This window comes from Streptomyces sp. NPDC001889 (assembly GCF_053594535.1).
This window is the reverse complement of the sequence record NZ_JBSFER010000024.1, coordinates 28053-134087: the sequence shown is the minus strand read 5'-3', so window position 1 is coordinate 134087 and position 106035 is coordinate 28053. Positions and strand designations below refer to the sequence as shown.

The window sequence follows — 106035 nt, the reverse complement described above, 5'->3', positions numbered from 1 at the left end:
GCGGGCGATGACCAGGCGCTGGATCTCGCTGGTGCCCTCGAAGATGGTGTAGATGGCAGAAGGATGCCTGAGGGCCGTGGGCGCGACCTGGGCTGATGCCTTCGCTCATGGGTATCTACCTGCGATTTCGCGGGTTCCTGTCTGGAGTGCAGGTGCTCTTTCCCATTGTCCCTACATGCTGACGACAGCATCAGCACACAAGATCATCGCCCAAGAATCTCCCGAAAACCAGGGCGGCACCACGAGGGGGCCACCTGTGGTGATCCGGCGCGATCAGGGGGTGTCGACCGCATGCCGGTTGTCGTCCGGGGCTGATGCGGGGCTGGGTGGGCGGTCCTCGGTGAGCAGTTGCTCGCCGATGGACCAGAGGTGGCCGACGACCGCGATCAGCCCGAGGACGGCGACCGACATCACCCGCGCCTCCTCCACGGCTGCCTCGCTGCGGTGCCGGCCCTGACGGCGCTTCACAGCGGCGGCTTCGGTGCCGGGATCATCGCGCCCGAGCCCGAGCCAGTGTCGAGCCACCGCAGCATCCGTGCGCCCCGCGTGTGGCAGGGGTGTTCGCACTGGAGGGTCAGCAGCGGGCGCTCGCCGGGGCCCTGGCTGGTGAGCCGCAGCTCTCCGGGGCCGGGGCAGAGGCTGCATTCGCCCTGCCGGCACTCGGGGGTGAGGTAGCGGGGCGTGGGGGCGGTCATGAGGCGGGCCGCCGGAACTCGCACGGGGCGGGCGTGAGGCGTTCGTGGCCGTCCTGGAGCAGCTGGTCGACGGCGGCCGAGTCGCACAGGCGGCCGGGGTAGGCCATGGGTACGCACCAGTGGATGCCGGTGCCGGTGTCGTCGGTGCGGTCCGGGCGGGGGACGGTGAGCCAGGCGCCGGTGCTGAGGCAGCGGGCGAGTCCGCACGTCCACCGCTCGCTGGTGCGGGGTGGTACGAGGGCGTAGTACCAGCGGGTGTCGCAGATGACGGGCCCTGCGAGGGCCGCAGCCAGGGCGCCGCTGACCGTGGCGTGGTCGGTGGCGCCGACGGCGGCGTGGACGAGGTCCCCGGGCATGCGGACGGCGTCGAACCTCTCGCCGGTCGCAAGTACCGCGATGGAGCCGCCGCGCCTCCAGTCCAGCCAGGGCCCCGCAGGTGCGGGATGAGCCTCCGCGAGCCACAGACCAATCGGGTGCGTGTGGTTGCGCTGTGATGGGGGTTCGGATGGGCCGCCTAGTTCCGTATCCATGCTCAGAACGTATGGACCGTGTGGTCAGGCGTTCCAGCAAGTTCTACGAGATTCCACAGAATCATCCGAGGGCCCGAAGGGCCTCAGCTATTAGGCCCCGCGCATCCGCTCCGTACAGAGCCTGCCCGGCCAACTCGGCAAATGTGTCGGCGTACATCGAGATCTCGCTGGGTTGAATGAGCGTGAGGTAGCCAGAGACCAGTTCTACGTTGACCTGGGCAGTGTCATAAATCCAGAAGCCCTCTACGGGCATCCGAGAGCGGTCTGGTCGCATGGGGATGACGCCAAGGCTGATGTTTGGGAGCGCCGCCATGGTGGCCAGCTGCTCCAGCTGCCCGGCCATGACCTCTGGCCCACCGATCCCTGATCGCAGGACGGATTCCTCAAGGAGGAAGGCGAAGACGCGGTCACTCCTCAAGACATTTTGTCGGGCCATCCGGGCTTCCACCGCTGCGTCTACGTCGTCAACGATGACCCGGCGCCTCTGAACCGCACGGAGAACGGACTCCGTATAGGCGCGACTCTGGATGAGTCCCGGCACAAACCATGAGGAGTACGCTCGAAACCGTCGAGTGCGTTCGAAGAGCGGGCGAACCGCCTCTTGGGCCGAGCGCAGGCCGGTGCGCTCCATCCGCCGCCACTCCACCCACATTCCCTCTACCGCTCGCAGAGATGCAACGAGGTCGGGCTCCTGATCCTCCACACCACAGGCAGCGCACCACGCTCGGATGTCGACAGCTGACGGCGGCGTGCGCGCGTTCTCGATGCGAGACACCTTGGACGGGTACCAGCCGCACTCACGTGCCAGGTCCCGGCCGGTCAGCCCGGCATCCCGGCGTATGTCACCAAGGCGGTCGGCGAGAGCCTGCCGGGCCTGCTGGGCACTGGAGGACGCGGAGACTGCCACAGTCAGATGAGCCGGTATTCGTTGTGCGGGATTCCCCGCTCCCACGCCGCCTCAAAGGCAGCGGCGCAAAGCGTTACCAGGGCCGGATCATCTGTGTATTCCCGGCCGTCCTCGGCGAGCTGTCCATCCCCAGTGAAGTGGTGGAAGAGGGCGTGCTGCCCATCGAACAGCCAGAAGTCGGTACCCGGAAGCGCAAGGCCCATTGTCTGGCGCCGGGGCAGCCACCGCACCTGTTCGCCAGCAATGATGTTCGCGGGTGTGAGGTCGTGCTCATAGCGGATGTAGTCGTGTACGGGTTCCGAGACAATACGCGCTCGACGGACTGTCACGCCCCGGGCAGCAGCATCTCGCACGTGGGTGTGCCAGGGCCCCCACCACGAAGAGTGGTCGACTGCGTTCAGTCTCTGGCCCTGTTGCCATTGAAGGTACGCAGGGTCATCCAGCATGTAGTGATCGCGCATCTCCAGATGGACAGCGGACCGGGTTGCTCGGGCCAGAGCCTCACGCGCGGGTGGCTGCACTGCTGGCATCTCCATCGTTCGGGTGGGGAATGTACTTCAGCATCACGGCCGGCAGCCTGATGATTGCCTCGTGGACCGGCACGTCAGTCGAATGCCCTGGGATTGACCCGACCTCCTGGCACGCCTTCACTTCTGCCTCGGTCGCCTTGTACGACTGGATCAGCAGGTCGCCGGTCTCGTCGTCGAGCCAGATCGTAGGGCTTTCATCTGTGGGGGTGTTGGGGTAGATCCCAAGAAACTTTAGGGCCATCGATGCCTCCGCCTACAGCAGATTCCACGTTGTTCCACGCACCCTCACGTGGACGCAGCACGGAGTCAAGAGGCGAAGGTGCCGAGGCTGTCCGGAGCGACATCCTGCGGAACATGGACGTTCTCCGCACCGCACCTGAGTGAGCGGTTTCGGCCCCGCCGGTGCGGTGGGTCCGCCACGATGGGCGCATGGCGCATGACCGATACCCCTCCTGCCCAGGACGCGCCCACGGCCGATGACGGGCCCGACGACCTTGAGGCCCTGGGCGATCGGATCGCCAGTGCCTTACTTGGCTTCACGATCTACGCTACCGCCGGGGTCGTGAACGACCGGGTGCGCCTCGAGTTCAGCCCGCTGGCCGCCGACAATCTCGCCGGCCAGCTGGGCATCCAGCGGCCGCTCATGCCGTGGTCTCTCGCGGACCTCGGCATCCGCGGGGTGGACGGATCATCCATGCCGACCCACACCAGCCTGTACCTCCCACCGGCCGCCGCCAGCGCATTCGCGGAGATCATCGAGACCCGGGTCGCACAGCGCGACGCCGAGCAGGCCTCCACCACACCGGACGAGCGCCCGAAGCCCCGCGGCGAGCCGACAGCGGTGCCCGGCTGCCCCGACTGCATGGGCTCCGGGAAGGTCGGGCAGTGGAACGAGAAGCGGTGCGACTGCATCAACCGTCAGTGGACGGCTCTGTACGCCGCGCGGGCCGCTGGGCGGGCGAATCACAATCCGGTGGTCGATGTCCACTTCCAGTTCGACGGCGGCCGGCCGGAGGAGTACCTGGCGATGACCGCCACCCCGCTTCCTGGGGAGGAGGTCCTCTGGGCGGACATGTACGAGGACGAGGAGGGGACTGAGTGGGAGGACACCCAGAGCTACGTGGTCCGTGAGCGGGTGTGGGCACTCGGGCCGCAGGAGCGTCCCGGCCTGACCCAGCCGTGCGTGACCATCTATCTGTCGATGGTGAACAGTATCTTCGACGAGCCCCGGCCCGGATACGCGGAAGCGGAAGAGGAAGGCGAGCAGCCGGGGCGAAAGTGAATGAGATCCGGGCTGTGGCTGGGTATCGTGCCAGGTCAGGAAGTGTGCTCCTCGCGTAGCGGGGGTGGTCCCGGACATGTAGTCGGTGGCCCCGTCCGCGTAGAGTGCTCCCCGCGTAGCGGGGGTGGTCCCTCGGCGTCACCCACGCCATGGCCGAACGCTCCGTGCTCCCCGCGTAGCGGGGGTGGTCCGAGCGCGTTCAATCTCGGGCCGGGGACGGGGAAGCGCTCCCCGCATGTGCGGGGTGAGGCAGTACAGGCGAAGCCCCCTCCCGCCCAGCAAGGGCGGGAGGGGGCTTCGTGGCCGGCAGGACGTGCGGTCTACTTCGCCGGCCGGTGCACGTAGGCCGTGGCGGCTGTGCCGATGGCCCACAGGGGCCACAGGACCCACAGGGCGGCCGGAATCCAGGCCGCGTCGTCGTGTCGCACGGTGGCGACGATCAGGGCGGTCAGGGTGACCAGGCTGGCGGCGACGCCGAGCCGGAGTGATCCGAGCATGCTCTCTCCTTCGGTGGTTGCGGTGCGGTGGCGTGGTGGGGGACCCTGGAGGCGGGGCTCGGAGTTGTCGTTAGCATCTCCGAGCCCCTTTGGTGTCAGCGCTTGCGGTGTCGGCCCTTCTGGCTCTTCCGCTTCTTACGGCCGCCGCGCCTCATGTTCACAGCGGCGTTGAACGCCGTGAGTATGAAGCTCGCGCCGCCGAGGTAGGCGCTGATCTCTCCAGGAGTCATTTTCCCTCCTTTCCCCTTTTGAGTTGTTGCGTCCGGGTCTCCCCTTCGGCTTGTGGCATCAGCTTATAGGCCCCCTAGATGTTCCGTCAAGGGGGCCTAGAAAAATGGCCTCTCGGGTCGTACCCTGGGCCCATGACCCAGCATTCAGACCCCGACCTCCGCGCCGCGATGGCCGCCCACATCACCGCCGCACTCGCCCACATCGACGGCATCCCCGACCCCGTCGACCGCGAGCGCGCGGCGCGCATCCTCGCTGACGACCTGCTCCCCGACGCCGTCCAGCGTGTGAAGGCGGCGCGCGGCGATGCCATCCGGGAACTGCGCGGCCAGGGAATGACGCTGAAGGCCGTGGCCCAAGCGACCGGACTGTCCGTGCCCCGGGTGGACCAGATCGCCAAGGGAGTCAGCAGGCCGACAAAGAAGTAGCCCCCTCCCCGCCCGTGGGCAGGAAGGGGGCAGCGCGGGGACCGTTCAGCGCAGGAGCGCGATCAGCCCGGTGACCGCGCCACCAAGCCCCGCCAGCACTCCGATCGTCGGCAGCGGCCAGCGCGCCTTCTCCAGCGCGTCCAGGCGCGATTCGTGGTCGTCGAGCTGCTTATCGGTCTGGTCCCCGCGCTGCACCAGCAGCGCGAGCGAGCCGTCGACCCGGGCGAACCCGGCCTCCATCGTCCCTCTGATGCGCTCCAGCTCGACCGCGACCTGGCCGGACTCCGCCGGGGTCATCAGCGGCCCCCCGGGAGCCAGCCAACGGTACGCGGGTCGCCGATCAGCCGGCCGACGGCGGCCTTCACCACGGACAGGGCGGCCGGTATCGACGCCAGCGCGGCGGCCCGGAGCGCGGACATGTCGGTGAGGTCGACCCCGTCGGCCAGGAGCAGGCCCAGCAGCGTGACGACGTAGGTGCCGATGGTGCGCTCGACGGTGTCGAGAAGAAGTCGAGAGGTCATGGTGATCTCCGTTCAGTTCAGTTGATCAGGTCTTGGGGACGCGGAGCCGGTCCCAGCTCGCGCGCCCGGGGATGCCGTCGGCCGCCGCCCCGGTGTAACCGAGCTTGCGCTGCCACGCGGCGTACGACTTCCGGTCCGCCTCGGACCACGACGGGCCGGGGCCGACCTGGTAACGCCCGCAGCCCTCCGCCACCAGCCGCCTGCCCATGGCGGTGACGACCGGGCTGCGCCGCCCGCCCGCGAAGAACTCGGCCCCGGGGAACGGCTCGTACCTCTTCGCGGGCGGCTTGGCCGGGGTCGGCTGCGGGGTAGGGCTGGGCTTCGGAGCGCTCGGGCGGGGCGCCCCGCGCTTCACCCAGTCGTACAGCGCGTCCCCGGGGCAGGCGGTCGGGTGCCCGTCGCGGTGGCCCAGGATCTCCGGGCCCGCGTCGCCGTGCTCGCGGAGGTACTCGATGGCGTCGCGGAGTCCTGCGAGCATCGCGGCCGGCGGCTGGGTGAGGCCCGTCGAGCCGAGGAGCGCGCACACCGCGTAGTGCTGTCGGTTGAGCAGGGTGGTGCCGTTGGCTCCGGTGCGGCGGTGCGCGCCCCGGCCCTCGAACACGTGGCCGTGCTCGCACACTATGAGGTTGTAGGCGATGTCCGAGTAGCCCTGCGTCCTGTCCGCGAGGTGCGCGGCCCGGATCGCGCGCACCTGGTCGTCGCACCGGTCGTGCGCGCGGCTGCTGTAGGCGCTTCCGAGGTAGTGGACCTTCACGCCGCGTGTGGCCGCGATCAGGGCGGTGGGTGAGGTGGCGGGGGCGCCCCAGGCGGTGCGCCGGATGAGCTGCATGGTGGCCTCCAGGGCAGCAAAAAGCCCCGGGCCGGCGGCCTGGGGCGGGATTGGAACGAGCTCTACGCCTTGATCCAGCTCGTGTTGAAGCGGATGTTGGTGGCGTTGGCGACTGCCTGGTTGTAGGTGATCGTCCGCAACACGAGCGTCCCGTTCGTGTTCACGAGGAGCACCCCCTCCACCGTGCCGTTGTCCCAGGAGACGCCCAGGGACTCCGGCGGGCGCCACCCATCGGGCAGAGTGCCGATGGTCGGCTCCGGAGACAGATTCCCGGACCCGGCGACCGCCTCGATCGTTCCGGAGTTCTTCGTCAGGAGGGCGTTGATGTAGACGACGCCCCGGTACCGGCGACCCTGGAACGACAGCGTGCTGAAACCGGACCCGGCGACGAGTCCGGCGCTGGTCTCCTCGTCGGGATCATCGTTGTTGAGGCGGTCCGAGGTGATGCGCATGCCGGAGAGCCAGAGGGTCATGGATGCCTCCTCACAGGGCGACGATGGCGGGCTCGGCAAGCCGGACGTCCGTGCCCGCCCCGTGCGGTTTGCTGATGCCGTTGATGCTCCGGACGACGGTGAAGGTCTGCGTGTTGCCGGTCCCGGTGATCGCGGTCACGCTCATGACCTCTCCTCCAGCCCGAATGGTGAAGGGGAAATCGGCTGGGTACGCCGCCGAGGTCATCCATCGCGGCCCGGTTGCCGTGGTCACCGATAGCGTGGTCGCGGTCGGGGATACGCCTGCGGCCAGCTGGGAGCCGATGGTGTCCGCTCGTGCTGCCCCTTCCACTCCGACGGCCCATGGTCCGGCCGGGGCGCAGACGAGGGTGACCTCCCAGCTGCGGGGCTGGGGAACATGGGTGATCTGCTGGACGTGGAGGTCGACCGGCTGACCGGCACCGCCGCTGTAGAGGGGCAGGCCGAGGATGCGGACCTTGTCCCCGATGCGCAGCTGGAGAACCGCCGGGATGAGCTGCGGATGCTGGTGCAAAAGGATCTTTACCGACGGGTAGCGGGCCTCGTCCCAGGTCCCGAGGTGGGCGAGCCATCCGGCGATCTGGACGCACTGCGCGTCCGCCCAGACATTGCGGGTGAGCGCCTCGTCATAGATGCCCACACCGCCCTGCTCGGGCGGCAGGACCGACAGCGGCCCCTCCTCAATGACGACCCGTCCGGAGCTGCCGCCGTCGCGGGTCACCGTGATGTCGTTGCGTACGGACTGGTCGTCCTCCACTGGCTCCAGCGGGGGCGCAACGTGCCCGGCAGCGTAGTCCAGTACGAGGGTGGGCTCCTGGTTCTCCAGGCTGGCCAGGTCCCGGTACAGCAGCCCGAGCCGGTCGGGCCGCTCGGAGAGAATCCCTCCATCGGCCTCGGCGCACTGGGTGATCAGGTCAGTCAGTACCGCCGGCCGCTGGGGACCCATGCGCGCGGAGCTGCGGGTCATGTCCCCATCGATCCACGCGACCGGGACACTGGGCTCCTCCCCCGCCAGGCGGGCCAGCCGGGACAGGACGGTCTCTCCGGCGAAGCCGTCGTCGGCGCCGTTGAAGATCGCCGACCCGGGCCGGGCGGAGGTCGCGTCGTCCGTGGCGGGCGTGTCGAACACCGCGATGTGGCCGAGCGTCATGTCCGCAGCAGCGGCGCCCCATGATCCGGCGACTCCGATTACCGCGCCCTGCTGCGTCGACTCGGTGACGGTGATCGCCATGGTCCACCAACTGTTCGCGGTGATGTCCCGCCAGCTGGCGAAGAACCTGAACCCGCCGGCGGTGGGACCGGTGTAAATCGCCAGCCTGTTCCACTTGCCCCAGAAGTCCGCTATCGCGTCGGCGCCGGTGGCGCTATGCGCCGCGATGACCGTGCCCTCTTCATCGCGGGCCTCGATACGGATACCCGCTGTGCTCGCGTAGACAATCGCCTGCCGCATGGGGGATCGAGCCACAGTGACGCGGAGGATCTCCGTCTGGGCTACAGGCATGGCCGGCAGGAAGTACACGAACTCCACCTGCCAGCCGGAGGACGAGCTGCGCGGCACGGTGCCCCGGAGCGAGGCGGGGGCGACCACCCGCGGCAGCGGGGAGGACCCGCCCAGGGAGTCATCTGCCGCGAAGTCGAGACCGGACACCGTCAGGGGCGCGACCCCGCGCAAGGGTGAGGCAGCGGACGTGGAGTCCTTGCCGTCCTCCATGGGCCAGTACGCCACCAGGTCCGGATCGGAGGGGATACGCCGCCGGAGCGTGGACTCAAGCGCCTTGCGGCCCTGCCCCAGGCGGCGGAGGATGCCCGCCGCCTCGATCGGGGTCCAGATGTCCTGCCCGGACGGAGACCATCGCGCCGGCCAGGAGCTGACCTCCCCGGTGAACAGGTACTCGCGGTCGCGCACGGAAGCGGTCCCTGTGAGGGTCCACGGGCGTCCGGCTGAGTCGGTGAAGGCAGTCGTACCGGGCAGCAGGGCCCGAAGGTCCGGGTGAGCCACCACCGTGCCGTTGATCCCGGACCGGACCTCGAAGCGGTACCCGCGTCCCCGGAAGGGGACCCGCGGGGGAACGGTGGTCGCGTCCGGGCTGCCGATCCGCAGGGGCGCGGTGCTCGCGAAGACCGAGGTGGTCCCGGCCTGAACTGCCTCGCCGAACTGTGTCCAGGGCCCGGCCAGTGATGTCGCCCAGAAGAAGCGCACCGTGCGGCCTGCTGCCCCGTTGTTGACGTCCAGCGTGGCGCGGACGGCCGCGCGCGCCGGAAGGGTGGGCAGGCTCGCGCTGGCGGAGAAACCGCTGACGCCGTCTGCGGACCAGCCGATGACCGCGAGATTGTTGATGATGCGCAGACTGTAGGAGCGCTGGCCAGTGTTGTCCCACTTCGCAATGAGTACCTGGTTGATGTCCAGCTCGGCCCAGTCCATCTCGACCTCGGCCCGGAGGTCGAGATCGCCGGTGATGTCCAGTGCCGTGTGATCGGGGGTGATCGCCAGGTTCACCGGATCGCCATCGAGGTCGAGGTAGGAGTCGACGGAGGGCACGGAGATCTGGAGCGGTGTGTTGCGGCCGAGCCGCCCGTAGTGCGGCCCGAGCGGGTTACGAGGCGAGAACTCGCCGTCCTTGTTGTTCAGGGTCAGTGAGCACGACGACGGATCGACCTGGGTGCCTTCCGCGCTCATGCCCGACACGATCGTGATCGGGTCCCGGGTGAACACCCGGCTTGTCACGTCCACCCGGGCGCCGCTGATCTCCAACTCCGCCCGCAGGTCCAGACGGTCCTCAGGGAACGCCATGCCGTCTACCTCTTTCCTGCCACAACCACCTGAACATCGCCGCCGCGGACCTTCACCGAGTGACGGAGCGATTCGAGAACGAGATCGTCTGTCCGAGAGCCGGACGATCGGATCTCCAGCACGATCGGGCGCCCACCGGCTGCGGCCAGGACGTCCGGCCTGACACCGGCCCCGGTGCCGAGCGCGGGCCCGGAGGGCGGGGTGACAAGGGCCGCCATGCTCCGGTCGAGCGCGGGCGTCTCAGCGTCAATGCCCTGGAGGATGCCCTTGGGAATCCACTGGCCGACTTGGTCCGCGAGCACCCGAGACGGGGACTTGATGCCGAGCGCCTGTTTGATCGCCTTGGTCATGCTCTTGGCGATCGCGAGCATCTGCTCCTCGATCGCCGACTGTTCCGCCTTGAGCCCCCGCACGAGACCCTGCGCAGCCTGGATACCGGCCCCGTACAGGGCGGTGCCGGCGGTGGCGCCCGCCGAACCGGCGGCCTTCACCAGCTGCGACTGGCTGGAGTTGATCTGCTTGATCTGGTTCGAGGACGCGTTCGCCAGCGCGTTCGCCGCGCCGAGGCCGCCCTCCACTCCGGCCTCGGCGATCTGGGCGATGAGATCGCCGCGCACACCCTTCTTCCGGAGTGTGGCCAGCTGCTCGGCGAACTGGCGGGCGGCGGCGAGCTTGTCGTTCAGGCCGGTGAGGATGCCGTCCGCTGTCACCGGTCCGTCGCCCTGCTGGCGGGTGATGTCCGCGGCGTCGAGCACTCCCTGTTTCACCGACGCTGCGAGCTTGTCCCGGGCCTTGACCATGTCGGCGAGCTTCTTCGACGCGGACTTGAGCCGCTTGGCGAGGTGCTCCTCCTGCTTCGCCAGGTCGGAGAGCACCTGGGAATCCCGGGCGATGCGGGAGAGCGCGCGCTTTTCCCGGCCGCCCTTGAGGGAGTCGCGGACGATATCAGCCAGCCGCCTCGAAGCTGCCTTGACCTGCTTCGAGGAGCCCGTCATACCGTCGGCCAGTCCTCGGGCGATCCATCGCCCCTGCGCCTTGGTGACCTTCGACGGGGAGCTGATACCCAGCGCTTGGGCGATCGGCCCGGGAATCACCGATCTCGCCCAGCTCATCAGCTTGCCGCGGAGCCAGCCGCCCATGCCCTGGATGCCGCTCCACAGGCCGGCGACCACATCTCGGCCGGCACCGGCCAGCAGCCGGCTCAGCGAGCCGACAGCATTGCTGATCCTGCCCGGCAGCCCGGCGACCCAGGCCACCATCTCCAGGGCCTTGCGGATGGTGCCTTCCTTGATCGCCGACCAGTGCTTGATGAAGAGGCCGGCGATCGTCCAGTTCAGGAAGAAGTCCCAGAGCCCTTGGGCGATGCCCTTGATCTTTCCCCACAGCCAGTCCCACGCGGCCTTGGTGTACTTTTTGATGTTGTCCCAGTTGAGGACGATCGCGGCGACCAGCCCGACCACGGCGGCGATCACCCAGCCGACCGGGCCCATGGCGATCAACCACTGAGCCGCCATCACCGCAGCCCATGCCACCGCGCGCGCGGCCATCAAGGCGAACTGCGCTGTGCTCACCAAGGCGGCCCGGACGACGGCCGCGACCCACGTCCCGATCGACAGCAGTGCCGAGCCCATCCAGGCCGCCGCTGTCGCCGTCGCGCTCGCGAGTGCTGCGGCTCCGATCCGGACGTAGGCCATCAGCCCGACGGCCATCATCCGTGTCCATCCGGCGATGGCCGCCCACGCCGAGGACGCCATGACCGTGTTCGCGGTAGCCACGATGGCTGCGCCCACCGCGTACAGCCGCATCCCCACTGCCGTCGTGGCAATCACCGCCGCCAGCGCGGTGAGGACCGGTGTCGGGACCGCGCTGACAATGCTCGCGAAGATGAGGAGGAGCTGGGTACCGACACCGATCAGCGGCCCCAGAGCCACCAGCACCTGCACGGCGGCTCCGCCGAGCGCGCCAAGGGTGTCCGCGCCGTCCCCGGCGAAGTCGAGGAAGTCCGCGAACCCCTCGGAGCCTTTGAGGCCGGCCGCCCAGTCCTCGAAGGCATCCGACATGCTGACCAGTCCGCTGGTCACCCCAGCCGAGGTGGGAAGGAACGCCTGGAGCAGGGACCTGAAGCCCTGTCCCATGTTGCCCAGGAAGGTGATCAGGTTGGACAGCGCCGGGCCGGACGCGGCGGCCGTGTCGGTCGCCCACTCCCGGAACCGGGCCGATCGGACACCGACGGCGATCCGGTCGAGGGTGTCGCCGAAGACGTGCCCGGCTGCCTCGACAAACGGGGTGACCTGCGGCAAAAGGCTCCGCAGCACCTGCATGCCCTTGGTGAAGACAGGCATGGTGGTTCCGGACATCTCATCCGACCACTCCCTGTGCCCCGCCTTCAGAGCAATGAATTCCCGCGCGGCTTCCCTGGTGGCGGGCGGAAGCTCGGCAAGCGCATCGCGGTACGCCTGCTGCTTTTCCGCCGCATCCTCCGCCCCGGCCGCCACCGCCTCCTCGGCAGCCGCCGCCAGCTCGGCGACGTTGGCGACCTCCTCAAGCTGAGGCCCGGCGGCCAGGCTGAACGCTCGAACCGCGATGCCGGCGGCAACGGCACCTGCGGCCAGACCGCCCAGCGCCGTTGTGGCCGCGGCCACGGCCGGAAGCCCGACCGATATGCCACCGACCGCCGGGCCGACTTTCTTGACCGCCGCCATCGCGGCTTCGGAGTGCTCACGAATCCCATCCGCGAGCCCCCGGCCGGCGGCGTCGCCCTCGGAGACGAATAGCCTCCGAAGGGCGCTAAGCCTGGTTTCGGCGTCGCGGGTGAGTCCGCGCATGCGGAGTTGAGCGGCAGCCAGACCGGTGCGCCAGCCTGAGTCGTCCGCGCGGAGTCCAGCGACGAGTTCGCCGACGTTGAGGGCCATCCCGCACTCCCCTTCGGCTATGTGGTGTCAGGGGGTGCGAAGTGCCGAGCGAGCCGGGACTCCGTGCTCAGCAGGCCGAGGATGCGAATCCTCAGCCACCGCCACGAGCGCTCGCGCAGGAGCCCCGGGGCGGAGAGGTCGATGCCGTACGTCTCGTGGAGGTCGGCCTCGATGAGGGCCCACTCGGCGAGGAGCAGGCCCCAGGTCAGGTCTTGGCGGCCTTGCGGGCGCGGCCGGTGCCCTTGCGGGTACTCGTACCACTCTGCGAGTCCTGTTTCGGAGTCGATTTCGCCACACGGGATGAGGCCCGGCGCTCCGTTCGGTTCGCCGGGCCCACCTGAGAAGGGTCGCCGTCCGCGTTCCAGTACGCCTCGGCGGTGTCGAGCCCCTGGGTGATCCAGATGACAGCGGTGAGGGCGACATGCCGGAACCGGGGCCAGTCCAGATGGCTGCGGATCTCGTCGTGGGCGTCGCCGAGAGTGATCCGGTACAGGTCGAGCTCGGCGGCGTCGTCCAGTACCTCGGCATCGGGCTCGGCGCCGTCGGCGGCCATGCGGAGGCCGGTCTCCATGAGCTTCTCGACCCTCAGGCCGTCCTCGGCGGAGCAGGCGGCGATGTGGAAGGTGCGGACCTTGCTGTCCCGGCACTTGATCGGGAGGTCGAGGGAGTCGCCGAGGAACTCGTCGAGCGTTTTGAAGGCCATCAGGGGGTCACCGGGTTCGTGATCGGGGTCAGCGGCCCGGTCCCGGTCAGGGTGACCTGGACCTGGTCCAGGGCGGTGTACTCCCCGCCCTGCGGCTCCCAGGTCACCAGCGCGGTGCCCGTGTAGGCCTCCGGCAGGCCGTTGCGGTCGTAGAACCGGACCGGCACCTTGGAGGCGTCGCCATAGGCGAAGCTGGCGAGCCGGAGCTTCTCGTGCGTGGCCGCGTAGGTGGTGGAGTCCGGCGATGCCTTCCGGTTGAACGTCGCCTCGACCTCCCACTCCTGGCCGGTCTTGGTGTTCTCCTTCCATCCGTCCGTGTCGTAGCTCGTGGCGTCCTCGTGATTCGGCTCGGCAGTCCACTGGAACTCGGTGACGCCGGGCACCAGGGCCCAGTCGGGCGCCAGGTCGGTACCCATGTTGATGTCCAGGCGCCACCGTCTGGCGAGCGCGGTCTCAGTCGGCGTCGACATGACGCGTCCTCCTCAGTCGATCAGGTGAGGCGCGGTGCGTGTCGTCCGCGCGTAGTAGTTGCCGGCCAGCTCGGTGCGCCCGTGCGGGTCTTGTCCGAGCAGGGCCTGTGATTGGCGCCAGATCAGCGCGACGCGGACGCTGCCGAAGGCGAGCGCCCGCCGGTTGTGAAGAGCCGCGAAGACCCCGTCCGCGAGGTCGAGCACACTGGCCGTCTCCGGCCCGGCGCGGAGCCGGACCTGTACGCCCGTGATCGTGTCGGTGAGGTCGGTGTCCTCCACCGGGTACGGGGTCAGACAGATCGCCCGGTCCGGGCCCTCCGGTATCACCCCGTGGAAAATCCCGGTCTCCCCGTCCGCGTAGATCCCGCCCGGCCGATAGACGCCGAGCCCGGCGTCCGCGAGCAGCGCACTGAGTCCGCCGAGAAGATCAGCGGTGTACCCCATGGAACCTCCCAGATGGTCGGCGCCCGCCGGGCGGTACGAGGTGGGGCTAACCGCGGAGCCAGTCCCTCAAGGGGACGGCCATCAGCCGCAGCATCACCGCGCGCTGGTCGTTCATCGCCGATTCCAGGAACTTCGCCTGCCGGCCGGGGGCGTGCTTCCACTCCAGCTCTTCGTGCTGTCTCACCGCATAGACGGTGTCGTAGGAGATCGCACCGTTGAGGCCGTCGACATTGACCCGGCCGGACCGTTCCAGTGTCCCCTCATCGAGCGGGACGCGGGAGTTGGAGACGCCGAGAGTGTGCTCCAGCGCCCGCTGAAGCCCACGCTCGGCAAGCCGCCGACCGCGAGCGGTCCACAGCCGCTGGCCCTCGAACGTCATGCGCACGTGCCGGGGGCTCACTGGAGCTGCACCTCCAGATGATCCGGCGTAGGCAGGCCACCGCCGTCACGCCGGAGAGCGGCGATCACCACCGTCCGGCGCCCGGACAGCAGCGTGACCCTGCTCTTGGCCGGGCACACCGTCTCCAGCCTGGCGTAGAGGGTGCTGGTGGAAGTGACCTGGTCGCCGGTCGCCGAGCGCACCAGCCTCGTCTGGTCGTCCACGAGGCAGCGCACCGTGATCGGCGGACCGTACACGGGCCCGGTCGGACCGCTCCCTACATACGGCTCCACCACCACCGTGTGCCGGAACCACAGCCGCAGCAGCCTCACGACGCCACCAACCCAATGATCAAGATGTCCGGGGTGAGGTCAGGGGCTCGGAGCGCGTCCCACACAGCAGGTGCGATCTGCTCCCCCGGGGCAGCGTCCGCGCGCGCGGCGTCGGCCGTACGCGCCATCTTCGCGGACCCCAGCTCGACCACTGTCCAGCCGACCATCTCCGGTCCGACGGCATCACCGGTGTCGGCAGCCCACTTGGCCTGAGCGCACACGGCGTTGGTGAACGCGGCCCGGACCAAAGCGTTTTCCGGGTAGCCGTCGGGGTCGACCTCGTACCAGCACAGCCGGAACACTCTGCTGCCAATCATCCGGGAGGCGTCCGCAAGGAGTCGGTCGATGCCGGTGGGGGCCGCGACACCGGTGTAGGTCTCGTACTGGGCGGCGGTCGCGTGGACGCGGGCCATGACAGACCACCTCCTACGCGGACGCTCCGACGATGACGATGTCGTAGGACACGGACGAGCCCGCCGCGCTGTTGGCGATCTTCAGCAGGTCCGCCGTCCCCGTCGTCACCGCGTAGCCTGTGGCGTCAGCGACCCCGGCCATTGCGCCGATACTGGCGCCCGGCCGGAGGGTGATGGTGCCCGTCGCACCGAGGAGGCTGCTCCAGGCGTTCGAGGTCGCGTTGCCGATGATCACATTGTTGCTGTTGGTGTCGGCCGCCGCCACGAAGATGCCCTTCACCCGGACGAAGGTGATCATCGTCCCGAACGCATCGAGAAGGACACCAGCGAGGTCGAGATCCTCCGACGCGGACGCGGCCAGCGAGCGCCGGTCGTGATAGACGCGGTCAGCCTTCCCTGCTCCGGTCCCGGAGGCCAGGTGCACTGCCCTTCGGAACGCGAGCTTGTCCTCCGACACGGTCAGATCCTGCGCCTTGGACTGGTAGACGCTGGCCGAGATCCCGAGATCAGTTGTCACTGGCACCCGGTCCGCCTCCCTCCATGTGCAGCTCAGCGAGCTGGTCGCGGGTCATCGCCTCGGCGGCCCCGGCGCCCATGCCCGACTGGACAGCAAAGGCCACCCAATCCGCCTTGGACCCCGACTTCGCCGGCCGCTCCAGCGCCTCGGGCTCCGGCTCCCGCTCGGACTCGGCGCAGTGCCAGCCCGAGGCGGGGTCGGCGACCAGAGCGGCATACCGCTCCGCCTCCCTGCTGCCGGGAGCCGGGCGGACCCGCTCGGCGACATGGGCTCCGGAGTCGCGTTCGTAGATCGCCATGGTCACACCACCGCCAGTCCGTTCATCACCGCGTGAGCACGCTCGTTGCCGTACTTCAGGCCGACCTCGCCGTACAGCTGCTTCTCGTCGGCTGCACCGGTCTTGGCGAGATCCTCTTCGAAGAAGGTCCCCTTACCAGGGATGTTGAGGAAGACCGGGGTGCACTGCTCCAGGGAGACCACCCCCAGGGTGTCCTGAGGCATGTGACGGTCGAGCATGACGTTCAGGGTCCCGAAGTCGGTCACGATCGTGGTGACGTTCACGCCACCGACGGTCCGGCTCTGTTCGTGAAACTGTCCGTACGCTGAGGCGAACGCCTTGGTGACCCGCCGCTTCTGCACGCTGTTGCACAGCAGCGTCGCCGTCTCCTGCTCGGAGATGCCTCCGTTGTCGTAGGCGAGCTGGAGCAGGTCGGAGACGTGGTCGGTGGTGAGCGCCGTCGTCCACGGCTCCGTGAAGGCGAGTCCGGAGGCGGTTCCCAGGGTGATGGCGGTCCCGCCGGCGGTGGTGGCGACCTTGAAGGTGTTGGTGGCCGAGTCCCGCACGACGTAGACGCGCCCGGCGATGATCCCGGTGGTGGTGTCGCCAGTGTCCCGGAAGACGATCCGATCGCCGTCGATGAGGCCGTGCGCGGTCGCTGTGATGGTGTCCGTGGCGCTGGTGGCGCCCGTGACCGTGACGCCCTTGGCGATTCGGTTTGTCACGATGGCGTCCAGCAGTCCTCGGGTCTTGCGTGGGGTCGCGTTGGTGGTGGGGTTGGCGTACTCGCCGTTGAGAAAGCTGAAGTTCACGTCCAGGGCCATGGACTTCAGGGCTTGTGCGACCTGCCAGTCCAGCTCGGAATTGACGGGGTTCGACCCGTCGACGCCCCTGAACGGCGCGCTGCTGGGTGTCGACAGCGCCCCGATCGCCGCCTGCTTGGTGTAGGAGACGCTGACCTTCTCCTGGTGGATCTGGACGACATTCCGTACGTTCGCGCGGACTCGCTCCTCGGCGGTGGGCGCCGAAGCACCCTCCACTTTGGTGCGCTGGCCCGGGTCCCGCAGGTCATAGGTCTGCCACTCGAACTCCTGCGACGTGGTCATACCGCCACCGGTGAGGCCGCCGATGGCCGAGAGGAACGGGGTGTCCTCGGGAGTGATCGCGAAGAGTTCCCCGACGTAGTTGGGGAGGTTGAATGTGGTGCCCATCCCGGTAATCCCGGCCATGGTGACTCCTTACGTGGTCTGTGCGGCGCGCTGCCGCTTGAGGGAGATCACGCGGGACCACTGCTTCGCGGCAGTGGCCTCGGCGATCTTCTTGTCGAGGGACGCGTGCTGATCGCCTGAGCCCCCGGCCCCGCTGAGGTCCCCGCCCGAGCGGCCGGCTCCGCGCGGGGGCGCGAGCTTGGTGAGCTTGGTGACGGCGGCCTTGATGGCCTTGGTGTCGACTTCGCCGTCGTCGCGGACGAACTGCTTGGTGTCGATGAGATCGGCGGCTTCACCGAGGTCGACCCCGGCAGCGGCGACGGCCGCGCGGAACTCGGCGGCCGCGAGCTTGGTCCCGTACTCCGAGGCGGCGGCCGTGCGGCCCTTCGTCTCGGCCTCGGCGACCGCACGCTCCTGCTCGGTCATCGCGGCCTTGCGGTGCCTCTCCAGCTCGGCGGCGGCCGTGCTGTTCTCCTTGGCGCGCTTCTCCCACTGACGGGCCATGGCCTTCCAGTCCGTGCTGTCACCGCTGTCTGCGGGGACGGCCGGAGGCGCGGGCGTGGGCACGGCGGGTGTTCCGGCGGACGCGTCGCCGCCCGCGCTGCTGCCACCCTCGGTGGGCTCGCCGGGCGGAGGGGCAGGGGTGGGTGTGGACATGGCGTCTCCCGTTCCGGGATCGGCCCGGGGCCGTGCGGCTTCCGGGCATGAGAAAGGCCCCGCACTCTGGCGGGGCCTCGGGGGTGATGCAGTCAGTCGAGTTCGGAGGGATCGAAGTAGCGGCCCTCCACCTGCGACGGCCGATAGCTGTGGGTCGGAGCGTCCCCTCGCGCGCGGGACTCCTCCAGTTCTCGGAGAGATTCCGCGCCGAAGGCTTCGATCTCCTCGTCGGTCGCGTTCTCCAGCGCCAGGAGGCGCGCGAGGGTCGCGTCATCCATCGGGGCCTCCCAGGAGTCCAAGCTGCCGGAACACGTCATCCAACGCTTCAGCGATCGGCACGAAATCCCGGTCCGACCAGTATCCGGGGTAGCCGCGGACACCGCCACGAGCGCGGACCACCTCGCGGCCGAGAGCCTCGTCCCGCGCGCGCAGCAGTTCAGCCAGGAGCACGGGGTCACCGGACCTCACAGCGATCCATTGAGCATAAGCCCGGCCGAACATCTCGGTGGCCGTGGCGAGGTAGTCGACATGAGGATGATCCATCGTCAGTGACCACACGGTCCCGTCGGCCCTCCGGTAGTCAACCATCGGCGACCCGTGCTTGAACGCACGCTTGAGCATGCCGAACGATCTCGTCAGACGGCTCCGGGAGACTGCACGCCACCACCCGGCGAGGAAGCCGTCAGTGGTCTGGGTCGATGTGGCCAGGCCCCGGCCGTCGGGGTTGAACAGGCGGCCGAGGAGCGCATGGTCCATGAAGTGCCCGATTTCGTGGGCGGCCGTGATGTGGAGGTAGAAGCCGTCGGGGTTCAGCTCCAGCCGGGAGCCGCGGTACAGCCCTTGATACACACCTTGCTCGGTCTCTCTCTCCTTGGGCGGTACCTCTCGGAGCGGGACTGACCTCATCCAGTCGGGGACGCGGTGCACGCGCCCGATAGCGGCGAGGACGCGGCTGGCGGCGGCGCCGATGATGGTGTCGGGGTTGACATCGGTGAGGATGCCTTGCGGTGCGACGGCCTGGGGCGGTGGGTCCGTTTCGCTCGGGCCGGTCGGCGTGGGTTCGTCCGGGGTGTTCGGCAGCCGGTCAGCAGCCTGCACGGGCTGGGTGTCCTGGATCTGCTCGCGCTCGGGCTTCCTCCGGAGCGCATCGTGCGCGGCGACGTGCTCGCGCGCGGCCTTCTGCCAAGCGCGGATCTTCGCGGTCGCGGCGCTGCGGGTCGGCCCGTCCATCGCTGCGGCGGCTCGGCGCTTCCAGCGGCGGATGTGGCGCTCGATCTCCCGCTGTCGCTGCGTGTCCGCGTACGTCGTGCCCGGGGTGGGGTGCTGCGGCGGCCGGGTCGTCGCACCGGGGAGATACGCAGCGAGGGAGTGCCGGCAGTTGGGATGGAAGAGCCCCGCCGCGCGGGCCTCGGCCAGGCTCCCCGCGACGTGCACCACGGCAGTGCGCGGGGCGATCACCCCGAGGAGCCCCCGGCGCTGTACCGCGTGCTCCGTGCGGATCGTCTGCGGGCCGGGCGGGCCGTTCAGGCTGAGGACCTCGCCTTCCCAGCGGGCACAGATCGGACACTCCAGCGGCGCGTCCGAAACGATGACCAGCCCCACGCCGATCTCGGTGAGCGCGTCGGTGTGGCCCTCGATCGCGGCCCGCGCCGTCACAGACCGGACCGCCATCTCCGCGTACGAAGCCATGTCCCAGCTGCGGCCGGCCCTGTCCACGAAGCCAGTGATGCCTCGTGCCGCGAACTGGTCGAGTGCCCGCTGTGACGCCTGTCTGCGGGTAAGGCCGCCGAGAAGCGTGGAGGCGGAAGCACGAGCTACAACCGACCGGTAGGTATCTGCGACCGATCGCGTGATGCGCTGGAAGAGCGGCTTGGTGTCGTCCGCCAGGGACGCGGCGAGCCGGTCCACGGCCGGTGCGTTCGGCAGCTCTCCCTGAGCCGCCAGTTCCCGCCCGATGTCCAGGCCGCCCATCTCGGCAACCGCGGCCTGCCGGCCCCGGCCGTACGCCTCCACGAGCGCCCGCCGAACAGCGCCGTCGGTGTCCTGCTGAAGCGCGGTCGCGATCTCCTCGACCGAGGTGCGGAGGTTGCCGACCGCGGCGAGCTTCAACTCCGCCCAGCGCGGGCTCTCGACATCGGCAGCGAGCGCGGCGGCCAGCTTCTCCAGCAGCGCGTTCTCCGCTTCGTCGTACAGGTCCCTCACTTCACGGGCGAGGCCCTCCGCCATCTCCGGAGACACGGGCATCGAGGTCCCCCTCCGCTCCGGTCAACATGGGGTCGGAGACCGACCGGCCGGACTCGGCGAGGATCGCGTCCTTCTCCGTCGTCACCTGCTTGTCGTCCCAGTCCGGGTGCTGCATCCGGACGAGCGTCTCCGTGGACGCGGCCTCGGCCCTGCGCAGCAGCTCGGCGGTGGTCGCCAGCTCGGTCAGGCCCTCGGTGACGGAGTCACCGAACTCGACCCTCGGTGGCGCGGTGTCGAGACCGGCCACACCGAACCGGAAGCCCGTTTCCACGGCGAGGAGCGCGCTGAGGATGCCGCTGGTTTCGGGGCGCCAGTACAGAGCCTTGCGGGAGCCGGTGGTGAAGCTCCGTCGGTTCCTGGCACGGATCTCCGTCGCGGTGACCGCCGTCCCGTCGGGCTGTCCGAAGGTGGCGGCTGAGTATCCGGCGAGCCGTACGGCCTCGTCGCGCAGAGCAGCGCAGGTCTCCTTGTGCTCCTGGACACGGATAGCGAACTGGACCACGGTGAGCGGGTCCGACTCGCCGGCGCGCGGCAACATGTTCAGTCCGGTGAAGATGCGCCGTTCCTCGTCCCACATGGCACCCTGCCCCGGGCCGGCGGACTGGAGAAGCGCATCAGCGACCACGACGCGGCCCTTGCCGTTCTGGATGTCCCGCATCCAGGAGGAGTACGTCTCGTCAAGTGCGTCGAGGATGCCCTCGATGCCCTGGAGGTCGGACTGTCCCCAGTGCGCGGCGCCCGGAACGTGCCGCCAGCCACGGGCCGGACGGACATTGGGCACGTACGCGGCGGTCAGATGATCGGGGGCTCCTGTGTCGAGTCCGCCATCGGCGTCGACCTCGGTGGCGAGGGGTGCGGTGACGGGGTGGTCGCCGAGCGGTCGCGCGGCTCCGAGAGTGGTGAGACCGCCCTCGTAGAGGCCGTGGAAGATCCGGCCCTTCTCATGGCACTCCAGGTGCCGGAAGATACGACGGTCGTTGATGTCCTCGGAGGGAAGCACTGTCCAGAACGTCACCGCTGAGAGACGACCGTACCGGAACTCCGGGACAGCCCGGTCGCCGGCCACGACATCGATCCACGGCCTGTCGGACACCTCCTCGTCCCAGACAACTCGCAGGTACGCGCCCCCGAGCGCGGCACACACCTCGCCGCCTTCGAGGAGGGTGGAGTGGAGACCGGTATCCGTGAGCGCATCCAGCCGGGCCTGGGTCGCCTGGTTGCCGCCGGTGAGCCTGAGAGGCTCGGAGAAGAGGAGTTCGCTGCTGGCGCGGGCGATGTCCCCCGCCAGCGGGACGTGCAATTTGGATCGCTTCTCTCCGAGCGGGGTCGGTTGTCCCCAGAACCAACGGGCCAATCTGCCGCGGAGCCCGCCCGCGTACTGGGCGGGCCGGGGGTGCGGGGGGCGAAGGTCGAGGCGGTCGGCGTACCGGTCCGTGTAGCGGTCTTCCAGCTTGGCAGGGTCGGCGGAGTACCAGGCGGCCCAGTCAGCCAGGGCGGTCTGGACACGGGAGTCGATCGGGGGCCAGGGGGTGTCAGCCGTCGGCAGCGGCACCGGGCACCTCCTCCTGGTCGACCTGTTCGTAGACGTCGGCGACGCCCCGCAGGAAGTCCGCGATGACGGTGCCTGTCGGCGGCTCGCCGCCGAGTTCGATCCAGCCGGCCTCGCATGGCGGGGTGTCGCCGATCTGGAGTCGGACGGACAGCCGGAGGGGCGGGGTGATCACGCGGCGACCTCCAGGAGAGTCGGGATGTGGGGCCGCCACAGAGCCTCGGTCGTACGGACGCCGTACCGGAGCGCGTCCACGCTGTGGTCGTCCTGCTTGATCGGCTTGTCTTCGCCGCCCTTTGCTGCGGCTTCGTCGTCCCAGGAGTAGCCGGGCAACTCATCGATGAGGCCGGCGGCGCTGCGGTGCACGCGCAAACGGTCCGCGCCGAACAGGGTTGCCACGGTCCGGATTCCGTCGAGGACGGTGTTGTCGGCGGGGGTGACGCCGGGGACACCGTCGCGGTGCAGTTGCTCGATGAAGGACGCTGCGCTGGGGTCGACCACCGTCCATTCGGGCTGGACTCCGACCACGTTGGTCTGCGGGTGCGGCATTGCGGCGAGCCAGCGGCGCCGAGCGGCCGAGTACTCGGCGTCCGTCATCTGCTTCCGCGCCGTGCGGGAGTCGTGCCGGTACTCGCTGGTGACGTAGAGACGTTGGTCAATGCCGAGACCGATCAGCAGATCGGCGAAGGGGTTGACCGTGCCGTAGTCGATCGCGTCGCACAGCCAGCGGCCGATCAGCGGCACGTCGTCCACGATGTGGTGAGCGGGGTCGAACGCCTCGTAGATCGCGCCCTCGCTCATCACCCACTGGCCGAGGATGAATCGGCGGTACCAGAGCCCGGTGAACGCCTTCTTCATCCGGGCGACGTACTCGGCTGAGAGGGCGGGGTTGTCATCCAGCGTGAAGTGCCACGAGCGGATGCCCAGCTCGGAGGCGCGGTTGAGCCAGTCCTTCCTCGCCCAGTGGCCGGGGTTGTCGGGATTCGTGGTGGCGAAGATCAGCGCGCCGGTGACGGACATGCGGTCCACGAGCCGCTTGAAGAACTCCTTGGGGATCAGGGTCAGCTCGTCGACATATGCGCCAGCGCCGGTGAGGCCGCGGAGTCGCCCTTCGGCCTTGGCGTCGTTCGCGGTGATGACCTCGATCTGCCGGCCGAGTATCCAGGCGACGGATGCGCCTCGCGTGTACTTGATCATCTTTGCGGCAGGGCCGAACAGGCTCGGATCTGTGAGGGGGCCGAAGACGTTCCGCGCCACGGTGTCGAAGGTCTTCCCGATCACCACCAGCTCGCCGCCGGCGGGCGCGGTCTCGACGTACATCAGCCAGCGCAGGAGCGATGCGATCGTCTTCCCCGAGCGGACCGAGCCCTCCCAGACGTTCAGCCACGCCGTGGACTGGCCGATGGACCGCTCCTGCTTTTCCGAGAGCTGGGCGTCAACTGTCCCCATGACGGTCTCGCAGACGGTCGAACAGGCTCGTCAGCAGGGACCCGACTTCACCAGAGCCGGAGTCCGCGTCGATCGCTTCGAGCTTCGCGGCATGGGTGAGGTACTGGCCGGCGGCCTGCGCGATGGCACGCTCCTCTATGCCGGGGACGTGGTCCAGACACCGGGTCTCGATGCCCTTGCTGGTGACCGCGGTGTACTGGTAGCCGTCGGACTCGTCGGCTTCGAGCCGGTCGTAGAGCTTCTCGGCCCGGGCGTAGGACCGCTGGACCAGCGCCGCGCGCCGCGCCTTGCCGTCGATGACGCGAGCCTGGGTGGCGACGGCGGTCATGGTCCGGTCGAAGTCGAGGCCGAGTTCGGCGGCGATGACGGAGACGGTGCGCTGGGCGCGGCCGATCTGGCGGGCGATTTCGTTGCGGCCGAGCCCTTCGGCGTGGAGTCGGCGTACGGCGTCGCGGTCGTCTTCGGTGACGGGTGGGTGCTGTCCCCCCATGGGTCACCTCCAGATATGCGAGAAGGCCGACGTGTGGTGCGGCCGTGCCAGGTCGGCTCGGGCATTCGTATGTGGGCGGCCCGATCCGTAGATACGATCCGGGCATCAACTGGGGAGGGACGCATATGACTTACGGCCGTCCGGACATCGACGCCGCGGTGTCGAAGCTGCCGAGCACGCTGGGTTCGAAGCGGGAGATCGCCCGCCTGCCCGAGATCCTGTGGGAGGGGGAGACTGTGGACATGCTGGCCACGGGCCTCTATGCGAAGGGCAACGGGCTCATCGCGCTCACGAACCTGCGGTTGCTCTTCTTCAAGCATGGGGTGATGTCTCAGACGCTGGAGGACTTCCCGCTGGGGAACATCTCGTCCGTGCAGTGGACGGGCGGAATGCTCGGCGGCACCTTGACGGTGTTTGCCTCGGGGAACAAGGCGGAGATCAAGTCAGTTCCGCGCGATCAGGGAAAGGCGTTGGCTGATCAGCTACGGGCACGTCTGGCAGGCGCTCTGGCTGGCCCAGCTGCTCCTCCTGCTGCTCCGGCTCATGTTCCTCAGCAGGATGTGGCGTCTCGTCTGGCGACGTTGGACCAGCTGCGTGTGGCGGGGGCGATCACGGATGCGGAGTATCAAGACCGTCGGACGGCGATTCTCAACAGCATTTGACGGACGAGAGTACTGGCCGGCGGGGTTCCCTGCCTGACTCTCCACATCCGAAACTGAGGTAGCTAATCCTGGATTTTAGGGGGCATTTCCTCAACGCGACTGTACTGGTCGTTGAGGACACAAGCGGAGGCCTCTGGCCAGAAAGCGGCTGGAGTCCGCTACTCCTGACCCATCCCTTGAGTAGACCGTCCGGTCAAGAACATACGGGTGCCGGCAAGACCCGCTACGTCCCGAAGCACGAGAACGACGTCTTCATGCGCCAAGGGTGTGCATGAAGACGGTGATGTTGTCCTGGGTGATCCGCCGTTCGTGGCGGGAAGCACGAAGGCCCCCGACTGTATGAGCTGGGGGCCTTCGGAGTGTCTAGGGTTTCCGGGCATGCCGGATCTGAGGACCATGGTCCGGCATGATCGCCCGGAGTGCAAGCTGCGGCGACCGAAAATTTCTTTGCCCAGCCGAGGTTGGGCGCGTTTCCTGTCAGCCTCCGCTTGTATCCTGAGCGGGCTCAGCCCAATCTCCCCTAACTCCGTGTCATGCGCGCGGAGTTCGTAGGGCCTCCGGCGCCGACCGTGTGCCGGTGGAGAAAGGGGAGGGCACGTGATGGACTCCGAGATGGAGAAGCCCGGCAAGAAGCGGCGGTGGACCGGCCCCGAGAGGTGGCAGGTCACCATCGGTGCGCTGGGGCTTCTACTGACCGCCATCACAGCCATGGGGCAGTTCGCCCGATAGCGGGTGCCCATGGACGAGACGGTCGAGGCCGGCAGCTGCGCATGCAGCGAGCCCGGTCTACTTGTGGTCGACCGGGCTCGTGAACTGCATGAGGGCCCGTCTCCGGTTGCAGCCGGGGGCGGGTCCTTTGTGCTGGAGACGGTGGAACGGCTCCCAATGGCGTGGGGATCGCCCTGTACGCGTCCAGAACACTCCAGGAGACTCCAAAAGACTCCAGCGAACTCAGACCAACTGTAGCTAACTCAGCTACCCCCAGCTACCTTCGCCTTTCAGTGTCTTTCGCGACCTCCCTGCGGGTAACACTCCGTGAAGGCTTCCGCGAGCGCGACAAGCGCCGCGCTGTACTCGCGGAGATCGCTTTCCCATTGATGCGCGATGTGATCCGCGACGATCGCGTGGGATGGCCGGGCCGCGATCACCTGCGCGACGGCGTCCGCGATGTCGCGCATGGCCCCCTCCGCCTCCGCGACACGTCGCGCGCGACGCTCCGCGAAGGTCTCGGTGGTGCGCGACGTGTCGCGGAGGATCGCCTTCACGTCGCGCCAGATGGTGTCCTTGGAGACCTCCAGCCGTCGGGCGATCTCGGTCTGGGCCAGGTTGTCGCGAAGGAGTTCCGCGACGCGGGCGCGACGGGCCGCGACGCTCACGCGGCGGTCGCGGGTACGGTTCGGGGTAGCCATGGAGTTCACTTCCGTGTGCTGGGCCCGTGCAGCGGTTGCGTCGCTGTACGGGCCGCGGTCGTTTCAGGCGGCAGAGGCTGGGCTGGCCCAGGTGCGCCCGCAGCCGCCGCAATGGGCGGTCGGGGCGGCGCCGGCGCCTCCGTGGGCAGTGAGCCGACCGCCGCAGTCGGGGCACGGCGGTGCGAGCGCGGCGGTCCGGGCGCCGGTGTCGAGGACCCGTTCGATCCTCTCGACGGCTCCGGCGGCGGTGATGGCGATGCGCTTGTGCTCCGCGTCGGTGAGAGGCCGCTGTGGGCCGAGTATCCCGTCGGCGCGGGCGCAGAGCCAGAGGGCGGCGTCGATCGCGGTTCGGTTGCCGGTGAAGCGCCACCTCTGGGGGTTGTTGCGGTCCTCCTCCGCCAGCTGGTCGCGGCGCGCGCGGTCGGCGGCCGGCCATGAGCGGGGGGCGTCGGTCATTGGGGAGCGCTGAATGTCGGCAGCGAGACGGTCGGCGCATTCGACCAAGGCAGCGGTGACGAGGCGCATGGTGTCGTGGACGGCGAGTCTGATCGGGACGGGTCGTACGCCGATCTGGTCCGGTGAGCGTTCGAGCTGGCGGAGGGCGGCGGCGTGGTGTCGCTGTGCCTCAATCTCCTCGGCGTCGAGTGCGTCGAGCTGGGCGAGGTAGTCACGGAGCCCTTGGCCGAAGCCATGGTGGATCGCTGGGGTGCCGAGGGCTTCGTGCAGGTCGGGCCAGGTGCGGGCGATGGTGCGGAGGTGCTGGGCGGCGGTAGTCATCGAGTGCTCCGGGGTGTGGATGGGCCGGTACGGTGATCCCACCGAGCAGGGGCGCTCCTGGTCTGTGGCGGACGGGGGAGCGCCCCTTCGTCCTGTGTCGGGCTAGCAGTGCAGGGCACCGCGTGGGATAGGCGACGAGCCGATCACCGCGAGTGCTCGGACGGCGGATCGTCCCAGACGATCTCGGTGTGGCCTCCGTGTCCGTGGACGGCGAGTGCGTCATCCAGCGACTGCCAGAACACGATGGACGGTCGATCTCCGAGCCAGCGGATCGACACGGTGCCATCGGCCCAGAGCACGCCGTCGGCGACTCGGCCAGTGCCGGATGCTCCGGTAATGTCTGTGTGGCGCTGGAGATGGAAGCGGCGGGGGTGGGTCACAGGTACCTCCGTAGGGGTCGGATGGTGTGGATGCGGCGCCAGGGCCGGGTGCGGGTGGTGCTGGTGGCGGGGCGGGCCACTCACCGGGCGGGTCCTTCGCCGAGGATCTGGCGGGCGACTTCGAGGGCGTAGGGGCTGATCTCACCGCGGTCGTCGCCGTCAGCCGCGTCCTCAAGCCACTCGGCGAGCGCGGCCCCGAGGCCGGGGTGCATGGCGGCGACGTAGCGGGCGATCGACTTCGGCTGGTCGCCCTTGCCGTACACCTCGGCGACGCGCTCCCTGGGCGCGGTCGAGGTGTAGACCCCCTGCTCGTAGGTGCAGGAGTCGAACTCGGGGTCACTGTGCCAGGGGCCGTCGGGCACGGCGGTCGCGAGGGCGCGCAGCCGGGAGGCGGCGGCGCGAAGAGTGTCGGCGGGGGTCACCGGGTGATCCTTCCGGTCTTGCGCTTGCAGGCGGGGCAGGTGACGGTGGCGCTCGGGGGCATCCAGTGGGTGGTGGAGCCGTCGGCGATGAAGTACCCGCAGGCGGTCTCGTGGTCGCCTCCGAGCAGGTCGCGGGCGGCGTGGGTGTTCCGGCCGCCGTACAGCCGGACACGGCGCGGGTGATCGGGAGTCGTGCTCATCAGGTTCTCCTGGTGTTGTGGAAGGCTGTCGGGGTGCCCGCCCCGGGGTGAAGCCGGGGCGGGCATCCTGCGGTCACGGGGTGGGGGGCTCGGGGGTGGCGCTGACGAGCGGCGCCATTTCGCGGGCCGCGTCGAGCCGGGCGGCCAGGGCGTACACCTGGATGGCGCCCTGTGCCAGCGACGACGCCCCGCGGGAGGCGGAGCCGGAGCCGGCAGTGACCGCCCGGGCGTAGGCGGCGGCGTCATCGGCCAGCCGTTCGGCGTCGCGGGCCAGTTCCTCGGCTGCGGTGCGGATCTGGGTGTCGGCCATACGCCGGGCCAGACCATCGGCAGGCATCAGGATGTCTCCTTCGGGGTGTCAAGGATGTAGCCGGTGCGGCGCGGCCGGCCGTCGCGGGTAGTCGGGGACTGGTGCAGCGAGCTGACGCTCACGGCGTCGGCTCCTCGGTGACGACGATGGGCAGCACGGTCGCCAGGTGGCTGGCGAGCTGGCTGCGGGCGAGGCCGCGGAACGCCTCGCGCTGGACGTCGTCAGCGATCTCCCACGTGCCGGCAGAGACGGGGGTGCAGTGGGAGTACCGGACGCCGGAGATCTCGATCTCGGCGTGCAGGGCGATGTACCACGGGCCGGGCGTCTCGCGCTCGGGGCCGGTGGAACCGGATGTCCGCCGCTCGGGCTCGTCGTCGCGGCTGAGTCGGTAGCGGGTGCTGATGCTCATGGCGTCTCCTCCTTGGTGCGGTGGGTGTCGGGTCAAGCTGCTGTGTGGCGGGCTCGGCTGGCTGCGGACCGGACGGCTATCTGAGCGAGGCAGGCAGCACAGGGCCGCTCTCTGAGGGCTCGGTGGGTCTCGTAGCCGCGGATCGAGCCGCCGGCCGGGAGTGCGTGTTCCTGGGCGAGTACCCGGCGGCGGCGTGTGTCGGTCTGCTTCTCCCGGGCGCGGGTGCAGGTGGTGCAGCGCTCGCTGTGCTTGAGGTGCTCCATGTACGCGGGGCCGTCGCCGCAGGGCCGCCGGATGTGGCCGTGGCGGTCGATCCACCAGCCGGGCCCGCGTTGGGCGGCGATGCGTTCGGTGGGGGTGCGGCCGCCCCACACGCCGTACCTTTCGTCGGCTCCGAGGAGGGCGCAGGGGGCTTGGAGGGGGCAGGTGTGGCAGATGGCGGCGGCGTGCTGCTGGGCGGTGGGGGTGGTGGTCCACCACAGTTCGGGGGTGGTGGTGCAGGGCGGGGTGGGCATGGGGGCTCCTCTCCGGGGGGTTGGTGGTGGGGTGGTTGGTCAGGTGGTGGTGCAGGTGGTGTGGGTGGTGTGGCCGTGGGCGGCCCAGGTGGGGTCGAGTGGGCGGGTGCAGGTGGTGCAGTGGGGGTCTGTGCGTTCCGGCGTTCCCTCCCCGTTCCCCCTCTTCGAGGGGGGAACGTGGGGAACGGGGGGTGTTCCTGGGTGTTCCGCAGGTGTTCCGGGAACCATCTGAGCTGGGGTTTCTTCTGTTCCGGGCGTGTTCCGGGAACGCGTTCCGGGAACGCCCTCGGGAAGGGGCTCGGGGAACGCTTTCGGGGAACGGTCGATACTGGATGATTCCGGACGCGCTTTGCGAATCGCGACGGCGTCGGCGATCTTGGCGTTGCCCGCTGGCACCTGGAGGTCAACGAGGGTTTGACGGACTGCCCTGTTGCTCGCGTCGTTGGGCACGCGCGCGCGGTCGAGGACGCTGATGATGTGCTCCACCGTCCCGGGGACGGCGGCCATGCCGCTCGGGGCCTCGTGGGTCATGACGACGTGCCGGGTGCCGCCGACGGCCCAGTTGTCGCCGTCGCGCTGGGACTGGCGGAGCAGGCTGAAGTGGTCGGGGCCGATACCGGTGCGGGTGTGCGTGCGCTTGAGGGTGAGGGCGCCGCCGCCTTGGTAGGAGAGTTCCCAGACGTGGTCGACGTCCTGCGTCTTCGCGGAGGAGCCGCGTCCGCCGCGGTCCTTGTCCTTGCCGAAGTGGTCGAGGCGGATGGAGCCGACGCGATCGCGTTTGAGGGGGAGCAGGGTGTGGCGGTACAGCCCGAGCCAGGTATCGGCGTCGTTCTCGGGGCCGGAGATGAAGCGGGAGACGGTGTCGATGACGACAAGCTCGGCTTCAGTGGCTTTCACGAGGGCGAGAAGGTCGGCGCCGCCGGCGGCGGTGTCGAGGGGGCGTACGGGTGGGAAGGAGGCGTACTGGAGTTCGCCCATGGTGAGCGGTCCGGCGCCGAAGGACAGGAATCGTTCCTGTACCTGTTCCTGGCCGTTCTCGGCGTCGAGGTAGAGGATGCGCACGGGGGCTTGTGGCTTGTCTCCGAGGAAGGACTGTCCGGTGGCCATGCGCCACATCCATTCCTGGCAGAACAGGCTCTTGCCCGCTTTGCCGTCGCCGACGACGGTGATCTGTTGGCCGGGGCCCATGAGCTTGCCGGGGAGAAGCTGGATGGCTCCGAAGTCGGTGGCGAAGAAGGTGCCCCAGTTGAGGATGGCTGCGACGAGGTGTGCGGGGCCGTGACCGGTGGACTCGCGGAGCTGCTCGGCGTGGGTGAAGTCGGCGACGAGGGCGTCGAGGTCTTCGCCGGGGGCGCCGCTGAGCACGGCCGACTTGAGCCGGTTGGCGTGTTCGTCGTAGCGCCGCTTGCGGGCGGCTTCGGAGATCTGTTCGGCGAAGTGGGGGGCGCTGGTGGCGGGGAGGTAGTCGGCTCCGAGTCTGTTGATGGTGTTGCCGCCCTCTACCTCGCGGAGGCGGCCGAGGTTGTCGATCTCGGCGCGTATGAGGACGGGGTGGGGCGGGGTGCCGGCGGCGACGAGTCCGGCGACGGTGTCCCAGAGGAGCCGGTGGGCGGGGTGGTAGAAGTCGTCTCGGTCGATGATCGCGGCGCAGGCGTGGTAGGCGGCTGCGTCGTGCATGACGGCGCCGATGACGAGCGCTTCGGCTTCGGTGTCGTGAGGGGCCTGGGTGCTGAGGACGTCGAAGTCCGCCGGGTCCGCTGGGTCGCGGTGGTTCATGTGGCGGACGTTCTCCACGGTGCGGGCTCCTCAGTTCAGAACAGGGTGGTGGGGTCGGCGGGTGGGCAGCGGTGTTCGGTGACGATCTGGTGGCCGCAGGTGCGGCTCCAGCAGCGCCAGCGGAGTTCGGGGGGCCGCCAGGGGCCGGTGAGCAGGCACCAGGTGAGCCGGTTGGGTTCGCGGTGCTCGTGCTCGCGGGCGGGATCGATGGGGGTGAGGTCCGCGGTGACGTGGAGTGCGGCTACGCGGCCGACCCATTGGCGGAGGATGGGGGCCGTGCACGCCGGGCACCGGGAGTCGGCGGCGCCCGGCGTGCGACGGCCGGCCATCAGGCGCTCTGGGCGTCGCTCTGGAAGAGCGTCCCGCTGCTGGTGCGCCGGTCGTACATCTCCCGCTGGATGCCGCGGAGTCGTCCGCCGCTGATCTCGTCTCCGGCGACTTCGATGCTGGTGATGCGGACCTTGACAGCGGGGGCCTTGTCCTCATCGGGCCCAGGCTCGGTGCGCTCGACGTGGGCCAGCTCAACGACGGCCATCCACCGTCCGCGCCGCTGACGGAACATCTCGGTGGCGTGTGGTTCGAGTGCCTCGGCTACGTCGGTGAGGACTTTGGAGTCGAACTTGATGTCGGCGTCGATGTGGATCATGCGGCCTGCCTTTCGGTGGTGGGTGCTGCCACGGTGCAGCGGGCGGCGTGAATGGTGCGGACCGAGTCCACGAAGCGCTGGACCGTGGCGGCGCCGGTGACGGGGCCTTCCTGCTGGTGGCAGAGGAGGCAGGCGTAGACGGCGCGGGGCTGGCGGGTGTAGTGGATGTGGCCGGCGCGCTGGCCGTGGCGGATCTCGCGGCCGTCGCCGAGGTCGACGGCGAGTGCGCCGGTCAGGGTCTGGCGCCCGGTCATGACGCCTGCCCGAAGATCGCGGCGAAGGCCGCCCTGTTGCGGGCGCGCATGGGCTGGTCTTCGACGCAGCCGGGGGCGACGCAGCGCGGGTAGTCGCAGCCGGCGCGCACCTTGCCCACTGGCTCGCGGCCGTGCCGGATCTGGAACGCGATTCGCAGCGCGGTGTGAGTACGGCAGCGGTGATCGAAGACCGCAGTCCCGAAGGTGTCCCTGCGGCCGGTCCACTGGAGGTGGACGCCGTCTGGTGTGGTGCGGGCCCAGTACGCGGCCTCGGGGGATGCGAACACCGGGCTCCGGCCACGGCGGGTCTTCGGGATGCCGAGATCGGTGCGGATCGCGGCGATGGTGTGGGGGTCGACGTGGGTCCGGCGGGATATCTCGGCGTTCGAGTGCCCAGCGCGCAGGAGCGCAGCGATGTGGGTCGCGCGGGGCTTCACTGGGCCGCCACCGTGGCGCGGTCGGGCCAGCGCACCGAGTCGAGCGCCCGCCGGCGGGCGTCGCCGACGACGGCGAGCGGCCATCCGAGCCAGTGCACACCCATCGCCATGAGGATGTAGGCGTCGGCCTCGTCGTACCGGGCGGTGCCCTCGGTGTGGATGCCGTAGGTCTCGGCGACGGCGGTGCGGAGTGCGCCCTTCAGCGCGTCCCCGCGGAGCCGGGCCCCGGTCGTCTCGTCTTTGGGGGCGGCGGTGCCGACGGCGTAGATCATGCGCTGGCCGGGGGTGATGACGGCGTACGGGATGCGGCGCTTCCAGAGGTCGTGGCGGACCATCCACCGCATCGCGGCGAGCGCGTCGGCGCCGCTGTTGTTGTGGCCGTACGCCGCGCCCTCGATGACGACGAAGTCGGCGTGGCGGATGTGGTCCCCGATGCCCGCGAGCTGCTGCTCGAACCTGCTGTGCTGGCTGGTGCCCTTGGCCTTGACGTGGTCGGTCCAGCCCTCTCCGGCGATGCCGGTGATGCCCATGGCGACATCGAGGCCGATGACCCGGGGCCGGGGCCCGGCCGTGGCCGGGAGGGTGGGCATCCCGGCCACGGGGGTGGTGGGGGCGGTCACTGGGCACCGCCTCGGGGGTGGGGGATCAGCGGCCACTCGGTCCGCACGCCGGTCGCCCACGACTCCTTGCCGGGCGTCCGGGCGAAGTACGCGGCCAGGGATTCGGCCTGCTCGCGGGCCCACTCGATCTGCCGGCCGTGGAGGACATCGAGCGCCGCGCCGCCGATCTCCGGCACGCCCTGTCCGATACGCCAGGCGACTCTGCATGCGGCGATGGCGTCGGCGTCTGCCGAGTGCGCCCCGTCCAGCGGCACGCGGTAGGTGCGGCAGAGGTCTTCGAGCTTCCGCCCACCCCGCCGGTACGGATCGGTGCGCTTGTCGAGGACCCGCGGGTCGATGACGCGCAGCTGGTCGCCGACGATGTCGGTCAGCGGCTGGACGCCGTGCCGGCGGGCCTCGCGGTCGAGCATGGTGAGATCGAAGCTCGCGTTCATCGCGACGACGGGTATGCCGTCCCGGACAACGTGGGCGAGCGCGGCGACGACCTGCTCGACCACCTCGGCGGCCGGGCGGCCGTCGGCCTGGGCCTGCTCGGTGGTGATGCCGTGGACGGCGGCCGCGCCGTCGGGGATGTCGATGCCGGGGTCGGCGAGCCATGTGGCGGTGGCGGTGGGCTGGCCGCCGCCGACCTGGACGACGCAGGCGGTGACGATCCGGTCGTCTTCTACGGAGACGCCGGTGGTCTCCAGGTCGAAGCCAGCCATGCGGGCGAGGTGCCAGCTCACGCGACCTCACCGGCCTTCACCGCGGCGAGGAAGGTCTCCAGCTGCCCGACGGAGCCGGACGACGGGTGCAGCCCTCCGTGCCGCTCCGCGAACGCCCGCTCTACCTGCTCGGTCGTCAGGCGGAACGGGCCGGCGGCGGCGATGATCTGGAACCACACGTCCTGTGCGGCGGCCGGGTCCACGATCTCCGCGTCCACGACCTCGTCGGTGCTGGTGTCAGGGGCGTCGGGGATGGCGTCGATGCAGGCGGGTGGGGCGTCATCCTCTTCAGGCTGCGCGGTCTGCTGCTTGAGGGTTTTACCGCGGGCTTTCAGCGTCGCGGCCAACGCGTCATCCAGGTGACCGGCCTGGTTCGCCTGCGTCCAGAGACGGCCTACCTCGTCCGCGTCGGTGGCGACGTCGGCGAGCGCGGCGTAGTCCGGGCGGCCAGCTTCGATCGCGGCCCGCTCCGGGCCGCCGGTCATCGCTGCGGACTCCGGGATCTGTCCGGAGACCAGCGCGGTCGGCGTGATGTCCACGTCGATCGTGGGCACCATCCACCGCAGCGTCTTTCCCTCCCGCTTCGCCGTCCGCTCCTCCAGACCGAGGTGCGCCGGGACATACCCGCCCGCCCGGGCCAGCAACTCGGCGACCCCGGGGAGTTCGAGGGCGGCGTAGTAGCCGTGGGACTCCAGCCTCCACACCCCGACGCCGGGGATCTCGGCGAGGACGACGGACAGGCGCGTGGTGGGCTTGCACTGCCGGTCGTGCGGGTCCGGGCCGCACAGGCACTGCCGGTCCTTCAGCAGCTCGGTGACGCCGTCGCAGCGGCGCTGGCAGCCACCGCCGGACCACAGCTCGTAGTACTGCGAGACGGGCTGGTGGGGGACGAGAATCGGCATGCGGGTCGCGTCGGTGATGACCTCGTACTGTCCGGTGCCGCCGTCGGGGGTCCAGGGGGCGACGGTGCCGCCGTACTGCGCGGCGACCTTGTCGAGGAGGGGCCGGGACGGGCTGGTGAGCCGGAAGCGGTTCAGCTTCGCCGGGCGCGTCCGGCCGTTGGAGGTGGGGACCTTCTGGCCGATGCGGATGCGGCCGAGTTCGCGGATGCGCTGCTGGAGATCGAGGATCGGCATCAGGCCGCAGCTCCTTCGGTCGTGGTGGCGGGGAGGGTAAGTGCGTCGCCGACGACGCTCTTGGCCGTGGTGGTCTGGAAGTCGGCGATGGCCTTGATGTGCAGGAACGCGGCGTACACCTCGGGCCCGCAGGCCACGGGGATGAGCCGGTATCCCTCCGGCCGCAGGTGCAGCACGACGCCGGTGGTGTGCATGGCCGGGAGGGGGATGCGGGTTCCGTCGCGGAGCCAGCCAACCTCGGCCCCGCGGTACGCGGCCATCTGGATTCCGGCCTCCGCGTAGACGCCCTTGATGTCGAGTTCGCCGCCGGTCTTGGTGTCCCCGATCAGCACCGCGTCGGCGGGCACCTCGGTGCCGAAGCGGGCGGTCAGCGCGGCAGCGATCCGGGCGGAGCGGAGGAGGTAGTCGAGCTTTCCGGCGTAGCCGTCGGTCTCGTTGCCGACGACCATCTCGGAGGCTTCGAAGGTCACAGCCCAGTCGGCGACGAAGCGCTCGAAGTGCTCCAGGTAGGGGCGGATCTCCGGGTTGTTGCGCAGCGCTTCGGGGATCGGCCGGTCGAGGACGTGGGCTTCGATGACGTCGTGGACGGCTCCGCCGATCTCAGCGCGGGCGTCCTTCTTGCGGGTGTGGGCCCGGCGGAGCCAGTCGTACGCCTCAGTCCGGTCCTCGGGCCGCAGGCTGCTGTGGATGAGATAGGGCAGGTTTTCGAGCGCGGTCTGCGCGGTGATGTTCCCGGCCCAGAAGACGAGCGCCTCCTTGGGCATGCCCTGGGAGAGGATCGTGGTGACCCGGCGGAGCTTGGTGCCGGTGAGGGGATCGCGGTACCAGCCCTGCGAAGGGCGGGGGATACGGTCCGCGCCGGTGGGGGCAGGGGCGCTTTTCTTCCGGGAGCGCCGGCCGGGGGCCGGGCCCGTGGTGGGCCCGGCCATCGGTGTCATCGTCACGGGGCACCGCCGTCGCGGGCGGACCGAAGCAGGTATTCAGCGAAGGGCCGCGCCTCCTGCGGGCTGGCCAGCGTGCGCCGTCGGCGCTTCCCGCCCTCCCGCCAGTTGACCTGGGAGCCGGACAGTCGGACAGCGGAGATACCCGGGCTCGTGGACACCTCGGCGGCGGCCTTCTCTGCACGCTGCCGCAGCAGGCCGGTGGCCCATGTGGCACCGTCGTCGAACGCGTCCGCCTCGCTGTCGGCGACGTCGTCCGGGAGGTCGGCGTCATCGATGTCGGCGGCGACCTGGCGCAGCGCCTCAGCAGTGATGTCGGCGTACAGTCGGTCGGCGTCTGCGCTGGTCATGTGCTTGCGCAGTTCGCGGTTCAGGTCGCTCATGGGGTGTCCTCTCGGTCGACGTAGGCGCGGCCGGGCTCGAAGAAGTCGGCCGGGCTGGTGGACTCGCCCTCGCGGGTGTCCTTCCCTCCGGCGGTCTCGTCGGCCATGCGGCGCAGGCGGATCGCAAGCCCTTCCAGCGCTCCAGCCGCGGCCGCGCATTCTTCGCTGTCCTCGAAGAGACCGACGGACCTGCCGGACAGGGCGGCAGCCTCGTGCAGTACCTCGGAGCGGTAGGCGTCGAGCAAGCTGTTCACGCTGTCCGCCTCTCCGGGTGCCAGAGACCAGCCGCCGCCGGTGAGGCTCTCGAACAGCTCCTCACGGGCGCTCATGCGGCACCTCGCTCGGAGGTCACTGCGCGGGGCCCGGCGGCGGCGATGAGCCGCTCCGCCAGCTCGCGGGCTTTCGTCCCGTACAGCGGGACCCTGCTGGAGGCGCGCGCCGTGAGGTCGGCCACCAGCTCCTCGAACGGGAGCCGGCCCTCGGCGGGCGCCCGGGTTTCGGTCGCCAGGTCCACCAGCCGGTCCCACAGATCAGCGTCGGCCGGGTCGAGGAGCGCCTCCAGGACGTCGGCCACCACCAGCGAGGTGAGCGCGGACAGGTCGAGCACCGGTCCGCTCGGGGTGGAGTCGATGTAGACCGGGATCGGCCCGGACACGGCACGGTCAGACATGGGAGTCCCCCAGAGGAGTCGGGTGGCAGTAGCCGCAGCGCGCGGTACCGGTCGGCACGGGACGCGGGCACGCGGTGCAGGTGGAGAGGGTGATCAGGGACGGCGGCACGGCCGGCGCCTCAGCGCGGTGGTGGATCAGGTGCGCCAGCGCGGGCAGACCCCGGAAAATCACGGCGGCCAGGAGTCCGTAGGCGCAGAGCGCGGCGATCACGATGCGGGTCACGAGCATCACCGGTCACCGCCCTCGGGGGAGGTCACGGAGAATGACGCGCAGGGGCAGATCAAGATCGGGTCGCCGAACGTCTTGGGCAAGTGGGCCCAGCACTTCGTGTCCCCGTGGTGGTGATCCACACCGGTATGGCCGCAGGAGCACAGGGCGTCCCGTGCAGGCAATACCCCGGATCGGCGGGGTGGAGGCGTCGTTCCCGCGTAGGCCCGTCCGCCGTCAGCGGCGATCCGGACCGCCTCCACCGTGAAGGGCCCGCCGGAGACGATCCCGCGCCGCTCCGCCGCGTCGCACACGTCGTGCACCGCGCCCACGCAGCCGCGCAGGAACGCCAGCTCCTCGGCGACCGTGGGCTCCAGGCCCACGTACTCAGCGAGTTCCGTCTCCAGCTCCGCGACCCGGGCCTGGAGACGGTCCAGCTCCACCAGCTCGCCCGCCGTCTCCGGGGACTGGAGCAGACCCGCCGCATCCAGAGCCGCCGCGATCGCCGCAGCCGAGAGCTGGCCCTGCTCCTGCGCCGCCTGGATCACACCAGCGGCCGCACACCTTGCCCCGCTCACGACGTGACCTCCGTGGCCTCGCGCATCGCAGCCCACTCAGCGGCCGGGATGAAGCGGACCGCCGCGAGGTCAACTGTCACGCCGTTCACCAGGAACATCGCCCGTGCACGCTCTGTCCCCTGCCCCTCCCAATAGGAAGGGGCAGGGGACAGCGTGACCGTCAGCTCCGTACCCAGATAGGCGGCCCAAGCGCGGGCATCCGCGATCGTGGAGGTCTGGAGCGTCACGCTGGCCACCGAGGCGGTCGGCTCAGGGCGCACATCCAGCAGCGCGGGCAGGCCCTCAGCCCCGGCCAGGATCTGACGCGCTACGGACGCGCACCGGTCGGCGTTAGCCAGCATCTGCTGCACAGCAGTCTCGAAGTCGCTCACGCCGCCACCGCCAGCGCCCGCGCCAGCTCCGGCATCACGGACTCGCCCACCGGCAGCGGCACCGACACGCGGATCGGGACTCGGGCCCCAGAGGCCCCCGGTGGGGTGAAAGTTCGGAGGCTCCACAGCTGCACGCCCTCGAACGGCACGGACCGGTGGATCTCTCCGCCGAGCGCCTCCAGCCAGCACCCGAGGTCATCCGCCTTCGCGACGGACACGTAGACCGCCTCCGGGCGGGCCACGACGGTGGGCGCCGGCAGGGGCAAGTAGCCGAGCATCGCGGTGATCGCCGCGCGGTGATCGGCGGCCGCACGCAGTGCCTCGGCCGCCTGAGCGGTCCACGCGCTGGGCAGGCTGACCGTCGCGGTCATCGGAGATCACCGGGGCCCTGGGCGGGCCGCCGAGAGCGGCCGAGGGATGTGATGATGGAGGACATGTGTCCGTCCTTTCGATCGGTGTTGCGATCGGAATGGGTGTGATGCGCAGGGGTCGCGTACGGACCAGGCCCGGTCCGGGGCGGCCCCGACTCTTTTGGGTCAGCCAGCGCGGCGGGGCTTCTTGATCGAGAGCGGCTGTACGTCGAACTGCTCGCCGAACGCGCGGACGTGCTCGATACGGAAGGTGATCCGGCCGCCCCACCGGGAGAAGGGGATGCGGCGGGCGTAGGCGGCCTCGCGGAGCATCCGAGCGGTGGTGGGGAGCCGGAACGGGCCGTTGGGATCGACCAGCTCCTCTGGCGTGTAGTGCCTGATCAGAGCCTCGTCGGGGGCAGTTTCGCGCCCCTGGGTGATCGTGCTCACTGCGTCTCCTCTGGAGGATCGATAGCGGCAGTCGGCACCCGCAGTGCTTCGGCGATCCGCCGGATCTTCTCCGGGGCAGGTCGCCTGACTTCTCCGCGCTCCAGTCGCGAGAGGTAGCCGCGAGTGAGGCCGGTCTTCGTCTCCAACCCTCGAAGGCCCAGATTCTGGGCTTCCCTGAGGGCTCGCACTGCTGCGCCGTTCACTGTCACACCCAGAATCTAAGGGTTGCACCCCCAAGGTGCAAGCAATGTGCCTACGATCTACCCACAGTTTCCGTGGGAACAAGCGTCCGCATGCAACCTCGGGCCACAGTTTCTGAGCCATGCGCCCAGGTCACACGCCCGAAAGCTGGCTGTGTGGTTGCATAAAACTGCGGCAAGATGTGGAGGCATGACATGGAACTGGCCAGCGCTCGGTAACCACCTGCAAGCAGCCCGAGAAGCGCGCCGCATGACACAGCCGCAACTCGCGGACCGGGTAGGCGTCTCCCTGTCGACCGTGCAGTCCGTCGAGGCCGGCAAGCCGTTCGCCAAAGTGACGCCGACGATCCGAGCCATGGCTCGGATCGTCGGCTGGACGGAGGACTCCCCCGAGGCCGTGCTCGCGGGTGAAGAACCGTCCTATGTGGAGGACTACCCCCGCGCGGGCGGGGCTGAGCCTCCCCAGGAGGAGCAGGAGACACCCGCGCTCCCCCCGCTCATTGCCGAAGAGCTGCGGGAGGGGCAAATCCTGGGGTCGGGCGTCTACGACCTGACCCAAGAGGGATCATCAGCCCAGCTGATCGTGATCGTTAAAGGCCCGTCGGATGCCACCCCTGAAGACATGCGTCGCTATGCCCAAGCCTGGCGCCAAAAGGACCGAGCCCTAAGGAAGTTGGAATCCAGCGAAGGGGATTCGACTTCCTGACAGTTCATCATTTCCAAAAAGCACTCCACAGAAGCGGAAGCATATGATTGCATGATCCCACCAACGAGGGGGCCACCTTCGTATCTTGGGGGGCATTGTCATGCATATGCGCGTCCGCGTGGTGCGCAGTCACAAGATCCCGTCCGGGACAGTGACCGCAGAGGACACCTACACCGAAGAGGCAGAGGCAGCAGGACTGCGACAGCCGATTGAGACAGTCCTCGGTTTCAACGAAGATGATCTCGCCCCGACTGTCGTGGACGAACTGTCCGCCGGGTTCACCATCGAGGCTCAGGGTTGGTACGAGGTAGTCGACCCGTCACTACTCGCCGCCCTGCCTCCAGCGCCTCAGATCCGTGTCATCCGCCGCCGCGACCTCCCCCAAGGCGCCCGTGTGATGATCCAAGACGCCCTGGATGTCGTCACCATCGTCTTCCACGAGGACGAGATCACAGAGGCCGGCCGACTTGCGTACGAGAGGTTCCTCATCAAGCGCTCCAAGACGTGGGTGCGCCGGGAGGGGATCTAGGTCGTGGCTCACGCCGAGAAACGATGGTCCGAAAAAGACAAGCGCTGGTACTGGCGAGTTAAGTACAAGTTGCCCAATGGCAGATACGGGTCGACAAGCAGAGATGATGCTGGCAACCGCTTCACAACGGAGAGGTCAGCCGAAAAGTATGGCCACGCGCAGGAGACCGACGTACACCGCGGCACCTTTATTAACCCTCGCGACGGCGATAGGACGCTCGCTCAATGGGTTGCGATCTGGCTGAAGGCCATCGACGTCGGACCGCTAACGGAGAAGGAGTACCGCCTTCGAATCAAGAATCACATCCTTCCGGAGTGGGGTGCCGTAAAGATCAGGGAACTTTCCAGGGCAGAGATCGCGGCATGGGAGAAGGAGCTGCGCTCTCGTTTCTCGAAGAACTACGCGGACGGCATCATGTCCACGTTTCGAACTCTGATGGAAGACGCCGTCAGCGAGAGGCTTCGTGCCGACAACCCCGTTGGCACCCGCAAGGGAGGGCGTCGGGGGCGGTACGTTCCGCGCACCACGGCTGAGGAGAGGGTCACGGCAACGCCTCGCCAGGCCCTTCTCATCGCGCGCAACGGGCTGGCGATGCACGGCATCAACCAGTACGCCCTCGTCCTGACGTCCGCGTACACCGGTCTACGGATCGGCGAGGTGGCTGGGCTCCATCGGGACCAGCTGCAGCTCAAAGACGCCGGCGCTGGAGCACGGATCTTCCTGCGAGACCAGGCGCAGTACGTCCATGGGGCCTTCACCCAGATTCCGGCGAAGTACGACTCGGGACGGGGGCTCATCATCCCGCCGTTCCTGGCCAGCCTCCTCAGCCAGGTCATCGGCTATCGGCCGGCCGGGGAGTGGGTTTTCACCGCCCCCAAAGGAGGCCGTCTCCTGCGGGGTGGCGACTGGTACTCGTATATATGGCATCCCATGTGCGTTGGCCGAGCACCACGCGGCATAGTGCGAGGGGCCAAGGCCCGGCTGGGCATCCGGCCTGTGACGGGGACAGAAGGACTCACCCCTCACGGTCTGCGGCACAGCCAGAAGGTGTGGCTTGACGAGGGCGGCCACCCCCGAGTAGCGGTAGAGGCTCGCATGGGACATGTGCTGCCGGGCGTTGAGGGGACGTACTCCCATGTGACCGTCTCGATGGAGCTGGCGATCGCGGCGCGTCTTCAGCACCTCTGGGAGAGTTCACTCAAGGTGGTACCGGATCGTCGTGAGTACGGCCCCTATCCGCCCCTGGCACCCGGTCGGCGGAAACGATCTCCCAAAAATCTCCCAGAAGCTCTGGCCGCTGTTCAGCGATGTTCGGCAGCGCCATCAGCTGGCTCAGTCGGCGGCACGATGGCTAGCCACTGACCTGGTGAAAGTCAGCGGATCGGGAGGCCGGAGAGGGTGCGGGCGATGACCAGGCGCTGGATCTCGCTGGTGCCCTCGAAGATGGTGTAGATCGCCGCGTCCCGGTGCATCCGCTCCACCGGGTACTCACGGGTGTAGCCGTTGCCGCCCAGGATCTGGACCGCCTGGGCGGTGACCGCGGTGGCGGTCTCGCTCGCGTAGAGCTTGGACATGGAGCCCTCGGCCGAGGTGAAGGGCTTTCCGGTGGCCGCCATCCAGGAGGCGCGCCAGACCAGGAGGCGGGCCGCGTCGATCCGGGTGCGCATGTCGGCGAGCTGGAAGGCGATGCCCTGGTTGTCGATGATCGGGCGGCCGAACTGGGTGCGGGTGCGGGCGTAGTCGAGGGCGACCTCGTAGGCGGCGCGCGCGGTGCCGACCGCCATCGCGCCGACGGCGGGGCGGGAGGCCTCGAAGGTGGCCATGGCGGCGTTCCTCAGCCGCTCGCCGCCGCGCCCCGGGCCGTCCGCGCGGCGCTCCCGGGCGCGGGCGAGGCGTTCGTCCAGCTTCTCCTTGCCGCCGAGGAGGCAGTGCCCGGGGACCCTGACGTCCCGGAGGACGACCTCGGCGGTGTGGGAGGCGCGGATGCCGTGCTTTCTGAACTTCTGGCCCTGGGTGAGGCCGGGGGTGCCGGGCGGGACGACGAAGGAGGCGTGGCCCTTGGTGCCGATTCCGGGGTCGACGACCGCGACGACGACATGGACACCGGCGATGCCCCCGTTGGTCGCCCAGGTCTTGGTGCCGTTGAGCACCCATTCGTCCCTGGCCGGGTCGTGCACGGCCCGGGTGCGCATGGCGCCCACGTCCGAGCCGGCGTCGGGTTCGGAGGAGCAGAAGGCCGCGACCCGGACATCGTCGGCGTCGCCGTACATCTGGGGTATCCAGGTGCCGATCTGTTCCTCGGTGCCGTTGGCGAGGACGCCGACGGCGGCCAGTCCGGTGCCCACGATGGAGAGGCCGATGCCCGCGTCGCCCCAGAACAGCTCCTCCATGGCCAGCGGGATGCCGAGGCCGGTGGGATCGAAGAACTGCTGGGCATAGAAGTCGAGCGAGTAGATGCCGGCCCTGGCCGCCTCCTGGATCACCGGCCAGGGGGTCTCCTCGCGCTCGTCCCACTCGGCGGCGGCCGGGCGCATGACCTCGGCGGCGAAGCCGTGGAGCCAGTCGCGGATCTGCGTCTGGTCGTCGTTGAGTTCGAGGGTGAACCCGGCCATGTCCCCTCCAGCGCTGCGGAGCCCCCGGACGGAGGCACTGGACGTTACTTGCGGTAACGGCAGTGTGTTGCCGGTGGGAAGGGTGTGTCAACCGGGACGGGACCGATCCCCCGGCCGGGTGCGGAGTGTTAGTTTGCGCAGGCGTGACGCAATCGCTCGGGCGGGGAGATGCACCGATGGAGACCACACAGCAGTCCTCCGATCAGGCTCGGCCGGCCGATCAGCGCCGCCGGGAGCTGCTGGAAGCCGCGGACCGGGTGGTGCTCCGGGACGGCCCGAAGGCCTCCATGAACGCCATCGCGGCGGAGGCGGGGATCACCAAGCCGATCCTGTACCGGCACTTCGGCGACAAGGGCGGCCTCTACCGGGCCCTGGCCAAGCGCCACACCGACGCGCTGCTCGACTCCCTGCGCGCCGCGCTGGACGCGCCGGCGGACCGGCGGGAGCGGATCGAGGCGACGCTCGACACCTATCTCGCGGCCATCGAGACCCGGCCGCAGGTGTACCGCTTCCTGATGCACCCCGCGGAGGACACCCAGCAGCCGGAGCCCGGCTCGCCCGAGGCCGGCTTCGACGTGGGCCGCCACTCGGCGCCGCTGCTGCGGAGGCTGGGCGAGGAGCTGGCGAAGGTGATCCACGACCGGGTCGACCTGGGACCCGACGGGGAGCGGCTGGCCCGGGTCTGGGGCCATGGCATCGTCGGCATGATGCACGCCGCCGGGGACTGGTGGCTGAACGAGCGCCCCTGCTCGCGCGCGGAGTTGGTGCGCAGCCTGGCGGATCTGCTCTGGGGGCGGCTCGCCGCGGTCCCGGACCGGGCGGGCGGGCCCGGCTTCTGACACCCCGTCCGATCCACCCGCCTTCCGGCACCCCCTCCGGCCCCGTCCGCACCGCGGACCCGGTGCGGCGCGGCGCGGCGGTGCTCAGCGGTCGCCGGGGCGGGACCAGGGCGCCCGGCGGGCCGAGCGCAGCAGCCGGGAACGGCGCAGCCCGGTGAGCCGGTCCGGATAGACCAGCCCCTCCAGATGGTCGTACTCGTGCTGGAGGCAGCGGGCGAAGAACCCGGTACCCGCCACCCGCACCGGCGTACCGTCCATCCGCACCCCCTCCACCACCGCGTGGTCGAACCGCTCCGTCCCCGCTTCGAGGCCCGGCAGCGACAGACACCCCTCGGGGCCCCGCACCACCACCCCGTCCGCCTCGGTCAGCCTCGGATTGACGACATGTCCGAGATGGCGTACATCGTCGTCGTCGGGGCAGTCGTAGACGAAGACCCGCAGCCCCACGCCGACCTGGTTGGCCGCGAGCCCCACACCCTGGGCGGCGTACATCGTGGCGTACAGGTCCTCGATGAGCCGCCCGAGCGCGGGACCGAAGTCGGTGACACTCTCACAGGGGCTGTGCAGCACCGCGTCCCCGAGCAGGCTCATGGGCCGCACGAGTCCGGAACTGCCGGGGATCGGCCGGTTTCGCATGGCGCCAAGCCTACGTTCAGCCGGGGGTCCGGCGTTCCGGGCGGTGCCGAGGTTCGGGGGCGGGTCCGGACGTGGATAGGCTTGGGCCGACCGATGCAAGGAGGATCAAGGACGATGTCAGGCAACTCGGAGCCACTGACGCCGCGCGCCAAGCTCGCCGTGACGGCCGGCAGAGCCGCAGCGGCGGTCTCCCGCGCCGCCGGACGCGGCAGCGGCTCGGTGATCGGCGGCCGGGTCGCGCTCAAGCTCGACCCGGATCTGCTCGGGCGGCTGGCGCAACACCTGGACGTCGTCCTCGTGTCGGCCACCAACGGCAAGACCACCACCACGCGACTGATCGCCGAGGCGCTGCGCGCCGCGGGCCCGGTCGTCTCCAACGCGCTGGGCGCCAATATGCCGGCCGGTATCACCTCCGCCCTCGCGGGCGGCTCGGATGCCAAGTTCGGTGTGATCGAGGTGGACGAGAAGTACCTCGCCGGGGTGGCGCGCGATGTGACGCCCAAGGCGATCGCGCTGCTCAACCTCTCCCGCGACCAGCTGGACCGCGCGGCGGAGACCCGGATGCTCGCGGAGAAGTGGCGGGAGGGGCTGGCCGGCTCCAAGGCGGTCGTGATCGCCAACGCCGACGACCCGCTGATCGTCTGGTCCGCCTCCTCCTCCCCGCACGTGGTGTGGGTGGCGGCCGGCCAGGAGTGGAAGGACGACGCCTGGTCGTGCCCGTCCTGCGGCGGTGTGATGCAGCGCCCGGGCGATGACTGGTTCTGCGGCGAGTGCGGCTTCCGCCGCCCCACCCCGAGCTGGGTGCTCAGCGGCGACTACGTCCTGGACCCGCACGGTTCGGCCTGGCCGATCCGGCTCCAGCTGCCCGGCCGCGCCAACAAGGCCAACGCCGCCACCTCCGCCGCCGTGGCCGCCTGCTTCGGCGTTCCGCCGCAGGTGGCGCTGGAGCGGATGTACTCGGTGCAGGCCGTGGCCGGCCGCTACGACGTGGTCAGCTTCCTGGAGCGCGATCTGCGGCTGCTGCTCGCCAAGAACCCGGCGGGCTGGCTGGAGACCTTCTCCCTGATCGACCCGCCGCCGACCCCGGTGATCCTCGCGGTCAACGCCCGGGGCGCGGACGGCACCGACACCTCCTGGCTCTGGGACGTCGACTACACCCGGCTCGCGGGCCACCCGATCTCCGTGATCGGCGACCGCAGGCTCGACCTGGCCGTCCGGCTGGAGGTCGCCGGCCTGGACTTCCGGGTGTACGACACCGTGGACGACGCCGTGCGCAACGCCCCGCCGGGACGGATCGAGCTGATCGGCAACTACACCGCCTTCCAGGACGTGCGCCGCCGCGTCGGCAACTGATCCGACGAGCCGCAGAGACTTTAAGGACATCACAGACATGAGCGACAGCAGTCTGCGTCTGGTCTGGGTCTACCCGGACCTGCTCAGCACCTATGGCGACCAGGGGAACGCCCTGGTCGTGGAGCGCCGGGCCCGGCAGCGCGGGCTCGATGTGCAGCGGGTCGACGTGCGCAGCGACCAGCCGATCCCGACGTCGGGCGACATCTATCTGATCGGCGGCGGCGAGGACCGCCCGCAGCGGCTGGCCGCCGAGCGGCTGCGCCGGGACGGGGGGCTCGCCCGGGCCGCCTCCAACGGCGCGATCATCTTCTCGGTCTGCGCCGGCTACCAGATCCTGGGCCAGGAGTTCATCAACGACCTCGGTGAGCGCGAGCCCGGCCTCGGGCTGATCGACGTGGTCTCCACCCGGGGCGAGGGCGAGCGGTGCGTCGGTGACGTACTGGCCGATATCGACCCCCGTTTCGGGCTGCCGCAGCTGACCGGTTTCGAGAACCACCAGGGCGTCACCCACCTCGGCCCCACCGCCCGCCCCTTCGCCCGGACCCTCATCGGCCGGGGCAACGGCACCGGCGACGGCACCGAGGGCGCGTACAACGGCACCATCTTCGGCACGTACATGCACGGCCCGGTCATGGCCCGGAACCCGCAGATCGCGGATCTGCTGCTGAAGCTGGCGCTCGATGTCAACGCGCTGCCGCCGACGGACGACCGCTGGTACGAGGCGCTGCGCGACGAGCGCATCGCCGCGGCGACCCAGCCCGCCTGAGGCCGGCCCGCCGAGGGCTCCCGGGGCGTCCCATCTGATGGGACGCCCCATTCGGTTCCCGCCACCGACCGCCGGTAGGGTGACGGAAAACCAGCCGGACGACGTGGTCCGGGAGTCGGCCCACGTTGCAAAGGTATTTCGGGCAATGCGCATTGGTGTGCTCACCTCCGGCGGCGACTGCCCCGGCCTGAACGCCGTCATCCGCTCCGTCGTGCATCGCGCTGTCGTCGACCACGGTGACGAGGTCATCGGCTTCCACGACGGCTGGCGGGGCCTGCTGGAGTGCGACTACCGCAAGCTCGACCTGGACGCCGTGAGCGGCATTCTCGCCCGGGGCGGCACCATCCTCGGCTCCTCCCGGGTCCGCCCCGAGGATCTCCGCGGCGGGGTGGAGCGCGCCCTGGGGCACGTCGCCGACCTGGGGCTCGACGCGATCATCCCGATCGGCGGCGAGGGCACGCTCAAGGCGGCCCATCTGCTCTCCGAGGGCGGTCTGCCGATCGTCGGGGTGCCCAAGACCATCGACAACGACATCGCGTCGACCGATGTCACCTTCGGCTTCGACACCGCCGTGGGGGTCGCCACCGAGGCGCTGGACCGGCTGAAGACCACCGCCGAGTCCCACCAGCGGGTGCTGATCGTGGAGGTCATGGGCCGGCACACCGGCTGGATCGCCCTGCACTCCGGCATGGCGGCCGGGGCGCACGCGATCGTCGTGCCCGAGCGGCCCTTCGACATCGGCGCGCTGGCGAAGCGGGTCGGCGCGCGGTTCGAGGCGGGCAAGCGGTTCGCGATCGTGGTGGTCGCCGAGGGCGCCAAGCCCGTCGAGGGCTCGATGCGCTGGGACGAGGGCGGCAAGGACGTCTACGGCCACGAGCGCTTCGCCGGGGTCGCCCGCCAGCTCTCCGTGGAGCTGGAGGAGCGCCTCGGCAAGGAGGCGCGGCCGGTGATCCTCGGCCATGTGCAGCGCGGCGGCACCCCGACCGCGTACGACAGGGTGCTCGCCACCCGCTTCGGCTGGCACGCGGTGGAGGCGGCGCACCGGGGCGAGTTCGGCATGCTGACCGCGCTGCGCGGCACGGAGATCGTGATGGTGCCGCTGGCCCACGCCGTGGAGACGCTGAAGACCGTCCCGGCCGAGCGGTACGCCGAGGCCCAGTGCGTGGTGTGAGCCCCCGGCGGCGGTGAACCGCGCGGAACCGCCCCCGGTCGTGATCGCGGCCGGGGGCGGCTCTAGTCTGGTTCCGGCAAGCCGCACAACCAGGACGAAACAGGAGCCGGCGGATGGATCACAGCGGGCACGGCACGTCGATGGACCTGCCGCCGTTCACGCTGGGGCGGGGGCTGGAGTTCTCGCCGGACGCGTTCTTTCTGACCGGCTGTCTGCTGGCGCTGGCGCTGTACGGATGGGGGGTCCTGCGGCTGCGCCGGCGCGGCGACGCCTGGCAGCCGGGCCGCACCCTCTTCTTCGTCGCCGGTGTGCTGACCGTGGCGCTCGCGATGTGCACCAAGCTCAATGACTACGGCATGGTCATGTTTAGCGTGCACATGGTGCAGCACATGATCATCAGCATGGTCTCCCCCATTCTGCTGCTGCTGGGGGCACCGGTCACCCTGGCGCTGCGGGCACTGCCGGTCGCGGGGCGGGGCCGCACGGGGCCGCGCGAGCTGCTGCTCGCCCTGCTCCAGAGCCGCTATATGAAGATCGTGACCCACCCCGCCTTCACCATCCCGCTCTTCATCGCGAGTCTGTACGGGCTCTACTTCACCCCTCTCTTCGATCTCCTGATGGAGTCGAAGCCCGGCCATATCGCGATGATGGTGCACTTCCTCGCCACCGGTCTGGTCTTCTTCTGGCCGATCATGGGAGTGGACCCGGGGCCGCACCGGCCCGGCTATGTGATGCGGATGCTGGAGCTGTTCGCGGGCATGCCGTTCCACGCTTTCTTCGGCATCGCGCTGATGATGGCGAGTGAGCCGATGGTCGGCGCCTACGCCAGCCCGCCGGCGTCCCTGGGCATCGACGCGCTGGCCGACCAGAACGCGGCGGGCGGGATCGCCTGGGCGTTCAGCGAGATTCCCTCGGTGCTGGTGCTGATCGCGCTGGTCTTCCAGTGGTACGGCTCCGAGCAGCGCCAGGCGCGCCGGACCGACCGGGCGGCCGACCGGGACGGCGACAAGGAGCTGGCGGCGTACAACGCCTATCTCGCCTCGCTCGAAGCGCGCGGCCGGTAGCGCGAACCGGGGTCTCCGGGTGACGATGACCTTCAGCGGCCACAGCGGCCCAGGAGGGCGCATATGTCCGGTTCGACGAAGGCGATGGGCGTGCTCACGGTCTCGACCCTGGTGGTCGTGACCGCGTACACCGCGGCACTCGGCAGCAATGGCTGGCTCTGGTTCGGCTGGGTGGTGCTCGGCCTGGTGACGATCGGGGTGGTCACCTCACAGCGCACCTGACAGCGCGCCCGGCGCCGTTCCCGGCCCCTGGCGGGCCGGTACGGCGGCGGGCAGCGGCCGGGTCTCCGGCGCGGGGCTTCCCGGCGCCGGGGAGGTCAGCGGCGTCCGTTCGGCCCGCTTCACCCGGCGGCTGAACCAGATGACCTTGCCGGTGGCGGTGGCGCAGGTGCCCCAGCTGTCGCTGAGCAGCGCGACCGCGGCGAGCCCGCCCCTCGGCGGGCAGGAGCTGGTCAGCCGGGGCAGCGCGCGACCGCTGTCGGCGACCGAGACGGTGAGACGGCGGCCGGTCCGGCGCAGCTCCACCACACAGGTCTTGTCCCCGGGCACATGCCGGACGACATTGCCGATCAGCTCGTCGACCGCCCGGCAGACGGGCACGATATGCGATTCGAGCCTCCAGTACCGCAGATGCGCCGCGAGAATGCGCCGGATCTGCGGAATCCGCTCGATGGATGCCCGTACCTCCACGACGTACCGGCAGGCGGCCTGAATCTGCATGACCGTGGCTCCTCACCGCGACCGGGTCCTCTCGTCGGCCACAGGGTCCCCGAGTGCGGAGAGTGACCCCTTGTCGCTTTCGGGTCACTGACCAGCGTGACCCGGGGTGGAGCCGTCCGCAACACAGCGCGGTCGGGGCCGGGACGGGACAAGCGCCGGAAAGGATGATCCCTCCCCCACTACCATCGGTGCGGCCCGCGCGAAGCGGCCCGAGAGGAGAGAAGGGACACCGTGACACACACCGACGACACCGGTGCCGGCACCGGCATCGACACCGGTGCCGGTACCGGCGGGACCGGCTCCGGCACCGGGGCCGCCGGCGGCACCGCCACCGGAGCCGCCACCGACGCCGCCGCCCGGACCCGGGAGCGGGTGGCCGGCTACCGGCGCCGGTTCGACGCGCTGTTCGCGGCGTACTTCGACGGACTGCGGGAGTCCCTGGACGCCCCCGGCCTCTCCCGGTTCACCCCGCGCTGTCTGGATCTGCTGCGGGACCACTCCCTGCGGGGCGGGAAGCGGCTGCGGGTGGCGTTTCTGCACGAGGCGGCCCGGCTGGTGACCGATGACGACGTCCCCGGTCTGGACGCCGCCGCGCTCAGTGTCGAGCTGCTGCACACCCACGGACTGGTGCACGACGACCTCATCGACGACTCCCCCGTCCGCCGGGGCGGCCCCTCGGCGTACTACGCGTACCGCGAGGAGTTCCCCGGCCACCCCGGGACCGCCCTCGGACTGACGGTCCTGGCGGGCGATCTCGCCGCCTTCCTCTCGCTGCGGGTGCTGCTCGACGCGGAGCTGCCGTCCACGCTGCGGCAGGCGATGCTCGACGTCCAGGTCCGGGCGGCGTCCGACGCGGTTCTGGGCCAGATCGTCGATCTGGAGCGGGACTTCCCCCCGCTGCCCGGCGAGGACTTCCTGCACACCGTCTCCGAGTACAAGTCCGCCCGCTACTCGATCCTGGCACCGCTGCGGATGGGCCTGATCGCCGCCGGCGCGAACCCGGCCCGCCATGACGCGCGGCTGCGGCGGTACGCGGTGCTGGTGGGGATAGCCGAGCAGATGCGGGACGACTATCTGGACCTCTTCGGCGACGAGGAGACCACGGGCAAGCCCGTCGGGACGGATCTGCGCGACGGGCGCCACACCTACACCGTCCGCGCCCTTCTGGACGGGACCACCGGCGCCGAGCACTCCGCCGTGACCTCGGCCCTGGGCGATCCCCACTGCCCGGCGGAGACCGTCGAACGGCTCCGGGACCTCGCCCGGGCCCGGGGCATCGACGCCGCCCTCCGCTCCCGGACACGGGAGTACGCGCGGGCGGCGTCGGCCGAGGCCGCGTCCTGGCGGCCGTACTGGCGGGAGGACGCGGTGGCCTTCTTCGAGACGCTCCCGCTGTGGGGAGCGGAGCGGACGCGCTGACGGCCCCGGCCCGGGGCGCGGGCCTGCTTGAGTTTCCCCCGCGCCTGGAGGAACGTAGCCCTCGCCCGGATTCACCCCAGCAGGGAGACCCCTCGGTGTTCTACCACGTGCTCAAGTACGTCCTTCTCGGGCCACTGCTGCGCTTGCTGTTCCGGCCCCGGATCGAAGGGCTGGAGCACATCCCCGAGGAGGGCGCGGCCATCGTCGCCGGGAACCATCTCTCCTTCTCCGACCACTTTCTGATGCCCGCGATCCTCAGACGGCGCATCACCTTCCTGGCGAAGGCGGAGTACTTCACCGGCCCGGGGGTCAAGGGCCGGCTGACCGCCGCGTTCTTCCGCAGCGCGGGGCAGATCCCGGTGGACCGCTCCGGCAAGGAGGCGGGGCAGGCGGCGATCCGTGAGGGGCTCGGGGTGCTGAGCGGGGACGAGCTGCTCGGGATCTATCCGGAGGGGACCCGCTCGCACGACGGCCGGCTCTACAAGGGCAAGGTCGGGGTGGCGGTGATGGCGCTCCGGGCCGGGGTGCCGGTGATCCCCTGCGCGATGGTCGGCACCTTCGAGATCCAGCCGCCCGGCCAGACCTGGCCGAAGATCAAGCGGGTGACCGTGCGTTTCGGGGAGCCGCTGGAGTTCTCCCGGTACGCGGGCATGGAGAACGAGAAGGCGGTGATCCGGGCCATCACCGACGAGATCATGTACGCGATCCTCGGGCTCTCGGGACAGGAGTACGTGGACCGGTACGCGGCGGACGTCAAGGCGGAGCTGGAACAGGCGAGGAAGGGCCGCGGCCGGAAGCGGGACGGGGGCCGGGACGGAAGCCGGGAGAGCGCCCGGGACGGGACATGACACAGGGGCCGCCGGTGACGGCGGCCCCTGTCCCGGGTGCGGCGGGGAGGATTACGGCTTCGGCGCGGCGTGCGGCTCGCACGTCACATTGCGGCTGTCCAGGGTCCCGTTGAGGAGGTAGGCGTCGACGCGCTGGTTGACACAGGCGTTGACGATCCCGGTGACGCCGTGCGAACCGGCGCCCTTCTCCAGGATCACCCGCGAGCCCTTGAGCCGCTTGTGCAGCTCGTAGGCGCCGGCGACCGGGGTGGCCGCGTCCCGCTCGGCCTGCACGATGAGCACGCCCGGCAGGCCCTTGCCGCTCCTGACGTCCACCGGGGTGTGCTGCTGGGTGGACCAGGTCGCGCACGGCAGGTTCATCCAGGCGTTGGCCCAGGTCATGAAGGGGTAGTCGCGGTGGAGCCGGGTGTTGTCGCGGTCCCACTTCTTCCAGCTGGTGGGCCACTTGGCGTCCGCGCACTCGACAGCCGTGTAGACGGCGTTGCTGTTCTCGGAGCGGATGTTGCCGGCGGTGTCGGAGAGATCCGGCGACGCGGCGTCGATCAGCGGCCGGGTGTCACCGGCCACGTACTTGCTCCAGAGCCGGGCGACCGGTGCCCAGGAGGAGTCGTAGTAGGGCGCGCCCTGGAAGAAGCCGGTCAGCTCGGCCGGGCCGACGACTCCGCCGAGCGGGGCGCGCTTGGCGTCGGCGCGCAGGGTGAGCCACTGCCGCTCGACCTTCTCGGGGGTGTCACCGAGGCGGTAGGTGGCGTCGTTCGCGGCGATCCAGCTCTTCCAGTCGTCCCAGCGCATCTGGAAGGCGACGTCCTGGTCCAGGTTGGCCTGGTACCAGATCTTCTCCCGTGAGGGATTCACCACACTGTCGACGACCATCCGGCGGACATGGCCGGGGAAGAGGGTCGCGTACACCCCGCCCAGATAGCTGCCGTAGGAGACACCCAGGAAGTTGAGCTTCCGCTCGCCCAGGGCGGCCCGGATGACATCGAGGTCACGGGCGGTGTTGGGGGTGGTCATGTGCGGCAGCATCCAGCCGCTGCGCTCGGCGCAGCCGTCCGCGTACGCGGCGGCGAGTGCGCGCTGGGCGCGCTTGTCGGCCTCGCTGTCGGGGACCGGGTCGGCCTTGGGGGCCTTGACGAACTCCTGCGGGTCGACACAGGAGATGGGGGTGGAGCGGCCGACGCCGCGCGGGTCGAAGCCCACGAAGTCGTACGCCTTGGCGGTGTTCACCCAGAGCGGGTTCTTGCCGGTGACCCGGGTGGGGAAGCGGAGTCCCGAGCCGCCGGGGCCGCCGGGGTTGTAGAGGAGCGCGCCCTGGCGCTCCTCCTTGGTGCCGGTGTTGCCGATGCGGTCGACGGTCAGCTCGATCTGCCGGCCGTTCGGGCGGGCGTAGTCGAGCGGAACCGTCACCGTGCCGCACTGGATGGGCTTGGCGAGTCCCCAGTCGGCGGGACAGTCGGCCCAGTCGATGCCCTGCCGGGCGGCGCGTTCGGCCGCGATCTGGACACCGCGCGCCTCGGACCCCCCTGAGTGCCGGGCCTCGGCCTGGGCGACCGGGGCGGCTATCGCCCCGGCTATGAGCGCGCCCGCCATCAGAGTGCCGGTCGCGCCGAACACCGCTGTACGTCTCACCTGGAACTGCCTCTCTGTCATGGGTACTCCGCGATCCTCGCGGTTGACGTGCTACCGGCAACAGGCCGTACGGCTGTTTCTTTACCGAACCAATAACCGGTGAGCCGAGTACCGGTGAGCGGTACATCCCTCGGTGAACCCCCGGGAACGGACGAATCAGAGCGGTCGGCGGAACCTCGTCAACCGCCATACGGGTGACGGTCGAGCTACTCCTTTTGATGTACTCGTGGCCTCGGCGCCAACTACGGTCGAGTTGCGCATCACCGTGGCCAATCTCTCGGAATGCTCTATTCCGGCCCTGGTGCGGGCATGCTCGGGTGTCGAGGGCCGGACCGCCCGGAGGCCATGTCCACCTGAACGGACCAAGGGTGTTAAAACTCACATAACGCCGTTTCCGCTCGGAATTCCGCCATGTCGTGGGTCAAGATCCCTGGGACGACAAGCCCCCGTCACCTCGGCGGGGCGGTCCGAGCGGACGCCGAGTCCTGCCGCCGCTTCGGATGACTGGTCGATAGAAGTGCTTCGGCAGGAGTGGAGGACCCGAGCAGTACGGGGCAGCCGGAAAGTCCGGACGTCCCTCGGGGTGAAGCCGCGTCACGCGGCCGGGCACCTTCGTCCGCCCGAACCCGACAGGTCATCCTTCACAGGCGGCTGACGAAGGGTTGCGCATGACTGCGCAGACAAACGTCCCGTTTCTGATGAGCCGGGCGGGGGCCGTATCGGCCCTCACCCTCGCCGCCCTCGGCGGTTCGCTGCTCGTGCCGGGCGGCACGAGCGAGGCGCACGCCGCCACGTCCCACGCGGGCAAGGCGCTCAAGGTGGCGGCCTCCAAGAAGGGAGCGCCCTACCGGTACGGAGGAACGGGGCCGTCCCGCTTCGACTGCTCGGGGCTCACGCTCTACTCGTACAAGAGAGCGGGCAAGAAGCTGCCCCGCACCGCCCAGCAGCAGTACAACAAGACCAAGCGCGTGTCGGCCTCCGGGCGCAAGGCCGGGGACCTGGTGTTCTTCCACTCCGGCGGCTACGTCTACCACGTGGGCATCTACGCCGGTAAGGGAAAGATCTGGCACTCGCCCAAGAAGGGGTCCTGGGTGAAGCTGGACAAGATCTGGAGCAAGAGCGTCAAGTACGGCCGGGTGCGCTGACGGACCGGCAGTGAGCCCGTGCGGGCCGCCGGGTGGACCCCCGGCGGCCCGCCACCGGGCCCCGCCGCCCGGCCGGGGAGCCAGGTCGCGGCCACGACCTGGCCTCCCGCGCCGGACGCGGGAGCCCCGACGCCCGGCCTGCCGCGCAGGCCGGGTGCCGCTCAGCCGGACGTCCCGGCCGGCCACGGCAGGGCGATCCAGACCGTCTTCCCGCCCTCCCGGGTGGGTGTGACGCTGAGCCTGCCGCCGCTCTCCGCCGTGAGCGCGCGGACGATCACCATTCCCCGGCCGTTGTCCTGCCGCACGGCGGCGGGCAGCCGCTGGGGCCAGCGCGGGTGACTGTCGGTCACCCCGATGCGCAGCCTCTCGTCCCGCTCCAGCTCCAGGTCCACCGTGAAGGTGGGCGACTGGCCGAAGGTGTGCTGGACCGCATTGGTCACCAGCTCCGAGACGATCAGCCGGATCGTCTCCACGGCCGCGCCCCCGGCCGGCAGGCCCCACTCGGAGACGACGTCGGCGACGAATGTCCGTGCCACGGAGACCGAAGCGGGATCGCTCGGCAGGGTGACGGAGGCTTCCTGAAGGTCTGCCATGGCGACGCTGTCCCTTTCCCACCGCGGCCGGGCTCCGAACTCGAAGCGGAGGGATTGCGCGGGCGGCCACGGATTGCGCTGATCGCCAGAGTGCCACTCATCCCCTCCCCAGAAGGGGCGATCCCCCAAGATATGCATATATCTGTCGCTCGATGCGGTGAACTCTGCCACGAAGGACCGGATTTGGCGGCTCCACCCACTTGGATCGCGGGCGAACCGACAGCGTTCGACGGATCGACGGAAGGAAGTCCCGATGCGCCACGGTCCGGCGGTGCGCCGCCGCAGGCTCGGCGAGGAACTCCGCAGAGCGCGGGTGGCCGCCCGGCTCACCAGCCGCGGCGCGGCGGAACTGGCCGGCTGGCACCAGTCGAAGGTGAGCCGGATCGAGACCGGCGCCAGCGGGGTGAAGGCGGGCGATGTGCGGCTGCTGCTCGATCTGTACCGGGTCGCCGACCCCGGCCCCCGGCTGCTGCTGGAGGCCCTGGCGGACGCCGCGGACGGCGGCGGGGACGGCTGGTGGCACGCCTACCGGTCGCTGCTGCCCGCCGAGTACCGCGACTTCATCAGCCTGGAGTCGCAGGCGCGCGCCGTGCGCACGGTGGAGACCTCGGCGGTGCCGGGGCTGCTCCAGACCGCCGAGTACGCCCGGGCGGTGACCCGGGCGACGCTCGCGGATCTCCCCGACGCGACCGTCGACTCGCTCGCGGAGGTGCGGATCGCCCGCCAGGAGGTGCTGCGCGGCCCCAGGCCGCCCGCGCTGAGTGTGGTGCTCGACGAGGCGGTGCTGCGGCGCGAGGTGGGCGGCCCCGGGGTGATGCGGGCGCAACTGCGGGCGCTGGCCGCGGCGTCGGAGCTGCCCTGTGTACGGCTCCAGGTGGTGCCGTTCTCCGCCGGCGGATACGCGGGGCAGACGGGATCTTTCGTTATCTTCTCGTTTCCGAGCACCTCTGATCTGGATGTGGTCATTCTTGACCACTTGACGCGTAGCGTCTCGCTGGAGCGGGCAGAGGATCTCGCGGTGTACAGCGCCGCCTTCGCGACGATGCAGAGGCGCGCGCTCCCACCGGTCGAATCCCTGGATCTGATCGCCGCCCTGGCAGGCGGCGCCTAGGAGGGCCTCATGCGTGAACACCCCGTGCCCGAAGGTCTGGTGTGGCGGCGGAGCAGCCGCAGCACGGCGAAGAACAACTGCGTCGAGGCGGCCCTGCTGGCGCCGGACGGCATCCTGGCCGTACGGGACTCCAAGGACACGGGCCGGCGCCCGCTGCGCTTCTCCGCCCGTGCGTGGAGCCGCTTCCTCACCGCCATGGGAACCGAGAGCGTCAGCTGACCGGCGCGGCCCCGGCCACCGCCGCCACCGCCCGGGCGATCTGCTGATCGGTCAGATCCGCCCGGGCCGTCAGCCGCACCCGTGAGACACCGTCCGGCACCGAAGGGGGCCGGAAGCAGCCAACGGCGAGACCGGCGGCCCGGCAGTTCGCGGCCCACTCCACCGCGGCGCCCGGCGAGGGCGCCCGCACGGAGACCACGGCCGCGTCGGGGCGTACGGACGTCAGGCCCCGTTCCGTCAGCCCCCGGTGCAGGGCCATCGCGACCGTACGCACCCTGGCCGCGCGCTCCGGCTCGCGCCGCAGCAGGCGCAGCGCGGCCAGCGCGGCCCCGGCGGCGGCCGGTGCCAGACCCGTGTCGAAGATGAAGGTGCGCGCGGTGTTGACCAGATGGTCGATCACGGCGGCCGGGCCGAGGACCACCCCGCCCTGGCTGCCGAGCGACTTGGAGAGGGTGAGCGTCGCGACGACGCCCGCGCCGCCCGCGATGCCCGCCGCGTGCGGCGCTCCCCGGCCGCCCTCGCCGAGTACGCCCAGACCGTGCGCGTCGTCGACGAGCAGGGCCGCGCCCCGCTCGCGGCAGACACCGGCGAGAGCGGCCAGCGGGGCGGCGTCCCCGTCCACCGAGAACACCCCGTCGGTGACCACCAGGGCGCGCCGCCCGGCGTGGGCACCGAGCACCCCGCGCACCGCTTCCGCGTCGGCGTGCGCGGTGATCTCCGTCCGCGCGCGGGAGAGCCGGCAGCCGTCAATGATCGACGCGTGATTTCCCGCGTCGGAGACGATCAGCGAGTCCCGGGTGGTCAGCGCGGTCAGCGCGGCGAGATTGGCCGCGTAGCCGGAGGAGAGCACCAGGGCCGCGTCGAATCCGCAGAACGCGGCGATCTCCTCCTCCAGTTCGGCGTGGAGGGCGGTGCTGCCCGTGACGAGCCGGGAGCCGGTCGCGCCCGCGCCCCAGCGGTGGGCCGCGTCGGCCGCCGCGGCGGTGACCTCCGGGTGGCGGCAGAGCCCGAGGTAGTCGTTGCCCGCCAGGTCGAGCAGACCGCAGTCGGCCGCGCGGGGCCGCAGGGTGCGCACCAGACCCGCCCGGCGGCGGTGGCCGGATTCGTCCTCGATCCACTCGAAAGGGTCCCGGGTCATGGTGATGAGGTCCTCTTCCGGTGCTCTGGTACGGTCCGCACCGCCGGGTGCGCCGCCCCCGTTGACCGGGGCGTTTTGTAGGCAGCGCACAGACCCTAACCGGGCCGGACCCCGGACCGAATGTGGTCATACACACACCTCGACCATGGTCTGTTGTGGGGTTCCGCCTTTCCCAACCGGCGCGCCGTACGTCAGGATCGGCGCCATGGACCTGCTGAACACGCTGGTGGAGAAGGGGCTTCGGCGCGAGCTGCCGACCCGTGAAGAGGCACTCGCCGTACTGGCGACCTCCGACGACGAGCTGCTCGATGTGGTGGCCGCGGCGGGCCGGGTGCGCCGCCAGTGGTTCGGGCGGCGGGTGAAACTCAACTATCTCGTCAATCTCAAGTCGGGGCTCTGCCCGGAGGACTGCTCCTACTGCTCCCAGCGGCTCGGCTCGAAGGCGGAGATCCTCAAGTACACCTGGCTGAAGCCGGACGAGGCGTCCGAGGCGGCGGCGGCCGGGGTGGCGGGCGGCGCCAAGCGGGTCTGTCTGGTCGCCAGCGGGCGCGGCCCGACCGACCGCGATGTCGACCGGGTCTCGAAGACCATCGAGGCGATCAAGGAGCAGAACGAGGGGGTCGAGGTCTGCGCCTGTCTCGGACTGCTCTCCGACGGCCAGGCGGAGCGGCTGCGGCAGGCCGGCGCGGACGCCTACAACCACAATCTCAACACCTCCGAGTCGACCTACGGCGCCATCACCACCACCCACACCTACGCCGACCGGGTGGAGACGGTGCAACGGGCCCGGGGCGCGGGACTCTCGCCCTGCTCCGGTCTGATCGCGGGGATGGGCGAGAAGGACGAGGACCTCGTCGATGTGGTCTTCGCGCTGCGCGGACTCGACCCGGACTCGGTGCCGGTGAACTTTCTGATCCCCTTCGAGGGAACTCCGCTGGCGAAGGAGTGGAACCTCACCCCGCAGCGGTGTCTGCGGATTCTGGCGATGGTGCGGTTCGTCTGCCCGGATGTGGAGGTACGGCTCGCGGGCGGGCGCGAGGTGCATCTGCGCTCGCTCCAGCCGCTGGCGCTGCACCTGGTCAACTCGGTCTTCCTGGGTGACTATCTGACCAGTGAGGGGCAGGCGGGCCAGGCCGATCTGGACATGATCGCGGACGCCGGCTTCGAGGTGGAGGGCGCGGGCACCACCACCCTGCCCGGGCACCGGGCGCCGGCGGGCTGCGGCTCGGCGGGCGCGGAGGCCGGGGCGTGCGGCGGGGACGGTCCGGGCGTGAGCGGGCCGGACGGTACGGAGGAGGTGCCCGCGCGGGCCGCGGCGGAGCCCTCTGCCGCCCGTACGGATCTGGTGACCGTGCGCCGCCGGGGCGCCGGCACCGGGCTGGCGCCCAATGCCTGAGTCCCGCTCCGTCGCCGAGCTGGTGGCGCTGGACCGGGCCCATGTCTGGCATCCGTACGGCCCCATGCCCGGCCGCGCCGATCCGCTGGTCGTGGAGTCGGCGTCGGGGGTGCGGCTGCGGCTGGCGGAGCCCGTCCACGGGCGGCGCGAGCTGATCGACGGCATGTCGTCGTGGTGGTCGGCGATCCACGGCTACAACCACCCCGTCCTCAATGAGGCGGCGCGCGGCCAGCTGGAGCGGATGAGCCATGTGATGTTCGGCGGGCTGACCCATGAGCCCGCCGTCCGGCTGGCGGCCCGGCTGGTGGAGATCACCCCCGAGCCGCTGCGCCATGTCTTCCTGAGCGACTCGGGCTCGGTCGCGGTCGAGGTCGCGGTCAAGATGTGTCTCCAGTACTGGCGCTCCGCCGGGCGGCCCGCCAAACAGCGCCTGCTGACCTGGCGCGGCGGCTACCACGGCGACACCTGGCAGCCCATGGCGGTGTGCGACCCGGACGGCGGGATGCACCGGCTCTGGTCGGGCGCGCTGCCCCGCCAGATCTTCGCGGACGCGCCGCCCGAGGAGTACGAGGAGGCGTACGCGGACCAGCTGCGGGAGCTGGTCACCCGCCACGCCGATGAGCTGGCCGCGGTGATCGTGGAACCGGTGGTGCAGGGCGCGGGCGGGATGCGGTTCCACTCCCCCCGCTATCTGCGGGTGCTGCGGGAGATCTGCGACGAGCGGGGTGTGCTGCTGATCCTCGACGAGATCGCGACGGGGTTCGGCCGCACCGGAACGCTCTTCGCGGCGGAGCAGGCCGGGATCTGCCCGGATGTGATGTGTCTGGGGAAGGCCCTGACCGGCGGGTATCTCTCGCTGGCAGCCACCGTCTGCACCCCCGGGGTGGCGGAGGGCATCTCCCGGGGCGAGGTCCCGGTGCTGGCGCACGGCCCGACGTTCATGGGCAATCCGCTGGCCGCCGCCGTGGCGAACGCCTCCATCGATCTGCTGCTGGCCGGGGAGTGGGCCCAGGACGTCAAGCGGCTGGAGTCGGGGCTGCGGGAGGGGCTCGCGCCCGCCCGGGGACTGCCGGGGGTGCGGGACGTCCGGGTGCTGGGCGGTGTCGGGGTGGTCCAGCTGGACCGCGAGGTGGACATGGTCCGGGCGACGGAGGCGGCGGTGCGGGCCGGGGTGTGGCTGCGGCCGTTCCGCGATCTCGTCTACACGATGCCGCCCTATGTGACGGGCGACGCGGATCTGGCGCGGGTGTGCGAGGCCGTGTGCGCGGCGGCGGAGGCCTCGCACCGGAGCTGAGCCCCCCGTCGGCCGCGGCGGGCGGGGCCGCACCCGCGCGGTGAACCAGACAAGCGGCACATCCAGCGAAAGGCAAGCGGCATATGTCCGTCATCATCGTCTCCGGGACCGGGACCGAGATCGGGAAGACCGTGGTCACCGCCGCGGTGGCGGCCCTCGCGCAGGGCCGCCGGGTGGCCGTGGTGAAGCCCGCGCAGACCGGTGTCGGCGGGGGTGAGCCCGGGGACCTCGACGAGGTGCGCAGGCTCGGCGGGGCGGTGCACGGGGTGGAGCTGGCGCGGTTCCGGGAGCCGCTGGCGCCCGCCGCCGCCGCGCGCCGCGCCGGGCTGCCGGGGGTGGGGGCGCGGGAGATCGCCGAGCGGGTCGGCTCCCTCGCCGACCGGTACGACCTGGTGCTGGTGGAGGGCGCGGGCGGGCTGCTCGTACGGTTCGACAGCGCGGGCGCCACCCTCGCCGACGCCGCCGGGCTGCTCGGGGCGCCGGTGCTGGTGGTGGCCGCGGCCGGGCTCGGCACGCTCAACTCGGTGGCGCTGACCGGGGAGGCGCTGCGGGCGCGCGGGATCGAGCAGCTCGGGGTGGTGGTGGGGAGCTGGCCGGCCGAGCCGGATCTCGCCGCCCGGTGCAATCTGCTGGATCTTCCGGAGGTGGCGGGGGCACCGCTGCTGGGGGCGGTTCCGGAGGGCGCGGGGCGGCTCGCGCCCGGGGATTTCCGGGTGCGGGCGCCGGGGTGGCTGGCTCCGCGTCTGGGCGGGTGGTGGGACGCGGACGCCTTCACGGCCTCGGTGAACGCCGCCGCGTACGCGTCGGCCGTGCGCTGAGCCGGTGGCGTCGCCGAAAGGCGGTGGCACGGGCGCGGTGCGGCGTGCTTGGCTCTGGATCATGACTGAGCCGCGCATACGTACCGCCCGGGCCGATGAGGCCGGAACCGTGCTCGCCCTCTGGGCGGAGGCCGCCGAGGGCACGAGCATCACGGACGACCTGGACGGCGTCGGCCGGCTCATCGCGCGGGACCCGGAGGCGCTGATTCTGGCGGAGTCCGCGGGGAGGGTGGTGGGGTCGGTGATCGCGGGGTGGGACGGCTGGCGCTGCTCCCTCTACCGCCTCGCCGTGCACCCCGCCCACCGGAGGCAGGGCATCGGGGCGGCGCTGCTGGCGGCGGCGGAGCGGAGGTTCGCGGCGGTCGGGGGGCGGCGGGGGGACGCGATGGTGCTGGAGGTGAATGAGCGGGCTCAGCGGGTGTGGGAGGCGGCCGGCTACCACCGCGAGGACCACTGGCGCCGCTGGGTCAAGCCCCTGCCCTGACCGCCCCCGCCCCGCACGGGGACCTGTGGCACGGGGTCGTCCAAAGGCCGCACCGGCCGGGGCGCGGGAGAGTGCGTTGTTCCGCACATTCGGGGGCAGGCGGGGGGGAGGGCGAGGGCCGATAGGCTTGATCCGGGCCTTCCCGTCGATCGACTTTGCTGGTCCTTTACTATGGACCGACCATTACTCTCCGTGTGAACCCTCCGTATGAAAGGTGTGAGCGTCCGTCCATGGACGAGCCTCCCAGTAGCAGACATCGAGCACTCCCCGCCCCCCTGACCGATCCTGGGACGGAGGTGACCCGATGACCGAAGTGCTCCTCCTCCTCGTGGCGGTACTGCTCTCGCTCGCCTGTGGCGTCTTCGTCGCAGCGGAGTTCTCCCTCACCACGGTCGAACGCAGCGACCTCGAAAGCGCCGTCGAGCGCGGCGAGCGCGGCGCGGCGAGTGCCCTCAAGGCCGTGCGCGGCCTCACCTTCCAGCTCTCCGGGGCCCAGCTGGGCATCACCGTGACCAATCTGGTCGTCGGCATGCTCTCCGAGCCCTCGATCAGCAAGCTGATCCGCGGGCCGGTCGAGGATCTCGGCCTCTCTCCGTCGGTGGCCTCCTCCGTCGCCCTGGTCCTCGGCACCGCGCTCTCCACGGTGGTGCTGATGGTGGTCGGCGAGCTGGTCCCCAAGAACTGGGCGATCTCCTCCCCCCTGGCCGTCGCCAAGGTCGTGGCCCCCGCCCAGCGGCTGTTCACCGCCGCTTTCAAGCCGTTGATCAGCCATCTCAACAACACGGCCAACCGCATCCTGCGCCGGCTCGGCATGGAGCCCACCGAGGAGCTGGCCTCCGCCCGCAGCCCGCAGGAGCTGGTCGCGCTGGCCCGGCACTCGGCGAAGGAGGGCGCGCTGGAGGCGGACACCGCCGAGCTGTTCGTCCGTACCCTGAGCCTGGCCGAGCTGACCGCGGAGAATGTGATGACCCCGCGGGTCCAGGTCACGGCCCTGGAGGTGCAGGCCACGGCGGAGGATGTCGCCAACGCCACCCGCGCCACCGGCCTCTCCCGCTTCCCGGTCTACCGGGGCAGCCTCGACACGGTGGTCGGCATCGCGCACATCAAGGACGTCCTCGCGGTCCCCGCGGATCAGCGCCATCGCCGGAGCATCTCCGATGTGCTGCGCGAACCGCTGCTGGTACCGGAGACACTGACCGTGGACCGGCTGATGGACCGGCTCGGCGGCCGGTCCACGATGGCCGTCGTCATCGACGAGTACGGCGGCACCGCCGGTGTGGTGACGATGGAGGACATCGTCGAGGAGGTCGTGGGCGAGGTGCGGGACGAGCACGATCCGCACGAGACCCCCGATCTCGCCCCCGCCGGCGAGGACGCCGACGGCCGTTCGCTGTGGTCGGCGGATGGCGCCGCCCGCACCGATCAGCTGGAGCAGGTGGGCCTGCGGGTCCCCGAGGGGCCCTACGAGACCCTCGCCGGACTGGTCGCCACCGAGCTGGGACGCATCCCGGCCGAGGGTGACCGGATCGATCTGGAGGGCTGGCGGCTCGACGTGGTCGACGCCACCGGGCGGCGGGCCGCGCGGGTGCTGATGCACGCGCCGAGCCCGGCCGATGTCCCCGCCGGACCCGAGGAGGCCGGACGATGATCGCGATCCAGCTTCTCATCGGACTGCTGACCCTGGTGGTCAACGCCTTCTTCGTGGGCGCGGAGTTCGCGCTGATCTCCGTGCGCCGCAGCCAGATCGAGCCGATGGCGGAGGCCGGCAACCGCCGGGCCCGCAGTGTGCTCTGGGGTCTGGAGCATGTGTCGGCGCTGCTGGCGGCGGCCCAGCTCGGCATCACCCTGTGCACCCTGATCCTGGGCATCGTCGCCGAGCCCGCCATCGCGCATCTGCTGGAGCCGGTGTTCCACTCGCTCGGTGTGCCGGACGGCGCGATCCACCCGATCTCGTTCGTGATCGCGCTCTCCCTGGCGACATATCTGCACATGCTCCTCGGCGAGATGGTGCCGAAGAACATCGCGCTGGCCGAGCCGACGCGCAGCGCGCTGCTGCTCGGCCCGCCGCTGGTGGCGGTGGCGCGCGGGCTGCGCCCGGTGATCTTCACGATCAACGCCTTCGCCAACACGCTGCTGAAGCTGCTGCGCGTGGAGGCCAAGGACGAGGTCGCGGCGACCTACTCGGACGACGAGCTGGCCCGGATGGTGGCCGACGCGGGTGACGCGGGGCTGCTGGACGACCGTTCGGCCGAGCGGCTGCGCGACGCGCTGGAGCTGGGCCGGCGCCCGGTGCGCGATGTCGTGATGCCGGTGGAGCAGGTGGTGTACGCGGGGGTCGGGACGACTCCGGAGCAGTTGGAGCAGCTCTCGGCGGAGTCCGGTTTCTCGCGCTTCCCCGTCATGGACACGGGCCGCGGCATCCTCGGCTATCTCCATGTCAAGGACGCGCTGGACGCGGCTCCGCGCCATGAGCCCTTCCCGGTGACGGCCATGCGGCCGATCGCCCGGGTGCGGGCGACGGCGCCGCTGGATGATGTCCTGACCGCGATGCGCCGCAGCCGTACCCATCTGGCGGCCGTCCTCGACGAGGACGGCATTCCGGAGGGTCTGGTGACGATGGAGGACGTGCTGCGGGAGCTGGTCGGCCGGCGCGACTGACCCCTCCCCCAGGGCGTACGGCCCGGGTCCCCGCACGGGGGCCCGGGCCGCTCCGCGTCCTCGCACGGAGTCGCTACCCGGCGGTAGGATCGATGCCGCCATGGAGATGACTGCCAACTACACAAGCTTTGTCGCGGTGGGTGATTCCTTCACCGAGGGCATGTCCGATCTGCTGCCGGACGGCTCCTACCGGGGCTGGGCGGATCTGCTCGCGGCCCGGCTGGCCGCCCGCGCGCCGGGGTTCCGGTACGCGAATCTCGCGGTGCGCGGCAAACTCATCGGCCAGATCGCCGCCGAGCAGGCCGCTCCGGCCGCCGCGATGCGGGCGGATCTGGTGACGCTCGTCGGCGGGCTCAACGACGCGCTGCGCCCCGGCTGCGACATGGGCAGGGTGCGCTTCCATCTGGAGGAGGCGGTGGCCACCCTGGCACCGTCGTGCCGCCGGCTGGTGCTGATGCACAGCCCCGGGCGCCAGGGGCCCTTCCTCGACCGGTTCCGGCCGCGCATGGAGGAGCTGTTCACCCACGTGGACGAGGTGGCGGAGCGGTACGGCGCGCTGGTGGTGGATCTGTACGGCTCCGGCGCGCTGGGCGATCCCCGGCTCTGGGACGCGGACCGGCTCCATCTGACCGCCGAGGGCCACCGGAGAGCGGCCGGCGCGGTCGGGCAGGCGCTCGGCCTCGACGCGCGGGACGACTGGCGGACCCCCCTGCCGGTGGCGGTCCCGGCGCGGTGGACGGCCCGGCGGACCGAGGACCTGCGGTTCGCCCGCCGCCATCTGGGCCCGTGGGTGGGGCGCCGGCTGACCGGCAGGTCCTCCGGGGACGGGCTCCCGCCGAAACGGCCCGAGCTGCTGCCGTACGAGCCCCCGCCCTCGGGGCACGGCGGGCTCTCGTAGCAACGTACAACCGGGACCGCGGCGCCGGCCTGCAGGAACCGCCAGTAGAATCTGGCCGTGTGACTGCTGTGTCTGCGAAGCCCCGTATCCCCAATGTCCTGGCCGACCGCTATGCCTCCGCGGAGCTGGCGGCCCTCTGGTCCCCCGAGCAGAAGGTGAGGCTGGAGCGGAGGCTCTGGCTCGCCGTGCTGCGTGCGCAGAAGGATCTCGGGATCGAGGTGCCGGATGGCGCCATCGCCGATTACGAGCGCGTGCTCGACCGGGTCGATCTGGCGTCGATCGCCGAGCGCGAGAAGATCACCCGTCATGATGTGAAGGCGCGGATCGAGGAGTTCAACGCGCTCGCGGGCCATGAGCAGATCCACAAGGGCATGACCTCCCGGGATCTGACCGAGAATGTGGAGCAGCTCCAGATCCGGCTCTCGCTGGAGCTGGTGCGCGACCGGACGGTCGCGGTGCTGGCCCGCCTCGGCCGGCTCTCCGGCGAGTACGCGGAGCTGGTGATGGCCGGGCGCTCGCACAATGTGGCCGCGCAGGCCACGACGCTGGGGAAGCGCTTCGCGTCCGCGGCGGACGAGCTGCTGGTGGCGTACGGCCGTGTCGAGGAGCTGCTGGCCCGCTATCCGCTGCGCGGGATCAAGGGCCCGATGGGCACCGCGCAGGACATGCTGGACCTGCTGGGCGGGGACAGCGCGAGCCTGGCCGAGCTGGAGCGGCGGATCGCCGGACACCTGGGCTTCGCCGAGGCGTTCACCTCGGTCGGCCAGGTCTATCCGCGCTCGCTCGACTACGACGTGGTCACCGCGCTGGTGCAGCTCGCGGCGGCGCCCTCGTCGGTCGCCAGGACGATCCGGCTGATGGCCGGGCACGAGCTGGTCACCGAGGGCTTCAAGCCGGGCCAGGTGGGGTCCTCCGCCATGCCGCACAAGATGAACACCCGCTCCTGCGAGCGCGTGAACGGTCTGACGGTGATTCTGCGCGGCTATGCCTCGATGGCGGGCGAGCTGGCGGGCGACCAGTGGAACGAGGGGGATGTGTCCTGCTCGGTGGTGCGCCGGGTGGCGCTGCCGGACGCGTTCTTCGCCCTGGACGGGCTGCTGGAGACCTTCCTGACGGTGCTGGACGAGTTCGGCGCCTTCCCGGCCGTGATCGCCCGTGAGCTGGACCGCTATCTGCCGTTCCTGGCCACCACGAAGGTGCTGATGGCCGCGGTGCGGGCGGGTGTGGGCCGCGAGGAGGCGCACGAGGTCATCAAGGAGCACGCGGTGGCGTCGGCGCTGGCGATGCGGGAGCAGGGCGCGGAGCGCAATGAGCTGCTGGACCGGCTCGCCTCGGACGAGCGGATTCCGCTGGACCGGGCCGAGCTGGACGCCCTGATGGCGGACAAGCTGTCGTTCACGGGCGCGGCGGCCGGGCAGGTCGCAGCGGTGCTCGCCCGGGTCGGGGAGATCACCGCGAAGCACCCGGCGGCGGCCGGGTACAGCCCGGGATCGATCCTCTGAGCCCCGGGGACGCCCCCGGCCCCCGCGACCCCCGCGACCGCACCGTCGACGATGTGGTCGCGGAGGGTCTGCGGGTGCTCTTCTGCGGTATCAACCCGGGGCTGATGTCGGCGGAGACCGGCCACCACTTCGCCCGGCCGGGCAATCGTTTCTGGCCGGTTCTGCATCTCTCGGGCTTCACCCCGCGCCGGCTGCACCCGTCGGAGCAGGGCGAGCTGACGGGGTACGGCCTGGGCATCACCAATGTGGTGGCCCGGGCGACGGCCCGCGCCGACGAGCTGGACGACGAGGAGCTGCGGGAGGGCGGGCGGCTGCTGCGGGCGAAGGTGGAGCGGCTGCGGCCGCGCTGGCTGGCGGTGGTGGGAGTGACCGCGTACCGCACGGCCTTCGGCGACCGCAAGGCCCAAATCGGGCGTCAGGAGCTGAGCGTCGGCGGGGCGGGGGTGTGGGTGCTGCCCAACCCGAGCGGGTTGAACGCGCACTGGACGGCGCAGTCGATGGCGGAGGAGTTCGCCCGCCTGCGGGCCGCGACCGCCCTCCCGCCCCCGGCCGGAGGCCCCGCCCCCGCCCGGTGAGCGGGCCCCGCCCGGTGCGGTCTCCGTGTGCCCCGGCCCCGTCCTCGATCTCCCCCGGAGCCGCCTCCGGAAGGCCCGGATTCCCCACCCCCACCCGAACGCAGGGCAAACCCCGCCCTCGGGCACGCCGCCCCACCCCACCGGCAACCCGAGGCGCACCACCTCGACCCCACCGGCGTTTGAGACGCACCACCTCGCCCGCGCCCGCCGACCCGAAGCACCCATCCAAGCCTCTCCGGCGTTTGAGACGCGCCCTTCAGCCCCGCCGGCGAACCCGAGCACCTCCAGCCCCTCCGGCGTTTGAGGCGCACCCCTCCCCCTCCCCCTCCGGCGACTGAGCAGCACCACGTCAGCCCCGCCGACGAACCCGAGCACCTTCAGCCTCGTCGGCGACTGAGCAGCACCACTTCAGCCCCGCCGGCGTTTGAGGCGCGGGGGTTCGGGGGCCGGCCCCCGACCGTGGCCCGCACCATGCGGGGTCCTGTGGCACAGGGTCCGTCCTCAAACGCCGGACGGGCTGGGTTTGTGCGGGCTGCCTGTGGTGCGGGGTCCGTCCTCAAACGCCGGACGGGCTGGGTTTGTGCGGGCTGCCTGTGGCACAGGGTCCGTCCTCAACGCCGGACCGGCTGGGGATGCCGCACCGGCCGGGGTCCGAGATCCGTCCTCAAACTCCCCCAGAGCTGCCTCCGGGAGGCGCCCCCGGACAGGCCGGGGATGCTCGGGGCACTCGTGGCGCGGGGTCCGTCCTCACTGCCTCCGGGAGGTGCCCCCAGACGGGCTGGGGATACCGGACAGGCCGGGGATGCCGCACCGGCTGGGTGGTTCAGCCCCACCGGAGACCCGGGCAAACCCAGCCCCGCCGGCGATTGAGGCGCACCCACCCAGCCCCGCCGGCGATTGAGGCGCGGGGGTTCGGGCGCCGGCCCCCGGCCCCGGGGCCCGCGCCGGGCGGGGGCCGGGGGGCGGGGTGCGGGCGCCCCCGCGTTGCACGCCTTGCACCGATCGTGCACGTCGGAGAGCCAGCGAGTACGATCCGGCAGACACACGCGCCCGATCTGCACGAGTGAGGGCTGGAAGGACACATGGTGGGGCGGCTGACCGGCGGAGACCCGTCGCTGCTGCGGCGGATCAACTCCGCGGTGGTACTCCATGCGCTGCGGGACGCCGGCTCCCCCACGCTCACGGATCTGACCCGGCTGACGGGACTCTCCCGGCCGACGGTCGAGGGCGTGATCGAGGGGCTTGTCGAAACAGGGCTGGTCAGCGAGTCGGTCCCCGAGGAGGGCGAGGCGCGCCGTCAGGGCCGCCCGGCGCGCCGCTTCCGGTTCCGGGTCGAGGCGGGGCATCTGCTGGGGGTGGAGATAGGCCCGCACCGGGTCTCCGCGCTGGTGTCCGGGCTGGACGGGCGCATCATCGGCGCCGGGGACCGGGAGGTCTCGGAGTCGGCGTCGGCCGACGACCGGCTGGAGCGGGTGCGGCTGGTGATCGCGGATGTGCTGCGGCGGGCCGGGATCTCCCGGACCAATCTGCGGGCGGTCGGGGTCGGCACCCCGGGGATCGTGGAGGCCGACGGGACCGTACGGCTGGGCACGGCGCTGCCGGGCTGGACCGGGCTGCCCCTGGGGCAGCGGCTCCAGCGCTCCTTCCGCTGCCCGGTGATCGTGGAGAACGACGCCAACGCGGCGGCGGTCGCCGAGCACTGGAAGGGGCAGGCGAGGGGCTCCGACGATGTCGTCTTCGTGCTGGCGGGGCTGAGCCCGGGCGCGGGATCGCTGATCGGCGGCCGGCTGCACCGGGGCTTCGGCGGCGCGGCCGGCGAGATCGGGGCGCTGCATCTGCTGGGGCGCGAGGCGACCCCGGAGCGGCTGCTCTCGACGACGGACGAGCCGCTGCACCCGCTCGACGAGCACGCGGTGGCGGATGTCTTCACTCTCGCCAAGCGGGGCGACGCCCGGGCGCAGGCCGCGGTGGAACGGTTCATCCAGCGTCTGGTCCACGATGTGGCGGCGCTGGTGCTGGCGCTCGATCCGGAGCTGGTGGTGGTCGGCGGCTGGGCCGCCGGGATCGACGGTGTGCTCGACCCGCTCCGCGACGAGCTGGCGCGCTACTGTCTGCGCCCGCCGAAGGTGGCGCTGTCGCTGCTGCGGGAGGCGGTCGTGGCGACGGGTGCGCTGCGGCTGGCGCTCGACCATGTCGAGGAGGAGCTGTTCGCGGTGGAGGGCACGGTGACGGCCCGCCGCTGAGCGCTGGCTCGGTGCGGCGGGCCGTACGGGTCCGTGCGGTCCCGGCCGGGCCCGGTGGGCCGGCCGGGTGTGGTGTTCAGGAGGCGCGTCGCTCCGTACCGTGGTGGCTTATCTGCACATCGCCGGAGTCCCCGAAGGTGAGCCGGCAGGTGTCGGCCCGGTAGGTCGCCACCGTCACGGCGGCGGTCCTGCCCCGGGAAAAGTAGCGGGTGGTCACGACCAGCACGGGCGCGCCGGGGAGCCGGTCGAGCTCCCGGGCGTCGTCGGCGCGGGCCGAGCCCAGTTCCACGGCGCGGTCCTGGCCGTCCAGGTCGAGCCGCTGGAGTTCACGGAGCACGGCGCGGGCGCGCGCGGGCCCCGGCGGTGCGTCTATGGCCGACAGACCGGGCACGGACGTGGCCGGAACGTAGAGCTGCTCGGCCGCGACCGGCTGCCCATGGCTCACGCGCAGTCTGCGCAGCGTGTACGTCTCCTCTTCGGTCGCTGTCGCGAGCAGCCGGGCCACCGCGGCGGGCGGTACGGCTCTGGTGCAGTCGAAGGACTGCCAGGCGTCCTGGGCGGAGCCGGGCCAGGCGTGCTGGGTGGTGGAGACATCCACTCCCATGCGCGGCGGGGCGACGGTCGTGCCGACGCCTCGGCGCCGCTGGAGCCGCCCTTCGAGTTCGAGTTGTTCGAGTGCTTGGCGCAGGGTCGCTCGGGCGACTCCGAAGCGCGCGGCGAGGTCCCGTTCGTTCGGCAGGATCTCCCCCACCGCGAAATCCGAGTCGAGCGCTTCCCCGATCACCGTCTTGAGGTGCCAGTACTTCGGTTCCGGCACTGATTCCAGCTGCGTGGTCCCCACCCTGATCCTCCGCATTCGCCGTGTCAGCGGCGGCTTTTCCGCGCCCTTGTTTATTAAAGGTTCCTGCACTATCTATGCCGACCATAGGACGGCGCGTCACCTTGGTCAAGACCAATCCTGCGTTTGTCACCCGATGAAGTCGACCGGGTTGGGCAAGCGTTCACAGGCTGTTAGCACCCCAGTGAAGCGCGCACCACACATTGCCCATGATTTTTCGGACAAGGGCTCTGACGTGCATGGAAGCAGGGCTTCCAGGGGCCACAGGGGTTACATCGGAGCCACCCCGGAGAGTTTGTCTGGGTTACGCATGATGTAGACACACTGAATACGTCCGTCCGCGATGTCCACGTGGATGACACTGTCCGGCTTTCCGCCGGAGAGGACGAGCAGCGCCGGCGCGCCGTTGACCTCGGTGATCCTGCTCTCCGCGGCCGGGATCGCCTCCTTCGCGACGGCGAAGAGGAAACGCCCCACGTTGCCCACGCCCTGGAGGACCTGGAGCGGCGCCCTCGCCTTGCCCCCGCTGTCGCCGACGAGGCGCACATCGGGTGCGAGCAGGGCGAGCAACTGCTCCAGGTCGCCGCCGGACGCGGCGGCGATGAATCGCTCGGTCAGATGCCGGCGCTCCACCGGGTCCACGTCGTAGCGGGGTTTGCGCTCGTCCACATGGCGGCGCGCCCGCCCCGCGAGCTGCCGCACGGCCGCCTCGGAGCGTTCCAGGATGGCCGCGATCTCCCCGTGGGCGAAGCCGAACGCCTCACGCAGCACGAACACCGCCCGCTCCAGCGGGGAGAGTGATTCCATGACGACGAGGACGGCGAGAGAGACGGATTCGGCGAGAACTGCCCGTTCGGTCAGATCGGGGGTGGTATGCCCGATGTCCGTGGCGATCGGTTCGGGCAGCCAGGGGCCGATGTAGGACTCGTGCCGGGACTGGATCTGCCTCAGCCGGTCGATGGCGAGGCGGGTCGTGATCCTTACGAGATAGCCACGGGGTTCCGCGACATTCGTACGATCCTGCGCAGTCCAGCGGAGCCAGGCGTCCTGAACCACGTCCTCTGCGTCGGCCACCCGGCCGAGCATGCGGTAGGCCACTGCGGTCAGCACATGCCGGTGCTCTTCGAAGACATCGGTCAGGGTCTCGGTCGCCACCCCTCCATCCCAACCGACCGGCGCCCCCATGTCCAGGCAGCCGGGGTGCGTCATATGTCTCCCGGCCGGAAGTAACGGGTCAGTTCGGGGAAGGTGCGCACCCGGCTCTTGAACCGGAACCTACCGATCGGTAATTCTAACTGACAAGCCGTCTACAAGCTCCGAGCAGGGGCGACATGAGGGAGTAACAGTCATGGTCGCGGACATTTCGTTCTCCATCGCGTCACCCGGGGGTGACCGGACCCTGTCCATGGCCTACGAGAGGAATGGCGCGGGAGAGCCCCTGCTCCTCCTCCACGGCATCGGACACCACTGGCAGGCCTGGGAGCCGGTGATCCGCCTACTGGCCGCCGAGCGCGAGGTCGTCGCCGTGGACCTGCCCGGCTTCGGGGCCTCCGCGCCGCTGCCCGACGGGATGGCGTACGACCTGGACAGCGTGGGAGCGGTGCTCGGTTCGCTCTGCGCCGCGCTCGGGATCGAGCGTCCGCACGTCGCGGGCAACTCGCTCGGCGGGCTGCTCGCCCTGGAGCTGGGCCGGACCGGTCTCGTACGGTCGGTCACCGCGCTCTCGCCCGCCGGATTCTGGAACGAGCGGGAGCGCGTCCTCGCCTTCGGGGCGCTCCGGGCGATGCGGGCGGGGGCCCGGTCGGTGCCGCTGCCGGTGATCGAGAAGCTGTCCCGGTCGGCGGCCGGGCGGGCGGCGCTGACGGGCAGCGTCTACGCCAGGCCCGGCAGGCGCTCATCCGGCGCGGTCGTCGCCGAGACCCTCGCGCTGCGCGGTGCCACCGGCTTCCACCAGACGCTCGCCGCCGGACTGAGCGTCACCTTCCCGCACGATGTCCCGGATGTCCCGGTCACCATCGCCTGGGGGACCCGGGACCGGCTGCTCCCGCCCCGTCAGGGGGTCCGGGCCAAGCGGGCCATCCCCCGCGCCCGGCTCGTCCGGCTGCCCGGCTGTGGGCACGTCCCGATGAACGACGATCCCGCGCTGGTCGCCCGGGTCCTCCTGGACGGCAGCGGACGCTGACCTCCGGGCGCCGAACACCCCGGAGCCGAGCGCGGCCCCCGCGCCCACCAGGACTCCGCCGGCCGCCTGGGCGGGGCCGAGGCTGCCGGCGCCCACCACCGGCGCGGTGAGCGCGGCGGCGACGGGGATCAGCCCGGTGAAGAGCGTGGCGCGCTCGGTGCCGATCCGCTGAATGCCCATGTACCAGGCGACAAAGCCGATGACGGTGACCACGGCGGCCTGCCAGACCAGGGCGAGCGCCTCCCCCTGGTCGGGCAGCCGGACGAACCCGCGCCCGTCGAGGACCAGGCCGATCACCGCGGACTCGACGGCGGCGACGCCGCAGACACAGGCCGTCAGCAGCCGGGGCCCCAGCGGGCGCAGGACCGGAGCGGCCAGTACCGCGAAGCCGACCTCGCCGATCAGCGCGGCCACCGAGAAGACGATGCCGGCCGTGTCGGTGCGGCCCCACCCCTGGACGGTGAAGGCCCCGGCGGCGACGAGCAGGGCGCCGTACAGCACGGGCCGGGTGGGCCGGCGGCCGTCCATCAGCGGGACGAACACGGCGACGATGACGGGCGCGCACCCGACGAACACTCCCGGAACGGCGGGTTCGGCGGTGCGCTCGGCGGCCAGCACCGCCAGGTTGAAGCCCACCATCCCGACCCCGGCCAGCAGCGCGATCCGTCCCCACTGGCGCACGGAGAGCGCCCGTACCGGGGCGAGCGCGGCCCGCCCGCCGAGCAGCGGGAGCAGCAGCAGGAGGGCGAGCGCGTAGCGGACCGCCTGGCCGCCCGCGTACGGATAGTCGCCCAGCACGCTGTTGGCGGTGAAGGAGGCTCCGACGAGGCAGTAGGCGAAGGAGACGAGGAGCACCCCGTTCAGGGTCCGGCGGGTCTGGCTGTTCAGCGGGGTGGTCGGGCGATTCATGGGGGTGAGGCTAGGAGGTCCGGCGGTCCGCTTTAAGGTCCACTTCCATGACGTCATCGGGGACCACTTCGGGGGAGAGCGGGACGAGGCGCCCGGGGGCGAGGGACGAGGGGGCCGGTGCCCCGGAGGGCGGCGCTCCGGGGAGTGGCGGGTGGAGCGCGGCGTGGGAGCTGCTGCTGCCCGCGGCCGGGGCGCCGGCCCGGCAGCGCGGGCGGGCGCTCCAGTCGGCGCTGCGGGACGCGGTGCGGTCGGGCCGGCTGGCGGCGGGCACCCGGCTGCCCGCGAGCCGGGAGCTGGCCGCCGATCTCGGGGTGTCGCGGGGGCTGGTCACCGAGGCGTACGAGCAGCTGACGGCCGAGGGGTATCTCCGCAGCGACCGGGGCGCGGGCACCTGGGTGGGGGACGCGGCGCGCGCCCCCGCGCGGGGAGCGCGGGATCTCGCGCCCCGGCGCGTGCCCGGAGCGCTGGTGGACTTCCGCCCGGGGGCGCCCGATCTCTCGCTCTTCCCCCGGGCCGCGTGGGGGGCGGCCCACCGGTCCGTCCTGGCCCGGCTGCCGCACCGGGCGCTCGGCTATCCCGATCCCCGGGGACTGCCGGAGCTGCGGACGGCGCTGGCCGCGCTGCTGACCCGGCGGCGCGGGGTCGTGGCCGATCCGGAGTGCCTGGTGGTGTGTTCGGGTGTCGCGCAGGCGATGACGGTCCTCGGCCAGGTGCTGCGCGGGCGCGGGCACGGGGCGATCGGGGTGGAGGACCCGGGCAGCCCCGAGCACGATCCGCTGTTCGCCGCCGCCGGGCTGCGGACGGTGCCGCTGCCGCTGGACGCCGAGGGGCTGGCCATGGCGCCCCTGCGCGGCTCGGGGGTGACCGCCGCGTCCACCACCCCGGCCCATCAGTTCCCCTCCGGGATCGCCTACTCGGCGCCGCGCCGAGCCGAGCTGCTCGACTGGGCGCGGTCGGTGGACGGGCTGATCGTGGAGGACGACTACGACGGCGACTTCCGCTACGACCGGGCGCCGGTCGGCGCCCTCCAGGGGCTCGATCCGGATCGTGTCGCGTACAGCGGCTCGGTGAGCAAGTCCCTCGCGCCGGGGCTGCGGCTCGGCTGGCTGGTGGTGCCCCGGCGGCTGCTGGACGAGGCCGTGGAGCGCAAGCGCACCATGGACCTGGGCAACCCCGCCCTGGACCAGGCCCTGCTGGCGGACTTCATCACCGGCGGCGGCTACGACCGGCAGCTGCGCCGCTGCCAGCGGGCCTACCGGGAGCGGCGCGACACCCTCGTCCGCGCCCTCGGCGAGCACTTCCCGGGTGCCAAGGTCAGCGGGATCGCGGCGGGGCTGCACATCATCGCCTCCCTCCCGGCGCGGTACGGACCCGAGGAACGGTTCCTGAGGCGTGCGGAGCGGGCCGGAATCGCGGTCCGGCCACTCTCGGCCCACACGGTGCTGCCGGGCCGGGAGAAGGGCGTGCGACTGGTTCTGGGGTACGCGCAGCTGACGCCGTCCGAGATCGTGCGGGGGGTCCGGCTGCTGGCCGGCGCGGCGGGCTGAGATGACCGGCCGTTCACCCCGCCGTCGCCCGGGGGTTGGGCGGCGGTGCGGGTGTTTCTCGCCGATCCGGAGGTTTCCCGGGGCACGGGTGAGCCGGTGTACGGGATGTTCCGGCCGCGCCCGGGCGACGCGGCCGGAACATCCGCTTTCCGTGGTCGGGGGATATCCCGGTCTCGGCGGTGCCGCGTCTTCGACAGAATGCGGAAACCGCGGCCGTATTTCTTCCTGCGCGGCGGTGGCACCGTGTACGCGGATGGTGTGATCGGGTCCCGGGGGACCCTTCCGGGCGGCTGGATCTGGTGAAACGTCACCACGGAGAGAAATCCCGGGGCCGCGGGATCGGTTGACGAATTCCGGGGGAATTTCCGTTGCGAGCTGCTCGACGGGCCCCTCGGGGATTCGACTCCGGGGTGTTTTCGGTGGTGCGGGCGCGGGAGCCCACCTCACACACCGGACCGGCTGGATTTGCTCGGGTTACCTGTCGCACAGGGTCCGTCCTCAAACGCCGGACAGGCTGGATCTGCCCGGGTTACCCCTGACGCAGGGGCCGTCCTCACACACCGGACAGGCTGAGTTCACCCGGGTTACCCGTGGCGTGGGAGCCCACCTCACACACCGGACCCGCTGGTTGCCCGGATTCGCCGAAACCCGAGCAGGCCCCCCGGTGATCGAGCCACACCACCCCAGCCCCTCCAGCGAGCCGAGGCACGAAAGCCAGCCCCTCCGGCGATTGAGGAGCGGGGGTTCGGGGGCCGGCCCCCGACCGTGGCCCGCACCGTGCGGGGCCCTGTCGCACAGGGGCCGTCCTCGAACTCCCCCAGAGCTGCCTCTGGGAGGCACCCCCGGACGGGCTGAGTTCGCCCGGGTTGCCCCCGGCGCGGGGGCCGGCCTCGCACGCCGGGCCGGCCGGGTTTGTGCGGGCACCCGTCGCACAGGGGGCGTTTCCCGGCCGCGCCGGGAGCACCGCCCCACGTCAGGGGGGATTGTCAGAGGGGGGTTCTACCGTCCTCCTCATGACGCGATCAGTGCAGGCCCTCACCTACGCCCGCCCCTCCACCCTGGAGTCCGGCGCGGACGGCGGGCTCCTCGGCCTGGAGACCTCCCGGGGGCTCACCCCCACCGGCGCCCAGGACCGGCCCACCTTCTTCTCGGGGTTCCTGGCCTCCCCGCAGACCGCCGCCCGAGGCCTCCTCGCCGTGGCGGACGTGGCCGCCGCCCGGTACCACGACCCCACCGCGCGCCCCCTGCTCGACCCCGTCGTCACCGGCAACGGCGACCGGCTGCGGTTCGAGTCCTTCTCCGGCTGCTGCGGGGTGTACGCCCGGCTCGACGTGCTGCGCGAGGGTCTGGACGGCGCCGGGACCGGGCACGGCACGACCAATGTCGATGTCAACAACCCCCTGCGGGAGGCGCTCTCCCGGATGACCGGCGACAGCCCGCTGCATCTGCGGGTGGGCCCGGGCGAGTTGGCGGTGACCACGCTGGAGGGCTCGGTGGTGGAGAAGAAGGTCCCGCTGCCCGAGCGCTGGCTGCGCGGCTTCGCCGAGGCCCAGGTCGCCACCGCGGGCTTCGATCTGCGGGCCGAACTCCCCGCCGCCGAGGCCGTGCGCTTTCTGCGCTCGCTGCCCCGGTCGTCGTCCGGGCGGGCCTCCCGAGGCGTCCAGTGGGTGATCGCGTCCGGGAGGACCCTGCGGCCCACCACCCGTCCGGTGCCCGGCGCGATCTGTCTGCCGGGGCCCGAGCGGCTGGGGGCGCTCCAGCGGGTGCTGCGCCAGGCGACCGCGCTGCGGGTGTACGGACCCGTGGTGACGGACGGCGTCCCGGTCCCGGCGGCGTGGGAGGTGGTGCTGCCGGGGATGCGGCTCACCCTCACCCTCTCCCCCGGCACCACCCGCGGCTTCTCCGGCGAGGGCGGGGTGCTGGAGGCGCTGGCGGGCGACGAGGTCGCGCGGGACGCCGAGTTGATCTCCGTACTGCTCGCCTGGGAGCCGAGGATCGACCCGGCCGATCTGGCGGAGCAGTCCGGGCTCCCGGTGGCCCGGGTCAGAGCCGCTCTGGTGCGGCTGGGCACGGCGGGCCGGGTGGGGTACGACGTGGCGGACGCGGCCTACTTCCACCGCGAGCTGCCGTACGACGCGGACCGGGCCGAGAGGCACAACCCGCGCCTGGTCGACGCCCGGCGGCTGCTGGCGGCCGGAGCGGTGGCGCTGGACGGGGAGTTCGCGTCGGTCGTCTCGGGAGAGCGCACCTACCGGGTCCGGCAGGCGGGCGGGACACCGCGCTGCACCTGCGCCTGGTGGTCGGAGCACCAGGGCACGCGGGGGCCGTGCAAACACGCGCTGGCGGTCCGGATGGCCCGGCGCGGCGCGGCGGCCGGCACCTCCGGCGCGGCGGGCGCCCCCGGCACGGCCGGCGCGGTCGCGGGAGGTGCGCGGTGAAGGAGCTTCTCGACGCGGTGCGGGGGATGCGGGTCGCCAAGGTGCCGGAGCTGCTCCGGCAGCTGACCCCGGCCGAGCGCAAGGAGGCGCTGACGGAGCTGAAGGCGCTCCGCGCGGAGCTGCGCGGCTGGGACTGGAACCGCTGGCGGGAGCGGGGCGGCATCGCCGGCGCGCTGCTGGTGGCGGGGGCCGGCTGTCAGACGGGTGCGGCGGCCGCGGCCTCCTGGATCGGTTCCCGGGATCTGCGGGCCGGCAGTCTCCCGGCCGGGAAACCGCTGCTGCGCCGGCTCGTGGAGGTGCTCGCCGACCGGGAGCCCGAGTGGCTCGGGGATCTGGCCCACCGGCTGGCCGCTCGCCCCTCGACCGCGCAGGACGACTATCCGCTGATCAGGGAATTGGTGGAGCTGGCCGGCTGTCCGGCGCCGACCACCGACGGCTTCGTCGAGGGGTGGGTCGACTCGCTCTCCCACCGGGGTGACCGGCTCGAACTGCTGCGCCTGGACCCGTACGCGCCGGTGCTGGTGCCCCGGCTGTTCGAGCTGGCGGTCTTCCCCTCCCGGCTCTCGTGGGCCGCCGACCCGGACGACCCGGCGCACTGGCCGTCGGCGATCGTGTCGCTGGGCGAGAGCGGGGTGCTGGAGCGGTCGGCGCTGCTGGACGGCTGTGTGGCCCGGCTGCTGCGCGGCGGCCGGCCCAGCGATACGCAGTTCTTCCTGACGCTGCTGAAGCGTCTGGCGCCGACCCCCGACGAGGAGGCGGCCCGGGTCCCCGACTGGTCCGGCATGGCCGCCGACGGAGGGCTCCCGGTGGCGTCCCACGCCCAGAGCGTGCTGGGGCGGCTCGCCGAGGCGGGCGTGCTGCCGCTGCCGGCCCTGGCCGAGGTGACGGGCGCGGTGCTCTTCCGTACCGAGAAGAAGCTGGTGCGGTCCCAGCTCACCCTGCTCGGCAAGGTGCTGCGGAAGCACGCGAAGGACCCGGCCGCCCTGGCGGTGCTGCTGCCGGTGGTCGCCGACGGGTTCGGCCATGGGGACACCCACATCCAGGAGCGTGCCCTGAAGCTGGTCGCCCGGTGTCTCCCGGCCGCCGGCGCGGAGCTGCGCGAGGAACTGGCCGGGGCGGCCGGCGGGCTGAGCCCGGTGCACCGGGCCGCCGCCGAGGCCGCGTTCGGGGCGCTGCTGCCCGGGGCGGGGACGGAGGTCGCCGAGGAGACCCTGCCGCCCGTGCCGGAGCGGCGCAGACTCGGGCCGCCGCCCTCCTCGGTGGCGGAGCTGGTGGAGGATCTGGTGGTGCTGCTGCGCGGGCGGCAGGAGGCGAGCGAGTCCGAGCGGCTGCTCGACGGGCTGATCCGGCTGATCCACCGTGAGCGGGAGCCGCTGACGGCGGCTCTGGAGGAGGCGCTGGCCGATCAGTGGTGGCTCCATGCCGGCCATCAGCGGTACGACCGGGACCTGGGGCGCGGCACGGGCGTCGAGGTGGTGATCGCCACGCTGCTGGGGCGGGTGAGCGCCGAGACCCTCGACAGCTCCCGGACCCGTTCGGGGGGCGCCGCCTCCTGCCCCCACGAGGGGCTGGGGGAGATGACCAGGGCGCGGTACTGGGAGGCCGCGTGCCGGGTGGGGAGCGGTTCGCCGCCGTTCCTGCTCGCGACCCCGACCTGGGTCACGGGGGCGCTGGACGCGGAGGTGCTGGTGGAGCGGCTCCGGGAGTACGGGAGGCTGGGAGTCGAGCCTCTGGCCACGGACTTCGTCCAGGCGCTGCTGCGGGTGGAGCGGGGCGGGGACGGGGTGGCGGCGGACGGGGCGGCCGGCCGCGCCGCCGACGCGGCCCGCGCCCTGGGCACCGCCGAGGGCGACCGGCTGGCGGAGTGGCTGTGCGGGACCGGCCCGGTGCCGCCCGCGCTCGCGGCCCTGTCGCCGGGGGACGGGACCGGGTCCGGCGCGCCGGGCGAGGAGGGGCCCGGGGAGCCGCGGCGCCGGCCGGACACCTGGCTGCGGCGGAGCCCCGCGGAGACCACCCGCCGGGTGGTGCACGGGATGCGGGAGCGGCTCGCGCTGCACCAGGCCTTCCCCCGGTCCTTCCGCTGGCTGGGCTCCGACTTCACGGACCTGCGGTGCTCCGGTTACTCCTGTGTCACCTGGGAGCCGCGCCGGCTGCTGGCGCTGCCGCACGACCGGGAGGCGGTCGCCCGGTGGATGGCGCACGCGGTGGTGATGTCCGCCGAGTGGGCGGACGGCGCTCCCCGGTGTCTGCCGGCCCTCGCGGAGGCCGAGGCGCGCCCCGGTCCGGCCGGGCCCGCGCTGCACCGGGTGCTGGCGGCGGGGACGGGCGCCCGGCGCGCCGATGACCGGCTGGCCGCGGTGGACGGGCTGCTGGTGCTCGCGGCGCGCGGGCAGTTGGACACCGCGCTGTTCGGCCGGGAGCTGGCGCGGCTGGTCCGGCACGAGGGCCTGAAGCCCAACCGGCTGGCCGACGCCGCCCGTACGGCCGCGGTGACCGGAGCGTACGGCACGGTGGGGGCGATCCTCGCGGCCGCGCTGCCCGCTCTGCTCCGGGCGGAGCCGCTGCCCCGGGCGATGGGGGAGATCCTGGCGGTGGCCGCGGAGTGCGCGGAGCGGTCCGGTGGTGTGCGAGGGGCCGCCGGGCCGGGCCTCTCGGCGGGCGAGGCGATACCCGGTCTCGCGGAACTGGCCGGGAGGGGCGGCTCCTCGCAGGCGGTCACCCAGGCGGTGCGGCTGCTGGCGGCGGCAGGGGCTCCCACCCCCACGCCAGAAATGGCCGGAAAGTGCTGATAGTTGATCAGATGCGCGCTTAACTCATCAGTCACAGTGCGTTCGTGATCAGGCAACACGGTTCGGCGAGAGTGAGGCCATGACCGATGTGACAGCTGCGAAGAACACCCGCCGCCCCCACCAGTGGCGGCGGGACCTCGTCGAGCTGGCGGCCGTGTTCACGGCGGTGGCGGTCGCCGACGTGGTCGCGAAACTGGTCGGGCACGGGCCCGACGGTCCGTTTCTGCTCCTGGTCTCGGCCGTGACCCTGGTCGCCACCGCCGCGTTCCACACATGGTGGGCGCACCGCCACCGCTCCTCCCCTGCGACCGATACGGCTCAGACCATCAACACCACGAACACCACCACCGCCGCCGCCGTCTCCCCCTCCGCCGCCGACCGGGCCGGGCGGGACGGAACGGTTCTCTGGCGGATGCGGACCACCGTGCGGGACTCGCCCGGCAGCCTCGCCGCGCTCTGCGCCGCGCTCGCGGCCCTCGACATCGACATCCTCACCCTCCAGACCCATCCCCTGGCCGAGGGCACCGTGGACGAGTTCCTGCTGCGCGCTCCCGGCGCGCTCCAGGCCCGGCGGCTCACCGACGAGGTCTCGGCGGCCGGGGGCGGCGGCACCTGGATCGAGCGCGCCGACGCCCACGATCTGGTCGACACCCCGACCCGGGTGCTGGGCCTGGCCACCCGTACCGCGCTGGACGCGGCCGAACTGCCCCTGGCGCTGCGGCAGCTGCTCGGCCGCTGCACCATCCACTCGCGGCCGGCGGTCCCGTGGTCCGGCCGGCCCTCCGGGGAGCTGCCGCCCGTCGACGGGGTGCTGGAGGAGACGGTGATGCGGCTGCGCGATCCGCGCGGCGGCACGATCACCGTGGAGCGCCCGCACCTGCCCTTCACACCGAGCGAGTTCGCCCGGGTCCGGGCCCTGCTGGAGCTGGACGCCCGGCTGGGTCCCCGGGTGCCCCGCAGCCGCGATGTCCTCACCCTGCCCGAGGGCGAGGAGATCACCGTGCGCCGGGCCGACCAGAGCGACCTCGCGGCGGCGAAGGCGCTGCACGACCGCTGCTCCGACCGCACGCTGCGGCTGCGCTACCACGGACCCGTCGGGGACGCCCACCGCTATCTCGACCATCTGCTCAGCCCGAGATTCGGCCGCACCCTCGCCGTGAGCACGGCGTCGGGGCGGGTGATCGCACTCGGCCATCTGCTCTGGGACGGGGACGAGACCGAGGTGGCCCTCCTCGTGGAGGACGCCTGGCAGCGCCGGGGCATCGGCTCCGAGCTGCTCGGCCGGCTGATCGGGCTGGCCCGGGAGGCCGGCAGCGAACAGGTGTACGCGGTGACCCAGTCGTCCAACACCGGCATGGTGGCCGCGATGCGGGGACTCGGTCTGCCCCTCGACTACCAGGTGGAGGTGGGCACCCTGGTCATCACGGCGCGGCTGGAGGGGACGGGCGCGGCGCTGAGCCCGTGACCGTCCCCGTTCCGGGCGAGGGCGGCACGGCCCCCGCCCGGGCCGCGGGCGCACCCGGGGGGCGCGGTGCGGCGGGCCCCCTGACCGGCCCATCAGTCGGTCGGGGGCGGGTGAGCAGGTATCCGGCCAGTGAACCGGGGTGTGACCTGGCCAACCCCATGGCGGCGATCAGACGATGGTGACGCGGAGCCCCCACTCGTATGAGGATGTGTGCATGTCAGTCACCCCCAGCAGCCCGCTGCCCCGCCAGGTCGCCGACGCCCATGTCGACGCGCTCATCGAACTCGACCCGACCCTCGGTACCTATCTGGGGGTCAGGAAGAGTGCCGCACGCCTTCCCGACTACTCCCCGGCCGGGCTGGAGGAACGGGCCGAACTCGCCCGGCGGACCCTCGCGCGGCTGGACGAGGCCGAGAAGCTGCCGGGTGCCGGGAGCGACGCCGAGCGGCGGTGCGGCCGGCTGCTGCGGGAGCGGCTGACGGCCGAGCTGGCGGTGCACGAGGCGGAGGAGGGGCTGCGCGCGGTGAGCAATCTGCGCTCACCGGCGCACTCGGTGCGCGAGGCGTTCACCGTGATGCCCACCGCCACCGAGGAGGACTGGACCGCCGTGGCGGAGCGGCTGCGGGCGGTCCCCGACGCGCTGCGCGGCTACCGGGCCTCGCTGGAACTGGGGCTGGAGCGGAAACTCTTCGCCGGACCCCGGGCCACCCGGACCAGTATCGGCCAGATGACCGAGTGGCTCGGCACGGAGCGGAGCTGGTTCGAGGAGTTCGTGGCGCCGGGCCCGGCCGCGCTCCGGACCGAGCTGGCGGCGGCGGCCAAGATCGCCACCGAGGCGCTGGCCGCGCTGCGGGACTGGATGAGCGAGGTCTACTCCCCCGCCGTCGCGGACGCCCCCGACACCGTGGGCCGTGAGCGCTACGCGCGCTGGTCGCGGTATTTCAACGGCACCGACCTCGATCTGGACGAGGCGTACGCGTACGGCTGGTCCGAGTACCACCGGCTGCTGGCCGAGATGAAGAGCGAGGCGGAGAAGATCCTCCCGGGCGCCGGCCCCTGGGAGGCGCTCGCCCATCTCGATGTGCACGGCCACCACATCGAGGGCGTCGAGGAGGTGCGGGCCTGGCTCCAGGGGCTGATGGACGAGGCGATCGAGGCGCTGGACGGCACCCACTTCGAACTCGCGGACCGGGTGCGGAGGGTGGAGTCCCGGATCGCTCCCCCGGGCAGCGCGGCGGCGCCGTACTACACCAGCCCCTCCGAGGACTTCTCCCGGCCGGGCCAGACCTGGCTGCCGACCATGGGCGCCACGCGCTTCCCGGTGTACGACCTGGTCTCGACCTGGTATCACGAGGGGGTGCCGGGTCACCATCTCCAGCTCGCGCAGTGGGTGCACGTGGCCGACCAGCTCTCCCGCTACCAGGCCACGGTCGGCGGGGTCAGCGCGAACGCGGAGGGCTGGGCGCTCTACGCCGAGCGGCTGATGGACGAACTGGGCTTCCTCCCCGACCCCGAGCGCAGACTCGGTTATCTGGACGCGCAGATGATGCGGGCGTGCCGGGTCATCGTGGACATCGGGATGCATCTGGAGCTGGAGATCCCGGCGGATTCGCCCTTCCACCCGGGAGAGCGGTGGACGCCCGAACTGGCGCAGGAGTTCTTCGGCGGCCACAGCGGCCGGCCGGCGGACTATGTGGAGAGCGAGCTGATCCGCTATCTGTCGGTGCCGGCCCAGGCGATCGGCTACAAGCTCGGCGAGCGGGCCTGGCTGCTGGGCCGGGAGAACGCGCGCAAGGCGCACGGTGACGCGTTCGACGCGAAGGCCTGGCACATGGCGGCGCTGTCGCAGGGGTCGCTGGGGCTGGACGATCTGGTGGACGAGCTGTCGAAGCTGTGACGGCGGCGGGGGGCGGACCCCGGCGCGCGCGTCGGCGTCCGCCGGACCGCCCGGACCGCCCGGATCACCCCGGACCGCCGAGGACCCGGGCCGCGGGGCGGCCGAACGCCTCGCGGACTCCGGCCGCCACCGCCCCGGGGCCCGGGGATCGGCGCGGGGACGGGGGAAGCGGGGCACGGGAGCCCGTCGTCACGGTCCCGGGCCCGGTGTCCGCCCGACACGGCTCCCGGTGTCCTCCGCGTGTCCGTCCGGCACGGCTCCCGGTGTCAGCAGCCGCACTCCTGCGCGCCGACGGGGGCGGTCAGGGGGTCCACCGCGCGCCGTTCCCCGGCGCCTCCCCCGGTCTCGTACGCGAAGCCCTCCCGCACCCAGTACTCGAATCCGCCGAGCATCTCCTTCACCGGGTAGCCGAGTCCGGCGAGGGCGAGAGCCGCGCGGGTGGCGCCGTCGCAGCCGGGGCCCCAGCAGTGGGTGACGACCGGGACGGAGGGGTCGAGCAGGGCTCCGGCCAGCTCCGGAATCCGGGCGGTCGGCAGATGGAGCGCGCCGGGGATGTGCCCCTGGTCCCAGGAGTCGGTGGACCGGCAGTCGAGCAGGACGAACCCGGCGCCGGTGCCCAGGGCGAGGGCGGCGGCGACATCGGAGACATCGGTGTGGAGGGCCAGTTGTGCGGCGAAGTGGGCGGCGGCCACGGCGGACGGGGCGGGCGGGACCCGGAGAACGGGGTTCTCACCGAGTGATGTGGTGGTCATGGCCAGAAATCTATGGACGGGACGCGCTCCGCTGAAGTGGGATTCCCCGGCACTTCTCTTGATCCGCCGGGGAATCCCCTGTTGTCTGGCGTCATGACCCCCTACTCACCGGACGCCACCGACTGGCGCATCCTGGCGGAACTCCAGCGCGACGGACGGGCCGGCTTCGCCGAACTGGCCCGTACCGTCTCCATGTCGGCGAGCGCCGTGACAGAGCGGGTACGGCGGATGGAGGAGGCGGGGGTGATCGCCGGGTACACGGCGGTGGTCGAGCCGGAGCGGCTGGGGCTGCCCGTCCTCGCCTTTGTGCGACTGCGCTATCCGCACGGCAACTACAAGCCGTTCCACGACCTCCTGGGGACGACCCCGGAGATCCTGGAGGCCCACCATGTGACCGGTGACGACTGTTTCGTCCTGAAGGTCGCCACCCGTTCCATGGGCCATCTGGAGGAGGTCACCGGCCGGATCTCCGCGCTCGGTCCGGTGACCACCAGCGTCGTGTACTCCTCGCCGCTGCCGCGCCGCGCGGTCGGCGGCTGAGCGCTCCCCGGTTCAGCCGCCGAGCGCGTCCGTGCGGACGCGGACGCCGGAGCCATGGCGCTCCTTGACCACTTCCAGCTGGGTGGGGATACGGCGGCGCAGATCGGCCACATGGCTCACGATGCCGACGCTGCGGTCCTGTTCGCGCAGTGCGTCGAGGACGTCGATGACCTCGTCGAGGGTCTGCTCGTCCAGGCTGCCGAAGCCCTCGTCGATGAAGAGGGTGTCCAGCCGAACGCCGCCGGCCTCCTCGGTGACCACATCGGCGAGGCCGAGCGCCAGCGCGAGCGAGGCGAAGAAGGTCTCGCCGCCGGAGAGGGTCGCCGTGTCGCGCTCGCGGCCGGTCCAGGCGTCCACGACATGGAGCCCGAGACCGGAGCGCTTGCCGCCGGTCCGGGTGTCGGAGTGGACCAGGGTGTACCGGCCGCCGGACATCCGCCGCAGCCGTACGGTCGCCGCCGCCGCGACCTGTTCCAGCCGGGCCGCGAGGACATAGGACTCCAGGCGCATTCTGCGCTCGTTGTCGGCGGAGGTGCCCGCGGTGAGGGCCGCGAGCCGGGCCACCCGGTCGTACTCCTCCCGCAGCGGGCCGAGCGCACGGGCCTCGGCCGCTGCCCGCCGGGACAGCTCCTGGAGCTGTTCGCACCGGCCGTGCGCGGCGTCTCGGGCGGAGAGGGCCTCCCGCAGGGCCCGTTCCGCGCCGCCGGCGGCGGCGCGCGCGGCCTCGGCGTCGGCGGGCGGGCGCTCCGCCGCGGCGCGGGTCTCCGGTTCGGCGAGCCGGGCGGCCACGGTGGCGGACTCGGTCCGCCACTCGTCGACGCGGTGCTGGAGCGCGCGCTGCTCCGTGTCGTCGAGGACCGCGTCGGCGGCGGCGCGGGGGGTGTCGAAACCGGCCCCGAACGCGTCGTCCGCGAGCCGGGCGTCGGTGTCCTTGAGGCGCTGCGCGGCGAGCGCGGCGTCGCGCGCCGCCGCCGCCGCGGCGGCGACCAGCCGCAGCCGCTCCTCCAGCCGGGCGGCGTGCTCGGCGACGGTGCCCGTGCCGTCGTGCGTCCGGGCCAGCTCCCGCGTGAGCGCGGTCTGTTCCTGGTCGAGGGTTTCGCGCCGGGAGGTGCGGGCGGCGGCCCGCCGCTCCACCTGCTGCCGGGCGTCGAGCCGCTCCCGGTGTTCGCGCTCGGCCCGGTCGAGGGCCTCCTGCGCCGTATGGGTGCCCGACGCGAGGAGACGGGCCTCGCCGTGCTCCCGTTCCAGCCGCGCGACCAGCTCCTCCAGTTCGCCCACGGCGGGCTCCCGGCCGGCTCCGTCGCCGGGGCCGCTCCCGGAACCGTCACCGGGACCGGAACCGGCGGTGCGGGCGCGGTCGCGGGCGGAGGCCAGGGCCTCGCCGGTCACCGCCCGTTCGCGTTCCGCCGCCGACCGGGCGGCCTCGGCCCGGGTGTACTCCCCGTACGCCGCGTCCTCCCGCGCCGGGTCCACCCGGTCGTCGGACGGCCGGGCCGGAGCGGGGTGTTCGGCGGAGCCGCAGACCGCGCAGGGCTCGCCCGGGGCCAGCGCGGACGCCAGCTCCGCCGCCATTCCGAGCAGTCGGCGCTCCTTGAGGTCGAGCCAGCTCTCACGGGCCTCACCGGCCCGGTCGCGGGCGGCGCGCAGCCGCTGCTCCGCCCCGGCCGCCTCGGCGGCGAGCCGGTCGCGGTCGCGGGCGGCGCGCAGCCGGTCGCGGGCCGGGGCGAGCCGGCCCGCGAGGTTCTCGGCGCGCAGCACGGCCTCCCGCGCGGCGGACAGGCGTTCGCGGTGCTCGTGGCGGAGGACCTCCCACTGGGCCAGCCATGCCTCCGCGTCCTGGAGGACGCTGTCGTCGGCGCCGGCCAAGCGGTCCAGTTCGTCCTGTTCGCGAGTGATCTCGGCGCTGCGCCGCTCGGCCCTGCGCGCGGCGTCCAGCCCGCCCAGATCCTGTCGCAGCCGCTGTTCGACCTCCGCGAGGTGCTCCGCGCCCGCGTCCCGCAGACCGGGCTCCAACCGGTCCCGGAGCCGGTCCAGGGCGGCGGTCGCCGTGCGGTGCTCCCGCTCGGTCTCGTCCCGCAGCCGGAGCGCGGGGGTGACCCGGTCCGCCCTGCGGGCGCGTTCGAGGGCGGCCAGCGCGCTCTCGTGCGCGCCCCGCCGCTCCTGGAGCGCGGCACGGCGGCGGTGGGCCTCCTCGTACCGCCGCTGGAGCCCGGCGAGTTCGCGCTCGTCCTCCAGTGCGCGCCGGGCGGCGGCTCCCCGGCTCTCGGCCCGGCTCAGCGCGAGGCCGGCGATGTCGCGGTGCTCCAGCGCGCCGGAGCGGGCGACTGCGGCCCACTCCAGGACGGCGCCGGCGAGTCCCGGATCGCCGGGCTGCTGCCGGGGCGGCGGCCACTCCCCGGGGTCCGGTCCCGCCGCCTGCTCCATCCTGTGCGCGGTGGCGAGGAGCCGTTCGTCCCCCGACCTCACCCGGGCCTCCGCCGCGCGCCGCCGGTCGGCGATGTGCTCCTCGACGGCGGCGAAGCGGCGGGTGTCGAAGAGCCTGCCGAGAAGTCTGCCCCGGGCCTCGGCGTCGGCGCGCAGAAAACGGGCGAAGTCGCCCTGGGGCAACAGGACCACCTGGCAGAACTGGTCGCGGCTCATCCCGATGAGCTGGGTCAGCTCCTCGCCGATCTCCTGGTGGGACTTGCTCAGCCCCTGCCAGGCGGCGGTCGCCGGGTCGTACTCGCGCAGGGTGCTCTGCGCCCGCTCGGTGGTGAAGCCCTTGCCGTTCCTCTTGGGGCGCGGCTGGGCGGGCAGCCGGGTGATCTCCAGCCGCCGGCCCCCGATGGTCAGCTCCAGCACGACCCGGGTGAGGGTGCCGGGCCCGGCGTGGTCACTGCGCAGGGAGGTGCCGGGGCTCTGCCGGGCGCCGGGCACCGCCCCGTACAGGGCGAAGCAGACGGCGTCCAGCACAGAGGTCTTGCCGGCGCCGGTCTGCCCGTGCAGGAGGAAGATCCCGCCGGTGGACAGGGCGTCGAAGTCGATCTCCTGCGCGGCTCCGAAGGGCCCGAAGGCGGTGATGGTCAGCCGGTGGAGCCTCATCGGCCCGCCCTCTCCTGTACGGCGTCGTCGACCCGGACCGCGTCGAAGGCCTCGCGCAGCACGGCCCGCTCCGGTCCGTCGGGCCCGTTGCCGCCGCGCACATGGGCCACGAAGTCCTCGGCGATCTGCTGATCCGCCCGGCCCTTCAGCCGCTGGGCGTACGAGACACCCTCGTCCGCGTTCTCGCGCTCGGGCTCGAAGCGCAGGCTCAGGGTGTGCGGGAAGCGCTCCCCGAGCCGGGCCATGGGGTCGGCGGGGCGGGCCGGGTCGGTGAGGGTCGCCTCGACGAAGGACTCCTCGTGCCGGGTGAGCGCGGGGTTCTCCAGCAGTCCGGTGAGGGTGCCGCGCAGCCGGGCGAGGGGTCGGGGCACGGGGCAGTCGAGGCGCCGGGCGTCGATCTCGCCGCCGGGTCCGAGGTCGACGAGCCACATCGTCTTGCGGTGGCCGGCCTCCGAGAAGGAGTACGCGAGCGGGGAACCGGAGTAGCGCACCCGGGCGTTGATGGTCTGGGAGCCGTGCAGATGCCCGAGCGCGGTGTAGTCGACGCCGTGGAAGACCCCCGCGGGCACGGCGCTGACCCCGCCGACGGTGATGTCGCGCTCGCTGTCGCTGGGCTCCCCGCCGGCGACGAAGGCGTGCGCGAGGACCACGGAGCGGGTGCCGGCCGGCCGGGTCGCGAGATCGGCGCGGACCCGGTCCATGGCGGCGGCGATCACGGCCTCGTGCTGGGCCCCGGCGGCCGACAGCTCGTCCTTCACCAGGGCGGGTTCGAGATAGGGCACTCCGTAGAACGCGACATCGCCGTGGTCGTCGGAGAGGATCACCGGGGTGGCGCAGCCGGCGGGGTCGGTCCGCAGATGGATGCCCGCGCGCTCGATCAGCCCGGCCGCGACACCGAGCCGGCGGGCCGAGTCGTGGTTGCCGGAGATCATCACCGTGGGCACGCCCTCGGCGGCGAGGCGGTGCAGCACCCGGTCGAAGAGCTCGATCGCGGCGAGCGGCGGCACGGCGCGGTCGTGGACATCGCCCGCGACCAGCAGCGCGTCCACCCGGTGCTCACGGACGGTCATCACCAGGTGATCGAGGAAAGCGGCCTGGGCCTCCAGCATGGAGACCCGGTGCAGGGAGCGTCCCAGATGCCAGTCCGATGTGTGCAGAAGCCTCAAGAGACCGCTCCGACCTGCATGTTTCCCTTTCTCCGCCCCTGGTTTCCGCACCCGCCCGGCACGGGGCCCGCCATCGGCTCCCCCCACGCTAGCGGGAATGCGCCCCGTCTCCGCCACGGCCCCCGGATTCGGGACGGCCCCGAGCGCGCCGCGCGGCGCATCGGCCGATCGGATGACGGCGCTGTCGTCCGGTGCGGGGAGCGGACCCGGGCCGGTGGTGGCGGAGGATGGAGCACGGGGCTCCGCGCGACGCCGGGCGGAGCCACCCGTGTCCGTACCGCGTCGAGGGGAGCGAGCCCGTGAGATCCGAGCACCACCGGTCACTGGAGACGGCCCGGCCGCCGGGGAGCGCCCGGTGAGGCGGCGGGCCCTGCTGCTGGTGCCGGTGCTGGCGGGGGTGCTGGCCGGCTGCGGGACGGGGGCTCCCGGGGCGCCGGCTCCCGGGGCGGGGGCCGGCAGAACGGCCCCGCCCCCGTCCGCTTCCTCTTCCGCGCCGGTGCCAGTGCCACTTCCGGCCGACCGGAAGCCGGGCCGTGACACACCCCCGGGCACCCTGCTCGTGGCCGACTTCGGCGGGGACACCGTGACCTTCCTGCACCCCGAGCGCGGGCCCTTCGCCTCCGTACGCGTCGGTACGGCACCGTACGGCCTGGCGGTGGGCGCGGACGGGCGGGCCTGGGTCGCCACCGCCGAGGGCGTCGCGGTGGTGGACACCCGCACCCGCGAGAGCCTGGGCAGGATTCCGTACCGCACCCGGACCGGTCCGGTGACCGACGGGGAGTACCGGGGCGGCGGGATGGGGATCGCGCTCGCGCCGGACGGGAAGCGGCTGTACACCGGGGTCAATGTGCCCGGCGGGCCGGGAGTGCTGGAGGTCGTCGACACCTCGGCCCGGAAGGTCGTGGACACCGTCCCGGTGGGGCGGCGCCCCTTCGACATCGATGTCTCCCCCGACGGCCGTGAGGTGTACGCGACCAATCACGACTCCTTCGACGTGACGGCCGTACGCACCGGATCGCCGGCCGCCCGCCGCTTCGAGGTCGCCCCCTACGGCACCGAGGGCGGCCTCGGCTCCTGGCTCAAGCCGCACTACGCGGCGGTCCGGGAGGACGGCCGGCTGCTGCTGCCCTTCGAGGGGGAGCGGCTGGCCGTGCTCGACCCGCGCACCGGCGAGGTCGGCATCGAGCCGATGACCGCGAACACCCATCAGCACGGCGCCGCGCTGACCCCGGACGGGACCCTGCTCGCGGTCGGCACCGGGCCGATCGGCCCGGACGACGCCGGGGCCTCCCTGACGGTACGCGCGCAGGACGGCACGGAGAGGGTCATTCCGCTGGAGGGCCCGCACGAGGATGTCGCCGTGTCGGAGGACGGGCGCACCGCCTATGTGAGCGGCGGTTTCACCCGGGACGGACACTGGGACGGGATCACCGTCGTGGATCTGGCCGACGCGACGACGCGCCGGCTGCCCGGCGGCTCCCGGCCGCTCGGGATCACCGTCCTGCCGTGACCGGGACCGGTGGCCGGCCCTCTCCCCGGCCCGGGCGACCAGCGTCGGGGGGCGCGTTCGCTCCCCGGCCGGCGTGGGCGGGAACGGTCAGAGGTCGCCGTACGCCTCCCCGCCGGGTTCGAAGCCGGCCGTCCCCGCCGTGGCGTCCGCCAGCCAGCCCCGGAAGGTCTCGACCTCCGCGTCCGGAAGCCCGATCTCGATCGTGACGCGCTCCCCGTACCGCACCTCGCGCACCACCCGTCCCGTGGCGCGCAGATCGTTCTCCAGCTTGCCGGCGCGCTGGTGGTCGACGGTGACGGTGGCGAGCCGGAAGCGCCGCCGGGTGAGGGTGCCGAGGGTGTCCAGGGCTTCGCCGACCACTCCCCCGTACGCCCGGATCAGCCCGCCCGCGCCGAGTTTCACGCCGCCGTAGTAGCGGGTGACGACGGCGACCGCGTAGCGGACCTCCCGGCGCATCAGCATCTGGAGCATCGGCACTCCGGCGGTCCCGCCGGGCTCGCCGTCGTCGCTCGCCCTCTGGACGGAGGCGTCGGCGCCGATGACATACGCGAAGCAGTTGTGCGTTGCGGTGGCGTGCTCCCCGCGGACGCGGGCGATGAAGGCCTGGGCCTCCTCCTCGGTCGCGGCGGGTGCGAGCGCGCAGATGAAGCGCGATCTGTTGATCTCTGTCTCGTGCACGCCCTCGCGGGCGACCGTCCGGTACTGCTCCTGCATCCGTCCACCCTATGCGGCGCCCGGAGGGGAATGCTCCGCCCGGGTCGCCCGTTGTCGTCACCATGAGTCAAGACGCAGCGGTGAGCGAGGCGATCCACCGGATTCTGACCTCGACGGGCGACACCTGGGCGGTCGTGGGCCTCTCCTCGAACGAGTCCCGGGCGGCGTACGGGGTGGCCCGGGTCCTCCAGCGGTTCGGCAAGCGGGTGGTGCCGGTGCACCCGAAGGCGGAGACCGTCCACGGCGAGCGGGGGTACGCGTCGCTCGCGGAGATCCCCTTCCCCGTCGATGTCGTCGATGTCTTCGTCAACGCGGAGCTGGCGGGCCGGGTCGCGGACGAGGCCGTGGCGATCGGCGCGAAGGCGGTCTGGTTCCAGCTCGGTGTCGTCGACGAGCGGGCGTACGACAGGACCCGGGCGGCCGGTCTCGACATGGTGATGGACCGCTGCCCCGCGATCGAGATCCCCGCGCTCGGCCCGGACGCGGCGGGCACCGCCCGATGACCCTCTCCCCGGGAGGCGCCCGCCGGGGAGGTTCTTTCGGACCAGCCCGGCAGGGGCCGGGAGAGGCGACCTGGGTCGTCTCTTTCGGATCGTGCCGGGCTCGCGAGCCCCGGCACCGCGCCTCGCCGATCCGGCCCGACCCGAATGAAACTTCCTAGATCCCCAGCCCGTCGAGGATCTCCGCGCCCGGGAGCCCCGCGAGCGCCTTGCCGGGGACGATCAGCTTTCCGCGCCGGTTGCCGCTGCCGATCAGCACCCAGGGGGCGTCGACGACCGCGCTGTCCAGGAGCAGGGGCCAGCCGGCGGGCAGGCCGACGGGGGTGATGCCGCCGTACTCCATCGCCGTCGCGCCGATCGCCGTCTCCATGGACGCGAACGACGCCTTGCGCGCGCCGAGATGTCTGCGGACGGCGCCGTTGACATCGACGCGGGTCCGGGAGAGCACGACACAGGCCGCGAGCGTGACCTCGCTGCCCCGCTTGCCCGCGACCACCACGCAGTTGGCGGAGGTGTCGAGCAGCTCCGGGCCGTGGTGCTCGGCGAAGACGGCGGTGTCGGCGATGGAGGGGTCGGTGTCCACGAAGATCAGCTGGTCCACGGGGACGTCCCCGGTCCAGCCGCCGACGGCGGCGGCGACCGGTGGCGGCAGCAGATCGAGGCAGTCGGCGGCGGGGCGGGCGTTGTCGAAGGTTCCCAGGGGAGCGCGCATCACGGCACGTTAACAGCGTCCGCCGGGGGCCGGGAATCACGCCGTCGCGGCTCCCCGCAGGGGCGGAACCGAGACCGCCATGGTCATCTCCACCACCTCCGTGCCGTCGTTGCGGTACGCGTGCGGGGTGTGCGCCTCGAAGGTCGCCGAGGTCCCGGCGGGCAGGGAGTGGGGCTCCCCGTCGACGACCAGGGTCAGCTCCCCCCGGGTGACATGGATCAGCTCCACCGTCCCCTCGGGGTGCGCGTCGGACTCGCTGCCGTCCCCGGGCATCAGCCGCCACCCCCACAGCTCCAGCGGTCCGCGCCGCTCGGCGCCGACCAGCAGCCTGGTGTGGCTGCCGGTGGAGGTGGACCACATCCGCACCGCCTGTTCGGGCGGTACGACCCGGACCTGTGCGCCCTGTTCGTAGTCGAGCAGGGTGGTGAGGGAGACACCGAGGGCGTCGGCGAGCTTCACCGTGGTGCCGACACTGGGGTTGGTCCGGGCCTGCTCGATCTGGATGATCATTCCCCGGCTGACCCCGGCGAGAGCGGCGAGGGCGTCGAGGGTGAGTCCCCGCTCGGCGCGCCGGCGTTTGAGGTTGCGGGCGAGCGCCTGGGTGAGCTGGTCGAGATCCGACACATTCCGTCCATCGTGTTGAATGACAGGGTCAAAAATACCGCACTACCGTGTGCTGAACTCCATCGTTCACCGCACGGTACTGCGAGGCCGCCATGACCGCACTGTTCGCCCTGGCCACCGCTCTGCTCTGGGGGCTGGCCGACTTCGGCGGCGGGCTGCTGACCCGGCGGGTGCCCGCGCTGACCGTGGTGGTGGTCTCGCAGTCCCTCGCGGTGGCCGTCCTCGGGGTGGTCGTGGTGGCCACGGGCGCGTGGCGGGAGGCCGGACCGCAGCTCTGGTACGCGGTGGGCGCCGGGGTCGTCGGGCCGGTGGCGATGCTCTGCTTCTACAAGGCGCTCGCGCTGGGGCCGATGGGGGTGGTCTCCCCGCTGGGCTCGCTCGGTGTCGCCGTGCCCATCGGCGTCGGGCTGCTCCTGGGCGAGCGGCCCGGGCTGCTCCAGTTCGCCGGGATCGGGGTCGCCGTGGCGGGGATCGTCCTCGCCGGGGGGCCCGAGCTGCGCGGGGCGCCCGTGCGGCGGCAGGCCATCGCGCTCACCCTCGTCGCCGCGCTCGGTTTCGGCGCGGTGATGGCGCTGATCGCCGAGGCGTCGGCCACGCTCACCGGGCTGTTCCTCGCGCTCTTCGTCCAGCGGGTCACCAATGTGGCGGTCGGCGGTGCGGCGCTGTACGCCTCGGTCGCGCGCGGCGCGCGGGCGCTGCCGGAGGACGGCGGATGGCCGGTCGTACGGGCCTCGCTCCCCGCGCTCGCCTTCGTGGGGCTCGCGGATGTGGCGGCCAACGGCACCTACTCGATCGCCGCGCAGAGCGGTCCGGTGACGGTCGCGGCCGTGCTGGCCAATCTCTACCCGGTGGTGACGGTCCTGGCGGCGCTGGTCCTGCTGCGGGAGCGGCTGCGGGTGGTGCAGGCGGCGGGCGCGGGCCTCGCCCTGGTGGGCACCGTACTGCTCGCCACGAAGTGAACGGGGCGGCCCGAGGGAGCGGGGGCGGCCCGGCGGGGCGGGAGCGGTTCGGGGAAAGCGGGGGCGGCCCGGCGGGGGCGGGAGCGGTTCGGGGAAAGCGGGAGCGGCCCGGCGGGGGCGGGAGCGGTTCGGCGAGGCGGGAGCCGCCCCGGGGTCAGGAGCCGTCCTCGGACCTCTCCAGCTCGGCGAGGGCGAGCAGCTGCTCCGGGGTGATGCCGTCCGGGAGCGGCACCGGGGCCGGTGTCCGCAGCGGGGGGCGCCAGCCCTCGACCGGGTCCCAGCTCCGCACCACCCGCGCGGGGGCCCCGGCCACCACACAGTGGTCGGGCACCTCTCCGCGTACGACCGCTCCCGCCGCGACCACGACATTGCGGCCGAGCCGCGCGCCGGGCAGCACCACGGCTCCGGTCCCCAGCCAGCAGCCGGGTCCGATCTCCACCGGTTCGGTGCGCGGCCACTGCTTGCCGACGGGCTCGTGCGGGTCGTCGTAACTGTGGTTGGTGGAGGTGATGTAGACATACGGGCCGCAGTAGGTGTCCGAGCCGATGGAGACCCGGGTGTCGGCGATGACATGGCTGCCCCGGCCGAGGACGACCCCGTCGCCGAGGGTCAGGATCGGATCGGCGCCCAGGTCGAGGCCGGGCATCATGCCCGCCGTGAGGGTGACCTGCTCGCCGATGACGCAGTGGTCGCCCAGCTCGATCCACGCCTCGCCGAAGACGGTGCCCTGTGGAAAGGCCAGCCGGGTGCCGTGGCCCAGCCGGCGGAACCGCAGCCGGCCGGGGCGCTCGGCGGTGACGGCGCCCGCCCGCTGCGTCCACTGCCAGCCACGGTGGACGGCGCGGCTGACCGCGCTCCGCCACCAGCGCGCAGGCGAGGAGAACGTGTTTCTGTTTCTGGGCACCCGGTCACGGTAATCGGCGGGACCTGGGCCGTTCAGGGACCCGGGCTGTGATGTTCGCCCCATGGAGGGGGCTCCGGCGGTCCGTGCCCCGCCTCCCCGGAGCGGCCCCCGCACCCTCCGGACGCCTCAGCGGATGGCTGAAAACCGACGCTCGAACCCGCCGGTCGACCCTTCGGAATCAGGCCGTTCGGCGGGATCTCCGCGCCCGGGGGCCCCGCACCGTCGGCCCGGACGGGGTTCTCGGCACCACCGAAGGGTTCCTGTGGAATTCGCCGTCTATCACGATCCATCCGCCGAGGCGGTCACTTCGGGACTAAGTCAACCGTTCTGCGTGCTCGGGGCCCCGACCGGACTCGTTGGCCATGGCACGTGACTACCATGAGCGCGACATACGTGCGGAAGATCACCGTCAACTTTTGGTGACCGCGCCTGTGTTCTGCCGATCCAAGCAACGAGGGACCGCATGTCAGTGCCAGTCGCCCCCAAACCGCGCAGGATACGAACACCTCGGCCCCAGTCCACGGCCGTACCGCTGGTCTCGGTCGTCCTGGCCGGGGCGGCCGGCGGCGCGGCGACAGCGGCGGCACCGGACGCGGCCCGCTCCTGGGTCGCCGTCACCGCCCTGGCCGCCTGGGTCTGGGTGGCCGTGACCGTGGCCGTGGGAGTCATGAGCGCGCGCCGGGCCCACTCCGCCGCGGCCGCCACCACCGCCGAACTCCGCTCGGTCCAGGCCCAGTCGTCGCGGTCCGCCGCGGAATCCGCCCATCTGACCAATGTCACCTTCCCCACCGTCGTCAAGCGGCTGCGGGACGGCGAGAGCGCGGGCTCGGCGGTCGCCGCCACGGCCCCGCCGTCGGACCCCCAGCTCCGCCGGATGCTCCAGCTGTTCGCGGCCGAACTGGCCGCGGGTGAACTGCGGGCCGCGACGGCGGAGTCCGGGCGCGCCGGAGCCGTACAGCAGCTGAACCGGGCGGCGGGCGAGCTGGACCGGCTGACCGGCGCGACCCTGCCCGCCGCCATCGAGCGGCTGCGCGGCGGGGCGTCCGCCGGTACCGCGCTGGCCGAGCTGGACCCGCCGGCCGATGCGCGGCTGCGGGCGATCCTGGACCTGGTGGTCCGGGAGTTCGCCTTCAGCGAGCGCCGCGCGGCGGCGGCCCAGGGCGCGAGCGCCAAGGTGCTGAGCCGGGTTCAGGCCAAGGCCGTGAGCATGCTGGCCGATCTCCGCGACATGCAGGATCGTCACAGCGAAGAGGTGTTCGGGGATCTGCTCCGGCTCGATCACAACACCTCACAGCTCGGTCTGCTCACCGACCGGCTGGCGCTGCTGATGGGCGGCCGGGCGAGCCGGGCGTGGAACAAGCCGATCGTGATGGAGTCCATCCTGCGCGGCGCCGTCGGCCGGATCGCCGCCTACCAGCGGGTCCGGCTGCACTCCACCAGCACCGCGGCCGTCGCCGGCTACGCCGCCGAGGGCGTGATGCATCTGCTCGCCGAGCTGATGGACAACGCGGCCAACTTCTCCCCGCCCATCGACGAGGTCCATGTCTATGTGGAGGAGCGCACGGCCGGACTGGTCGTCACCATCGAGGACAGCGGACTGAAGATGGCCGACGCCGCGATGCGGCGCGCCGAGGAGGCCGTCTCCGGCCGCTTCCAGGATCTCGCCCATCTGCAGAGCACCCGGCTCGGACTGGTCGTGGTGGGCCTGCTGGCCTCCAAGTACCACATGAGCGTGAGCTTCCGGCCCTCGTCGCGCGGCGGCACCGGGGTCGTGGTGCTCTTCCCGCCGCAACTGCTGCACCAGACGCGGACGGCCGCCCCGGAGCCGGTGGAGCAGCGCCCCCAGGCGCCCGCCGCCGCGCCGGTCCGGACGGCCGAGCGGGCCCGCGAGCACCCCCAGGCGCCCGCGCCGGCCCCGGTGACCGCGCCTGCCGCGCGGATGCCGGACCCCGCCGTACCCGCCCAGCGCCCCCTGCCGCCCCCGGCCCCCGACGCCCCCCGGGGCGCGACCCCGGGCGGTCTGCCCGTACGCCCTCCGGGGCGCACCATGGCCGCCGCCGACCGGGGCCGCCCGGATCCGGACGCCCGCTCCGCCGGTGCGTCCGCCCCCACCCGGCCCGGGCGGGACGCCGGGACCCAGTTCGGCGCCTTCCACCGGGCACGCAAGGCCCAGGACGACCGGCGGGACGGATCGCCGGAGCAGTGACCGCCGGGGCGGGTGCCCCTGATGAACCACACCCCGAACCACCCCTGATGTCTACGCGGACAGGAGGCACGGGCCGGTGGCCGGACCGTCCGGCGACACCGCCCCACGCAGCTCATGCAGACCACCGACAACAGCCTGACCTGGCTACTGGAAAGCCTGCTCGACCGGACCCCGGGCACTCGCCACGCCCTGGTGCTCTCCCGGGACGGGCTCAAGCTCTGCTGGACCCCCCATCTCACCCTCGACCAGGCCGACCAGCTCGCCGCGATCTGCTCCGGCATCCAGGCCCTGGCCCAGGGCGCCTCGGTCGAGTTCGGCAACGGCAACGGCGGCGTACGGCACTCGATGACCGAGTTCCACGGCGGGCTGCTCTTCATCGTGGAGGCGGGCGCGGGCGCGCATCTGGCCGTCGTCGCCGATGACGGGGCGGACCCCGGTGCCGTGGGCCACCAGATGACCGAGTTGGTCGAGCAGATCGGCGAGCATCTCCGGGCGGAACCGCGCACCCCCTCGGAGAACCGGCTTTCATGACGCCGCGCCGCCCCGTCGACCTGGGTGACCCCGACCGGCTCTATACCGTCACCGGTGGCCGCAGCCGGGCCGATGACGAGAAGTTCGACCTGGTGACCCTGGTCGTCAGCGAGTGCGAACCGACACCGGGAATGCAGTCGGAACATGTACGGATTCTCGAACTGTGCCGCCGCCCCATCGCGGTCGTGGAAATCTCCGCCGAGCTGAAGCTGCCGATCACGGTGGTGCGCATCCTGCTGGGCGATCTCCAGTCGACGGGGCGGATCACCGCCCGGCATCCCCGGGTGGGTCGCTCACTCGTCGATCTGCCCGACTCGGCCCTCTTGGAGGAGGTGCTCCATGGACTCCGCAATCTCTGAACTGCCCGGCCGCACCCCGCTGGCCGAATCCGCCGACACCGGACTGAAGATCGTCATCGTGGGCGGCTTCGGGGTCGGCAAGACCACCCTGGTGAGATCGGTCAGCGAGATCCGACCGCTGAACACCGAGGAGGTGATGACCCAGGCGAGCATCGGGGTGGACGAGCCCGCCGGCCTCAGCGGGAAGACCACCACCACGGTGGCCTTCGACTTCGGCCGGATATCCCTGAACGAACGCATGGTGCTGTACTTGTTCGGCGCCCCGGGCCAGGAGCGCTTCTGGTTCCTGTGGGACGGCCTCTTCTCCGGGACGCTCGGTGCCGTGGTGCTGGTCGACACCCGCCGGATGAGCGACTCCTGGTACGCCGTCGACCGGCTCGAACACCACCGGACCCCGTTCGTGGTGGCGGTCAACCGCTTCGACGGCGACCACGCGGCGTTCTCGCTGGAGGAGATCCGCCAGGCGCTGGCGCTCCCCGCCCATGTGCCGCTGATCGAGTGCGACGCCCGGGTCCGCTCGTCCGGCAAGCAGGTTCTGATCAGCCTTGTCGACCACCTTCACGAACTGGCCAGGGCCAGGGAGACGACATCATGACCGAACGCACCGGATACGACTCCCGCGGGCCCGGCGGCGGCCCGCCGGCGGGCTGTCCCGCCCACGGGGGCGCGATCCCGCTCAGCGGGCTGGAGTTCCAGCAGACCCCCTCCGAGCTGTACCGCTCCCTGCGCCGGGAGCACGGGGCGGTCGCTCCGATCCTGCTCGACGGCGGGGTGCCGGCCTGGCTGGTGCTCGGGTACGCCGAGGTCAGCTATGTGACCGGCCATGACGAGCTCTTCGCCCGTGACTCCCGCCGCTGGAACCAGTGGCCGAACATCCCGCCGGACTGGCCGCTGATGCCGTTCGTCGGCTACCAGCCCTCCGTGCTGTTCACCGAGGGGCCCGAGCACCAGCGCCGGGCCGGGGTGATCACCCAGGCCCTGGAGGGGGTCGACCAGTTCGAGCTGGCGCAGTGGTCGCGGGCCATCGCCCACCAGCTGATCGACTCCTTCGCGGGCAGCGGACGGGCCGAGCTGATGGCCTCGTACGCCCACGCGCTGCCGATGCGCGCCGCGGTCCAGATGTGCGGGATGCCCGCCGGGGGCGAGGACACCGAGGATCTGGTGACGGATCTGCGGATCTCGCTGGACGCCGGGGAGGGCGACGACCCGGTGGCCGCCTACGTCCGTGTGCAGGAGCGGATTCAGCGGCTGGTCAAGGAGAAGCGGGCGGACCCGGGGCCGGATGTCACCTCGCGGATGCTCACCCATCCGGCCGGTCTGACGGACGACGAGATCGTCCAGGACCTGATCTCGGTGATCGCCGCCGCCCAGCAGCCGACCGCCAACTGGATCTGCAACACGCTGCGGCTGCTGCTCACCGACGACCGGTTCGCGCTCAATGTCTCCGGGGGGCGGCTCAGCGTCGGCCAGGCCCTGAACGAGGTCCTCTGGCTGGACACCCCGACCCAGAACTTCATCGGCCGGTGGGCGGTGCGCGACACCCAGCTCGGCGGGCGGCAGATCCGGGCCGGGGACTGCGTGGTGCTGGGGCTCGCGGCGGCCAACACCGATCCGCAGATCTGGCCCGAGGGGCACATCGGCGCCGAGAACTCGGCCCATCTCTCCTTCAGCAACGGCGAGCACCGCTGCCCGTACCCGGCGCCGCTGCTGGCCGATGTCATCGCCCGTACGGCGGTCGAGACACTGATGGAGCGGCTGCCGGACGTGGTGCTCGCCGTGGAGCCGGAGGAGCTGACCTGGCGCCCGTCGATCTGGATGCGCGGGCTGACCTCGCTCCCGGTGCGTTTCACACCGGTCGTACGGTGAGTGGCGCCCGGCGCCGCACCGGGAGCGGGCGCCGGGTCACCCCGCCGTCGGGGTGAAGCGCACGGGCAGCGAGGCCGGGCCCCGGGTGAAGACTCCCTGTTCCCGGGGTTCGAAGCCCTCGGCGAGCCGCAGATCCGGCATGGCGTCGAGGAGCTGGCCGACACCGATCTCCACCTCGGCCCGGGCGAGCAGCGCCCCGACGCAGAAGTGGCGGCCGAGCGCGAAGGCCAGATGGTCGGCGGCGGCGGAGAAGGCGGTGGTCGTGGTGAGGTCGTCGCGGAAGAGGTCGAAGGTGTCGGGCTCGCGGTAGCGGTCGGGGTCGCGGTTGGCCGCGCCGATCAGACAGGTGACGGTGGCTCCGGCGGGGATGGTACCGCCGCTGACCGTCACATCGGCCGCGGTCTGACGCATGATCATATGGACCGGCGGGGTGTGGCGGAGGGTCTCCGCGAAGGCCCGGCCGATCAGCGAGCGGTCCTCGCGCACGGCGGCCAGTTGCTCCGGGTGGCCGAGCAGATTGGCGAAGATGCTGGCGATGGCCTTGTCGGTGGTCTCCCCGCCGGCCGCCAGGAGCAGGCTGCAGAAGGCCTTGATGTCCTCGTCGCTCATCCGCACCCCGTCGACCTCGGCGGCGCAGAGCGTGGAGAGCAGGTCGTCGCCGAGGTTCTCCCGGCGCTCGCGGATGATCGGGAACATGTACTCGGCGAACTCGACGCGGGTGCGCTCACCGGCCGCCGCGACCTCGGGGTCCCCGGCGAGGTTGCCGAGGAAGGCGATGACGGTGGTGTACCAGCCGTGGAAGCGGGCGTGGTCGGCCTTGTCGAGGCCGAGCATGTCGGCGATGACATTGACCGGGAAGCGGGTGGCGAAGGAGCTGACCAGGTCGGTGGAGCCGGTGTGGCGGAAGGTGTCGATGAGGTCGCGGGCGTTGCGCTCGATCACCGGGAGGAACTTCTCCTGGAGGTCGGTGCCCCGGAAGGCGGGGGCGACCAGCGCCCTGCGCACGGCGTGCTCCCGGCCGCTGAGCTGAAGGATCGTTTTGCCGTGGACGGGCTCGATCTGCCAGTCGTAGTTGTCCGTGGTGTAGAGCGACTCCTTGTCCTTGAAGGCGCGTTCGACGTCCTCGTACCGCGAGATGAGATAGCTCTGCGTCGGTTCATGCCACAGGAGAGGGGCGCTCTCCCGCATCGCGCTGTACACCGGGTAGGGGTTCGCGGCGAACTCGGGCGACAGGATGTCGGGAATGTGGTGGGTGGTGACCATGGACGCTCCCTTGGGTAACGGACTACATGCACCACGTTATTGACCATTCGTCGGCCAAAACAGATGGATCTTGGCCGAATTTGATTGTTGTGCCGCGCGCGGCGGTTCCGGAGGCGGCTCGGTCGGCCGTTTGGTCCGGAATGAGGGCGATTCATCCTGAATGAGCGCCGGACCGGTCCGGCGGAACCGGGTCCGCCACGGATCGATCCGCGTCAGCCCCTGGGGGTCGCCTCGCGGTGCGCCCCGGCCAGCTCCTGGTACAGGGCGGCGTTGCGGACGATGTCCGCGCGCTCCTCCCCGGTCAGCTCGCGCCGGACCTTCGCGGGCACCCCCGCGACCAGGGAGCCCGGCGGGACCCGCATCCCCTGGGGCACCAGCGCCTGGGCGGCGACGAGGGAGCCTGCGCCGATGCGGGCGCCGTTGAGCACGGTCGCGCCCATGCCGATGAGGACATCGTCCTCGACCGTGCAGCCGTGCAGCACGGCGTTGTGGCCGACGGAGACCCGCTCGCCGACCGACACCGGGAAGCCGGGGTCGACATGGACCGTGCAGTTGTCCTGGATGTTGGAGCCGGCGCCGATGACGATGGGGCCGCAGTCGGCGCGCAGCACCGCGTGGTACCAGACACCGGAGCCGGGGCCGAGGGTGACCTCGCCGACCACCACGGAGGTGGGGGCGGTGAAGGCGTCCGGCGCGATGTCCGGGTCCTTGCCGCCCACGCCCGCGATCCATGCCTGTGCCGTCATCGCCCGCTCCCCTCCCGGCGCGCACCCCAGCGGCGCACGCCGGGCAGCCTACCCAGCGGGTGATCAGGAGTGGGGGCGCAGGGTCCAGACGATGGTCATCTCGCCGGTGACGGCGCCGTCCGCGCGCTGGATGGCGATATGCACCGGGAACTCGGGCCGGCCGCCGCCGTCCAGTTGGGCGACGACATCGGCGGCGGGCCGGCCGAGGGTCGCGGTCGCGGTGACCTCGCCCATCGCCAGCTTCCTGTAGCCGATCTCGGCCCGGACGGCGAGCGGGACGGCGCGGCTCAACTGGTCGCCGAAGGCGGCGAGGACGACGGCACCGCTCGCCGACTCCGCGAGGGTGAACATCGCGCCGGCGTGCGGGCCGCCGACATGGTTGTGGAAGTCGCTCTGGTCCGGCAGGCGCAGCACCGCGCGTTCGGCGGTGGTCTCCAGGAAGGCGAGGTTGAGGGTGCGGGCCATGGGGACGGTGGCGGCGAGCATCTCGCCGACGGACATCTGATCAGCGCTCATGGCCGCGATGTTACCGGCGGGTAGTACGGTTGGCCATCCCCGCGGTCCGGCGATGGGGAGCGCCCGGGCTCCCGGTCTCCCGGGTCCGCGGCGGACCAGGGTCTTCCGTTTGGATCGGGCCGGATCAGTGAGCGGGGTCCGGTGCCGTGCGTCGCGGGGCGGAGGACTGAGCCACCGCGGTGGGGGTACCTTCCGCGCCCGCCAAAGGGCACGCGGGCACAGGGGCACAGGGGCGATGGGCGACGCCGCGGCGGGGCGCGGTGCCAGGGCACGCGAGCCCAGCAAGATCCCAGCGGAAGGCCCCAGGTGCTCGGCGATCCGGGCCGCCGCCGCGCCGGTCCCGCGCCGGTCCCGCGCCGGGAACCCGGGCTTCCGGCGGGGCGGAAGTGGCCTGTGTGACACCGCGCCTCTATGGTTACTCGCCATGTGGCCAGGACAGCAGCCGCCCGGGGGCGAGAACCCGCAGCAGCCCAACCCGTACCAGCAGGGGCAGCAGCAGCCCAACCCGTACCAGCGGCCGGGGCAGCAGCCACCCGGCCCGTACCAGCAGCCGAATCCGTATCACCAGCCCGGGTTTCAGCAGCCGAACCCCTACACCCAGCCGACCGTGGCGCGGCCCATGGCCACCGCCGGCCCCGGGGGTCCGGGGGGCGGTGGCGGACGCGGGCGGACCGCGCTGGTCGCGATCGTGGCCGCCACGGCGGTGGTCGCCGCCGCCGTGATCACCGCGACCGTGGTCCTGCGGGACAACGGGACCGGCGGGGACACGGACGGCAAGGCCCCGGCGGCGAACGCCTCGGACCAGGACGGTACGAGCACCTCCGTACCGCCGTCCCCGGCCGACGGGGCAGCGGGCGCGCCCTCGTCACCGGCGGAGAACCCGCGCGGGACGGAGGACGTCGAGCCGACCATCCCGGGCTGGAAGGTGGTCACCAACCCCAAGCACGGCACCCGGTTCGACGTACCGCCCCAGTGGACCGTCGCCGGCGCCGGGATCAGCACCTTCCTGGAGGACGAGAAGAAGGGCGGCGGGGTCCCCCTGGTCACCATGTCCGCCCCGGCCCATCTGAAGCCCAGGTGGTGCACCGACGACTCGGGCGGGCTGACCCGGACCTCCGGGCTGGCCACCGCCGGCACCAAGGGCGGCAAGGGCGCCAAGGACACCCGGACGGCCGCCTACAACGAGGCGGGCGTCTGGGCGTGGGGCGCCTTCGCGCAGAAGGAGCCCAAGGGCACCGTCTCCATCACCCCGGCCAAGCCCTACACGACCGCGTCGGGACTGCGCGGCAGCAGGGCGACGGCGACGGCGGACGGGGTCCGGAAGAAGTCGAAGTGCGCCAGTGACGGCAAGTCGGTGGCGTTCACCTTCAAGGACGCCACCGGGGAGTTCAGGACCTGGGTGCTGTACGCCGCCGCGGGCGTCCCCGACGAGGTCCCGGACGCGACGATCGACCGGGTGCTGTCCACCTTGCGGGCGGTGGGGAAGCCGGCGGGCTGAGGGGACACCGGCGGGGCAGGTGTCCCTGCGGGGCAGGGCGGGGCGGAGGGGAAGGCAGCAGGTTTTCGGGGGCCGGGCTCGCACCGGTCTCGGTCCGGCCCTCCGGCGGCGCGAGGGGACACCGGCCGCTCCGGGCCCGGCGGGCCGGGTGAACACCCCCGGCGAGGCCGGCTCCCCGGCGGGCGGGAGGCCCGAGGGATGCGGGGCCCGCCCGCAGGCCGGAAATTCCTTTGAGTGACGGGGACGGCGGCAGGCATAGTCCCAGGGTGACGAAACCCTCCGCCCCGCCCCGCACCCGTTTCGCCCGGCCCGCCTGGGCCGGCCGCAACTACACCCTGCTGACCGGGGCGGCGATCGTCACCAACCTCGGCAGCCACGGCTCGCTGATCGCCGCGGCGTTCGCGGTGATCGAGACGGGTGGCGGCGCCCGGGAGGTGGGTCTGGTCGCCGCTGCGCGCACCGTACCGCTCGTGTTCTTCCTGCTGATCGGCGGCGCGGTGGCCGACCGGGTGCCCCGCCACCGGGTGATGGTCGCCGCCAACGCCCTCAACTGCGTCTCCCAGGCGGCCTTCGCCGTCCTGGTGCTCGCCGGGGAGCCACAGCTCTGGCAGATGATGGCGCTGACCGCGCTGGCGGGCACCGGTACGGCGTTCTTCAACCCGGCGGCTGAGGGCATGCTGCTCTCCAGCGTCAGCGGCGAGCAGGCCAGCCGCGCCTTCGCGCTCTTCCGGATGGCCACACACGGCGCGGCCATCGGCGGCGCGGCACTCGGCGGCGCCATGATCGCGGCGATCGGTCCCGGCTGGGTACTGGCCGTGGACGCCGCCGCTTTCGCGGTCGCGGGTGCCCTCCGCGCCTTCCTCGATGTCAGCCATATCGCCCCGCGCACCGCCGGCGGCGGGCTCGTCTCCGATCTGCGCGAGGGGTGGCGGGAGGTCGCCGGCCGGCCGTGGCTGTGGGCGATCATCATCCAGTTCACCGTGGTCGTGGCCGTCGTCGGCGCGGCGGAGGGGGTCTACGGACCGCTGGTCGCCCGGGACGAACTGGGCGGGGCGCGCCCCTGGGGGCTGGCGCTCGCCGCGTTCGGCGTGGGCACCGTCCTCGGCGCGGTGCTGATGATGCGCTGGAAGCCGCGCCGGCTGCTGCTCGCCGGGACGCTCTGCGTCTTCCCGCTCGCCGCGCCGTCGGCGGCGCTCGCGGTGCCGCTGTCGCCCGCGGGGCTGGCGCTGGTGATGCTGGTGAGCGGGATCGCGATCGAGGTCTTCGGCGTCACCTGGATGACGGCCCTGCACCAGGAGATACCCGAGGACAAGTTCTCCCGGGTCTCGGCGTACGACTGGTTCGGCTCCACCGCGATGCTCCCGGTGGCCACGGCGCTCGCCGGACCGGCGGAGAGCGCCTTCGGGCGCGGCACGGCCCTGTGGGGGTGTTCGGCGCTGATCGTGCTGGTGACGGCGCTGGTGCTGCTGGTGCCCGAGGTACGGAATCTGACGCACCGCCGGGAGCCGCCCGAGGCGCCGCGGACTCCGGGGCCCGTCGCCGAGCCGGTCCCGGAGCGGGCGCCGGGGGAGGCCGCCGGGCGGTCAGCCGATGCCGAAGGAGCCGTGGGGCGGCTCGGGTGACGCCCGGGCGGTCCGGTCCGTGACCGGTGCCGCGCGGCCGGTGAGCCGGGCCAGGGCGGCCCCGTGGACCACGCGGGCGGGGAAGGGGTCGGCCGCGGCCCGGCGGGCGAGGGCGGCGAGATCGGCGGGGGTGTCGGAGGCGAGGAGCACCACATTGCCGAAGCGCCGGCCGCGCAGCACCGCCGGTTCGGCGATGAGCGCGAGTTCCGTGAAGACCGTGCCGAAGGTGGCGAGCTGGGAGCGGAGGAAGGCGAAGGGCGCTCCGTCGGCGAGGTTCGCTGCGTGGACCCCGCCGGGGCGCAGCACCCGGGCGGCGGCACGGGCGTACTCGACGGAGGTCAGATGAGCGGGGACGCGTGAGCCGCCGAAGACATCGGCGACGACGACATCGGCCGAGCCGGCCGGCGCCCGTTCGACCCAGTCGCGCGCGTCGGCCGCGTGGACGCCGGTGTCCGAGCTGGCGGGCAGCGGCAGCACCTCCGCGACCAGGTCGAGCAGCCCCCGGTCGGCCTCGACGACCTGCTGCCGTGAGCCGGGGCGGGTGGCGGTGACATAGCGGGGCAGGGTCAGCGCGCCGCCCCCGAGGTGGAGCACGTCGAGCGGGGTGCCGTCGGGGGTGTGGCAGTCGATGACATGGGCGAGCCTGCGGGCGTACTCGAACTCCAGATGGGTGGGGTCGTCGAGGTCGACATACGACTGGGGCGCGCCGTCGACCGTCAGCAGCCAGGCGTGTGCCCGGTCGATGTCGGGCATCAGCTTGGCGGTGCCGTGATCCACGGGGCGGGTTACGGGGATGGGCTCGTCCACGGGGGCATTGTCGTACAGCGAGGGGGTGGGGTGGGCCGGGGGGCTTGTCCTCCGGACCCGGGCGGGCTGGGATAGGTGGCCGCACAGAGCGGGACCGGTGCCGGGGCAGATCGGACCGGTGCGGGGTCCCCGACACCAAGGTCCGTCCTCAAACGCCGGACAGGCTGG

120 protein-coding genes, 1 pseudogene and 1 riboswitch are annotated in these 106035 nt (G+C 71.8%); of the genes and pseudogenes, 45 read left to right on the top strand and 76 right to left on the bottom strand.

Annotation, left to right across the window (positions count from 1 at the left end; translation table 11 throughout):
- Positions 1-273 precede the first annotated feature (273 nt).
- The 6 genes from ACWCRA_RS27070 to ACWCRA_RS27045 all read right to left on the bottom strand — a co-directional run bounded on the left by ACWCRA_RS27070 (position 274) and on the right by ACWCRA_RS27045 (position 2903).
- Positions 274-468 (bottom strand): hypothetical protein, encoded by a 195-nt coding sequence (locus tag ACWCRA_RS27070; protein ID WP_451068827.1) that lies wholly within the window; start codon positions 466-468, stop codon positions 274-276.
- Complete coding sequence (locus ACWCRA_RS27065) at positions 465-695, bottom strand: hypothetical protein (RefSeq protein ID WP_451068826.1); 231 nt, start codon at positions 693-695, stop codon at positions 465-467. The genes ACWCRA_RS27070 and ACWCRA_RS27065 overlap by 4 nt, the downstream gene beginning before the upstream one ends.
- Positions 692-1225, bottom strand: a complete 534-nt coding sequence (locus ACWCRA_RS27060; RefSeq protein WP_451068825.1) for a hypothetical protein — start codon at positions 1223-1225, stop codon at positions 692-694. The genes ACWCRA_RS27065 and ACWCRA_RS27060 overlap by 4 nt, the downstream gene beginning before the upstream one ends.
- A 61-nt stretch (positions 1226-1286) precedes the next feature.
- Positions 1287-2132 (bottom strand): helix-turn-helix domain-containing protein, encoded by an 846-nt coding sequence (locus ACWCRA_RS27055; RefSeq protein WP_351545370.1) that lies wholly within the window; start codon positions 2130-2132, stop codon positions 1287-1289.
- Between the two features lie 2 nt (positions 2133-2134).
- Positions 2135-2662, bottom strand: coding sequence for a DUF6879 family protein (locus tag ACWCRA_RS27050; protein WP_451068843.1), 528 nt, complete (start codon positions 2660-2662; stop codon positions 2135-2137).
- On the bottom strand, positions 2634-2903 hold the full coding sequence (locus tag ACWCRA_RS27045; RefSeq protein WP_351545367.1) for a hypothetical protein: 270 nt from the start codon (positions 2901-2903) through the stop codon (positions 2634-2636). Before ACWCRA_RS27045 ends, ACWCRA_RS27050 begins: the two co-directional genes overlap by 29 nt.
- Positions 2904-3098: 195 nt before the next feature.
- Here ACWCRA_RS27045 and ACWCRA_RS27040 point away from each other — a divergent pair, with 195 nt between their 5' ends.
- Positions 3099-3944 (top strand): hypothetical protein, encoded by an 846-nt coding sequence (locus tag ACWCRA_RS27040; RefSeq protein ID WP_451068824.1) that lies wholly within the window; start codon positions 3099-3101, stop codon positions 3942-3944.
- Between the two features lie 320 nt (positions 3945-4264).
- On the opposite strand, the gene ACWCRA_RS27035 is transcribed toward ACWCRA_RS27040, so the two are convergent.
- Complete coding sequence (locus tag ACWCRA_RS27035) at positions 4265-4441, bottom strand: hypothetical protein (protein WP_451068823.1); 177 nt, start codon at positions 4439-4441, stop codon at positions 4265-4267.
- Between the two features lie 95 nt (positions 4442-4536).
- Positions 4537-4671 (bottom strand): hypothetical protein, encoded by a 135-nt coding sequence (locus tag ACWCRA_RS27030; protein WP_451068822.1) that lies wholly within the window; start codon positions 4669-4671, stop codon positions 4537-4539.
- A gap of 132 nt (positions 4672-4803) precedes the next feature.
- Between ACWCRA_RS27030 and ACWCRA_RS27025 the strand changes: the two genes are divergently transcribed.
- Complete coding sequence (locus ACWCRA_RS27025) at positions 4804-5097, top strand: hypothetical protein (RefSeq protein ID WP_451068821.1); 294 nt, start codon at positions 4804-4806, stop codon at positions 5095-5097.
- Between the two features lie 45 nt (positions 5098-5142).
- Here ACWCRA_RS27025 and ACWCRA_RS27020 read toward each other — a convergent pair whose 3' ends face one another.
- The 22 genes from ACWCRA_RS27020 to ACWCRA_RS26915 form a co-directional block, all read right to left on the bottom strand.
- A complete protein-coding gene (locus tag ACWCRA_RS27020) occupies positions 5143-5394 on the bottom strand; it encodes a hypothetical protein (protein WP_351552202.1) in 252 nt (83 codons plus the stop codon).
- Positions 5394-5618 (bottom strand): holin, encoded by a 225-nt coding sequence (locus ACWCRA_RS27015; RefSeq protein WP_451068820.1) that lies wholly within the window; start codon positions 5616-5618, stop codon positions 5394-5396. Before ACWCRA_RS27015 ends, ACWCRA_RS27020 begins: the two co-directional genes overlap by 1 nt.
- Before the next feature lie 25 nt (positions 5619-5643).
- Positions 5644-6447 (bottom strand): peptidoglycan-binding protein, encoded by an 804-nt coding sequence (locus tag ACWCRA_RS27010; protein ID WP_451068819.1) that lies wholly within the window; start codon positions 6445-6447, stop codon positions 5644-5646.
- 62 nt (positions 6448-6509) lie between these two features.
- Positions 6510-6920, bottom strand: a complete 411-nt coding sequence (locus tag ACWCRA_RS27005) for a hypothetical protein (protein WP_351552211.1) — start codon at positions 6918-6920, stop codon at positions 6510-6512.
- 10 nt (positions 6921-6930) lie between these two features.
- Positions 6931-9708, bottom strand: coding sequence for a hypothetical protein (locus tag ACWCRA_RS27000; RefSeq protein ID WP_451068818.1), 2778 nt, complete (start codon positions 9706-9708; stop codon positions 6931-6933).
- 5 nt (positions 9709-9713) lie between these two features.
- Positions 9714-12620, bottom strand: a complete 2907-nt coding sequence (locus ACWCRA_RS26995) for a phage tail protein (protein WP_451068817.1) — start codon at positions 12618-12620, stop codon at positions 9714-9716.
- Positions 12621-12825: 205 nt separating this feature from the next.
- Entirely contained in the window at positions 12826-13323 is a 498-nt protein-coding gene (locus ACWCRA_RS26990; RefSeq protein ID WP_351552220.1) for a DUF7426 family protein, read from the bottom strand.
- Positions 13323-13793: a phage tail tube protein gene (locus ACWCRA_RS26985; protein WP_351552223.1), complete on the bottom strand. Its 471-nt coding sequence runs from the start codon at positions 13791-13793 to the stop codon at positions 13323-13325. Before ACWCRA_RS26985 ends, ACWCRA_RS26990 begins: the two co-directional genes overlap by 1 nt.
- A 12-nt stretch (positions 13794-13805) precedes the next feature.
- On the bottom strand, positions 13806-14237 hold the full coding sequence (locus ACWCRA_RS26980) for a minor capsid protein (protein WP_351552226.1): 432 nt from the start codon (positions 14235-14237) through the stop codon (positions 13806-13808).
- A 46-nt stretch (positions 14238-14283) separates the two neighbouring features.
- Positions 14284-14637, bottom strand: coding sequence for a hypothetical protein (locus ACWCRA_RS26975; protein ID WP_351552229.1), 354 nt, complete (start codon positions 14635-14637; stop codon positions 14284-14286).
- On the bottom strand, positions 14634-14948 hold the full coding sequence (locus tag ACWCRA_RS26970) for a hypothetical protein (protein WP_351552232.1): 315 nt from the start codon (positions 14946-14948) through the stop codon (positions 14634-14636). Before ACWCRA_RS26970 ends, ACWCRA_RS26975 begins: the two co-directional genes overlap by 4 nt.
- Positions 14945-15361: a hypothetical protein gene (locus ACWCRA_RS26965; RefSeq protein WP_451068816.1), complete on the bottom strand. Its 417-nt coding sequence runs from the start codon at positions 15359-15361 to the stop codon at positions 14945-14947. The genes ACWCRA_RS26970 and ACWCRA_RS26965 overlap by 4 nt, the downstream gene beginning before the upstream one ends.
- A gap of 13 nt (positions 15362-15374) precedes the next feature.
- Positions 15375-15884: a hypothetical protein gene (locus ACWCRA_RS26960; RefSeq protein ID WP_351552238.1), complete on the bottom strand. Its 510-nt coding sequence runs from the start codon at positions 15882-15884 to the stop codon at positions 15375-15377.
- A complete protein-coding gene (locus ACWCRA_RS26955) occupies positions 15868-16176 on the bottom strand; it encodes a hypothetical protein (protein WP_451068815.1) in 309 nt (102 codons plus the stop codon). Before ACWCRA_RS26955 ends, ACWCRA_RS26960 begins: the two co-directional genes overlap by 17 nt.
- Positions 16177-16178: 2 nt before the next feature.
- The gene (locus ACWCRA_RS26950; protein ID WP_351552243.1) at positions 16179-17384 is read right to left on the bottom strand and encodes an SU10 major capsid protein; all 1206 of its coding nucleotides are present in this window, start codon (positions 17382-17384) and stop codon (positions 16179-16181) included.
- Between the two features lie 9 nt (positions 17385-17393).
- Positions 17394-18020: a hypothetical protein gene (locus ACWCRA_RS26945; protein ID WP_451068814.1), complete on the bottom strand. Its 627-nt coding sequence runs from the start codon at positions 18018-18020 to the stop codon at positions 17394-17396.
- 92 nt (positions 18021-18112) lie between these two features.
- Positions 18113-18298 carry a hypothetical protein gene (locus ACWCRA_RS26940; protein ID WP_351552248.1) on the bottom strand — a complete coding sequence of 62 codons (186 nt, stop codon included), beginning with the start codon at positions 18296-18298 and terminating at the stop codon, positions 18113-18115.
- Complete coding sequence (locus ACWCRA_RS26935; protein WP_451068813.1) at positions 18291-20264, bottom strand: phage minor capsid protein; 1974 nt, start codon at positions 20262-20264, stop codon at positions 18291-18293. Before ACWCRA_RS26935 ends, ACWCRA_RS26940 begins: the two co-directional genes overlap by 8 nt.
- Positions 20224-21816: a capsid protein gene (locus ACWCRA_RS26930; protein ID WP_351552253.1), complete on the bottom strand. Its 1593-nt coding sequence runs from the start codon at positions 21814-21816 to the stop codon at positions 20224-20226. The genes ACWCRA_RS26935 and ACWCRA_RS26930 overlap by 41 nt, the downstream gene beginning before the upstream one ends.
- Positions 21797-21988: a hypothetical protein gene (locus tag ACWCRA_RS26925; protein ID WP_451068812.1), complete on the bottom strand. Its 192-nt coding sequence runs from the start codon at positions 21986-21988 to the stop codon at positions 21797-21799. The genes ACWCRA_RS26930 and ACWCRA_RS26925 overlap by 20 nt, the downstream gene beginning before the upstream one ends.
- Entirely contained in the window at positions 21985-23262 is a 1278-nt protein-coding gene (locus ACWCRA_RS26920) for a PBSX family phage terminase large subunit (protein ID WP_451068811.1), read from the bottom strand. The genes ACWCRA_RS26925 and ACWCRA_RS26920 overlap by 4 nt, the downstream gene beginning before the upstream one ends.
- Entirely contained in the window at positions 23249-23752 is a 504-nt protein-coding gene (locus tag ACWCRA_RS26915; RefSeq protein ID WP_351552261.1) for a helix-turn-helix domain-containing protein, read from the bottom strand. The genes ACWCRA_RS26920 and ACWCRA_RS26915 overlap by 14 nt, the downstream gene beginning before the upstream one ends.
- A gap of 125 nt (positions 23753-23877) precedes the next feature.
- Between ACWCRA_RS26915 and ACWCRA_RS26910 the strand changes: the two genes are divergently transcribed.
- On the top strand, positions 23878-24414 hold the full coding sequence (locus ACWCRA_RS26910) for a PH domain-containing protein (protein WP_351552264.1): 537 nt from the start codon (positions 23878-23880) through the stop codon (positions 24412-24414).
- A gap of 600 nt (positions 24415-25014) precedes the next feature.
- Positions 25015-25143, top strand: a complete 129-nt coding sequence (locus tag ACWCRA_RS26905; protein ID WP_451068810.1) for a hypothetical protein — start codon at positions 25015-25017, stop codon at positions 25141-25143.
- A 269-nt stretch (positions 25144-25412) separates the two neighbouring features.
- On the opposite strand, the gene ACWCRA_RS26900 is transcribed toward ACWCRA_RS26905, so the two are convergent.
- The 26 genes from ACWCRA_RS26900 to ACWCRA_RS26775 all read right to left on the bottom strand — a co-directional run bounded on the left by ACWCRA_RS26900 (position 25413) and on the right by ACWCRA_RS26775 (position 38548).
- The gene (locus ACWCRA_RS26900) at positions 25413-25823 is read right to left on the bottom strand and encodes an HTH domain-containing protein (RefSeq protein WP_451068809.1); all 411 of its coding nucleotides are present in this window, start codon (positions 25821-25823) and stop codon (positions 25413-25415) included.
- A 63-nt stretch (positions 25824-25886) separates the two neighbouring features.
- A complete protein-coding gene (locus tag ACWCRA_RS26895) occupies positions 25887-26600 on the bottom strand; it encodes a hypothetical protein (protein ID WP_451068808.1) in 714 nt (237 codons plus the stop codon).
- 143 nt (positions 26601-26743) lie between these two features.
- Positions 26744-26980 (bottom strand): hypothetical protein, encoded by a 237-nt coding sequence (locus ACWCRA_RS26890; RefSeq protein WP_451068807.1) that lies wholly within the window; start codon positions 26978-26980, stop codon positions 26744-26746.
- A gap of 80 nt (positions 26981-27060) precedes the next feature.
- Positions 27061-27402, bottom strand: coding sequence for a hypothetical protein (locus ACWCRA_RS26885; protein ID WP_451068806.1), 342 nt, complete (start codon positions 27400-27402; stop codon positions 27061-27063).
- Positions 27399-27602, bottom strand: coding sequence for a hypothetical protein (locus ACWCRA_RS26880; protein ID WP_451068805.1), 204 nt, complete (start codon positions 27600-27602; stop codon positions 27399-27401). Before ACWCRA_RS26880 ends, ACWCRA_RS26885 begins: the two co-directional genes overlap by 4 nt.
- A 73-nt stretch (positions 27603-27675) precedes the next feature.
- Positions 27676-27939, bottom strand: a complete 264-nt coding sequence (locus ACWCRA_RS26875) for a hypothetical protein (RefSeq protein ID WP_451068804.1) — start codon at positions 27937-27939, stop codon at positions 27676-27678.
- Between the two features lie 91 nt (positions 27940-28030).
- Complete coding sequence (locus ACWCRA_RS26870) at positions 28031-28321, bottom strand: hypothetical protein (protein WP_451068803.1); 291 nt, start codon at positions 28319-28321, stop codon at positions 28031-28033.
- A 32-nt stretch (positions 28322-28353) separates the two neighbouring features.
- Positions 28354-28836, bottom strand: coding sequence for a WhiB family transcriptional regulator (locus ACWCRA_RS26865; RefSeq protein WP_451068802.1), 483 nt, complete (start codon positions 28834-28836; stop codon positions 28354-28356).
- A 39-nt stretch (positions 28837-28875) separates the two neighbouring features.
- Complete coding sequence (locus ACWCRA_RS26860) at positions 28876-30630, bottom strand: AAA family ATPase (RefSeq protein WP_451068801.1); 1755 nt, start codon at positions 30628-30630, stop codon at positions 28876-28878.
- A 17-nt stretch (positions 30631-30647) separates the two neighbouring features.
- Positions 30648-30941 (bottom strand): hypothetical protein, encoded by a 294-nt coding sequence (locus ACWCRA_RS26855; RefSeq protein ID WP_451068800.1) that lies wholly within the window; start codon positions 30939-30941, stop codon positions 30648-30650.
- A complete protein-coding gene (locus ACWCRA_RS26850) occupies positions 30941-31258 on the bottom strand; it encodes a hypothetical protein (protein WP_351552293.1) in 318 nt (105 codons plus the stop codon). The genes ACWCRA_RS26855 and ACWCRA_RS26850 overlap by 1 nt, the downstream gene beginning before the upstream one ends.
- Positions 31255-31512, bottom strand: a complete 258-nt coding sequence (locus ACWCRA_RS26845) for a hypothetical protein (RefSeq protein WP_451068799.1) — start codon at positions 31510-31512, stop codon at positions 31255-31257. The genes ACWCRA_RS26850 and ACWCRA_RS26845 overlap by 4 nt, the downstream gene beginning before the upstream one ends.
- On the bottom strand, positions 31509-31949 hold the full coding sequence (locus tag ACWCRA_RS26840; protein WP_451068798.1) for a hypothetical protein: 441 nt from the start codon (positions 31947-31949) through the stop codon (positions 31509-31511). Before ACWCRA_RS26840 ends, ACWCRA_RS26845 begins: the two co-directional genes overlap by 4 nt.
- A complete protein-coding gene (locus ACWCRA_RS26835) occupies positions 31946-32569 on the bottom strand; it encodes a hypothetical protein (protein ID WP_451068797.1) in 624 nt (207 codons plus the stop codon). The genes ACWCRA_RS26840 and ACWCRA_RS26835 overlap by 4 nt, the downstream gene beginning before the upstream one ends.
- Complete coding sequence (locus ACWCRA_RS26830; RefSeq protein WP_451068796.1) at positions 32566-33294, bottom strand: exonuclease domain-containing protein; 729 nt, start codon at positions 33292-33294, stop codon at positions 32566-32568. The genes ACWCRA_RS26835 and ACWCRA_RS26830 overlap by 4 nt, the downstream gene beginning before the upstream one ends.
- A complete protein-coding gene (locus tag ACWCRA_RS26825) occupies positions 33291-34409 on the bottom strand; it encodes a recombination directionality factor (protein WP_451068795.1) in 1119 nt (372 codons plus the stop codon). The genes ACWCRA_RS26830 and ACWCRA_RS26825 overlap by 4 nt, the downstream gene beginning before the upstream one ends.
- Positions 34409-35338 (bottom strand): hypothetical protein, encoded by a 930-nt coding sequence (locus tag ACWCRA_RS26820; RefSeq protein WP_451068794.1) that lies wholly within the window; start codon positions 35336-35338, stop codon positions 34409-34411. Before ACWCRA_RS26820 ends, ACWCRA_RS26825 begins: the two co-directional genes overlap by 1 nt.
- Positions 35339-35349: 11 nt before the next feature.
- The gene (locus ACWCRA_RS26815; protein WP_451068793.1) at positions 35350-35733 is read right to left on the bottom strand and encodes a hypothetical protein; all 384 of its coding nucleotides are present in this window, start codon (positions 35731-35733) and stop codon (positions 35350-35352) included.
- Positions 35730-36062, bottom strand: coding sequence for a hypothetical protein (locus ACWCRA_RS26810; protein WP_451068792.1), 333 nt, complete (start codon positions 36060-36062; stop codon positions 35730-35732). The genes ACWCRA_RS26815 and ACWCRA_RS26810 overlap by 4 nt, the downstream gene beginning before the upstream one ends.
- Positions 36059-36403, bottom strand: a complete 345-nt coding sequence (locus ACWCRA_RS26805) for a hypothetical protein (RefSeq protein WP_451068791.1) — start codon at positions 36401-36403, stop codon at positions 36059-36061. Before ACWCRA_RS26805 ends, ACWCRA_RS26810 begins: the two co-directional genes overlap by 4 nt.
- Entirely contained in the window at positions 36396-36632 is a 237-nt protein-coding gene (locus ACWCRA_RS26800; RefSeq protein WP_451068790.1) for a hypothetical protein, read from the bottom strand. The genes ACWCRA_RS26805 and ACWCRA_RS26800 overlap by 8 nt, the downstream gene beginning before the upstream one ends.
- A complete protein-coding gene (locus ACWCRA_RS26795) occupies positions 36632-37159 on the bottom strand; it encodes a hypothetical protein (RefSeq protein ID WP_451068789.1) in 528 nt (175 codons plus the stop codon). The genes ACWCRA_RS26800 and ACWCRA_RS26795 overlap by 1 nt, the downstream gene beginning before the upstream one ends.
- A gap of 26 nt (positions 37160-37185) precedes the next feature.
- Positions 37186-37560 (bottom strand): hypothetical protein, encoded by a 375-nt coding sequence (locus ACWCRA_RS26790; protein ID WP_451068788.1) that lies wholly within the window; start codon positions 37558-37560, stop codon positions 37186-37188.
- Positions 37557-37931, bottom strand: coding sequence for a hypothetical protein (locus ACWCRA_RS26785; RefSeq protein WP_451068787.1), 375 nt, complete (start codon positions 37929-37931; stop codon positions 37557-37559). Before ACWCRA_RS26785 ends, ACWCRA_RS26790 begins: the two co-directional genes overlap by 4 nt.
- 165 nt (positions 37932-38096) lie before the next feature.
- Positions 38097-38360 (bottom strand): hypothetical protein, encoded by a 264-nt coding sequence (locus ACWCRA_RS26780; RefSeq protein ID WP_351552324.1) that lies wholly within the window; start codon positions 38358-38360, stop codon positions 38097-38099.
- Positions 38357-38548 carry a helix-turn-helix domain-containing protein gene (locus tag ACWCRA_RS26775; protein ID WP_451068842.1) on the bottom strand — a complete coding sequence of 64 codons (192 nt, stop codon included), beginning with the start codon at positions 38546-38548 and terminating at the stop codon, positions 38357-38359. Before ACWCRA_RS26775 ends, ACWCRA_RS26780 begins: the two co-directional genes overlap by 4 nt.
- 202 nt (positions 38549-38750) lie before the next feature.
- Between ACWCRA_RS26775 and ACWCRA_RS26770 the strand changes: the two genes are divergently transcribed.
- The 3 genes from ACWCRA_RS26770 to ACWCRA_RS26760 all read left to right on the top strand — a co-directional run bounded on the left by ACWCRA_RS26770 (position 38751) and on the right by ACWCRA_RS26760 (position 41157).
- On the top strand, positions 38751-39266 hold the full coding sequence (locus tag ACWCRA_RS26770) for a helix-turn-helix transcriptional regulator (protein WP_451068786.1): 516 nt from the start codon (positions 38751-38753) through the stop codon (positions 39264-39266).
- Positions 39267-39372: 106 nt separating this feature from the next.
- Positions 39373-39795 carry a hypothetical protein gene (locus ACWCRA_RS26765; RefSeq protein ID WP_451068785.1) on the top strand — a complete coding sequence of 141 codons (423 nt, stop codon included), beginning with the start codon at positions 39373-39375 and terminating at the stop codon, positions 39793-39795.
- A 3-nt stretch (positions 39796-39798) separates the two neighbouring features.
- Positions 39799-41157: a tyrosine-type recombinase/integrase gene (locus tag ACWCRA_RS26760; protein WP_451068784.1), complete on the top strand. Its 1359-nt coding sequence runs from the start codon at positions 39799-39801 to the stop codon at positions 41155-41157.
- Between the two features lie 11 nt (positions 41158-41168).
- Here the strand turns inward: ACWCRA_RS26760 and ACWCRA_RS26755 are convergent, their stop codons facing one another.
- Positions 41169-42407 carry an acyl-CoA dehydrogenase family protein gene (locus ACWCRA_RS26755; RefSeq protein WP_451068783.1) on the bottom strand — a complete coding sequence of 413 codons (1239 nt, stop codon included), beginning with the start codon at positions 42405-42407 and terminating at the stop codon, positions 41169-41171.
- A 176-nt stretch (positions 42408-42583) separates the two neighbouring features.
- Between ACWCRA_RS26755 and ACWCRA_RS26750 the strand changes: the two genes are divergently transcribed.
- Complete coding sequence (locus tag ACWCRA_RS26750; RefSeq protein ID WP_451068782.1) at positions 42584-43246, top strand: TetR family transcriptional regulator; 663 nt, start codon at positions 42584-42586, stop codon at positions 43244-43246.
- 84 nt (positions 43247-43330) lie between these two features.
- Here the strand turns inward: ACWCRA_RS26750 and def are convergent, their stop codons facing one another.
- On the bottom strand, positions 43331-43882 hold the full coding sequence (gene def, locus ACWCRA_RS26745; protein ID WP_351552345.1) for a peptide deformylase: 552 nt from the start codon (positions 43880-43882) through the stop codon (positions 43331-43333).
- A gap of 114 nt (positions 43883-43996) precedes the next feature.
- Between def and ACWCRA_RS26740 the strand changes: the two genes are divergently transcribed.
- From ACWCRA_RS26740 to ACWCRA_RS26720, 5 genes are all read left to right on the top strand, one after another.
- Positions 43997-45235, top strand: coding sequence for a MurT ligase domain-containing protein (locus tag ACWCRA_RS26740; protein WP_351552348.1), 1239 nt, complete (start codon positions 43997-43999; stop codon positions 45233-45235).
- 37 nt (positions 45236-45272) lie between these two features.
- The gene (locus tag ACWCRA_RS26735) at positions 45273-46001 is read left to right on the top strand and encodes a type 1 glutamine amidotransferase (protein ID WP_351552351.1); all 729 of its coding nucleotides are present in this window, start codon (positions 45273-45275) and stop codon (positions 45999-46001) included.
- A 145-nt stretch (positions 46002-46146) separates the two neighbouring features.
- Complete coding sequence (locus ACWCRA_RS26730) at positions 46147-47172, top strand: 6-phosphofructokinase (RefSeq protein WP_351552354.1); 1026 nt, start codon at positions 46147-46149, stop codon at positions 47170-47172.
- Between the two features lie 113 nt (positions 47173-47285).
- A complete protein-coding gene (locus tag ACWCRA_RS26725) occupies positions 47286-48236 on the top strand; it encodes a cytochrome c oxidase assembly protein (protein WP_351552357.1) in 951 nt (316 codons plus the stop codon).
- 63 nt (positions 48237-48299) lie between these two features.
- Positions 48300-48458: a hypothetical protein gene (locus ACWCRA_RS26720; protein ID WP_351552360.1), complete on the top strand. Its 159-nt coding sequence runs from the start codon at positions 48300-48302 to the stop codon at positions 48456-48458.
- Here ACWCRA_RS26720 and ACWCRA_RS26715 read toward each other — a convergent pair.
- Positions 48444-48956 (bottom strand): ATP-binding protein, encoded by a 513-nt coding sequence (locus ACWCRA_RS26715; RefSeq protein WP_451068781.1) that lies wholly within the window; start codon positions 48954-48956, stop codon positions 48444-48446. The genes ACWCRA_RS26720 and ACWCRA_RS26715 overlap by 15 nt on opposite strands.
- A 372-nt stretch (positions 48957-49328) precedes the next feature.
- Here ACWCRA_RS26715 and ACWCRA_RS26710 point away from each other — a divergent pair, with 372 nt between their 5' ends.
- Together ACWCRA_RS26710 and ACWCRA_RS26705 are read left to right on the top strand one after the other, a co-directional pair.
- Complete coding sequence (locus tag ACWCRA_RS26710; RefSeq protein ID WP_351552446.1) at positions 49329-50375, top strand: polyprenyl synthetase family protein; 1047 nt, start codon at positions 49329-49331, stop codon at positions 50373-50375.
- Positions 50376-50470: 95 nt separating this feature from the next.
- Positions 50471-51223, top strand: a complete 753-nt coding sequence (locus ACWCRA_RS26705; RefSeq protein ID WP_451068780.1) for a lysophospholipid acyltransferase family protein — start codon at positions 50471-50473, stop codon at positions 51221-51223.
- 51 nt (positions 51224-51274) lie between these two features.
- Here the strand turns inward: ACWCRA_RS26705 and ACWCRA_RS26700 are convergent, their stop codons facing one another.
- On the bottom strand, positions 51275-52873 hold the full coding sequence (locus tag ACWCRA_RS26700) for an alpha/beta hydrolase (protein WP_351552369.1): 1599 nt from the start codon (positions 52871-52873) through the stop codon (positions 51275-51277).
- Positions 52874-53360: 487 nt separating this feature from the next.
- Positions 53361-53517, top strand: a riboswitch (cyclic di-AMP (ydaO/yuaA leader).
- A gap of 3 nt (positions 53518-53520) precedes the next feature.
- Between ACWCRA_RS26700 and ACWCRA_RS26695 the strand changes: the two genes are divergently transcribed.
- On the top strand, positions 53521-53997 hold the full coding sequence (locus tag ACWCRA_RS26695) for a C40 family peptidase (protein ID WP_351552372.1): 477 nt from the start codon (positions 53521-53523) through the stop codon (positions 53995-53997).
- A 161-nt stretch (positions 53998-54158) separates the two neighbouring features.
- Here the strand turns inward: ACWCRA_RS26695 and ACWCRA_RS26690 are convergent, their stop codons facing one another.
- Positions 54159-54590 (bottom strand): ATP-binding protein, encoded by a 432-nt coding sequence (locus ACWCRA_RS26690; protein ID WP_351552375.1) that lies wholly within the window; start codon positions 54588-54590, stop codon positions 54159-54161.
- A 253-nt stretch (positions 54591-54843) separates the two neighbouring features.
- Here ACWCRA_RS26690 and ACWCRA_RS26685 point away from each other — a divergent pair, with 253 nt between their 5' ends.
- Both ACWCRA_RS26685 and ACWCRA_RS26680 read left to right on the top strand, forming a co-directional pair.
- Positions 54844-55701 (top strand): helix-turn-helix domain-containing protein, encoded by an 858-nt coding sequence (locus ACWCRA_RS26685; RefSeq protein WP_451068779.1) that lies wholly within the window; start codon positions 54844-54846, stop codon positions 55699-55701.
- A gap of 9 nt (positions 55702-55710) precedes the next feature.
- A complete protein-coding gene (locus tag ACWCRA_RS26680) occupies positions 55711-55920 on the top strand; it encodes a DUF397 domain-containing protein (RefSeq protein WP_351552381.1) in 210 nt (69 codons plus the stop codon).
- Here ACWCRA_RS26680 and ACWCRA_RS26675 read toward each other — a convergent pair.
- Positions 55913-57058: an 8-amino-7-oxononanoate synthase gene (locus ACWCRA_RS26675; protein ID WP_451068778.1), complete on the bottom strand. Its 1146-nt coding sequence runs from the start codon at positions 57056-57058 to the stop codon at positions 55913-55915. The genes ACWCRA_RS26680 and ACWCRA_RS26675 overlap by 8 nt on opposite strands.
- Positions 57059-57263: 205 nt before the next feature.
- Between ACWCRA_RS26675 and bioB the strand changes: the two genes are divergently transcribed.
- The 10 genes from bioB (at position 57264) to ACWCRA_RS26625 (ending at position 68926) form a co-directional block, all read left to right on the top strand.
- Positions 57264-58454 carry a biotin synthase BioB gene (gene bioB, locus ACWCRA_RS26670; protein ID WP_451068777.1) on the top strand — a complete coding sequence of 397 codons (1191 nt, stop codon included), beginning with the start codon at positions 57264-57266 and terminating at the stop codon, positions 58452-58454.
- On the top strand, positions 58447-59748 hold the full coding sequence (locus ACWCRA_RS26665; protein ID WP_351552390.1) for an adenosylmethionine--8-amino-7-oxononanoate transaminase: 1302 nt from the start codon (positions 58447-58449) through the stop codon (positions 59746-59748). The genes bioB and ACWCRA_RS26665 overlap by 8 nt, the downstream gene beginning before the upstream one ends.
- A gap of 83 nt (positions 59749-59831) precedes the next feature.
- The gene (gene bioD / locus ACWCRA_RS26660) at positions 59832-60566 is read left to right on the top strand and encodes a dethiobiotin synthase (protein ID WP_351552393.1); all 735 of its coding nucleotides are present in this window, start codon (positions 59832-59834) and stop codon (positions 60564-60566) included.
- Between the two features lie 61 nt (positions 60567-60627).
- Entirely contained in the window at positions 60628-61050 is a 423-nt protein-coding gene (locus ACWCRA_RS26655; protein WP_351552395.1) for a GNAT family N-acetyltransferase, read from the top strand.
- Positions 61051-61354: 304 nt separating this feature from the next.
- A complete protein-coding gene (locus tag ACWCRA_RS26650) occupies positions 61355-62698 on the top strand; it encodes a hemolysin family protein (RefSeq protein WP_351552398.1) in 1344 nt (447 codons plus the stop codon).
- Positions 62695-63708 carry a hemolysin family protein gene (locus tag ACWCRA_RS26645; protein ID WP_351552401.1) on the top strand — a complete coding sequence of 338 codons (1014 nt, stop codon included), beginning with the start codon at positions 62695-62697 and terminating at the stop codon, positions 63706-63708. Before ACWCRA_RS26650 ends, ACWCRA_RS26645 begins: the two co-directional genes overlap by 4 nt.
- 100 nt (positions 63709-63808) lie before the next feature.
- On the top strand, positions 63809-64606 hold the full coding sequence (locus ACWCRA_RS26640) for an SGNH/GDSL hydrolase family protein (RefSeq protein WP_451068776.1): 798 nt from the start codon (positions 63809-63811) through the stop codon (positions 64604-64606).
- Positions 64607-64665: 59 nt separating this feature from the next.
- Positions 64666-66108, top strand: coding sequence for an adenylosuccinate lyase (gene purB / locus ACWCRA_RS26635; RefSeq protein ID WP_351552407.1), 1443 nt, complete (start codon positions 64666-64668; stop codon positions 66106-66108).
- Between the two features lie 53 nt (positions 66109-66161).
- Positions 66162-66683: a G/U mismatch-specific DNA glycosylase gene (gene mug, locus ACWCRA_RS26630; RefSeq protein ID WP_351552410.1), complete on the top strand. Its 522-nt coding sequence runs from the start codon at positions 66162-66164 to the stop codon at positions 66681-66683.
- 1085 nt (positions 66684-67768) lie between these two features.
- Positions 67769-68926, top strand: a complete 1158-nt coding sequence (locus ACWCRA_RS26625; RefSeq protein WP_351552413.1) for an ROK family transcriptional regulator — start codon at positions 67769-67771, stop codon at positions 68924-68926.
- A 76-nt stretch (positions 68927-69002) separates the two neighbouring features.
- Here the strand turns inward: ACWCRA_RS26625 and ACWCRA_RS26620 are convergent, their stop codons facing one another.
- Positions 69003-69767: a GntR family transcriptional regulator gene (locus tag ACWCRA_RS26620; RefSeq protein WP_351552416.1), complete on the bottom strand. Its 765-nt coding sequence runs from the start codon at positions 69765-69767 to the stop codon at positions 69003-69005.
- A gap of 267 nt (positions 69768-70034) precedes the next feature.
- Positions 70035-70919, bottom strand: coding sequence for an RNA polymerase sigma-70 factor (locus tag ACWCRA_RS26615; RefSeq protein WP_451068775.1), 885 nt, complete (start codon positions 70917-70919; stop codon positions 70035-70037).
- 193 nt (positions 70920-71112) lie between these two features.
- Here ACWCRA_RS26615 and ACWCRA_RS26610 point away from each other — a divergent pair, with 193 nt between their 5' ends.
- Positions 71113-71946 (top strand): alpha/beta fold hydrolase, encoded by an 834-nt coding sequence (locus tag ACWCRA_RS26610; protein WP_351552421.1) that lies wholly within the window; start codon positions 71113-71115, stop codon positions 71944-71946.
- 39 nt (positions 71947-71985) lie between these two features.
- On the opposite strand, the pseudogene ACWCRA_RS26605 reads toward ACWCRA_RS26610, so the two are convergent.
- Positions 71986-72474 (bottom strand): annotated as a pseudogene (locus ACWCRA_RS26605) (EamA family transporter); the annotation flags it as partial.
- Positions 72475-72902: 428 nt separating this feature from the next.
- On the opposite strand from ACWCRA_RS26605, the gene pdxR reads away from it, so the two are divergent.
- The 5 genes from pdxR (at position 72903) to ACWCRA_RS26580 (ending at position 82991) form a co-directional block, all read left to right on the top strand.
- The gene (gene pdxR, locus ACWCRA_RS26600) at positions 72903-74402 is read left to right on the top strand and encodes a MocR-like pyridoxine biosynthesis transcription factor PdxR (protein WP_451068774.1); all 1500 of its coding nucleotides are present in this window, start codon (positions 72903-72905) and stop codon (positions 74400-74402) included.
- A gap of 1013 nt (positions 74403-75415) precedes the next feature.
- Positions 75416-76840: an SWIM zinc finger family protein gene (locus tag ACWCRA_RS26595; RefSeq protein ID WP_351552425.1), complete on the top strand. Its 1425-nt coding sequence runs from the start codon at positions 75416-75418 to the stop codon at positions 76838-76840.
- Positions 76837-79629, top strand: a complete 2793-nt coding sequence (locus ACWCRA_RS26590) for a DUF6493 family protein (protein WP_451068773.1) — start codon at positions 76837-76839, stop codon at positions 79627-79629. The genes ACWCRA_RS26595 and ACWCRA_RS26590 overlap by 4 nt, the downstream gene beginning before the upstream one ends.
- A 79-nt stretch (positions 79630-79708) precedes the next feature.
- Positions 79709-81094, top strand: a complete 1386-nt coding sequence (locus ACWCRA_RS26585; protein WP_451068772.1) for an N-acetyltransferase family protein — start codon at positions 79709-79711, stop codon at positions 81092-81094.
- Positions 81095-81308: 214 nt separating this feature from the next.
- Positions 81309-82991 carry a DUF885 domain-containing protein gene (locus tag ACWCRA_RS26580; RefSeq protein ID WP_351552434.1) on the top strand — a complete coding sequence of 561 codons (1683 nt, stop codon included), beginning with the start codon at positions 81309-81311 and terminating at the stop codon, positions 82989-82991.
- Between the two features lie 266 nt (positions 82992-83257).
- Here the strand turns inward: ACWCRA_RS26580 and ACWCRA_RS26575 are convergent, their stop codons facing one another.
- Positions 83258-83749 carry a rhodanese-like domain-containing protein gene (locus ACWCRA_RS26575; protein WP_351552449.1) on the bottom strand — a complete coding sequence of 164 codons (492 nt, stop codon included), beginning with the start codon at positions 83747-83749 and terminating at the stop codon, positions 83258-83260.
- Between the two features lie 87 nt (positions 83750-83836).
- Here ACWCRA_RS26575 and ACWCRA_RS26570 point away from each other — a divergent pair, with 87 nt between their 5' ends.
- The gene (locus ACWCRA_RS26570) at positions 83837-84283 is read left to right on the top strand and encodes an Lrp/AsnC family transcriptional regulator (RefSeq protein WP_351552437.1); all 447 of its coding nucleotides are present in this window, start codon (positions 83837-83839) and stop codon (positions 84281-84283) included.
- Positions 84284-84295: 12 nt separating this feature from the next.
- On the opposite strand, the gene ACWCRA_RS26565 is transcribed toward ACWCRA_RS26570, so the two are convergent.
- Positions 84296-87364: an AAA family ATPase gene (locus ACWCRA_RS26565; protein WP_451068771.1), complete on the bottom strand. Its 3069-nt coding sequence runs from the start codon at positions 87362-87364 to the stop codon at positions 84296-84298.
- Entirely contained in the window at positions 87361-88530 is a 1170-nt protein-coding gene (locus ACWCRA_RS26560) for an exonuclease SbcCD subunit D (protein ID WP_351551579.1), read from the bottom strand. The genes ACWCRA_RS26565 and ACWCRA_RS26560 overlap by 4 nt, the downstream gene beginning before the upstream one ends.
- 172 nt (positions 88531-88702) lie before the next feature.
- Here ACWCRA_RS26560 and ACWCRA_RS26555 point away from each other — a divergent pair, with 172 nt between their 5' ends.
- Positions 88703-90040, top strand: coding sequence for a YncE family protein (locus tag ACWCRA_RS26555; protein ID WP_451068841.1), 1338 nt, complete (start codon positions 88703-88705; stop codon positions 90038-90040).
- Positions 90041-90127: 87 nt separating this feature from the next.
- Here ACWCRA_RS26555 and ACWCRA_RS26550 read toward each other — a convergent pair whose 3' ends face one another.
- On the bottom strand, positions 90128-90754 hold the full coding sequence (locus ACWCRA_RS26550) for a YigZ family protein (RefSeq protein WP_351551573.1): 627 nt from the start codon (positions 90752-90754) through the stop codon (positions 90128-90130).
- 62 nt (positions 90755-90816) lie between these two features.
- Here ACWCRA_RS26550 and ACWCRA_RS26545 point away from each other — a divergent pair, with 62 nt between their 5' ends.
- Positions 90817-91257 carry a CoA-binding protein gene (locus ACWCRA_RS26545; protein WP_351551570.1) on the top strand — a complete coding sequence of 147 codons (441 nt, stop codon included), beginning with the start codon at positions 90817-90819 and terminating at the stop codon, positions 91255-91257.
- A gap of 154 nt (positions 91258-91411) precedes the next feature.
- On the opposite strand, the gene ACWCRA_RS26540 is transcribed toward ACWCRA_RS26545, so the two are convergent.
- Entirely contained in the window at positions 91412-91966 is a 555-nt protein-coding gene (locus ACWCRA_RS26540) for a YbaK/EbsC family protein (RefSeq protein ID WP_351551567.1), read from the bottom strand.
- Positions 91967-92002: 36 nt separating this feature from the next.
- Complete coding sequence (locus tag ACWCRA_RS26535; RefSeq protein WP_351551564.1) at positions 92003-92590, bottom strand: helix-turn-helix domain-containing protein; 588 nt, start codon at positions 92588-92590, stop codon at positions 92003-92005.
- A 92-nt stretch (positions 92591-92682) separates the two neighbouring features.
- On the opposite strand from ACWCRA_RS26535, the gene ACWCRA_RS26530 reads away from it, so the two are divergent.
- On the top strand, positions 92683-93549 hold the full coding sequence (locus tag ACWCRA_RS26530) for a DMT family transporter (RefSeq protein WP_351551561.1): 867 nt from the start codon (positions 92683-92685) through the stop codon (positions 93547-93549).
- Between the two features lie 154 nt (positions 93550-93703).
- On the opposite strand, the gene ACWCRA_RS26525 is transcribed toward ACWCRA_RS26530, so the two are convergent.
- Positions 93704-94453, bottom strand: coding sequence for an acyltransferase (locus ACWCRA_RS26525; RefSeq protein ID WP_351551558.1), 750 nt, complete (start codon positions 94451-94453; stop codon positions 93704-93706).
- Between the two features lie 463 nt (positions 94454-94916).
- Here ACWCRA_RS26525 and ACWCRA_RS26520 point away from each other — a divergent pair, with 463 nt between their 5' ends.
- From ACWCRA_RS26520 to ACWCRA_RS26500, 5 genes are all read left to right on the top strand, one after another.
- Positions 94917-96659 carry an ATP-binding protein gene (locus ACWCRA_RS26520; protein WP_451068770.1) on the top strand — a complete coding sequence of 581 codons (1743 nt, stop codon included), beginning with the start codon at positions 94917-94919 and terminating at the stop codon, positions 96657-96659.
- 114 nt (positions 96660-96773) lie between these two features.
- Complete coding sequence (locus tag ACWCRA_RS26515; RefSeq protein WP_351551552.1) at positions 96774-97190, top strand: roadblock/LC7 domain-containing protein; 417 nt, start codon at positions 96774-96776, stop codon at positions 97188-97190.
- The gene (locus ACWCRA_RS26510) at positions 97187-97549 is read left to right on the top strand and encodes a DUF742 domain-containing protein (protein WP_351551550.1); all 363 of its coding nucleotides are present in this window, start codon (positions 97187-97189) and stop codon (positions 97547-97549) included. The genes ACWCRA_RS26515 and ACWCRA_RS26510 overlap by 4 nt, the downstream gene beginning before the upstream one ends.
- The gene (locus tag ACWCRA_RS26505) at positions 97530-98144 is read left to right on the top strand and encodes a GTP-binding protein (RefSeq protein ID WP_351551548.1); all 615 of its coding nucleotides are present in this window, start codon (positions 97530-97532) and stop codon (positions 98142-98144) included. Before ACWCRA_RS26510 ends, ACWCRA_RS26505 begins: the two co-directional genes overlap by 20 nt.
- Positions 98141-99415, top strand: a complete 1275-nt coding sequence (locus ACWCRA_RS26500; protein ID WP_351551546.1) for a cytochrome P450 — start codon at positions 98141-98143, stop codon at positions 99413-99415. Before ACWCRA_RS26505 ends, ACWCRA_RS26500 begins: the two co-directional genes overlap by 4 nt.
- A 36-nt stretch (positions 99416-99451) precedes the next feature.
- Here the strand turns inward: ACWCRA_RS26500 and ACWCRA_RS26495 are convergent, their stop codons facing one another.
- From ACWCRA_RS26495 to ACWCRA_RS26485, 3 genes are all read right to left on the bottom strand, one after another.
- Positions 99452-100678, bottom strand: a complete 1227-nt coding sequence (locus tag ACWCRA_RS26495; protein ID WP_351551543.1) for a cytochrome P450 — start codon at positions 100676-100678, stop codon at positions 99452-99454.
- Positions 100679-100890: 212 nt separating this feature from the next.
- Positions 100891-101424 (bottom strand): gamma carbonic anhydrase family protein, encoded by a 534-nt coding sequence (locus ACWCRA_RS26490; protein ID WP_351551540.1) that lies wholly within the window; start codon positions 101422-101424, stop codon positions 100891-100893.
- Positions 101425-101487: 63 nt separating this feature from the next.
- Positions 101488-101940, bottom strand: coding sequence for a DUF4442 domain-containing protein (locus ACWCRA_RS26485; protein WP_451068769.1), 453 nt, complete (start codon positions 101938-101940; stop codon positions 101488-101490).
- A gap of 424 nt (positions 101941-102364) precedes the next feature.
- Between ACWCRA_RS26485 and ACWCRA_RS26480 the strand changes: the two genes are divergently transcribed.
- Together ACWCRA_RS26480 and ACWCRA_RS26475 are read left to right on the top strand one after the other, a co-directional pair.
- Positions 102365-103438 carry a hypothetical protein gene (locus tag ACWCRA_RS26480; protein ID WP_451068768.1) on the top strand — a complete coding sequence of 358 codons (1074 nt, stop codon included), beginning with the start codon at positions 102365-102367 and terminating at the stop codon, positions 103436-103438.
- A gap of 266 nt (positions 103439-103704) precedes the next feature.
- The gene (locus ACWCRA_RS26475) at positions 103705-105060 is read left to right on the top strand and encodes an MFS transporter (RefSeq protein ID WP_451068767.1); all 1356 of its coding nucleotides are present in this window, start codon (positions 103705-103707) and stop codon (positions 105058-105060) included.
- Here the strand turns inward: ACWCRA_RS26475 and ACWCRA_RS26470 are convergent.
- Positions 105022-105867 (bottom strand): spermidine synthase, encoded by an 846-nt coding sequence (locus tag ACWCRA_RS26470; protein ID WP_451068766.1) that lies wholly within the window; start codon positions 105865-105867, stop codon positions 105022-105024. The two genes, ACWCRA_RS26475 and ACWCRA_RS26470, sit on opposite strands and share 39 nt — an antisense overlap.
- Between the last annotated feature and the right edge of the window lie 168 nt (positions 105868-106035).

What these genes read in the sequence shown, in the direction of transcription:
- ACWCRA_RS27065 (WP_451068826.1), bottom strand. Translation starts at nt 695, where the DNA reads ATGACCGCCCCCACGCCCCGCTACCTCACCCCCGAGTGCCGGCAGGGC.
- ACWCRA_RS27060 (WP_451068825.1), bottom strand. Translation starts at nt 1,225, where the DNA reads ATGGATACGGAACTAGGCGGCCCATCCGAACCCCCATCACAGCGCAAC.
- ACWCRA_RS27050 (WP_451068843.1), bottom strand. Translation starts at nt 2,662, where the DNA reads ATGCCAGCAGTGCAGCCACCCGCGCGTGAGGCTCTGGCCCGAGCAACC.
- ACWCRA_RS27045 (WP_351545367.1), bottom strand. Translation starts at nt 2,903, where the DNA reads ATGGCCCTAAAGTTTCTTGGGATCTACCCCAACACCCCCACAGATGAA.
- ACWCRA_RS27040 (WP_451068824.1), top strand. Translation starts at nt 3,099, where the DNA reads ATGACCGATACCCCTCCTGCCCAGGACGCGCCCACGGCCGATGACGGG.
- ACWCRA_RS27035 (WP_451068823.1), bottom strand. Translation starts at nt 4,441, where the DNA reads ATGCTCGGATCACTCCGGCTCGGCGTCGCCGCCAGCCTGGTCACCCTG.
- ACWCRA_RS27030 (WP_451068822.1), bottom strand. Translation starts at nt 4,671, where the DNA reads ATGACTCCTGGAGAGATCAGCGCCTACCTCGGCGGCGCGAGCTTCATA.
- ACWCRA_RS27025 (WP_451068821.1), top strand. Translation starts at nt 4,804, where the DNA reads ATGACCCAGCATTCAGACCCCGACCTCCGCGCCGCGATGGCCGCCCAC.
- ACWCRA_RS27020 (WP_351552202.1), bottom strand. Translation starts at nt 5,394, where the DNA reads ATGACCCCGGCGGAGTCCGGCCAGGTCGCGGTCGAGCTGGAGCGCATC.
- ACWCRA_RS27015 (WP_451068820.1), bottom strand. Translation starts at nt 5,618, where the DNA reads ATGACCTCTCGACTTCTTCTCGACACCGTCGAGCGCACCATCGGCACC.
- ACWCRA_RS27010 (WP_451068819.1), bottom strand. Translation starts at nt 6,447, where the DNA reads ATGCAGCTCATCCGGCGCACCGCCTGGGGCGCCCCCGCCACCTCACCC.
- ACWCRA_RS27005 (WP_351552211.1), bottom strand. Translation starts at nt 6,920, where the DNA reads ATGACCCTCTGGCTCTCCGGCATGCGCATCACCTCGGACCGCCTCAAC.
- ACWCRA_RS27000 (WP_451068818.1), bottom strand. Translation starts at nt 9,708, where the DNA reads ATGGCGTTCCCTGAGGACCGTCTGGACCTGCGGGCGGAGTTGGAGATC.
- ACWCRA_RS26995 (WP_451068817.1), bottom strand. Translation starts at nt 12,620, where the DNA reads ATGGCCCTCAACGTCGGCGAACTCGTCGCTGGACTCCGCGCGGACGAC.
- ACWCRA_RS26990 (WP_351552220.1), bottom strand. Translation starts at nt 13,323, where the DNA reads ATGGCCTTCAAAACGCTCGACGAGTTCCTCGGCGACTCCCTCGACCTC.
- ACWCRA_RS26985 (WP_351552223.1), bottom strand. Translation starts at nt 13,793, where the DNA reads ATGTCGACGCCGACTGAGACCGCGCTCGCCAGACGGTGGCGCCTGGAC.
- ACWCRA_RS26980 (WP_351552226.1), bottom strand. Translation starts at nt 14,237, where the DNA reads ATGGGGTACACCGCTGATCTTCTCGGCGGACTCAGTGCGCTGCTCGCG.
- ACWCRA_RS26965 (WP_451068816.1), bottom strand. Translation starts at nt 15,361, where the DNA reads ATGGCCCGCGTCCACGCGACCGCCGCCCAGTACGAGACCTACACCGGT.
- ACWCRA_RS26955 (WP_451068815.1), bottom strand. Translation starts at nt 16,176, where the DNA reads ATGGCGATCTACGAACGCGACTCCGGAGCCCATGTCGCCGAGCGGGTC.
- ACWCRA_RS26950 (WP_351552243.1), bottom strand. Translation starts at nt 17,384, where the DNA reads ATGGCCGGGATTACCGGGATGGGCACCACATTCAACCTCCCCAACTAC.
- ACWCRA_RS26945 (WP_451068814.1), bottom strand. Translation starts at nt 18,020, where the DNA reads ATGTCCACACCCACCCCTGCCCCTCCGCCCGGCGAGCCCACCGAGGGT.
- ACWCRA_RS26940 (WP_351552248.1), bottom strand. Translation starts at nt 18,298, where the DNA reads ATGGATGACGCGACCCTCGCGCGCCTCCTGGCGCTGGAGAACGCGACC.
- ACWCRA_RS26935 (WP_451068813.1), bottom strand. Translation starts at nt 20,264, where the DNA reads ATGCCCGTGTCTCCGGAGATGGCGGAGGGCCTCGCCCGTGAAGTGAGG.
- ACWCRA_RS26920 (WP_451068811.1), bottom strand. Translation starts at nt 23,262, where the DNA reads ATGGGGACAGTTGACGCCCAGCTCTCGGAAAAGCAGGAGCGGTCCATC.
- ACWCRA_RS26915 (WP_351552261.1), bottom strand. Translation starts at nt 23,752, where the DNA reads ATGGGGGGACAGCACCCACCCGTCACCGAAGACGACCGCGACGCCGTA.
- ACWCRA_RS26910 (WP_351552264.1), top strand. Translation starts at nt 23,878, where the DNA reads ATGACTTACGGCCGTCCGGACATCGACGCCGCGGTGTCGAAGCTGCCG.
- ACWCRA_RS26905 (WP_451068810.1), top strand. Translation starts at nt 25,015, where the DNA reads ATGGACTCCGAGATGGAGAAGCCCGGCAAGAAGCGGCGGTGGACCGGC.
- ACWCRA_RS26900 (WP_451068809.1), bottom strand. Translation starts at nt 25,823, where the DNA reads ATGGCTACCCCGAACCGTACCCGCGACCGCCGCGTGAGCGTCGCGGCC.
- ACWCRA_RS26895 (WP_451068808.1), bottom strand. Translation starts at nt 26,600, where the DNA reads ATGACTACCGCCGCCCAGCACCTCCGCACCATCGCCCGCACCTGGCCC.
- ACWCRA_RS26880 (WP_451068805.1), bottom strand. Translation starts at nt 27,602, where the DNA reads ATGAGCACGACTCCCGATCACCCGCGCCGTGTCCGGCTGTACGGCGGC.
- ACWCRA_RS26875 (WP_451068804.1), bottom strand. Translation starts at nt 27,939, where the DNA reads ATGCCTGCCGATGGTCTGGCCCGGCGTATGGCCGACACCCAGATCCGC.
- ACWCRA_RS26870 (WP_451068803.1), bottom strand. Translation starts at nt 28,321, where the DNA reads ATGAGCATCAGCACCCGCTACCGACTCAGCCGCGACGACGAGCCCGAG.
- ACWCRA_RS26865 (WP_451068802.1), bottom strand. Translation starts at nt 28,836, where the DNA reads ATGCCCACCCCGCCCTGCACCACCACCCCCGAACTGTGGTGGACCACC.
- ACWCRA_RS26855 (WP_451068800.1), bottom strand. Translation starts at nt 30,941, where the DNA reads ATGGCCGGCCGTCGCACGCCGGGCGCCGCCGACTCCCGGTGCCCGGCG.
- ACWCRA_RS26850 (WP_351552293.1), bottom strand. Translation starts at nt 31,258, where the DNA reads ATGATCCACATCGACGCCGACATCAAGTTCGACTCCAAAGTCCTCACC.
- ACWCRA_RS26845 (WP_451068799.1), bottom strand. Translation starts at nt 31,512, where the DNA reads ATGACCGGGCGCCAGACCCTGACCGGCGCACTCGCCGTCGACCTCGGC.
- ACWCRA_RS26825 (WP_451068795.1), bottom strand. Translation starts at nt 34,409, where the DNA reads ATGCCGATCCTCGATCTCCAGCAGCGCATCCGCGAACTCGGCCGCATC.
- ACWCRA_RS26820 (WP_451068794.1), bottom strand. Translation starts at nt 35,338, where the DNA reads ATGGCCGGGCCCACCACGGGCCCGGCCCCCGGCCGGCGCTCCCGGAAG.
- ACWCRA_RS26815 (WP_451068793.1), bottom strand. Translation starts at nt 35,733, where the DNA reads ATGAGCGACCTGAACCGCGAACTGCGCAAGCACATGACCAGCGCAGAC.
- ACWCRA_RS26810 (WP_451068792.1), bottom strand. Translation starts at nt 36,062, where the DNA reads ATGAGCGCCCGTGAGGAGCTGTTCGAGAGCCTCACCGGCGGCGGCTGG.
- ACWCRA_RS26805 (WP_451068791.1), bottom strand. Translation starts at nt 36,403, where the DNA reads ATGTCTGACCGTGCCGTGTCCGGGCCGATCCCGGTCTACATCGACTCC.
- ACWCRA_RS26800 (WP_451068790.1), bottom strand. Translation starts at nt 36,632, where the DNA reads ATGCTCGTGACCCGCATCGTGATCGCCGCGCTCTGCGCCTACGGACTC.
- ACWCRA_RS26785 (WP_451068787.1), bottom strand. Translation starts at nt 37,931, where the DNA reads ATGACCGCGACGGTCAGCCTGCCCAGCGCGTGGACCGCTCAGGCGGCC.
- ACWCRA_RS26770 (WP_451068786.1), top strand. Translation starts at nt 38,751, where the DNA reads ATGACATGGAACTGGCCAGCGCTCGGTAACCACCTGCAAGCAGCCCGA.
- ACWCRA_RS26765 (WP_451068785.1), top strand. Translation starts at nt 39,373, where the DNA reads ATGCGCGTCCGCGTGGTGCGCAGTCACAAGATCCCGTCCGGGACAGTG.
- ACWCRA_RS26755 (WP_451068783.1), bottom strand. Translation starts at nt 42,407, where the DNA reads ATGGCCGGGTTCACCCTCGAACTCAACGACGACCAGACGCAGATCCGC.
- ACWCRA_RS26750 (WP_451068782.1), top strand. Translation starts at nt 42,584, where the DNA reads ATGGAGACCACACAGCAGTCCTCCGATCAGGCTCGGCCGGCCGATCAG.
- def (WP_351552345.1), bottom strand. Translation starts at nt 43,882, where the DNA reads ATGCGAAACCGGCCGATCCCCGGCAGTTCCGGACTCGTGCGGCCCATG.
- ACWCRA_RS26740 (WP_351552348.1), top strand. Translation starts at nt 43,997, where the DNA reads ATGTCAGGCAACTCGGAGCCACTGACGCCGCGCGCCAAGCTCGCCGTG.
- ACWCRA_RS26735 (WP_351552351.1), top strand. Translation starts at nt 45,273, where the DNA reads ATGAGCGACAGCAGTCTGCGTCTGGTCTGGGTCTACCCGGACCTGCTC.
- ACWCRA_RS26730 (WP_351552354.1), top strand. Translation starts at nt 46,147, where the DNA reads ATGCGCATTGGTGTGCTCACCTCCGGCGGCGACTGCCCCGGCCTGAAC.
- ACWCRA_RS26725 (WP_351552357.1), top strand. Translation starts at nt 47,286, where the DNA reads ATGGATCACAGCGGGCACGGCACGTCGATGGACCTGCCGCCGTTCACG.
- ACWCRA_RS26720 (WP_351552360.1), top strand. Translation starts at nt 48,300, where the DNA reads ATGTCCGGTTCGACGAAGGCGATGGGCGTGCTCACGGTCTCGACCCTG.
- ACWCRA_RS26715 (WP_451068781.1), bottom strand. Translation starts at nt 48,956, where the DNA reads ATGCAGATTCAGGCCGCCTGCCGGTACGTCGTGGAGGTACGGGCATCC.
- ACWCRA_RS26700 (WP_351552369.1), bottom strand. Translation starts at nt 52,873, where the DNA reads ATGACAGAGAGGCAGTTCCAGGTGAGACGTACAGCGGTGTTCGGCGCG.
- ACWCRA_RS26695 (WP_351552372.1), top strand. Translation starts at nt 53,521, where the DNA reads ATGACTGCGCAGACAAACGTCCCGTTTCTGATGAGCCGGGCGGGGGCC.
- ACWCRA_RS26690 (WP_351552375.1), bottom strand. Translation starts at nt 54,590, where the DNA reads ATGGCAGACCTTCAGGAAGCCTCCGTCACCCTGCCGAGCGATCCCGCT.
- ACWCRA_RS26685 (WP_451068779.1), top strand. Translation starts at nt 54,844, where the DNA reads ATGCGCCACGGTCCGGCGGTGCGCCGCCGCAGGCTCGGCGAGGAACTC.
- ACWCRA_RS26680 (WP_351552381.1), top strand. Translation starts at nt 55,711, where the DNA reads ATGCGTGAACACCCCGTGCCCGAAGGTCTGGTGTGGCGGCGGAGCAGC.
- ACWCRA_RS26675 (WP_451068778.1), bottom strand. Translation starts at nt 57,058, where the DNA reads ATGACCCGGGACCCTTTCGAGTGGATCGAGGACGAATCCGGCCACCGC.
- bioB (WP_451068777.1), top strand. Translation starts at nt 57,264, where the DNA reads ATGGACCTGCTGAACACGCTGGTGGAGAAGGGGCTTCGGCGCGAGCTG.
- ACWCRA_RS26665 (WP_351552390.1), top strand. Translation starts at nt 58,447, where the DNA reads ATGCCTGAGTCCCGCTCCGTCGCCGAGCTGGTGGCGCTGGACCGGGCC.
- bioD (WP_351552393.1), top strand. Translation starts at nt 59,832, where the DNA reads ATGTCCGTCATCATCGTCTCCGGGACCGGGACCGAGATCGGGAAGACC.
- ACWCRA_RS26655 (WP_351552395.1), top strand. Translation starts at nt 60,628, where the DNA reads ATGACTGAGCCGCGCATACGTACCGCCCGGGCCGATGAGGCCGGAACC.
- ACWCRA_RS26650 (WP_351552398.1), top strand. Translation starts at nt 61,355, where the DNA reads ATGACCGAAGTGCTCCTCCTCCTCGTGGCGGTACTGCTCTCGCTCGCC.
- ACWCRA_RS26645 (WP_351552401.1), top strand. Translation starts at nt 62,695, where the DNA reads ATGATCGCGATCCAGCTTCTCATCGGACTGCTGACCCTGGTGGTCAAC.
- ACWCRA_RS26640 (WP_451068776.1), top strand. Translation starts at nt 63,809, where the DNA reads ATGGAGATGACTGCCAACTACACAAGCTTTGTCGCGGTGGGTGATTCC.
- ACWCRA_RS26610 (WP_351552421.1), top strand. Translation starts at nt 71,113, where the DNA reads ATGGTCGCGGACATTTCGTTCTCCATCGCGTCACCCGGGGGTGACCGG.
- pdxR (WP_451068774.1), top strand. Translation starts at nt 72,903, where the DNA reads ATGACGTCATCGGGGACCACTTCGGGGGAGAGCGGGACGAGGCGCCCG.
- ACWCRA_RS26595 (WP_351552425.1), top strand. Translation starts at nt 75,416, where the DNA reads ATGACGCGATCAGTGCAGGCCCTCACCTACGCCCGCCCCTCCACCCTG.
- ACWCRA_RS26585 (WP_451068772.1), top strand. Translation starts at nt 79,709, where the DNA reads ATGACCGATGTGACAGCTGCGAAGAACACCCGCCGCCCCCACCAGTGG.
- ACWCRA_RS26580 (WP_351552434.1), top strand. Translation starts at nt 81,309, where the DNA reads ATGTCAGTCACCCCCAGCAGCCCGCTGCCCCGCCAGGTCGCCGACGCC.
- ACWCRA_RS26570 (WP_351552437.1), top strand. Translation starts at nt 83,837, where the DNA reads ATGACCCCCTACTCACCGGACGCCACCGACTGGCGCATCCTGGCGGAA.
- ACWCRA_RS26565 (WP_451068771.1), bottom strand. Translation starts at nt 87,364, where the DNA reads ATGAGGCTCCACCGGCTGACCATCACCGCCTTCGGGCCCTTCGGAGCC.
- ACWCRA_RS26555 (WP_451068841.1), top strand. Translation starts at nt 88,703, where the DNA reads ATGACGGCGCTGTCGTCCGGTGCGGGGAGCGGACCCGGGCCGGTGGTG.
- ACWCRA_RS26550 (WP_351551573.1), bottom strand. Translation starts at nt 90,754, where the DNA reads ATGCAGGAGCAGTACCGGACGGTCGCCCGCGAGGGCGTGCACGAGACA.
- ACWCRA_RS26545 (WP_351551570.1), top strand. Translation starts at nt 90,817, where the DNA reads ATGAGTCAAGACGCAGCGGTGAGCGAGGCGATCCACCGGATTCTGACC.
- ACWCRA_RS26540 (WP_351551567.1), bottom strand. Translation starts at nt 91,966, where the DNA reads ATGCGCGCTCCCCTGGGAACCTTCGACAACGCCCGCCCCGCCGCCGAC.
- ACWCRA_RS26530 (WP_351551561.1), top strand. Translation starts at nt 92,683, where the DNA reads ATGACCGCACTGTTCGCCCTGGCCACCGCTCTGCTCTGGGGGCTGGCC.
- ACWCRA_RS26520 (WP_451068770.1), top strand. Translation starts at nt 94,917, where the DNA reads ATGTCAGTGCCAGTCGCCCCCAAACCGCGCAGGATACGAACACCTCGG.
- ACWCRA_RS26515 (WP_351551552.1), top strand. Translation starts at nt 96,774, where the DNA reads ATGCAGACCACCGACAACAGCCTGACCTGGCTACTGGAAAGCCTGCTC.
- ACWCRA_RS26510 (WP_351551550.1), top strand. Translation starts at nt 97,187, where the DNA reads ATGACGCCGCGCCGCCCCGTCGACCTGGGTGACCCCGACCGGCTCTAT.
- ACWCRA_RS26505 (WP_351551548.1), top strand. Translation starts at nt 97,530, where the DNA reads ATGGACTCCGCAATCTCTGAACTGCCCGGCCGCACCCCGCTGGCCGAA.
- ACWCRA_RS26500 (WP_351551546.1), top strand. Translation starts at nt 98,141, where the DNA reads ATGACCGAACGCACCGGATACGACTCCCGCGGGCCCGGCGGCGGCCCG.
- ACWCRA_RS26495 (WP_351551543.1), bottom strand. Translation starts at nt 100,678, where the DNA reads ATGGTCACCACCCACCACATTCCCGACATCCTGTCGCCCGAGTTCGCC.
- ACWCRA_RS26490 (WP_351551540.1), bottom strand. Translation starts at nt 101,424, where the DNA reads ATGACGGCACAGGCATGGATCGCGGGCGTGGGCGGCAAGGACCCGGAC.
- ACWCRA_RS26485 (WP_451068769.1), bottom strand. Translation starts at nt 101,940, where the DNA reads ATGAGCGCTGATCAGATGTCCGTCGGCGAGATGCTCGCCGCCACCGTC.
- ACWCRA_RS26480 (WP_451068768.1), top strand. Translation starts at nt 102,365, where the DNA reads ATGTGGCCAGGACAGCAGCCGCCCGGGGGCGAGAACCCGCAGCAGCCC.